The organism is Pseudomonas sp. GL-B-12 (assembly GCF_019955895.1).
Classification (GTDB): domain Bacteria; phylum Pseudomonadota; class Gammaproteobacteria; order Pseudomonadales; family Pseudomonadaceae; genus Aquipseudomonas.
Window position 1 is genome coordinate 56116 of record NZ_JAHBCX010000004.1, and the last position, 92040, is coordinate 148155.

Annotated in this window: 85 protein-coding genes and 1 pseudogene; 56 read left to right on the plus strand and 30 right to left on the minus strand. The window is 60.3% G+C overall.

Annotated elements, in window-relative coordinates:
* Positions 1-187: 187 nt before the first annotated feature.
* The 3 genes from KGA85_RS02295 to KGA85_RS02305 form a co-directional block, all read right to left on the minus strand.
* On the minus strand, positions 188-823 hold the full coding sequence (locus KGA85_RS02295) for a YoaK family protein (RefSeq protein WP_411741603.1): 636 nt from the start codon (positions 821-823) through the stop codon (positions 188-190).
* Positions 824-917: 94 nt separating this feature from the next.
* A complete protein-coding gene (locus KGA85_RS02300) occupies positions 918-1247 on the minus strand; it encodes a DUF6388 family protein (protein WP_223453998.1) in 330 nt (109 codons plus the stop codon).
* A 20-nt stretch (positions 1248-1267) separates the two neighbouring features.
* Complete coding sequence (locus KGA85_RS02305) at positions 1268-1516, minus strand: hypothetical protein (RefSeq protein WP_008015571.1); 249 nt, start codon at positions 1514-1516, stop codon at positions 1268-1270.
* Between the two features lie 147 nt (positions 1517-1663).
* On the opposite strand from KGA85_RS02305, the gene KGA85_RS02310 reads away from it, so the two are divergent.
* Positions 1664-2014: a hypothetical protein gene (locus KGA85_RS02310; protein ID WP_223454000.1), complete on the plus strand. Its 351-nt coding sequence runs from the start codon at positions 1664-1666 to the stop codon at positions 2012-2014.
* A 41-nt stretch (positions 2015-2055) separates the two neighbouring features.
* Here the strand turns inward: KGA85_RS02310 and KGA85_RS02315 are convergent, their stop codons facing one another.
* Positions 2056-2481, minus strand: a complete 426-nt coding sequence (locus tag KGA85_RS02315) for a GNAT family N-acetyltransferase (RefSeq protein ID WP_223531873.1) — start codon at positions 2479-2481, stop codon at positions 2056-2058.
* A gap of 166 nt (positions 2482-2647) precedes the next feature.
* On the opposite strand from KGA85_RS02315, the gene KGA85_RS02320 reads away from it, so the two are divergent.
* Positions 2648-3238: an NUDIX domain-containing protein gene (locus KGA85_RS02320; protein ID WP_223454004.1), complete on the plus strand. Its 591-nt coding sequence runs from the start codon at positions 2648-2650 to the stop codon at positions 3236-3238.
* Positions 3239-3392: 154 nt separating this feature from the next.
* Here the strand turns inward: KGA85_RS02320 and KGA85_RS02325 are convergent, their stop codons facing one another.
* Positions 3393-3908, minus strand: coding sequence for a methylated-DNA--[protein]-cysteine S-methyltransferase (locus tag KGA85_RS02325; RefSeq protein WP_223542866.1), 516 nt, complete (start codon positions 3906-3908; stop codon positions 3393-3395).
* A 159-nt stretch (positions 3909-4067) separates the two neighbouring features.
* Here KGA85_RS02325 and KGA85_RS02330 point away from each other — a divergent pair.
* Positions 4068-4346: pseudogene (locus KGA85_RS02330) on the plus strand (gamma-glutamyltransferase); the annotation flags it as partial.
* A gap of 69 nt (positions 4347-4415) precedes the next feature.
* Positions 4416-4949: a cysteine hydrolase family protein gene (locus KGA85_RS02335; RefSeq protein ID WP_223454008.1), complete on the plus strand. Its 534-nt coding sequence runs from the start codon at positions 4416-4418 to the stop codon at positions 4947-4949.
* A gap of 492 nt (positions 4950-5441) precedes the next feature.
* Here the strand turns inward: KGA85_RS02335 and KGA85_RS02340 are convergent, their stop codons facing one another.
* Positions 5442-6344 (minus strand): LysR family transcriptional regulator, encoded by a 903-nt coding sequence (locus KGA85_RS02340; protein WP_223542867.1) that lies wholly within the window; start codon positions 6342-6344, stop codon positions 5442-5444.
* Between the two features lie 199 nt (positions 6345-6543).
* Between KGA85_RS02340 and KGA85_RS02345 the strand changes: the two genes are divergently transcribed.
* From KGA85_RS02345 to KGA85_RS02495, 31 genes are all read left to right on the plus strand, one after another.
* Positions 6544-8043, plus strand: a complete 1500-nt coding sequence (locus tag KGA85_RS02345; protein WP_223454012.1) for a purine-cytosine permease family protein — start codon at positions 6544-6546, stop codon at positions 8041-8043.
* Positions 8040-8870 carry a nitrilase family protein gene (locus tag KGA85_RS02350; protein ID WP_223542868.1) on the plus strand — a complete coding sequence of 277 codons (831 nt, stop codon included), beginning with the start codon at positions 8040-8042 and terminating at the stop codon, positions 8868-8870. Before KGA85_RS02345 ends, KGA85_RS02350 begins: the two co-directional genes overlap by 4 nt.
* 429 nt (positions 8871-9299) lie before the next feature.
* The gene (locus KGA85_RS02355) at positions 9300-9818 is read left to right on the plus strand and encodes an Hcp family type VI secretion system effector (protein WP_223542869.1); all 519 of its coding nucleotides are present in this window, start codon (positions 9300-9302) and stop codon (positions 9816-9818) included.
* A 90-nt stretch (positions 9819-9908) separates the two neighbouring features.
* Positions 9909-11936 carry a type VI secretion system tip protein VgrG gene (locus tag KGA85_RS02360; protein WP_223542870.1) on the plus strand — a complete coding sequence of 676 codons (2028 nt, stop codon included), beginning with the start codon at positions 9909-9911 and terminating at the stop codon, positions 11934-11936.
* Positions 11933-12778 (plus strand): DUF4123 domain-containing protein, encoded by an 846-nt coding sequence (locus tag KGA85_RS02365; RefSeq protein ID WP_223542871.1) that lies wholly within the window; start codon positions 11933-11935, stop codon positions 12776-12778. The genes KGA85_RS02360 and KGA85_RS02365 overlap by 4 nt, the downstream gene beginning before the upstream one ends.
* Entirely contained in the window at positions 12775-13572 is a 798-nt protein-coding gene (locus KGA85_RS02370; RefSeq protein WP_223542872.1) for a hypothetical protein, read from the plus strand. Before KGA85_RS02365 ends, KGA85_RS02370 begins: the two co-directional genes overlap by 4 nt.
* A 107-nt stretch (positions 13573-13679) precedes the next feature.
* A complete protein-coding gene (locus tag KGA85_RS02375) occupies positions 13680-14477 on the plus strand; it encodes a hypothetical protein (RefSeq protein WP_223542892.1) in 798 nt (265 codons plus the stop codon).
* Positions 14474-16804: a lipase family protein gene (locus KGA85_RS02380; protein WP_223542873.1), complete on the plus strand. Its 2331-nt coding sequence runs from the start codon at positions 14474-14476 to the stop codon at positions 16802-16804. Before KGA85_RS02375 ends, KGA85_RS02380 begins: the two co-directional genes overlap by 4 nt.
* Before the next feature lie 616 nt (positions 16805-17420).
* Positions 17421-18977 carry a type VI secretion system protein TssA gene (gene tssA / locus KGA85_RS02385; protein WP_223542874.1) on the plus strand — a complete coding sequence of 519 codons (1557 nt, stop codon included), beginning with the start codon at positions 17421-17423 and terminating at the stop codon, positions 18975-18977.
* A gap of 32 nt (positions 18978-19009) precedes the next feature.
* On the plus strand, positions 19010-19513 hold the full coding sequence (gene tssB / locus KGA85_RS02390; protein ID WP_223542875.1) for a type VI secretion system contractile sheath small subunit: 504 nt from the start codon (positions 19010-19012) through the stop codon (positions 19511-19513).
* 26 nt (positions 19514-19539) lie between these two features.
* Positions 19540-21015 (plus strand): type VI secretion system contractile sheath large subunit, encoded by a 1476-nt coding sequence (gene tssC / locus KGA85_RS02395; protein ID WP_223542876.1) that lies wholly within the window; start codon positions 19540-19542, stop codon positions 21013-21015.
* Between the two features lie 14 nt (positions 21016-21029).
* The gene (gene tssE / locus KGA85_RS02400; protein WP_223542877.1) at positions 21030-21437 is read left to right on the plus strand and encodes a type VI secretion system baseplate subunit TssE; all 408 of its coding nucleotides are present in this window, start codon (positions 21030-21032) and stop codon (positions 21435-21437) included.
* A gap of 18 nt (positions 21438-21455) precedes the next feature.
* On the plus strand, positions 21456-23243 hold the full coding sequence (gene tssF / locus KGA85_RS02405; protein ID WP_223542878.1) for a type VI secretion system baseplate subunit TssF: 1788 nt from the start codon (positions 21456-21458) through the stop codon (positions 23241-23243).
* Positions 23207-24214: a type VI secretion system baseplate subunit TssG gene (gene tssG, locus KGA85_RS02410; RefSeq protein WP_223542879.1), complete on the plus strand. Its 1008-nt coding sequence runs from the start codon at positions 23207-23209 to the stop codon at positions 24212-24214. The genes tssF and tssG overlap by 37 nt, the downstream gene beginning before the upstream one ends.
* A gap of 13 nt (positions 24215-24227) precedes the next feature.
* A complete protein-coding gene (gene tssH / locus KGA85_RS02415) occupies positions 24228-26876 on the plus strand; it encodes a type VI secretion system ATPase TssH (RefSeq protein ID WP_223542880.1) in 2649 nt (882 codons plus the stop codon).
* Positions 26877-26886: 10 nt separating this feature from the next.
* Entirely contained in the window at positions 26887-28407 is a 1521-nt protein-coding gene (locus KGA85_RS02420) for a sigma-54 interaction domain-containing protein (protein WP_223542881.1), read from the plus strand.
* 93 nt (positions 28408-28500) lie between these two features.
* Positions 28501-28641, plus strand: coding sequence for a hypothetical protein (locus KGA85_RS02425; protein ID WP_008150087.1), 141 nt, complete (start codon positions 28501-28503; stop codon positions 28639-28641).
* 17 nt (positions 28642-28658) lie between these two features.
* Positions 28659-29855: a type VI secretion system-associated FHA domain protein TagH gene (gene tagH, locus KGA85_RS02430; RefSeq protein WP_223542882.1), complete on the plus strand. Its 1197-nt coding sequence runs from the start codon at positions 28659-28661 to the stop codon at positions 29853-29855.
* Between the two features lie 5 nt (positions 29856-29860).
* Complete coding sequence (gene tssJ / locus KGA85_RS02435; protein WP_008150089.1) at positions 29861-30361, plus strand: type VI secretion system lipoprotein TssJ; 501 nt, start codon at positions 29861-29863, stop codon at positions 30359-30361.
* 2 nt (positions 30362-30363) lie between these two features.
* Entirely contained in the window at positions 30364-31695 is a 1332-nt protein-coding gene (tssK, locus tag KGA85_RS02440) for a type VI secretion system baseplate subunit TssK (protein WP_046045022.1), read from the plus strand.
* 5 nt (positions 31696-31700) lie between these two features.
* Entirely contained in the window at positions 31701-32582 is an 882-nt protein-coding gene (icmH, locus tag KGA85_RS02445; protein ID WP_223542883.1) for a type IVB secretion system protein IcmH/DotU, read from the plus strand.
* Between the two features lie 13 nt (positions 32583-32595).
* The gene (gene tssM / locus KGA85_RS02450; RefSeq protein ID WP_223542884.1) at positions 32596-36120 is read left to right on the plus strand and encodes a type VI secretion system membrane subunit TssM; all 3525 of its coding nucleotides are present in this window, start codon (positions 32596-32598) and stop codon (positions 36118-36120) included.
* Entirely contained in the window at positions 36120-36848 is a 729-nt protein-coding gene (locus tag KGA85_RS02455; RefSeq protein WP_223542885.1) for a PP2C family protein-serine/threonine phosphatase, read from the plus strand. The genes tssM and KGA85_RS02455 overlap by 1 nt, the downstream gene beginning before the upstream one ends.
* The gene (locus KGA85_RS02460) at positions 36845-37864 is read left to right on the plus strand and encodes a serine/threonine-protein kinase (RefSeq protein WP_223542886.1); all 1020 of its coding nucleotides are present in this window, start codon (positions 36845-36847) and stop codon (positions 37862-37864) included. The genes KGA85_RS02455 and KGA85_RS02460 overlap by 4 nt, the downstream gene beginning before the upstream one ends.
* Before the next feature lie 423 nt (positions 37865-38287).
* Positions 38288-38500, plus strand: a complete 213-nt coding sequence (locus KGA85_RS02465) for an antitoxin Xre/MbcA/ParS toxin-binding domain-containing protein (RefSeq protein ID WP_223542887.1) — start codon at positions 38288-38290, stop codon at positions 38498-38500.
* Positions 38501-38575: 75 nt separating this feature from the next.
* Entirely contained in the window at positions 38576-38770 is a 195-nt protein-coding gene (locus tag KGA85_RS02470) for an RES domain-containing protein (protein ID WP_223542893.1), read from the plus strand.
* 218 nt (positions 38771-38988) lie between these two features.
* On the plus strand, positions 38989-40011 hold the full coding sequence (locus tag KGA85_RS02475; protein WP_223542894.1) for a helix-turn-helix transcriptional regulator: 1023 nt from the start codon (positions 38989-38991) through the stop codon (positions 40009-40011).
* Between the two features lie 201 nt (positions 40012-40212).
* A complete protein-coding gene (locus KGA85_RS02480) occupies positions 40213-42009 on the plus strand; it encodes an amidohydrolase (RefSeq protein ID WP_223454097.1) in 1797 nt (598 codons plus the stop codon).
* An 18-nt stretch (positions 42010-42027) separates the two neighbouring features.
* On the plus strand, positions 42028-43767 hold the full coding sequence (locus KGA85_RS02485) for an amidohydrolase (protein ID WP_223454016.1): 1740 nt from the start codon (positions 42028-42030) through the stop codon (positions 43765-43767).
* Between the two features lie 108 nt (positions 43768-43875).
* Complete coding sequence (locus KGA85_RS02490; RefSeq protein WP_223454018.1) at positions 43876-44616, plus strand: TorF family putative porin; 741 nt, start codon at positions 43876-43878, stop codon at positions 44614-44616.
* Between the two features lie 45 nt (positions 44617-44661).
* A complete protein-coding gene (locus KGA85_RS02495) occupies positions 44662-46050 on the plus strand; it encodes a purine-cytosine permease family protein (RefSeq protein WP_223454020.1) in 1389 nt (462 codons plus the stop codon).
* A 120-nt stretch (positions 46051-46170) separates the two neighbouring features.
* Here the strand turns inward: KGA85_RS02495 and KGA85_RS02500 are convergent, their stop codons facing one another.
* The 7 genes from KGA85_RS02500 to KGA85_RS02530 form a co-directional block, all read right to left on the minus strand.
* On the minus strand, positions 46171-46887 hold the full coding sequence (locus KGA85_RS02500; protein WP_223454022.1) for a L,D-transpeptidase: 717 nt from the start codon (positions 46885-46887) through the stop codon (positions 46171-46173).
* Positions 46884-47642, minus strand: a complete 759-nt coding sequence (locus KGA85_RS02505) for a M15 family metallopeptidase (protein WP_223531865.1) — start codon at positions 47640-47642, stop codon at positions 46884-46886. Before KGA85_RS02505 ends, KGA85_RS02500 begins: the two co-directional genes overlap by 4 nt.
* Before the next feature lie 33 nt (positions 47643-47675).
* On the minus strand, positions 47676-48665 hold the full coding sequence (lipA, locus tag KGA85_RS02510; protein WP_223454025.1) for a lipoyl synthase: 990 nt from the start codon (positions 48663-48665) through the stop codon (positions 47676-47678).
* A gap of 75 nt (positions 48666-48740) precedes the next feature.
* The gene (gene glyA, locus KGA85_RS02515) at positions 48741-49997 is read right to left on the minus strand and encodes a serine hydroxymethyltransferase (RefSeq protein ID WP_218496242.1); all 1257 of its coding nucleotides are present in this window, start codon (positions 49995-49997) and stop codon (positions 48741-48743) included.
* Between the two features lie 41 nt (positions 49998-50038).
* A complete protein-coding gene (gene gcvH / locus KGA85_RS02520; RefSeq protein WP_008049323.1) occupies positions 50039-50422 on the minus strand; it encodes a glycine cleavage system protein GcvH in 384 nt (127 codons plus the stop codon).
* Between the two features lie 380 nt (positions 50423-50802).
* The gene (locus KGA85_RS02525; protein WP_223454027.1) at positions 50803-52311 is read right to left on the minus strand and encodes a sigma-54-dependent transcriptional regulator; all 1509 of its coding nucleotides are present in this window, start codon (positions 52309-52311) and stop codon (positions 50803-50805) included.
* A gap of 68 nt (positions 52312-52379) precedes the next feature.
* Positions 52380-53294, minus strand: coding sequence for a LysR family transcriptional regulator (locus KGA85_RS02530; protein ID WP_150725973.1), 915 nt, complete (start codon positions 53292-53294; stop codon positions 52380-52382).
* A 151-nt stretch (positions 53295-53445) separates the two neighbouring features.
* Here KGA85_RS02530 and speB point away from each other — a divergent pair, with 151 nt between their 5' ends.
* The 5 genes from speB (at position 53446) to KGA85_RS02555 (ending at position 60192) form a co-directional block, all read left to right on the plus strand.
* The gene (gene speB, locus KGA85_RS02535; protein WP_223454028.1) at positions 53446-54447 is read left to right on the plus strand and encodes an agmatinase; all 1002 of its coding nucleotides are present in this window, start codon (positions 53446-53448) and stop codon (positions 54445-54447) included.
* A gap of 55 nt (positions 54448-54502) precedes the next feature.
* Positions 54503-56014 carry an aldehyde dehydrogenase family protein gene (locus tag KGA85_RS02540; protein WP_223454030.1) on the plus strand — a complete coding sequence of 504 codons (1512 nt, stop codon included), beginning with the start codon at positions 54503-54505 and terminating at the stop codon, positions 56012-56014.
* Between the two features lie 228 nt (positions 56015-56242).
* Positions 56243-57817, plus strand: coding sequence for a purine-cytosine permease family protein (locus KGA85_RS02545; protein WP_223454032.1), 1575 nt, complete (start codon positions 56243-56245; stop codon positions 57815-57817).
* 17 nt (positions 57818-57834) lie between these two features.
* Positions 57835-59523, plus strand: coding sequence for a choline dehydrogenase (gene betA, locus KGA85_RS02550; RefSeq protein WP_056723862.1), 1689 nt, complete (start codon positions 57835-57837; stop codon positions 59521-59523).
* Positions 59524-59733: 210 nt separating this feature from the next.
* Positions 59734-60192 carry a GNAT family N-acetyltransferase gene (locus KGA85_RS02555; RefSeq protein WP_223454034.1) on the plus strand — a complete coding sequence of 153 codons (459 nt, stop codon included), beginning with the start codon at positions 59734-59736 and terminating at the stop codon, positions 60190-60192.
* Positions 60193-60205: 13 nt separating this feature from the next.
* On the opposite strand, the gene KGA85_RS02560 is transcribed toward KGA85_RS02555, so the two are convergent.
* Complete coding sequence (locus KGA85_RS02560; protein WP_223454036.1) at positions 60206-60511, minus strand: NIPSNAP family protein; 306 nt, start codon at positions 60509-60511, stop codon at positions 60206-60208.
* Between the two features lie 230 nt (positions 60512-60741).
* Between KGA85_RS02560 and KGA85_RS02565 the strand changes: the two genes are divergently transcribed.
* The 6 genes from KGA85_RS02565 (at position 60742) to KGA85_RS02590 (ending at position 64539) form a co-directional block, all read left to right on the plus strand.
* A complete protein-coding gene (locus KGA85_RS02565; protein WP_223454038.1) occupies positions 60742-61404 on the plus strand; it encodes an ATPase in 663 nt (220 codons plus the stop codon).
* A gap of 67 nt (positions 61405-61471) precedes the next feature.
* On the plus strand, positions 61472-61810 hold the full coding sequence (locus KGA85_RS02570) for a hypothetical protein (RefSeq protein ID WP_223454040.1): 339 nt from the start codon (positions 61472-61474) through the stop codon (positions 61808-61810).
* 287 nt (positions 61811-62097) lie between these two features.
* Positions 62098-63027, plus strand: coding sequence for a Ppx/GppA family phosphatase (locus KGA85_RS02575; protein WP_223454042.1), 930 nt, complete (start codon positions 62098-62100; stop codon positions 63025-63027).
* A gap of 23 nt (positions 63028-63050) precedes the next feature.
* Positions 63051-63494: an arsenate reductase ArsC gene (locus tag KGA85_RS02580; protein ID WP_223454044.1), complete on the plus strand. Its 444-nt coding sequence runs from the start codon at positions 63051-63053 to the stop codon at positions 63492-63494.
* Positions 63495-63556: 62 nt separating this feature from the next.
* Entirely contained in the window at positions 63557-63958 is a 402-nt protein-coding gene (locus KGA85_RS02585) for a DUF1801 domain-containing protein (protein ID WP_223533687.1), read from the plus strand.
* A gap of 191 nt (positions 63959-64149) precedes the next feature.
* Complete coding sequence (locus KGA85_RS02590) at positions 64150-64539, plus strand: c-type cytochrome (protein WP_223454048.1); 390 nt, start codon at positions 64150-64152, stop codon at positions 64537-64539.
* On the opposite strand, the gene KGA85_RS02595 is transcribed toward KGA85_RS02590, so the two are convergent.
* Entirely contained in the window at positions 64540-65400 is an 861-nt protein-coding gene (locus KGA85_RS02595; protein ID WP_223542888.1) for a LysR substrate-binding domain-containing protein, read from the minus strand. It abuts the gene before it with no gap.
* Positions 65401-65534: 134 nt separating this feature from the next.
* Between KGA85_RS02595 and KGA85_RS02600 the strand changes: the two genes are divergently transcribed.
* Genes KGA85_RS02600 through KGA85_RS02615 form a run of 4 tightly spaced genes read left to right on the plus strand, consistent with a single transcriptional unit; the run spans position 65535 to position 69775 of the window.
* Entirely contained in the window at positions 65535-66587 is a 1053-nt protein-coding gene (locus KGA85_RS02600; protein WP_223454052.1) for an agmatine/peptidylarginine deiminase, read from the plus strand.
* A 4-nt stretch (positions 66588-66591) separates the two neighbouring features.
* On the plus strand, positions 66592-67500 hold the full coding sequence (gene aguB / locus KGA85_RS02605) for an N-carbamoylputrescine amidase (RefSeq protein WP_223454054.1): 909 nt from the start codon (positions 66592-66594) through the stop codon (positions 67498-67500).
* Between the two features lies 1 nt (position 67501).
* Positions 67502-68602 (plus strand): extracellular solute-binding protein, encoded by a 1101-nt coding sequence (locus tag KGA85_RS02610; RefSeq protein WP_223542889.1) that lies wholly within the window; start codon positions 67502-67504, stop codon positions 68600-68602.
* A 48-nt stretch (positions 68603-68650) separates the two neighbouring features.
* Positions 68651-69775: an agmatine/peptidylarginine deiminase gene (locus KGA85_RS02615; protein WP_223454058.1), complete on the plus strand. Its 1125-nt coding sequence runs from the start codon at positions 68651-68653 to the stop codon at positions 69773-69775.
* Positions 69776-69843: 68 nt separating this feature from the next.
* On the opposite strand, the gene KGA85_RS02620 is transcribed toward KGA85_RS02615, so the two are convergent.
* From KGA85_RS02620 to KGA85_RS02660, 9 genes are all read right to left on the minus strand, one after another.
* The gene (locus tag KGA85_RS02620) at positions 69844-70272 is read right to left on the minus strand and encodes a nuclear transport factor 2 family protein (protein ID WP_223454060.1); all 429 of its coding nucleotides are present in this window, start codon (positions 70270-70272) and stop codon (positions 69844-69846) included.
* 2 nt (positions 70273-70274) lie between these two features.
* Positions 70275-71009 (minus strand): SGNH/GDSL hydrolase family protein, encoded by a 735-nt coding sequence (locus KGA85_RS02625; protein WP_223454061.1) that lies wholly within the window; start codon positions 71007-71009, stop codon positions 70275-70277.
* Between the two features lie 6 nt (positions 71010-71015).
* The gene (locus KGA85_RS02630) at positions 71016-71588 is read right to left on the minus strand and encodes a chorismate mutase (protein ID WP_223533684.1); all 573 of its coding nucleotides are present in this window, start codon (positions 71586-71588) and stop codon (positions 71016-71018) included.
* Between the two features lie 81 nt (positions 71589-71669).
* The gene (locus KGA85_RS02635) at positions 71670-71960 is read right to left on the minus strand and encodes a hypothetical protein (protein WP_223454065.1); all 291 of its coding nucleotides are present in this window, start codon (positions 71958-71960) and stop codon (positions 71670-71672) included.
* Between the two features lie 123 nt (positions 71961-72083).
* Entirely contained in the window at positions 72084-73637 is a 1554-nt protein-coding gene (locus KGA85_RS02640) for an amino acid permease (RefSeq protein ID WP_223454066.1), read from the minus strand.
* Between the two features lie 134 nt (positions 73638-73771).
* A complete protein-coding gene (locus KGA85_RS02645) occupies positions 73772-74932 on the minus strand; it encodes an iron-containing alcohol dehydrogenase (protein ID WP_223454068.1) in 1161 nt (386 codons plus the stop codon).
* A 3-nt stretch (positions 74933-74935) separates the two neighbouring features.
* Positions 74936-76327 (minus strand): aldehyde dehydrogenase family protein, encoded by a 1392-nt coding sequence (locus KGA85_RS02650; RefSeq protein ID WP_223533683.1) that lies wholly within the window; start codon positions 76325-76327, stop codon positions 74936-74938.
* 7 nt (positions 76328-76334) lie between these two features.
* Positions 76335-77708, minus strand: a complete 1374-nt coding sequence (locus KGA85_RS02655) for a glutamine synthetase family protein (protein WP_223454072.1) — start codon at positions 77706-77708, stop codon at positions 76335-76337.
* A gap of 224 nt (positions 77709-77932) precedes the next feature.
* A complete protein-coding gene (locus tag KGA85_RS02660) occupies positions 77933-79522 on the minus strand; it encodes a winged helix-turn-helix domain-containing tetratricopeptide repeat protein (RefSeq protein WP_223533682.1) in 1590 nt (529 codons plus the stop codon).
* Between the two features lie 259 nt (positions 79523-79781).
* Here KGA85_RS02660 and KGA85_RS02665 point away from each other — a divergent pair, with 259 nt between their 5' ends.
* Together KGA85_RS02665 and KGA85_RS02670 are read left to right on the plus strand one after the other, a co-directional pair.
* Complete coding sequence (locus KGA85_RS02665; protein WP_223454076.1) at positions 79782-80534, plus strand: SDR family oxidoreductase; 753 nt, start codon at positions 79782-79784, stop codon at positions 80532-80534.
* A gap of 44 nt (positions 80535-80578) precedes the next feature.
* Positions 80579-80992, plus strand: coding sequence for a cupin domain-containing protein (locus tag KGA85_RS02670; protein ID WP_223454078.1), 414 nt, complete (start codon positions 80579-80581; stop codon positions 80990-80992).
* 64 nt (positions 80993-81056) lie between these two features.
* On the opposite strand, the gene KGA85_RS02675 is transcribed toward KGA85_RS02670, so the two are convergent.
* The 4 genes from KGA85_RS02675 to KGA85_RS02690 form a co-directional block, all read right to left on the minus strand.
* Positions 81057-81458: a hypothetical protein gene (locus KGA85_RS02675; protein WP_223454080.1), complete on the minus strand. Its 402-nt coding sequence runs from the start codon at positions 81456-81458 to the stop codon at positions 81057-81059.
* A 248-nt stretch (positions 81459-81706) separates the two neighbouring features.
* A complete protein-coding gene (locus KGA85_RS02680; protein WP_223542890.1) occupies positions 81707-82399 on the minus strand; it encodes an RES family NAD+ phosphorylase in 693 nt (230 codons plus the stop codon).
* Entirely contained in the window at positions 82393-82797 is a 405-nt protein-coding gene (locus KGA85_RS02685) for an antitoxin Xre-like helix-turn-helix domain-containing protein (RefSeq protein WP_223454084.1), read from the minus strand. The genes KGA85_RS02680 and KGA85_RS02685 overlap by 7 nt, the downstream gene beginning before the upstream one ends.
* 538 nt (positions 82798-83335) lie before the next feature.
* Positions 83336-84946, minus strand: a complete 1611-nt coding sequence (locus KGA85_RS02690) for an ArnT family glycosyltransferase (protein ID WP_223533681.1) — start codon at positions 84944-84946, stop codon at positions 83336-83338.
* A 551-nt stretch (positions 84947-85497) separates the two neighbouring features.
* Here KGA85_RS02690 and KGA85_RS02695 point away from each other — a divergent pair.
* A complete protein-coding gene (locus KGA85_RS02695; RefSeq protein WP_223542891.1) occupies positions 85498-88467 on the plus strand; it encodes a multicopper oxidase domain-containing protein in 2970 nt (989 codons plus the stop codon).
* A gap of 67 nt (positions 88468-88534) precedes the next feature.
* Here KGA85_RS02695 and KGA85_RS02700 read toward each other — a convergent pair whose 3' ends face one another.
* A complete protein-coding gene (locus tag KGA85_RS02700) occupies positions 88535-88684 on the minus strand; it encodes a hypothetical protein (protein ID WP_223454098.1) in 150 nt (49 codons plus the stop codon).
* Between the two features lie 281 nt (positions 88685-88965).
* Between KGA85_RS02700 and KGA85_RS02705 the strand changes: the two genes are divergently transcribed.
* Both KGA85_RS02705 and KGA85_RS02710 read left to right on the plus strand, forming a co-directional pair.
* Complete coding sequence (locus tag KGA85_RS02705) at positions 88966-90735, plus strand: S-type pyocin domain-containing protein (RefSeq protein WP_223454089.1); 1770 nt, start codon at positions 88966-88968, stop codon at positions 90733-90735.
* Positions 90735-91007 (plus strand): hypothetical protein, encoded by a 273-nt coding sequence (locus KGA85_RS02710; RefSeq protein ID WP_102685608.1) that lies wholly within the window; start codon positions 90735-90737, stop codon positions 91005-91007. The genes KGA85_RS02705 and KGA85_RS02710 overlap by 1 nt, the downstream gene beginning before the upstream one ends.
* A gap of 256 nt (positions 91008-91263) precedes the next feature.
* On the opposite strand, the gene KGA85_RS02715 is transcribed toward KGA85_RS02710, so the two are convergent.
* Positions 91264-91536, minus strand: a complete 273-nt coding sequence (locus KGA85_RS02715) for a hypothetical protein (RefSeq protein ID WP_223454091.1) — start codon at positions 91534-91536, stop codon at positions 91264-91266.
* 296 nt (positions 91537-91832) lie between these two features.
* Between KGA85_RS02715 and KGA85_RS02720 the strand changes: the two genes are divergently transcribed.
* Positions 91833-92040: MATE family efflux transporter (locus KGA85_RS02720; protein ID WP_263289086.1), on the plus strand; the 208-nt coding region annotated here is incomplete at its 3' end.

Genomic DNA, 92040 nt, shown 5'->3' on the forward strand with positions numbered 1-92040 from the left:
GAAACTGCGGCCATGATAATGCTTTATCGGCGGGGCGGCGAAGAGCGTTTACTCGTAGACCGTGTCGCCCCCTTCGCGAGCAAGCCCGCTCCCACATTTGATCTCCAGTGTTCACACGATCAATGTGGGAGCGGCGGTGCGGCGATCCGACTTGCTCGCGAAGGCGGCCGAACAGGCGATGTAAGTCTCAGCGCGGCATATACCCCAACTGCCAACGCCGCGGGATCCTCAACGACAACACCCCGAGCCCGGCAGCCAGCAGGCCACTGGCAAACAACGCCTTGAGCCCCAGGTGATGTTCCAGCACGGCACCGAGTACCGCGCCGGCGAACATGCCGGTCCAGGGGATCAGTTGCACACGCCAGCCGTTACGGCGCTCGCCGAGCATCCAGCGTCCCAGTCCGCGGCCGAAACGCGACAGGGCACCGGTGATGTAAGTCAGGCCGACCGGCAGGCCGTTCACTTCTTCCACCGCGGCATTGAGCATGCCCATTGCAATGATCGCCGCCAGCAGGGCTGGCAGTTGCGCATCATAAGGCCAGGCCGCGGCGGCGCACAGCAGGGTGGTGATGCACAACAACAAGGGCAGGGCCCGGCGTCTGCCTAGCCGGCTGACGATAATGCCCAGCGCGTTGCCGACGATGAAAGTGGCGACGAGGATCACCAGGCGCAGGGTCAACCCAAGGTTGCCAGTACTGATGGCGACCGCCATCCGGGTGGTATTGCCGCTCATGAACGAGACGAAGTCGCCGCTGGCCATGAAGCCGATGGCGTCGGTCATGCCGGCGAGTACCGAGAGCATGGCCACCAGGCTCAGGCCTATGCGCCCGCGCTATTTCTGCGTGTGCAAGTGCCCGGGGCTGGCGTGGGTCCTGGCGGTGTTGGGCAGCATCGGCGAAGGTATCCCTGAACAGTGCTTAGGGTTTTATCCCATTCAACTCGCAATATTCCAGCCAGTCCATGCCGGCCATTTCCGCCACTTCCCGGTGCACTTCCAGGCGCTGCGCTTGGTAATCCTGGGGTGTGGCGGTGGTTAACTGCAACGTCAGTTCCCAAGCGAACAACTTCTGGCGTTCTGCTTCAGCTTCAAACGCTTCGTGCAGCCGTTCCTCGCGATACTGAGCCGCCGTTTCACCCTTGGCCTGAGCCAACAGCGGGTTGAGGTGGTCGAGTTCTTCGCGCAACTCGGGGCGCGCATCAAGAAACCTCTTGAGTGCTTGCTCATGTTGCAGTTCGGTTGCCGCCATGGTCGCTCCTTGAGAACGGATTACGAGGATTGCTTCTTGCTGGCCTTGGCCGCTGCCGCCAGGCATTCGAGGGCAAACTGTTCGGTGTAGGTCATCTGGATCGGCGTGGTTTCGCCTTTGACGGTTCTTTCACCGTCGAGGATGTAGCGAATCCGCTTGTCGGTGACGCCGATTCGCTTGGCAATCCAGGAAGGCGTCTGACCGATCTGGCTGATCAGCTTGTCGGCATATTCAGTGCTCGGTTTGTAGAACTCGGCATTAGGTGTCATCAGGTTTCCAGTCAGGGGGCGATGCAACGTTATTGGCGCAACAGGGTGCGCGAATCGTTGCGCGCTGTCGCGGTATAAATGCAGTAAAGCAGAACGATACGGGCTGCCGGGGTGATAAAGTCCGCTTTTTCCTGATGAGTGAATGCAATGCGAATTCTGATGGTGGCGCTGGCCGTGACGTTGCTGGCGGGTTGCGCCGGCTCGGCGATGAACGATGCCCGCACCAAGGCTCCGTACAAGACCCTGAACTCGGAAAAACCGGCAAAAGACGTCGCCCAGTGCGTGCAGTTTTCCTGGCAGGACGAGGGCGTCTTCGGCGTCGATGCGGCGGCGTATTTGCAGCCAGGGGAGAAGGGTGGCACGACCGTTTACACCCGTTCGGCGGAGTCCTTCGTCGACGTGACCACCGATGCCTCGGGCACGGTGTTGAGCTACTACGCACAGAAGGATGATTTCGTGGCCAAGCGCCGGCTGGCGGCGTTGGCGACTTGCCTGTGACCTGAAGGCTAACGCAAGTCCCTTGTGGGTTTTTGTACTGATCAGTAGTTCAGGCGCTTCTGGAAGAAGAAGTGCTTGTGGCCCGGCGGGTAATCGGCAATGTGCCCGATCTCGCTGTAGCCGCATTTCTTGTAGAACTCCGGCGCCTGGAATTCAAAGGTGTCGAGCCACAGCCCGACGCAATTCCGTTCCCGCGCCAGGTCTTCGGCCATCTGCATCAGTTTCGAACCCAGGCCCTGTCCCCGTGCCTGTTCCGGCACCACCAGCAAGTCGACGTACAGCCACTGGTAAAACAATCGGCCATGCAGGCCGCCGAGGATCTCGTCGTTGTCGTCGCGCACCAGCAAGGCGATGTGCTCAGGCACGTTACCTTCGGCCTTCGAGCCGTTGTAGGCGCGCAGCGGTTTTAGGATGGCCTGGCGTTGTTCTTCCGTGGGGTTTGGTGATAGTTCGATACGCAGGTTCATGGCTATATCCATATGGCATTGAAGCCGCAGCCTATCCCGGTTGCAGCGATTGTTCCATCCCCGGAAAAGTTGAACCGTCGCCAACGCGCAGCTTGCTTGAGGGGGCAAACGCTGTCCGTTTTCACTTAACATGTGGACCCTCAGACAAATAACAGGACGCGTTGTCATGTCGAACACAGCCGAGCGGGTCAACATCCTTGAGTCTCAGGTGTTGTCCCACGACTGGTACCTGCTCAAGAAAATCACCTTCGATTACCGCCGCAACAACGGCGAGTGGCAACGCCAGACGCGGGAGGTCTACGACCGTGGCAACGGCGCGGCGATTCTGTTGTACAACCGCGAAAAGAGGACCGTGGTACTGACCCGGCAATTTCGCCTGCCGGTGTTCGTCAACGGCCACGATGGGCTGTTGATCGAAGTGGCGGCGGGGCTGCTGGAAGGCGCGGCGCCTGAAGACCGCATCCGCGATGAAGCGGAGGAAGAGACGGGGTATCGCGTGCACCATGTGCAGAAGGTGTTCGAGGCGTACATGAGTCCCGGTTCGGTGACGGAAAAACTGCACTTCTTCGTTGCCGAATACGACGCAAAGTCGAAAGTCAGTGACGGTGGCGGGCTGGAGTCGGAAACCGAAGAACTGGAAGTGCTGGAGTGGGCGTTCGACGACGCGCTCGAAGCGTTTTACCGCGGCGAAATCTGCGATGCCAAGACCATCATGTTGTTGCAGTATGCGGCGATGAAAAACCTCTTCGCCGGCTAACGTATGCGCTTCCTGTGGCGAGCGAGCTTGCTCCGGGCGGCGATCCGACGTTGGGCTGCGCAGCAGCCCCGGTATCTTGAATGTTTGAAGATGATTGGCCAGTGCTTCGCACTGGAACGGGAGCAAGCTCCCTCGCCACAAGTGCAGTGCGTCCCTAAAACAAGTCATCCATGCGACTGGCGCCCGACCACTCGCAGCCCTCCAGCGTCAGCAACAACTCCTTCGCCTCAAGCCCGCCGGCAAACCCGGTCAACTTCCCCGACGCGCCAATCACCCGATGACAGGGCGCGACAATCGAAATCGGGTTCTTGCCATTCGCCGCACCCACCGCCCTGACCGCCGCCGGGTTGCCGATCTGTTCGGCTATCTGGCTGTAGCTGCGGGTCTCGCCGAACGGGATGGTCAGCAGCGCCGCCCAGACCTTCTTCTGAAATTCCGTGCCGGCAAAATCCAGTTCCAGTTCGAAGCGATCGCGGGTGCCGGAAAAGTATTCGTGCAACTGCGCAGCCGTGCGTACCAGGATCGGGTTGTCCGGCGCTTCGCTCATCGGCCCCAGGCGCACCCGGCCGGGTTTGTCGTTTTCCCAGAGGATGGCCGCCAGTCGTGAACCGTTCGCGACCAGCTTCAACTGGCCGACAGGTGAAGCCAAGGAGGTGCAGGTATAGGTCATGCCAGGGCTCGCGGGAAATTGCTGAGCAGGCGTTAAGGATACTGTCTCGACGGGGAGGCGCAAACCGTAATCCCGACCATACTTGGCTACGGCTTTTGAAGCGTTTTCCTACGAAATAACAAGAAGAGACTGACTCATGAAGTACGAACCTTTTGCCAAATCGACTACGGCATGAACATCCAGGAAACGGTGGATGCACCGCGTTTCCACCAGCAGTGGCTGCTGGAGGAAACCAACCTGGAAGCCTTCACCACCAGCCCGGACACGGTGAAAATCCTCGAGAGCTGGGGCCACAAGTTCGCCGGTCTACAGGATGCCAACCACCTGGCGGCGATCCTGGTCGGGGCGCCGTCCCTGGGTGGCAAGCCGGTCGGCAAGAACCGTTTCTACGGGGCGAACGACCCACGGCGTAACACCGGGTTGTCGCTGGGTTATTGAAGGTTGTGTCTGGAGGGGGACGGGCTTATGTTCGTCCCCTGATCCCTCGGCATATCAAGGAAGGAAGTCATGACCACTGCACTGTTAATCATCGACGTTCAGCAGGCATTGTGCTCCGGTGAGTACGAGTGTTTCGAGATCGGACGGGTTATCGATACGATCAACGATCTCTCGGCCCGGGCCCGCAAGGCCGAAGTTCCTGTGGTGCTGATCCAGCACGAAGAAGCGGACAGTCCGCTGGCGCATGGCGCTGCCGGCTGGCAACTGGCCGAAGGGCTGGAAACTTCGCCCAAGGACCACCGCGTGCGCAAGACCACGCCGGATTCGTTCTATCAGACCCACCTGCAAAAACTGTTGCCGAAAGAGGACTTCGAGCGCTTGGTCATCTGCGGCCTGCAGACTGATTACTGCGTCAACGCCACCGTGCGCCAGGCCCTGAAACTGGGCTACGACGTGGTGCTGGCGGGCGACGCGCATTCCACCGTCGACAACGGCAACCTGACCGCCGAAGACATCATTGCCGAGCACAACAAGGACCTGAAGCGCCTGACCGGTTCCGTGGCGCGGATCGATGTGATACCGGCCAAGGACATCCACTTCTGATACCACCACATTCCCCCTGTGGGAGCGGGCTTGCCCGCGATGAGGCCAGCACATTCAACATTGATGTTGGCTGACCCTCCGCTATCGCGAGCAAGCTCGCTCCCACAGTAATCCCGGTCGCTGGCAGATGTTGCGTACACCCACTAACCCCTGTGGGAGCGAGCTTGCTCGCGATGGCGTCATTACAGCCAGCATTGATGTCGGCTGACCCACCGCTATCGCGAGCAAGCTCGCTCCACAATAATTTCGGTCGCTGGCAGATTTTGCGTACACCCACCAACCCTGTGGGAGCGGGCTTGCCCGTGATGAGGCCAGCACATTCAACATTGATGCTGGCTGACCCACCGCTATCGCGAGCAAGCTCGCTCCCACAGTAATTTCGGTCGCTCGCAGATTTCGCGTACACCCACTAACCCTGTGGGAGCGAGCTTGCTCGCGATGGCGTCATTACAGCCAGCATCGGCGTTGACTGACCCACCGCTCCCACAGGACCTACGGCGCTCCGAAAATCTCGATCAGCTCATTGAGGAACGCACTCACCAGGTCCCGCTGCCGCGCCGAATGCCGCACCGCCGCATGAAAACTGACTTCATAGCGCAACAGGTCCGGGTTCAGCGGGTGTAACTGCCCCAGCTGTTCATGGCGGGTCGCGTAGTGCTGCGGCAGAAACCCCAGGTGCTGGCCGGACAGGATCAGCAGGGCTGCGCCGTCCATGCTGTCGGTGAGTACGGTCAGGCGCTCGATGGACGTGGGGGCCGGCATTTCCGGCAGCGGATGGCTCGGCCAGACCCAGTCGAACCCGCTGACATCTTCGCGAGTCAGTGCGCCGACTTGCCCGAACAACGGATGCGAGGGTGCGCAATAAGCGATCTGGGTTTCCGGGAACAGCGGGAAATAATCGATGCTGGGCAAGCGATGCCAGAAGTAACCGATGGCCAGGTCGATATGGCCGTTGATGATTTTTTCTTCCAGCAGCGACGACGACAGTTCGGTGAAGTGGAAGTACAGCCCCTCGTGCCGCGCCCGCAATCGGGCAATGGCCTGGCCGATTTTCTTGTTCGCCACGGGGTCGATTTGCCCCAGCAGGCCGATGTTGATGCTGCCCGAGACTTTGCGGTTGATGTGCTGCACCTCGACCCGAAAACCTTCGGCCGCTGCCAGCAAGCGCCGGGCCGCGTCGATGAACCGAGTGCCTTTGGGCGTTACCGAAAACCCGCCGCGCCCGCGTTCGCACAGACGGAAACCGACCCGGGCTTCCAGCGTCGCCAACTGCGCACTGATCGTGGGTTGCGTGGTGTTGAGGGCGGTTTGTGCCGCCGAGATGCCGCCCGCTTCGACGACGGTCAGAAATACCCGGATCAGGCGCAGATCCAGCTCCGTTACAGTTCCCAGCATGGGGGCTCCCGATTCTCGCTTACATAGATGTTGATCTATGTGAACAGTGTGCCTGCGATATTTTATTGCCCGGACTCACGCCCTACATTGCCGTGAAGCCAGCGTCATCGTCAGCTTTTTCTGGAGTTTTACCTGAACTGGACGTCGTAGCGAGCGCTGTACCCACAAAAACAACAAACAACAGCATAGGAACAATCGTATGTCAGGTTCCCCAGTGTCTGCGCACGCCGCCGAGGCGAGCGGCGGGTTGGCCATCGAAGGTCACTCCATCGACTACATCCCGGAAAACGAACGCCACGCCAAACTCAGCAGTCAGGGGCCTTTCTGGTTTCTGGGCAACTTCCACTTCTTCACCATCTCCATCGGTTTTGTTGGCCCGAGCCTCGGCTTGTCGGCGCTGTGGACCATGCTCGCCGGTGCCCTGGGCATTATGTTCGGCACCATTTTCATGGCGTTTCACGGGTCTCAGGGCCCGGAAATGGGCCTGCCGCAGATGATCCAGTCCCGCGCCCAGTTCGGCTATCGCGGGGTGATCCTGGCGTTGATGGCGACGATGTTTGTGTTCGTCGGTTTCAACGTGGTGAACATCTCGCTGATCATGAACGGCCTTGAACATGTGTTCGGCATTAACCCGACCATCGTCGCCGTGGCGGTGGTGCTGATCGGCGCGCTGTTGTCGATCTACGGCCACGACCTGATGCACAAGGCCTTCAAGTGGGCCTTGCTGGCGACCTTGCCGTTGTACGCACTGGTGACCATCGCCCTGATTTTCGGTGCGGGTCAGGAAGGCGTCACGCCGGCGACCGACCTGGGCTTCAACTGGGTGGCCTTCGCCACGCTGTTCGCCATCGGTGCCAGCTACAACATTTCCTATGCACCCTACGTGTCTGACTATTCCCGTTACCTGCCGAAAAACACCAGCCGGGCGAAACTGATCGCGGCGGTGTTCATCGGCGCCTCGTTGTCCGGCAGTTGGATGATCGGCCTCGGTGCCTGGCTGGCCCAGGAGCTGAAAGCAGCGGATGCGCTGGTGGCGTTGAACCAGGTCGGCTCCTCGATGGTGCCGGGGTTGGGCAACTTGCTGGTGATCGTCTCGGTGGCGGGCTTCCTGCCGATCATCGCCCTCAACACCTACAGCGCCATGCTGACGCTGCTGACCGGCGTCGACTCGATCAGGAAAATCACCCCGACACCCCGTGCCCGTGTGCTGTCGATCAGTGTGATCAGCGTCATTCTGTTGACCTGCGTGCTGTCGATCAAAGGTGACGGCATCGCGCTGTTGAACACCTTCCTGGTGTTGTTGCTCTACTTCCTCGTGCCGTGGACTGCGGTCAACCTGGTGGACTACTTCTTCGTGCGCAAGGGCCGATATGCGATCCCGCATTTCTTCACGCCAAACGGCATCTACGGCGCCTGGCAATTTCGCGGCATCGTCTCGTACCTGATCGGCTTCGCCGCCATGGTGCCGTTCTTCTACATCTTCGATGCCGCCGCCGGCAAAGAGGTCTTCGTCGGCCCGCTGGCGCGAGTGCTGGAAGGCGTGGACATCGCCTGGCTGGTGGGCCTGGTGGTGTCGGGGTTGACCTACTACCTGCTCAGCCGCTCGATTGATCTGGCCGCCGAACGCCGGGTGATCGATGCGCTGAGCGAGAGCGACATTGTCGCCATGACCCATTCATCTGCGGAGGCAGGGCATTGAACAGCGTAAAAAATACCGTGGTCGCCTGTTGCCAACTGGCACCGAAAATCGGCGACCTGGCCTACAACCGCACACTGACCGAACGCGCGATTCGCCAGGCAGCCTTTCAAGGCGCGCAGGTCGTGGTGTTGCCGGAACTGGTGCAGAGCGGCTATCTGTTTGCCGACCGCTTTGAGGCGCTGTCGCTGGCGGAAACCACTGATGGCCCGATATTGCAGCTTTGGCATGCCCTGGCCCGTGAGCTGAACCTGGTGATCGTCGGCGGATTCTGTGAGCGCCTGCCCGGTGATGAACTGGCCAACAGCGCGGCGATGATCGACGCCAATGGCCTGCGCGCGGTGTACCGCAAGGCGCATCTGTGGGATGCCGAGAAGGACATCTTCACGGCCGGCGATGCGCCACCGCCGGTGGTCGAAACGGTGCATGGGCGGCTCGGCATGCTGATCTGCTACGACCTGGAATTCCCCGAGTGGGTGCGTCTTCCGGCGCTGGCCGGGGCCGATCTGCTGTGTGCACCGGTCAACTGGCCCGACGGCCCGCGGCCGCAGACCGAGCGCCCGGCCGAAGTGCTGCGGGTGCAGGCCAATGCCTCGGTCAACCGCATGTTCATCGCCGCCTGTGATCGCTATGGCCATGAGCGCGGGGTCGGCTGGGTCCAGGGTTCGGTCATCGTCGATGCCGATGGTTACCCGTTGGCCGGGCCGGCGGAGCAGGGCGGCGAGCAGATGTTGCTGGCCACCCTGAACCTCGCCGAGGCGCGCAACAAACGCATCAGCGCGCGCAATGATTTGCATAAGGATCGGCGGCCGCAGTTGTACGGGGGGTGAACAGCAAACGTATTTGGTTACCGAAGCAGGGGGTTCATTTTAGTTCAAATCAAAGCGCGTCTTTCCTGGTAATCCCAGGAAACCCCATTAAAACCGGCTCGATTACCCTCACTACTCTCCGACTTGAGGCCTAAGGCTAGTATGCGCAAGAAGTTGCGCACTACCCCTCAAACACACTTCTTGAAAAGCGCTGCAGGCCACGATCCATGAAGCTCCAGCCAAGTGCGCAAGAAGTTGCGCACCACTGCGCAACTTCTTGCGCACTTCCAGCCGGGTTTTCTTCGCCAAAAAGGGAAATAGGCTACAAGTCGAAACTAAGTTGTTGTTATTTAAATATATTTTAAAAGTGGCACAAACCTTGATCTGTTGGTGGGACCTTGGCAGGCAAATCGGCCTTTCAAGTCTTATTTTTCAGCAAGGAGAGCCTCCATGGCCACACCCGCTTACATGTCCATCACCGGCACCAAGCAAGGCTTGATCACCGCTGGCGCCTTCACCGCGGATTCGGTGGGCAATACCTACCAGGAAGGTCACGAAGACGAAGTCATGGTCCAGGGTTTCGAGCACGAAGTGATCATCCCTCGTGACCCGCAGTCCGGCCAGCCCACCGGCCAGCGCATACACAAGCCGGTGGTCATCACCAAAGTTTTCGATAAGGCCTCGCCGCTGCTGCTGGCGGCACTGACGTCGGGCGAGCGTTTGACGTCGATCGAAATCAAGTGGTACCGCACCTCGGCGGCCGGCACCCAGGAGCACTATTACACCACCAAACTTGAAGACGCGATCATCGTCGACATCAAAGACTGCATGCACAACTGCCAGGACCCGGCGAACGCGCACTTTACCCATCTGGAAGATGTGCACTTCACCTATCGCAAGATCACCTGGACCCACGAAGTCTGCGGCACCTCCGGTTCCGATGACTGGCGTACGCCGGTCGCCGGCTAAGGCGCACCGCATGGTGCCGGCTATGTTCGGCTCCATGCGTTTGTTTGCTCTTTTGCGCGTTTTTTCCTCATCCAGCTTAAGGACAAGCCTATGTTCGCGTCGGCCAATACCGCGCATTTCGACCTGCTGATCCCTGCCGTGCGCAATGATTTCAAGGTGCTCGCTTTTCACGGTACGGAAACCATCAGCGCCTTGTATGCGATCAAGGTTGAGCTGGTCAGCGAGTATCCGGATGTTGATCTGGAAAGCTTGCTCAGCCAGCCAGCCTTTCTGCGGTTCGGCCTCAACGGTGAAGGTATCCACGGACGTATCGAAGATGTGTTGGTCGGGGAAGCCGGCAAGCGCCTGACCCATTATCAGATGACCCTGGTGCCAGCGCTGCACTACTTGCAGTTCAGCCACAACCAGCGGATTTTTCAGGACCAGAGCGTGCCGCAGATCGTGAAGCAAGTGCTCGAGGAGCACGGCATCCTGGCCGATGCGTTCACCTTCAATGTCAGCACCAGTCCCACGCGTGAATATTGCACGCAATATTTTGAAAGCGATTTCGAACTGATTCAGAGGCTGTGCAGCGAAGACGGGATTGCCTGGCACCACCAACACAGCCAGGACGGCCATCACCTGGTCTTCAGCGACGATCAGACCTGGTTTCCCACGTTGGGCCAAACACCCTATCAGCAAGGTTCAGGCATGGTGGCGGAGCACCCGGTGGTCAGCCAGTTCTCCATGCGTTTGAGTACCCGAACCAGCACGACCACGCGCCGAGGCTATGACTTTAAACGTCCGAGCCTGTTGCCGGAAGTCCACTTCACGGCCGAGTTCCTTCCGGCACTCGAGGACTACCGCTACCCGGTGCTGATCGAAAATGAAAAACTCGGCAAACAGCTGGCCCGCCAGGCGCTGGAGCGGCATCGCAGCGACTACCAACTGGCCGAAGGCAAAAGCGACCAGCCGAACCTGCGCAGCGGCCATTTTTTCAACCTGATCGAGCATCCGCGTCAGCCGTACAACGATTTGTGGCTACTGCTCAGCGTGACCCACGAAGGCCAGCAGCCGCAGGTGCTTGAGGAATCGGTCACTAGCGACACCAAACCCGAAGACGGCTTCACCCAAGGCTATCGCAACAGCTTCAGGGCGATTCCCTGGGACGTGTTCTACCGTCCGCCATTGCTGTTGCGTCCCTCGATGCTGGTTTGCCAGACCGCCCGTGTCACCGGTCCGGCGAGGGAAGAAATCCATTGCGATGAATACGGTCGGGTCAAGGTCGAGTTCCATTGGGACCGCGCCGAACTGAACAGCGACAAGAGCAGTTGCTGGCTGCGGGTGTCGTCGAGCTGGGCCGGAGCGGGATTCGGTGCGGTGACCATACCGCGCATCGGCATGGAAGTGCTGGTGACCTTTCTGGAGGGCAATCCCGACCAGCCTTTGATTACCGGGTGCGTGCCGAACAAGGTCACCTGCGTGCCGTACCCTTTGCCGGAACACAAAACCAAAACCGTGCTGCGCAGCCACAGCTCGCCGGCCAATGGCGGCTACAACGAGCTGTCGATTGAAGACCGGGCCGGGCAGGAAAAAATCCTTCTACACGCCCAGCGCGACATCGAACAACGGGCCCTTAACGACAGTCATAGCCTGATCGGCAACGACCGTTTTGAACAGGTTGATAACAACAGCTCCAGCCTGATCAAGGGCGATGAGCTGCACACCACCCAAGGCCTGCGTAATACCACTGTCGGCGGCAATGAGCTGATCTCCATCACCGGCAACAGCAGCACCACGGCAGGCGGCACGCTGGTGATTCAGGCCGGTACACAGGCCCATGTCACCGCCGCCAATGTGGTGATCGATGCGCAGATTAGCCTGACACTCCAGGCGGGTGGCCAGCACATCGTCATGAACTCTGCAGGGATTTTCAGCAGCGTGCCGATCGTTGAGGGAGGTGCGCCGGTTGCGGGTATTCCGCCGTTACAGGCGATACAGGCGTTGGTCAGCTCACCGCAAGTTGTTGTCGCCAATCCGATGTCCATCATGACCGCCGCCAAACAGCAAGCAGTGGATTACTGCCCGCTCTGCGAGGCCTGTCGCAATGGCCTTTGCAGCATTGGAGAGCACGCATGAAGCCTGTGGAACAATGGCTGCGTGCGCAAGCCGAACAAGGACGCCACATCTACCTGGTGCTGGACTCTGATGGACAACTCGATGAGCGCAATGCACTGATCGCCGAACTGGGCAGCGACCAGTATCGCAACCTGTACGTCGGCACACCGGCGGACTCATTGGCGGATGTGGCCCCATACCTTTTTCAGCTTGAGTCAGCAGAACACCCAGCTCTCCAGGCACTCCTGAATGCCCCCGAACGCAATTGGGGCTGGTTGGCCAGCGCAGAGAACAACGACCTCTGTGCACTGGCCACCCATTGGCAAGAGCGTCTTGTTACCGGAGAGCGGCCGAACCAGGCGCTCTACCGTTTTCACGATAACCGCGTGCTGGGACGCGCGTTAGCTTATCTGCAATCCGGGCAAAACCCCGAATACCTCGGACCAATAGCCAGTGTGTGTTATTGGCAGGCTGAGCAGTGGATCGTCACCGACAACCCTGAGCCTGGCCAGTATCCGCTGCCAAGCGCTCCAGCATGGCTGAGTACTCCAACGCCAGAAGCTATCTGCGCGAATGTGCAGTTCGACAACAGCCGCCGCTACTTGATGCGAGAGCATACGGACACCCTGGTCAGGCTTGCCGAGCAGCAAAATATCGATACCTGGCTCCGTGGCCAGCTCGATCTGGCACGTACCTGGGGCTGGCAAGAGCCTGAGCACATTCATTTTTTATTGACGCAGAGCTTGCATGCACCGGGTTTCGCTCCCCCCAAACGCTGGTTGCCTCAGCCAAACGAGAACCCGATGCTGCATTTTGAACGCTTGCATCAGGAAGTACTGTATTGGCAGGGAGACGCCGTATGAAACGAGGGATTCAAAGCCTGACCCTTGGTGGCTGCCTGGTGCTTGCCGTGGGCTGTACTGCCACAGGCAAGTTGGACACTTTTACCTTTACCACCGATCTGCCACCTGACTTCACTTACGACTTAAAGGCCACGTATGTTCCCGCCACCGGGGAAACCTGCAGCGTACCCAGTGGGAGGAATACGCAACTTGGATTCAATAACCTGAATCAGGAATACAAGCCCAGCTCTGAAATAGTGCTGCATCGGACGGTGAGTGGCTGCCCGCTGATGTTGAACTTCGTAGAAATCAATGTCACGGGGATCATTGGCAGAAGGCAAAAACGCACCTACAGCGCCTATGACTTTGCCGGATTCGCGGTGCGCCCCGAACTGCTGGGGCGCACAAAAGGCACTTTCAACGCAGCCGGGGAAAGTGAGTTCTCCGGGCAGTGCCAGTGGTTGTTCCGCACGATTGGCCCCAAGCGCTACATCACCAAAATTCTCACCTGCAGAAACACTGATACGCAGGGCAACGTTACCCAAGGCCATCCCTTTGCGGCGTACACCCTGGACCAACTGCCGGGCAAAACAGTGAGACTGAAGATCAAGCTCGCGGAGGAAGAGAGACCTTACATGAAGGATACATGGGTCAAGGTCGCCGGCGGTTGGAAGCGCTGCATGGGCGAGAACTTTGAAGACCAATATGCATTTTGCTATGGCAATTACAAAGACTTCAGCACGTTCCGAATGGTGGATGAGCGTGTCTGCACCATTTACCCCGGTTGTACTGAAAACAAGGACGAGACCCCATGACTTACAAACCTTTGCCGGGAAGTGACAAAGGGTCTTTTGGTGCGCCTCACCCAAGCGTTGGGCACCACATTCAAACGACTCCCCGACGCTGCATTTTGACGCTCCGTATACGGCGAATGATGCAAAGCCTGACCCTTGGAGGCTGCCTGGTGCTTGCCGTGGGTTGTACTGCCCCAGGCCGGTCGGACACTTTTACTTTTACCACCGATCTGCCACCTGACTTCACTTACGACTTAAAGGCCACCTATGTTCCCGCCACCGGGGAAACCTGCAGCGTACCCGGGGGCAAGAATACGCAACTGGGATTCAATAACCTGAATCAGGAATACAAGCCCACCTCTGACATCGTGTTGTACCGGACAGTAAGCGGCTGCCCGCTGATGTTGAACTTCGTAGAAATCAATGTCACGGGGATTATGGGCAGGGATCAAAAGCGCGCCTACAGCACTTATGACTATGCCGGATTCGCGGTACGCCCCGAACTGCTGGAACGCACCAAAGGTACTTTCAATGCGGCCGGGGAAAGTGAGTTCTCCGGGCAGTGCCAGTGGTTGTTCCGCACGATCGGCCCCAAGCGCTACATCACCAAAATCCTCACCTGCAGAAACACGGATGCCCAGGGCAACGTTACCCAGGGCCACCCCTTTACGGCGTACACCCTGGACCAACTGCCGGGCAAAACTGTAAGGCTGAAGATCAAGCTGGCCGATGAAGAAGAGCCCTATATGGGGGATACCTGGGTCAAGGTGCCTGGTGGCTGGAAGCGATGTATGGGCAAAGGTTTTGAAGACCAGCACGCTTTTTGTTATGGCAACTACAAAGACTTCAGCACCTTCCGAATGGTGGATGAACGTGTCTGCACCATTTACCCCGGCTGTACTGAAAACAAGGACGAGACCCCATGACTTACAAACCTTTGCCGGAAAGTGAAAAAGGGTCTTTTGGTGGCCATATCCATGCGTGCCCAGTAAGTGGTCACTCAAGCAGCTTTCAGTTGGTGGATGAGTTCGGTGATGGCAAGCCCTATGCGGGTTTGACTTATGAGGTCACGGATTACGAAGACGTCGTCTACACCGGAACACTGGATGCTGCCGGTGCGGGTAAGGTAGACAATCACTTTTGCGGCCCGGTAGTGCTCAAACTGAGCCAGTCCTACCAAGGGACTAATGATGACTACAACGAACTAATGCGCAGGAAGCATTACCCTCTACCCATCACCGAGCTGCAAGCGCGTGCCGAGAGCACCCGCTTCTTCAACAAAACAGGCATCCGCACGCAACGTAATCCCGCCCAGGACAAAGCCGGTGTTTATTGCCAGGTTGAAGTCAGTGAGTTGGTGGAACATATCGCCCATTTGCCACCCCTGGCCAAGCGCAATTTCCCACCCAACAAGTATGTGCATGCGCTGTTTCGACAGCCGTCCGAAACGAAAACATCCACGACACGGAGCGTTCGTGCTCCGGACGACGGGATGGGCGGAGTCATCACCCCGACTTATATGGCCGTGGCAGAACTGGGGTTCGCTCCGCCACCGCCGACCACGAAGGGCATTGCCCTGTTGCCGAACAGGCACCATGTGCTGGAAGTACGCCCACTGCGCGCGCTACGGCCGATGTTGTCGACCGGTAACGAGTTCTGCGCGCTCAACCTGTATCAACTGGCATTGATGGCGACCCTGAGTTACACCGACTTTGCCCAGAACCCGAACGCACAACCGGTGGAAACTGACAGTGTGGGATTTCCGACTCAGCCGAGCAGCGGCAATTGGTTCGGTCATGCCCTGGCGCAATTTGACGAACTGTGGCAAGTGGATGCCTCGCAGGCCGAGGGCAAGGCGTATTACCCCTTGTATGAGGAGGTGCCTTATTCCAAACGCCTGGAAGTCGTGCCGTTCGATCCGCAGCTGTACCCCGAGGTTAACGCTCCTCTGTTGGGTAATGCGCAGGAAAACCCAGCCAGGCTGCATTGTCTGGATGATCGAAATCAACCCAATAGCACGGACACCCAGGCCTTCATCACCCATCACGACGAACTGATTCTGATCTCGGTGCGTGGAACCAGTGAGGTTTTGGAAGACGGCCTCCGTGATGCCGATGCACGCCAGGTGCCCTTTGAAGAGGGGGTGGGCAAGGTGCATAATGGGTTTTATGGGGCGGCCAGGGTGGCCATGAAATTTGTCGCTGTTTATCTGGAAAAATTCTACAGCGGGCAAAAACTGGTGATCACCGGGCACAGCCTGGGTGGAGCGATCGCACTGATCCTGGCTGAGATGCTGCAACGTGATAAACGGTTTACGGTAGATATCGTTCTCTATACCTATGGCGCCCCACGCGCCGGCGACAAAACCTTTGTCGAAGGTGCCCGCGCGCTGGTCCATCACCGCATCGTCAACCATAACGACCCTGTGCCGAGTGTCCCCGCGCCATGGATGAACACCTCACATCCGAAGCTTCTTGCCGCGAGCGGGGTAGTGATTCTCCTCAGTGCACCCATTGGCCTAGCGTTGCTCATCACGGGCATCGTCAACTTCAAGGGCGAGCCCTACGCTCATCACGGAGAAATGCGCCATTTCATGCCGGTGAACTTCGGCGCGGGACAAAAGTCCTCCATCCTCTGGACTCCGGCCTCCAGTGTCATCGTTGATCATGGCTTGGCCAGGGTGCTGCGGGAAATCGAAGGGTTGCCCGTGCGCGGATCATTTCTGCGCCAGTTGGTGGATAGCTCAGATCACAGCATGGTTGCCAGCTACATCCCCAACTGCTGGGCGAGCCTGCGTCGCTGGCAGGAATCACGACAATTGAATCGCTCGCTGGTTACCGATCGTGAGTTTAAATGGATTGATGATGCTTTAAACAGCATCACCCTACAATTGCGTGATTTTGAGCGCGGTCTGACACCGAGTCACCGAGCCGTTGTTAATCAACAAGAGGCAGAAGCCCGCCGACTTCGTAACGAAATCGAGCAACTGCAAATGACACGGGGCCGGCTGGTCAGGTTGAGAGAAGAAAGAATCACCGAGGCGGATATTTATGGCCGATTCGCAGGCCGGCCCGAATTGTTGGCGGAAAGTCTGCCTCGCTGGAAGTCCCACCCGGAAAATACTGCACCGGAGCAACTGGCAATGATCCCTCCACCGGCCGACGATGATGACCGGGCGATTGCGGCCATAACCGGTGGTTACACAGCGGGTGCACCCATTCACCTGGATCTTGATTCGATTACCTGGCGCTGACTCGTCCGGCAATACAGTTCTTGCAGGGTTGCCGGCTTTGAATAAGTTTTGATGCCGGCCCAGCAAAGTTCCATGTAGGCACACTAATACTAAAAAGTCTGAATACGAATGTGGGCGATGATGCCGATATTCAATGGTTTGATATAACTCCGTCAGGAAGATGGTTGTATTTTAGTTGGAAGGAAATATCTGATTATCCTCCAGAAGGATTGGCAACCAGCTTCCACGATATGCAACTGACGATTGAGCCTGAGTGCCTAAAACTGTCCAAAGACGACAGCTGTGTGTGCTTTCGTCGTAAATGAACCTTGTGGGTATTTTGATGCAGGTAAGGACGAGGAGGACTGCCGGGGCACGACGCTATCACGGCTCGGTTCGATGGATGGTGAGTGTTAGTTCGAGGGTAGCGCAATACTCGCGATCTGCTTTTAGGGCGATTCCTTCGCCTTTTAGAGACAATTCCTACAACAATTTATGTTGCAAACCTCGATACTCAACGTTCCTTCAAGGGCCATCGGTTTAACCATGGCGGCCGTATTTTCAAGGCCGTATCTGGATCGCTGAAGCCAAACTAAAAACTCCACGGATGGAATGTGGAACAGGGAATTCACCTGGAGTGTCTTACTCAAGCAAACTATCGGTTCATTATCTTGAGCTTGCGAAGTCGGCTGTTGGCGAGCGGTGTTTTGCCGGTGAAGACGTTCGTTTTTCGAGCGAGTTCGAGGCATTGGAAGACGAGTTGGCCAAAGCCCAATCGATGCATGAAAGCGGGCAGGTCGACTGGCTCAAAGTGCAAGAAACCGGTGAGGTCCTGCTCCATACTCAATCCAAAGACTTGCGTGTTGCGAGCTGGGTGACGTGGGCGCTGTATCAGCGTGAATCCTTTCCTGGCCTGGTGGCCGGTTGTGGTCTCTTGCATCACCTGTGTGAGCATTCGTGGTCGCACCTCCACCCCGTCAAAGGGCGAACCCGTGCTGCGGCAGTCAGCTGGCTGGTGCCACGTCTTGAACAAGTGCTCACTGAGAGTGTCGCGATCAAAGAGCAGTTACCGCTGTTCCGACGTCTGGTCGAACACCTTGAAGGCCTCGACGCCGCCTGCACAGAACACCTGGGTGACGATGCGCCGCTGCTGTTGCCGATCACTCGCCGCTTGAAAAGTATGGTCCAGCGTGCCGCCGACAATCAGCCAGAACCCGGCGTGGTGGGCGCCGCGGTGGCTCAGGTCAAACAGGCCGCCACGCAGTTGTTCATGTCCGGCGCACCGATCGACAACGAAAAAGAAGCCCACAAGGCCCTGCGCACTCAGCAAGAGGCCGCCCGACCGTTGTGTGCGTGGTGGCTCAAGCAGAAAGCCACCGACCTGCGCGCCTTACGCCTCAATCGCACGCTCCTGTGGTTGCCCATCGATGCCGTCCCTGAACGTAATGCCGAGCAAATCACCGTACTGCGCGGTTTGCCGACGGACAAGCTCAAGGATTATCAGGACCGATACGACCAGTCTCAGTACGCCGACCTGTTGGTCGAGCTGGAGGCGAGCCTGGCGAAGGCGCCGTTTTGGTTCGATGGCCAGCGGATGGTCTGGGAATGCCTTCAGGGCTTGAACGCCGAGATGGCGATGCGCGAAGTGGAAATCCATTTCGCACTGTTGATTCAGCGCCTGCCTGGCATCGTCGAATTGCGTTTCCACGATGGTGCCCCGTTTGCCGATCCGACCACTCGGGCATGGATCGCCGCCAACGTCATGCCACACCTGCAAACCGCCAGTGCGCCGCGCAAAGTCGAAGTCGCCGACACCCAGTCGGCCTGGGAACTGGCCCTGGAAGAAGTCCTGCCCATTTTACGCAAGGACGGCCTCAAGACCGCTGTGCAAACGCTCAAGCAGGGATTGCAAAGTGCCCAAGGCGGGCGCGTTCGATTCTTCTGGCAGTTCGCCCTTGCGCGGCTGTGTTTCATGGCCAAGAAATACGAACTGGCCAAGACCCAACTCGAAACCCTCGACCAGACACTACAGGACTCAGGCCTGAACGCGTGGGAGCCCGATCTTGCGCTGCAAGTGCTGCATTTGCTGCATAGCTGCTGCGAGTTGTTACCGCAGAACCATGCCGTACGTGAGCGCAAGGATGAGATTTTTCGCAGGCTGTGCCACCTCGATCTCGAAGTGGTACTCGAATAGGCCCCTGGGCCACAACCGCAAGGAGAAATGCCATGGCCAAAGAAGGCTCGGTAGCCCCCAAGGAACGCATCAACGTCACCTTCAAACCTGCCACCGGTGGTGCACAGGAAGAGATCGAACTGCCGTTGAAACTATTGGCAATCGGTGACTACACCCACCGCAAGGACGAACGCAAAGTCGAAGATCGCAAGCCGATCAGCATCGACAGGATGACCTTCGATGACGTGCTGGCCAAGCAAGAGCTGAGCCTGACACTGAGCGTACCGAACCGTCTTCAGGAAGACAGCGACACTGAAGAACTGGTCGTGAAGGTACGCATCGACTCGATGAAGGACTTCAACCCGGCCGCGCTGGTCGAACAAGTGCCTGAGCTGAAAAAGCTGATGGAGCTGCGCGACGCGCTGGTGGCCCTCAAAGGCCCGCTGGGTAACGCGCCGGCGTTTCGCAAAGCCATCGAAGGCGTACTCGCCGACGACGAATCCCGTGGTCGTGTACTGGGTGAACTGGGCCTGAACGCCGCCGCCCAAAACGTCTGAGACCCCATCAGTCAAGGAAGCCAGCAATGAGCACTAGCGCAGCACAGCAAAAGAGCAACGAGAACAGCCAATACAGCATTCTCGACAGCATCATCGCCCAAACCCGTCTGACTCCGAACGATGAAGCCTACAACATCGCCAAGCGCGGCGTGTCGGCGTTCATCGAAGAACTGCTCAAGCCGCAGAACAACGGTGAACCGGTCAAGAAAGCCATGGTTGACCGCATGATCGCCGAGATCGATGCCAAGCTCAGCCGTCAGATGGACGAAATCCTCCACCACCGGGACTTCCAGTCCCTGGAATCGTCGTGGCGTGGCCTGCAATTGCTGGTAGACCGCACCGATTTTCGCGAAAACATCAAGATTGAAATCCTCAACGTTTCCAAAGAAGACCTGCTGGACGACTTCGAAGATTCGCCGGAAGTGATGCAGGCTGGCCTGTACAAGCACATCTATACCGCTGAATACGGTCAGTTCGGTGGTCAGCCAGTGGGCGCGATCATCGCTAACTACTTCATGTCGCCAAGCTCCCCGGACGTAAAGCTGATGCAGTACGTGTCCAGTGTTGCCTGCATGTCCCATGCGCCGTTCATTGCCGCGGCCGGCCCACAATTCTTTGGCCTGGAAAGCTTCACCGGTCTGCCGGACCTGAAAGATCTGAAAGATCACTTCGAGGGCCCGCAATTTGCCAAATGGCAGAGCTTCCGTACCTCTGAAGACTCCCGTTACGTTGGTCTTGCCGTACCGCGCTTTTTGCTGCGCAATCCGTACGACCCGGAAGAAAACCCGGTCAAATCGTTCGTGTACAAAGAAACCGTCGCCAATAGCCACGAACACTACCTGTGGGGCAACACGGCCTACGCGTTCGGTACCAAGTTGACCGATAGCTTCGCCAAATTCCGCTGGTGTCCGAACATCATCGGCCCGCAAAGCGGTGGCGCGGTGGAAGACCTGCCGTTGCACCACTTCGAAAGCATGGGCGAAATCGAAACCAAGATTCCTACAGAAGTATTGGTTTCCGACCGTCGTGAATATGAACTGGCCGAGGAAGGCTTCATCTCCCTGACCATGCGCAAAGGCTCCGACAACGCGGCGTTCTTCTCCGCAAGCTCAGTACAAAAGCCAAAGTTCTTTGGCAACAGTGCAGAAGGCAAGACGGCCGAACTGAACTACAAGCTCGGCACCCAACTGCCGTACATGATGATCGTCAATCGCCTGGCTCACTACTTGAAAGTGCTGCAGCGCGAGCAACTCGGTTCGTGGAAAGAGCGTACCGATCTTGAGCAGGAACTGAACAATTGGATCCGCCAATACGTGGCCGACCAGGAAAACCCGAGCGCCGAAGTCCGTGGCCGTCGTCCACTGCGCGCTGCCCGGATCATCGTCAGCGATGTTGAAGGCGAGCCTGGTTGGTACCGCGTCAACTTGAACGTGCGCCCACACTTCAAGTACATGGGTGCCGATTTCACCCTGTCGCTGGTTGGCAAGCTGGACAAAGAGTAAGCGAAGCCTCACTCATGACCGGATACGGCAGCCTTTTCGAACGCCTGAGTGGCGACGTGGACAAACGCGCCGGCTGGAGCCGTGAGGCCTGCGCAATGGCGTCCGTGGCTGCCCATCTGGCCAAGATGCTCAGCACCCGTGCGGGCAGCGTGCAAACACTGTCCGATTACGGGCTACCCGATCTCAATGATATGCGTCTGAGCCTGCACGACTCTCTGAGTCAGGCCCGTCTGGCTATCGAAAAGTTCATTGAAGCCTACGAGCCACGCCTGAGCAATGTGCAGGTCATCTCCCTGCCGCCTGACCACGATCAGCTTCGCCTGTCCTTCCGTATCGAAGGTCTGCTGGAAGTCGAAGGTTTCAAGCGCCAGGTCAGTTTCGCCGCGCGCCTGGATGGCCGTGGACAAGTCACCGTCAGCTAACGACCTACAGGAAACGCTGTGTCCTTTAACCACTACTACCAAAGCGAACTCACGGCCCTGCGTCAGTTAGGCCGTCGATTCGCCGAGCGCAACCCCGCCTTAGCGCCTTTTCTGGGGCAGGCCGGCCGCGATCCGGACGTGGAGCGGTTGCTGGAAGGCTTTGCGTTTCTGACCGGGCGTCTGCGTCAGAAGCTCGACGATGAATTGCCTGAGGTTAGCCACTCGCTGATGCAATTGCTGTGGCCCAACTATATGCGGCCGCTGCCGGCGTTCAGCATTTTGCAGTTCGACCCGCTGAAACGCTCCGGGCCGGCGGTGATGGTAGAACGCGATACGCCGGTTGAGAGTGAACCGGTCGATGATGTGCGTTGTCGTTTCCGCACGTGCTACCCGACCGAAGTCCAGGCGCTGGACCTGACCGCACTGACGTATTCGGTGAAAGGTGACGGTTCACTGTTGAGCTTGCGGCTGGAGATGAGCGCCGATGGTCATCTGGGTGAGATGGCGCTGAGCCGTTTGCGTCTGCACTTTGCCGGCGAGCGTTACATCAGCCAGATGCTTTACTTCAGTTTTTTGCGCAATCTCGAAGGCATCGAGTTGATCCCGCTGGATGGCACCGGCAAACCCATCAACGGTATCAACGGCAAACCAATGGCGTTCAAGATGCCAGGCAAACGTGTGCAGCCGGTGGGCTTTGCCGAAGAAGAAGCGTTGATCCCGTATCCGCTGAACACCTTCCGCGGCTATCGCTACCTGCAAGAGTATTTCGCCTTCCAGGACAAATTCCTGTTCGTCGATGTCAACGGTCTGGACCTGCTCAAGGCGCTGCCGGAAGACTCCCTCAAACAGATGCGCGGCATGGAATTGCGCTTCGACATTCGCAAGAGCGGCATCTTGCGCATGCGCCCGACCCTGGACAATGTGAAGCTGTATTGCACGCCCATCGTCAACCTGTTCAAGCGCGATGCGTTGCCGATCCGCCTCGACGGCAAGCAGGACGAATACCTGTTGCTGCCCGCCGAATCCGGCCTGGAAAACTGCGGCGTGTTTTCCGTGGAAACCGTTACTGGCTGGAAGCCCGGCGGCCTCGGTTATCAGGAATACGTACCGTTTGAATCCTTTGAACACGACCCGAGTTTTGACGTGCCCACCAGCCGTGCGCATTACAGCATTCGTCAGCGTTCGTCCCTGCTGCACGACGGCCTCGACACGTACCTGAGCTTCGGCATCCGCCACACCGAAGCCCAAGAGACCCTGTCGATCGAGTTGATGTGTACCAACCAGAACCTGCCGCGCAGACTCAAACTCGGCGACATCCGCAAGCCCTGCAAAGAGACACCGGAGTTCCTCAGTTTCCGCAACATCACCCCGGCCACGTCGAGTTTCGCGCCGCCGCTGAACCGTGACTTCCTCTGGAAGCTGATCAGCAACATGTCGCTCAACTATCTGTCCCTGGCTGACGTCAATGCGTTGAAGGTGATTCTCGAAACCTACGACTTGCCGCGCTACTACGACCAGCACGCGGAGAAGGTCAGCAAACGCCTGCTCGGCGGCCTCAAGCACATCAAGCATCACCACGTGGATCGTCTGCACCGTGGCCTGCCGGTACGCGGTTTGCGCACCGAGCTGACCATCGATCCGCAAGGCTATATCGGTGAAGGCGACCTGTTCGTGTTCGCTTCGGTTCTTAACGAGTTTTTCGCGCTTTACGCCAGTCTCAATTCGTTTCACGAGCTGCAGGTAAAAAGTACACAGGGGGAGGTGTACCAATGGACACCACGTATGGGCCTGCAGCCCCTGCTTTAAGCGGGCTGACCCGGGTAATTCGCGAGTACTCGCTGTTTCAGGCCGTGCTGCTGGTGATCGACCGGCTGCGCGTGGAGCTCCCGTACCTGAGCGAAGATGATCTGTATGACCAGCTGGAATTCCAGGCCAATCCGAGCCTGGGTTTCCCCGGCAGTGACGTTGATCGCGTGGAGTTTTTCGAAGAGCACGGGCAGATGCGCGCGCGTCTGCGTTTCAACCTGATCGGCCTGGTCGGTTCCGGTTCGCCGCTGCCGGCGTTCTACGGCGAACAGGCCCTGGGCGACAGCGAAGACGGCAACCCGACCCGCAACTTCTTCGACCTGTTTCACCATCGCCTGCAACGGCTGATGCTGCCGATCTGGAAAAAATACCGCTACCGCGCAAGCTTCCAGAGCGGCGCCCTCGACCCGTTCTCGGCGCAGCTGTTTGCCTTGATCGGTCTGGGCGGCGAAGAGATCCGCAAGGCCAAGGAACTGAACTGGAAACGCCTGCTGCCGTACCTCGGCTTGCTCAGCTTGCGGGCGCACTCGGCGGCGCTGATCGAAGCGGTGCTGCGTTACTACTTCAAGCATGCCGAACTGACCATCGAGCAGTGCATCGAGCGTCGCGTCGAAATCCTCGACGAGCAGCGCAATCGCTTGGGCCGCGCCAACAGCCTGCTCGGCGAAGACCTGGTGCTGGGCGAACACGTGCGCGACCGCAGCGGCAAGTTCCGCATCCACATCCGCGAACTCGACTGGCAACGCTTCCACGAATTCCTGCCGATCGGTTTCGGCTACCAGCCGCTCTGTGCGCTGGTGCGGTTCACCCTGCGTGACCCGCTCGATTACGACATTCGCCTGGTGTTGCGCCAGGAAGAAATCCGCGAACTGCGCATCGGTGAACAAAACGCCTGTCGCCTGGGATGGACCAGTTGGCTCGGCCGCGAAAAAGCGGACGGCGTGGTGACCCTGGGCAGCAAAATTCATTAAGGACAGATGACCAATGATCAACGTAGACCTGCAACAACTTATCCAGGCGCTGGACGCCGAAACCCGTCGTGACCTGGAAAGTTCGGCCGAACGCTGCGTCGCCCGTGGCGGCAGTAAGATTCTCGTCGAAGACTTGCTGCTGGGCTTGCTGGAGCGCCCGCAAGGCTTGCTCGCACGCGCGCTGCAAGACGCCGAAGTGGATGCCGGTGAGCTGAGCGCCGCGTTGCAATCGCGGGTCGAGCACAGCGCTTCGCGCAACCCGGTGTTCGCCCCGGAACTGGTGCAGTGGCTGCAAGACGCGTTGCTGGTGGCCAACCTTGAACTGGGCCAGAGCCAGGTCGAGCAAGCCGCGTTGATCCTCGCACTGTTGCGCAACCCGATGCGCTACGCCGGCAGCCGCTACCAGTCATTGCTGGCCAAGCTGAACATCGAACGCCTGAAAGAATTCGCCCTGTCGCAGAAAGAACAACCGGCCACCGGCAAACCTGCCGTGCCGGGCGAATCGCTGCTGCAGCGCTTCACCCACAACCTGACTCAACAGGCCCGCGACGGCAAACTCGACCCGGTGCTGTGCCGCGATGGCGCGATCCGGCAGATGGTCGACATCCTCGCCCGTCGCCGCAAGAACAACCCGATCGTGGTCGGTGAAGCCGGCGTCGGCAAAACCGCCATCGTCGAAGGCCTGGCCTCGCGCATCGCCGCCGGTGAAGTGCCGAAAGTCTTGAAAGGCGTTGAGTTGCTGTCGCTGGACATGGGCCTGCTGCAGGCAGGCGCCAGCGTCAAAGGTGAATTCGAGCGTCGCCTCAAAGGCGTGATCGACGAAGTCAAAGCCTCGCCGAAACCAATCATCCTGTTCATCGACGAAGCCCACACACTGATCGGCGCGGGCGGCAACGCCGGCGGTTCCGACGCGGCCAACCTGCTCAAGCCAGCCCTGGCCCGTGGCGAGTTGCGCACCATCGCTGCGACTACCTGGGCGGAGTACAAGAAGTACTTCGAAAAAGACCCGGCCCTGGCCCGCCGTTTCCAACCGGTGCAGCTGCACGAACCGACCGTCAGCGAAGCGGTGACCATCCTGCGTGGCCTGGCTCAGGTTTACGAGAAGAGCCACGGCATCTACCTGCGCGATGACGCGGTGGTTGCGGCAGCCGAGTTGTCCGCCCGTTACCTCGCTGGCCGTCAGCTGCCGGACAAAGCCGTCGATGTCCTCGACACAGCGTGCGCCCGCGTACGCATCAGCCTCGCCGCCGCCCCGGAAAGCCTCGAACGCTTGCGTGGCGAACTGGCTGAAGGTGGCCGTCAGCGTCAGGCCCTGCGCCGTGATGCCGAGGCCGGTCTGCTGATCGATCACGAAGCGCTGGACGCTCTGGAAGATCGCCTGGCTGCCGCCGATGACGAAAGGGTCGCGCTGGAAACCCTTTGGACCGAGCAGAAAGAACTGGCCGAGCGCCTGCTGGACCTGCGTCAGCAATTGGCCAAGGCGCGCGAAGCCGCCGCCGTCGAGCCTACTGTCACGGTTGAAGAAGATGCCGAAGGCACCGTGATCGAAACGCTGCCGGTGGACGAAGCGCAAAGCGTCGAAACGCTGGAAAGCGCACTCAACGAAACTCACAAAGCCCTGACCGAACTTCAGATCAAAGAACGTCTGGTGAGCTTCGAAGTCTGCCCGCGTCTGGTCGCCGAAGTGATCAGCGCCTGGACCGGCGTGCCATTGGCGCAACTGGCACGCAAACACAACGCCAAGGTCGCGAGTTTCGCCACCGATTTGCGCACGCGCATCCGTGGTCAGGAACAAGCCGTTCACGCACTGGACCGCTCAATGCGCGCCACCGCTGCCGGCCTGAACAAACCTGATGCGCCAGTTGGCGTGTTCCTGCTGGTCGGCCCGAGTGGCGTCGGCAAGACCGAAACCGCACTGGCACTGGCGGACTTGCTGTACGGCGGCGATCGTTTCATCACTACCATCAACATGTCCGAGTTCCAGGAAAAACACACCGTTTCGCGCCTGATCGGTGCGCCGCCGGGCTACGTCGGTTACGGCGAGGGCGGCATGCTCACCGAAGCCGTGCGCCAGAAGCCGTACTCCGTCGTCCTGCTCGACGAAGTCGAAAAGGCTGACCCGGACGTGCTGAACCTGTTCTACCAAATCTTCGACAAGGGCGTGGCCAACGACGGCGAAGGGCGCGAGATCGACTTCCGCAACACGCTGATCCTGATGACCTCGAACCTGGGCAGCGATCGCATCGCCGAGCTCTGTGAAAACGGCGCGCGGCCGTCGGCCGAAGTACTCGAAGAAACCATTCGCCCGGTGCTGAGCAAACACTTCAAACCGGCGCTGCTGGCGCGCATGCGTGTGGTGCCTTACTACCCGGTCGGTGGCCCGGTGCTGCGCGAGCTGATCGAAATCAAACTCGGCCGTTTGGGCGAGCGCCTGAACCGTCGTCAGCTGGATTTCACTTACTCGCAAGACCTCGTCGATCACCTGGCAGATCGCTGCACCCAGAGCGACAGCGGCGCGCGCCTCATTGACCATTTGCTCGACCTGCACGTGCTGCCGTTGGTGGCCGATCGCTTGCTCGATGCGATGGCCACGGGCGAAAGCCTCAAGCGTGTCCACGCGACACTCGACGGCAACTCCAGCGTGACCTGCGAGTTCGCCTGAGGTGGGTGTGATGTTCACTCAAGTGCCGCAACCACTGGTCTATGCCGAAGCCTTGCTGGCGCAATTCGCCAGCCTGTCGCGGGCGGCGGACGGTGCTGCGCTGCTGGGTGACTTCGTGCGCGGCTTGGCCGAGCTCAGCGGTTGCGAGTTGACGCAGCTGTACCTGCTGGACGCGACTCACACGTGCCTGGGGATGAACGCCGAATGCCTCAACGGCATCCTGCAACCCCGGGAAGCGGCGAGCCTGCCGGCGGATTACAACGGTGAACAACTGCTGCAATTCGCCCTGTGCCAGAACCGCGTGGTGTGCCTCAGCGAGCTGAGCGGCAGCCTGCACGAAACCAGTTTCCTGCCGCCTCAGGCCATGCCTTGGCAGTCGCTGTTGTGTGTGCCGCTGGTCAATCAGCAGAAAGCCGTCGAAGGCTTGCTGCTGTGCGCCAGTCGCCGGCACATCGACTTGCAAGGCTTTGCCGATTCCCTCGGGCAACTCGGTTCGTTCGTGCTTGGCCAACTGCATTTGCTGCAACGTCTACGTCAGCCAACCGGTGATGTGCGGCCAGTGAAGGTCAGCGTCCCAAGCGCCAGCGGTTACGGTTTGATCGGCAAGAGTTCGGCCATGCGCCAGACCTGTTCGCTGATCAGCAAAGTCCTGCACAGCCCGTATACCGTGCTGCTGCGCGGCGAAACCGGCACCGGCAAGGAAGTGGTGGCGCGAGCGATTCACGATTGCGGCCCGCGCCGTTCCCAGGCGTTCATCGTGCAGAACTGCGCGGCGTTCCCCGAGAACCTGCTGGAAAGCGAACTGTTCGGCTACCGCAAAGGTGCGTTCACCGGTGCTGATCGCGACCGTGCCGGGTTGTTCGACGCGGCCAACGGCGGCACCTTGCTGCTCGATGAAATCGGCGACATGCCGTTGTCCCTGCAAGCCAAATTGTTGCGGGTTCTGCAGGAAGGCGAGATCCGCCCGTTGGGCTCCAACGACACCCACAAAATCGACGTGCGCATCATCGCCGCGACTCACCGGGATTTGTCGGTGCTGGTCAGCGAAGGCAAATTCCGCGAGGACCTGTACTACCGCCTCGCGCAATTCCCGATCGAGTTGCCGGCCCTGCGTCAGCGCGAAGGCGACATCCTCGACCTGGCCCGGCACTTCGCCGACAAGGCGTGCTCGTTCTTGCAGCGCGATGCAGTGTGCTGGTCCGATGCGGCGCTGGATCACCTGTCCGGTTATGCCTTCCCCGGCAACGTGCGAGAACTCAAAGGCCTGGTCGAACGCGCGGTGCTGCTGTGCGAGGGCGGTGAGTTACTGGCCGAACATTTCTCTCTGCGCATGGAAGCCATGCCGGAAGACAGCAGCGGCCTGAACTTGCGCGAACGCCTGGAGCAGGTCGAACGCAGTCTGCTGCTCGATTGCCTGCGCAAAAACGACGGCAATCAGACCCTCGCGGCCCGCGAACTCGGGCTGCCGCGCCGCACGCTGCTGTATCGCCTCGGGCGCCTGAATATCAATTTGGGTGATTTCGATGGGTAGGCAAACGACCGTCGATTTCACCTTATCCGCTTCTAACAGCGCCGCCCAAACGGGTCGGCGCTTTGTACTTTGTCTACCCCTGGAGACCCTCTGATGTCTGTTCGTCACTGGCAAGCCGTCCTGCTGACCCTCGTCGTTCTATGCGGCCTCGGCGGCTGTAGCGGCAATTACAAATACAACGACAACACCTATCGCCCATTGGGTGATCCGCAGGCGGTCAATCGCGGCAAGTGACCGCAAGGAGTATCACCATGGAACTGGTTTTCGAAATGCTCAACACCAAGCAGTTCGTGCCCACGGATTTGTGCCAGAAGACCTTCAAACAGGCCGGTGGCGTGATCGGGCGGGGTGAGGATTGCGACTGGATCATCCCCGACCGCAAGCGTCACCTGTCCAATCACCACGCGGTGATCAGCTACCGCCAAGGCACGTTTTTCCTGACCGATACCAGCAGCAACGGTATCCAGGACAGCGAAAGCGGCGCACGCCTGCGCAAGGGCGAAGCGATGCGCATCGAGCACGGCAGTGTCTACGTGCTGGGTGACTTCGAGATCCGTGCGCGGCTGGTGCGCGACCCGGCGACCTTCGACGTTGAAGTAGGCCGCCCGCAAGCGGCGGGCAGCATCATTCCGGACGATGCGTTTCTCGATCTCGACCCGCTCAATGCCCTCGATCAGCAAGAGCGCGTGTATTCGGAAATCGACGAGCTGATCTCCCCGAGCACGACCCTCTCAGACACCCGTCAGCGCGCCGACTATGCGCGTATCGACATGGAAAGCCTGATGGTGCCGGAGTTGATCAACGCCCCGGCAGAGCCAGCCCCTGCGCCACCGCCCAAAGCGGTCGAGCGTCAGAGCGAAGGTTTCTGGGAGCACTTCGGTGCGACGCTGGGCGTGGACCTCAAAGGCCTCGAGCACGACGCCCGCGAAGCCCTGGCGCTGAACGCTGCACGCCTGCTCAAGCAAAGCGTCGGCGGTTTGCAGCAGAGCCTGCGCACCCGCAGCGAACTGAAAAACGAACTGCGTCTGGCCCAGACCACCGTGCAAGGCCCCCAAAAGAACCCGCTGAAATTTGCCGTCGATGCCGGCGAAGCGCTGGGCATTTTGTTGCAGCCGAACAAGCCGGGTCAGTTGCCGGCCGAACAAGCAATTTCCCGTGCGTTCCGCGATTTGCAGGCGCATCAGGTGGCCTTGCTGACCGCCAGCCGCGCCGCCGTTCGCGGCACGCTGGAGCACTTCTCGCCCCAGCAATTGACCCTGCGTTTCGAACGCGACAACAAGCCGTTGCTCGCCACGTCCGGCAGTCGCTGGAGAGCTTACGGTCGTTATCACCAGGCCCTGCGTCAGGACGATGACTGGAGCGAGCGCCTGCTGGCCCGCGACTTCGCTCAAGCCTACGAAGAACAGATCCGCCTGATTTCCACCCTTCACACCGACCACCAAGGATGATGCGCATGTCTCGCTGCTCGACCGCTTTTTTCAAGACGCTGACGGCGTTCGCGGCCCTGGTGCTGCTGGCCGGTTGCTCGTCGCTGTCGCCGTATTCCCACGTCACCAAGCTCAACCTGAAGCTGACCGCCAGCGATCAGCTGAACCCGGACCTCAACGGGCGTCCGTCGCCGATCGTTGTGCGTCTGTTCGAGCTCAAGCATCCGGTGACGTTCGAGAACGCTGATTTCTTCAGCCTGTACGAGCGCGCCAAGGAATCCCTGGCCCCAGACCTGGTGGCCAGCGAAGAAATCGAGCTGCGTCCAGGTGAAACCGTGGAGATGAAACTCAGCGTGGAAGAGGGCAGTCGCTACGTCGGCATCCTCGCCGCCTACCGCGATCTGCCGGAAACCAAATGGCGCTACACGGTGCAAGTCACCCCGGTGGAAGTCACCGACGCTGATCTGACCCTCGACCAGGCCGGTATTCGCAACAGCAACGAAACGCTCGCCAAGGCGGATGACTGATCATGAATTCCCATAAAGTGATTTGGCAGGAAGGCATGCTGCTGCGCCCGCAGCACTTCCAGCACAACGATCGCTACTACGACCACCAGATGAAGACCCGCACTCAGTTGCTGGGCAGCTACACCTGGGGCTTCCTGAACCTGGACATCGACTTGCAGTTCCTCAACATGGGCAAACTGGTGATCAGCCAGGCCTCGGGGATTCTGCCGGACGGCAGCCTGTTCGAACTCGGTGGCAACACCGAACCGCTGGCGCTCGACGTACCGCCGAACACCGGTAACACGCCGATCTACCTGGCGCTGCCGCTGGTCACCGGCAACCACATCGAGTCGCGTCGTCCGGAGCAATCCGACGTGCTGGCGCGCTACACCGCGTACGAAGCGGAAGTCGCCGATTCCAACGCCGGCGACGATTCTGCCAGCCAGGTCAGCTGCGGCCGCCCGGACTTCAAACTGTTGCTCGGCGAGCAGCAGAGCGACCAGGCCTACGTGAAACTGAAGATCTGCGAAGTGCTCGACACCACGCCCGACGGCGTGATCAGCCTCGACCCGGACTTCGTCCCGACCTATATTCAGGCGCATTCGTCCAGCTACCTGCTGTCGTGCCTGAAAGAAGTGATCAGCATGCTCGGCCACCGGGGCGACACCATCGCCGAGCGGATCCGCTCCAACGGCAAAGTCGGTGGCGCGGAAGTCGGCGACTTCATGATGCTGCAACTGATCAACCGCACCGAACTGCTGCTGCGCCACTACCTCGGCCTGGAGCAGGTTCACCCGGAAGAGTTGTACCGCACGCTGCTGACCATGCTCGGCGATCTGGCGACCTTCTCCAGCGACAGCAAACGCCCGCGCCTGGACAGCCGTTACCAGCACAGCGACCAGGGCGCGAGTTTCCGCAAGCTGATGGAAGCGATTCGTCAGGTACTGTCGATGGTGCTCGAACAGCACGCCATCGAACTGGTGCTGCAAGCGCGTCAGTACGGGATCATCGTCTCGCCGTTGCACGACCACAAACTGCTGGGCTCGGCCTCGTTCGTGCTCGCCGCCAGCGCCAACTGCGACTCCGAAGAACTGCGCCATCGCTTGCCGGCGCACCTCAAGGTCGGCCCGGTGGAGCGCATCCGCCAACTGGTCAACCTGCATTTGCCGGGCATCAAGGTCAAACCGTTGCCGGTGGCCCCGCGGCAGATCGCGTTCCACTCCAACAAAACCTATTTCATTCTCGAACTCAGTTCCGAAGACCTGGCACAACTCGAGCGCTCCGGCGGCTTCGCGTTCCACGTGTCCGGCGAATTCGCCGAGCTTGAACTGAAATTCTGGGCCATCAGGAACTGACCGACATGATCAAGGACATGGAACATACCCAGGACGATAAAACCGTCCTGCTCGACCGCCAGGGCCAGGGCCACGGCCCGGCGCAGAGTCCGCTGACCGATTTCGCTGCACCGCCGCGTTTTGAACAGCTGGAAGAACGGATGATCTACGCCGCGCGTTTGCGCCCGGCCGAAGCGTTCAACATCAGCCTCAATTCGCTGGTCGCAGCCGCCTCCGACTTGTTGTCGGAAGTGGTGCGACTCAAGCACAGCGACACTCGCGAAGACATGTACGCGCTCAACGAGCGACTGACCGCCGGGCTGAAACTGTTTGAAGTGCGGGCGCTGCACAACGGCGCCGAAAGCAGCCAGGTGATGGCCGCCCGTTACGTGCTCTGCACCGTGGTCGACGAAGCCGTCGTGACCACGCCGTGGGGCAACGAAAGCGAGTGGTCGCAGATGAGCCTGCTCAGCAGTTTCCACAACGAAACCTTCGGCGGCGAGAAGTTCTTCCAGCTGCTGGATCGCCTGTCGAAAAACCCGGTCAAGCACCTGCCGATGCTGGAGCTGATGTACCTGTGCCTGTCCCTCGGTTTCGAAGGCAAGTACCGCGTGCAAGCCCGCGGCATGCTCGAGCTCGAAGGCATCCGCGACGCCTTGTATCGCCAGATTCGTCAGTTGCGCGGCGACGTGCCACGTGAGCTGTCGCCGCATTGGGAAGGCTTGAACGATCAGCGCCGCAGCCTGGTGCGCATCGTGCCGGCGTGGATGGTGGTGCTGTTCACCGTGGTTTGCCTGGTGGTGATGTATTCGGGCTTCGCCTGGGTATTGGGCGAGCAACGCGAAACCGTTCTGCAACCTTATCAGCAGCTAGATCCGGCCGCGGTCCAGCCGCAGTCGCAGCCGTAAACAGGGACGTGTGATGAAAAAGTTTTTCAAGAAAGTCGGCGCATTCTTGCGTCAGACCTGGGTCTGGACCTTGCTGCTGGTGCTGTTCGTCGCGCTGCTGGTGTGGTTCGTCGGGCCGCTGCTGGCGGTCAATGACTACAAGTTCTGGGAAGGTTCGACCTCCCGCCTGCTGACCATCAGTGTGCTGTTCCTGATCTGGGGCCTGACCATGGTCTTCGTCAGCTGGCGCGCTGGCGTACGCAAAAAGGCTATCGAAGACACCGAGGACGGCCAGGACCGTATCCGCCGTGAAGAGCTGATCGACGAAGAGCAGAAAGAGCTTCGCGTACGCTTCAAGGATGCGTTGAAAACCCTGAAGACCTCGAGCCTTTATCGCGGTCGCAGCGAACGCTGGCGCAGCGATTTGCCGTGGTACCTGTTGATCGGTCCGCAGGGCAGCGGCAAGACCAGCCTGCTGGACTTCTCGGGCCTTGAGTTTCCGATCAACAAGATCGACCGCAAACTGACCCGCGACACCCTCGGCACCCGTCATTGCGATTGGTATTTCGCCGACCACGGCGTGCTGATCGACACCGCCGGGCGTTACCTGACCCAGCCGGATGCAGAAGTCGATGGCAGCGCCTGGAGCACCTTGCTCGACCTGCTGCGCAAGCGTCGCCGCAACCGTCCGTTGAACGGTGTGCTGGTGACCATTCCGGTGGAAATGCTGCTGGGCAACACCGAGCAAGACCTCGACACCCTGGCTCGCCAAGTGCGTGCCCGTCTGCAAGACGTGCATCAGAAACTGCACGTCGATGTGCCGGTTTATCTGGTGCTGAGCAAGGCTGACAAGCTGCTCGGCTTCGACGACTTCTTCGATCAACTGACCCGCGAAGAAAGCGATCAGGTGCTCGGCACCAGTTTCCGCAAAGAGCAGAGCGGCACCGACGTCGCCGTGCTGCGCGCCGAGTTTGAAGATCTGCTGCGTCGCCTGAACAGCCAAGTGATCATGCGCATGCACCAGGAGCGCGACACCCAGCGCCGTGGCCGCATCCTCGACTTCCCGCATCAACTGGGGCAGATCGGCGAGCGCCTGTGCCTGTTCGTCGACATGGCGTTCACCGGCAACCGCTACCAGCGTGTCAGCCAGTTGCGCGGTTTCTACCTGACCAGCGCACCGCACCTGACTCAAGAAATGGACCAGACCACCGCGGGCATCGGCGCCAATCTGGGCATGAACGCTGGCGTGCTGCCGACCTTGCGCAGTGGCCGTTCGCGCTTCATTCACCATTTGCTGAGCCGCGTTATCTTCCCGGAAGCCGATCTGGCCGGTCTGGACAAGCGCGAACGCAGTCGCATCCATTGGGGCCAACGTGCCCTGTACGTAGGCGCATTGGCGGCGCTGGCACTGTTCGGCATGCTGTGGGCGGGCGGATTCTCGGCCAACTACGAGCGTCTGGAAAACCTGCGTAACCTGGCTCAAAACTGGACTCAACAGCGCTCGGCCCTGACCGCGCGTGATGATTCCATGGCAGTGCTCAAGACCCTCGACACCAGCTACGCGGCGACTCAGGTCTTCCTGAAAAAAGGTGATGTGTCGTACCACGAACGTGGCGGCCTGTACCAAGGCGAAGAGGTCCACCCGGTGGTCAAGGAGGCCTACGAGCGTGAGCTTGAAGCGCAACTGCTGCCGAAGGTTGCGACGCTGCTGGAAGGGCAGATCCGCGCCAACATGAAGGACCGCGAACGCCTGCTCAACAGCCTGCGTGCGTACCTGATGCTGAACATGAAAGACCGTCGCGACGGCCCGTGGCTCAAGGATTGGGTGGCCACTGAATGGTCCCAGCGTTACGCCGGCAACACCGCCGTGCAGAACGGTTTGAACACGCACTTCGAGCGTTTGCTCAAGCAGCCGTTTATCTATCCGCTGAACGATCAACTGGTGGCCCAGGCGCGTCAGGTGTTGCGCAGCGAGTCGCTGGCCAACGTGGTTTACCGGATGCTGCGCGAGCAGGCTCGCAACCTGCCCGAATATCGCCTCAGCCAACACTTGGGCCCGCAGGGTGCGCTGTTTGTTGGCACCGAATACGTGATCCCGGGTTTCTACACCCAACAGGGTTATCAGCAGTACTTCTCGGTTCAGGGCAGTGCGCTGGTCACCGATATCCTGCGTGACAACTGGGTGCTGGGCGAAGGCTCGGGCATCAGCGGCATGGATTTGCGTCGCCTGATGGTCGAACTGGAGCAACTGTACTTCCGCGACTACGCCAACTTCTGGAGCGAAGCGGTCGGCCAGGTTGCACTGCCTCCAATCAGCGACTTCAGTGAGGGCGCCGAGCAACTGGCGGGCCTGACGTCCGCCAACTCCCCGGTGCTGCAACTGCTGGTGGAAGTACGCGAAAACACCCGTTTCCCGGTGATCGCCGACAGCGCTGATGAAGCTGCCGAGGCGGCGGACAAACTGGGCGAGAAGGGCGGCAAGCTCGGCAAACTCGCGGCGGCTGCGGCTGACAAAGCCGCAGACATGACCAAGAACCTGCCGGACACCGCGAAGAAATCCCTGCAACGCCGCTTCGAACCGCTGCACCGTTTGCTGGATGACAACAACGGCCCGGCCGCTGATTTGACCCCGGCCCTGACGGCGCTCAACGACCTGCAACTGCAACTGGCGAGCCTGGCGCGTGCCAGTGCGCCGGAACAGGCTGCGTTCGAAATGGCCAAGTCCCGCATGAGCGGCCAGCGTGATGCGCTGAGCAACTTGCGCAATGCCTCCAACCGTCTGCCGCGTCCGGTCAGCGTGTGGTTCAACGTACTGGCTGAAGACACCTGGCGTCTGGTGCTGAACGATTCCTACCAGTACCTGAACCAGCGTTATCAGAGCGAGCTGTACAGCTTCTATGGCAAGGCGATCAACAAGCGTTATCCGTTCAGCGCCCACAGCACCAGCGACGTTGCGATCAGCGACTTCCGCGAGTTTTTCAAGGCGCAGGGCATCAACGATCGCTTCTTTGATACCTACATGCGTCCGTTCGTGAGTGGCGATCCAGGCAACTACCGTCTGCGCAGCATCGACGGCCACAGCATGCCGATCTCCAAGGTCTACCTCGACCAGATGGCCGCGGCACAAGTGATTCGCCAGAGCTTCTTCTCGATCAATCCGGCCGAGCCACAAGTGCAGTTCAAACTGGAGCCGTACACCCTCGACCCGGCCGTCAGCCGTTCCGAGTTCAAGTTTGGCGACAAGACCATCGAATACCGCCACGGCCCAATCGTGCCGGTGTCGTTCAAATGGCCGACCGATGCTGAAGACGGTCGCACCAGCCTGGTCCTCGACAAAATGGCCGGCCGCCCGATCGGCATCGAGAAGAACACCGGCCCATGGTCGCTGTTCCGTCTGTTCGATTTGATGCAGACCGAGTACCTGAGCGGTCGCGACGTGCTGGTGCTCAAAGCTGATGTAGGCGGCCTGCGCGCCAACTACTTGCTGTCGAGCCAGCGCACACCGAACCCGTTCGACATGGGCGTGCTGCGTACCTTCCGTATGCCGGTGCAGCTCTGATGCTGGTTGCCAGTCCCTGGCGCAGCGCTGCGCGCACCGATCCGGGCAAGGTTCGGGCGCGCAACGAAGATGCTTTCCTGGACTGCCCACAGCAGGGGCTGTGGGTGGTCGCGGATGGCATGGGCGGTCATCAGGGTGGCGACATCGCCAGCCAGTTGATCGTCGCCAGCCTGGCGGAATTGCCGGTGCAGGACGACTTCGACGAACGACTCAAAGGCATACGCCAGTGCCTGCACTGGCTTAACCGCCGCTTGGGTCAGGAGTTGACCGTCACGGCCGGGCGCCACGACAGCATCATGGGCAGCACCGTGGTGGCGCTGCTGGTGGAAGGTAATCGCGCGGCCTGCATCTGGGCCGGCGACAGCCGTTGCTACCTGTGGCGTGGCCAGCGGTTGTATCAGCTGTCCAAGGACCATTCGCTGCAACAGCAACTCATCGACGAGCAACAGATGAGCATCGAGGACGCCCGTGCGCATCTTTCGGCCCATGCCCTGACCCGTGCGGTCGGAGCAGCCGATGTGCTGACTCTGGACGTGCTCGAACTCGAGGTTTACCCCGGCGATACGTTTCTGTTGTGCAGCGACGGTTTGTACCAGGGCTTAAGCACCGATGCCTTGGGCAACGCCCTGAGCCTGACCGCGCCGCACGTTGCGCTGGAGCGTCTGTTCGACGGCGCTCTGCGTGGCTCGGCTCGGGACAATCTGACTGCCGTGGTGATCCGAAAATGACTCAACTCATGCCGCCGCTCGACGACCTGCTGGTGACTGACGAGGAAGCCAATAACCTGACTTACTTTGCGTTTGCCAAGCCTCTAAACGGAAAGCCGCGTAAAGCAGAGCCAGCAACGGCGCCAACAAAGGCCAGCGTCGGCGAAATGCCGGACGTACTCGCAGGCCGTTACCGCATCGAGCGCCTGCTCGGTGCCGGCGGCATGGGCGCGGTTTACCGCGCACGGGATCTGCTGAGCGAACAGTTCGGCGACCCCGACCCTTACATCGCGCTGAAAATCCTCAGCGAAGAATTTGCCGAATCGCCGGACGCCAGTGCCTTGCTCTACAGCGAGTTCGCCCTGACCCGACGCCTGCGCCACGACAACGTGCTGCGTTTGCACAGCTTTGAAGTGGACACCGATTGCCAGCGCGCCTTCATCACCATGGAACTCATGCGTGGGCTGACCCTGGACAAATTACTCTGCGAGCGGCCGCTGGGACTGCCGTGGAAAGAACTGCGCGACATCGCGCTGCCGCTGCTCGACGCGCTGGCCTTCGCCCACGCTCGCGGCGTGCTGCACGGTGACATGAAGCCAAGCAATGTGATGCTCAGCGAAGAAGGCGTGCGCCTGTTCGACTTCGGTCTGGGCCAGGCCGAGGAGGGCATCTTGCCCGGCCTGCCACACCTGAGCCGCAACCGCTTCAACGCCTGGACCCCCGGCTACGCCGCCCCCGAACTTCTCGAAGGCCAGCCGCTAACGGCTAGTGCCGACGTATACGGTGTGGCCTGCGTGCTTTACGAATTGGCGGGTGGCAAACACCCATTCCGGCGCTTGCCATCGACCGAGGCCCGCGACGGCAACCTGGAACGCGAGCTGCACGCACCGCGAAACCTACCGAAACACTGCTGGCCAGTCCTGCGAACGGCGCTGGCTTTTGATCCGGCTGTACGCGCCACCACAGTTTCCCATCTTCGGCATGTCTTGGGAGAGCCGACGTCGTGGCTTAAAAAATGGGCGCCATCATCGAGATAGCCTTTTGTCCTTCGACTAGGCTTTTATGCCATTTGGTACCAGATGACTGGGCGGCGGAGGCTGTCATGAGCGCCAGGAAAAAAAGATGTTGTAGCCAATGAGGCTGCCAAAGAGGTCAGCCTGAAAAGAACGGTCAAACCACGCAACCTTAAAGTTGCCGTAACCGCTTTGAAAGACAGCCAACAGGCGGTGAACGTGACGAAAAAAATTCGCCTGGCACCCCACAAATGGTTGCGGTCTTGCTCGCTGGAAAAGTGGGTGATGATCGTATGGAAATCTACAGGGCCGTTACTAATGGTTTCCCGCTTCAGTCAGTGCTCAATATGATCGAAAACAGCGAGGTGTATCAGCAACGCGGCGTGCTGTCGAGGATCGTCGGCGCGTCTGATCGCACGCTTGCGTGGTAGCTGAAAACATGAAGTCTTGAGCCCGGAGCAGAGCACGCGTGCGTTCTACTATGCCGAGGTGTTGGAGAAGGCCACGGATGTGCTGGGTTCGCGTGAGCTTGCCGAACGATGGATGGTCAAACCTGCCCGCGGCCTGGATGGTGAGATGCCCATCGACTTGATTGCCAACTCGGTGGGGTATGAGTTGGTGACTGACTTTCTGACGCGTGTTGAGTACGGGGTCTATTGATGGCTAAAGTCCCTTTTAGCAGTGAGATTCACTTCTGGCGCCGTCACAGGGCATTTGGGCGTGAGGGCTGAAAAGGTGGGGGGGCGCTGGACCCCTAAAGGCCTGGCCACGGTTTATGCGAGCCTGGATACCTCTACGGCTGTCCTTGAGGTGGCGGTACATAAGGATTTCGATGCACTGGATTGCAAACCTCATCGCTTGACGCAGGCCCGCGCGCTGGACCGGTCGAGGATTCATGTGGTGCAGCGCGATAGCATTGGAAATTGCTGATGAACCCGCAACTGGCCAATGAGCTGTATGAGGTGGTCTTGCAAGAACCTTTTGCTCTGGATGGGCGGCTTAATCCACCAATTGTCTGAAGGTCAGGGCAGAACCAGACGAGCACTTGGCGTGCCGGTGTTACAAATTATGTCGCAGCAACTGGACGCCATTCCCGGCCTTATGGCATCGTCGAGCCAACAGACCATGCAGTGAACGGGATCGTAATGATGGAGGAGGGGATCAAGGTCGACGGCAACGCAACGATGGTCACGCTCAAGGCGTTCAATCATTGCGTATTGCACCTTGGCCGGCTGGCGCGGGAGAGCGGGGCGTCGCGATTCATCGCCGATGGCCTGCAGGCATTCGGTCAACTGGTGCCCTTCGCGTCTGCCTGGTGGGGCGAGATGTCGACCCCAGGTCCTGATGTTCCCCCTCAGAGCTGGATGCACGGCAGCATCAATCTCCCCGAATCCTTTGCCGCCGAATGGCATCCGGTGGCGGCAAACGATCAGTTCTCCCACGCCACGCTCAATCGTCCCGGTGAGGTGGTGCGCGACAACGGTTTCAACGACCCGTGCGAGGCGGTCAACGATTTCGCCCGGCGCTACGATCTCTACCACTTGATGAGCATCACCTATGAGCTGCCCGAAAGCGGCTTGATGTTTTTCGTCTGCCTCTACCGTGGCCTGGATGAACAGGCGTTCGAGGAGAACGAAGCCGAGCTGTTTTCGGCATTCTGCGATCACCTGTTCCAGCTGTGGCGGTTCCAGGTGCAGGACATGATCCGCTTCGATAGCGAAAACGGTGCGAGTGATTTTGGCGTCGCGCGCTTGGACGGCAGCCTGCTGTATGTGGGCGCCAGGTTGTGCGCCGCCATTCAACGGGAACTACCCGGCTGGAGCGGTTCAATGCTGCCGGGCGAGGTGATCGCGCAACTGTCGAAGGCACCCTGCGTGATCCGCCTGGGCCGTTGCGCCCTGACCCTGAGCCCCAACGCCGGACACGTCATCCTGTCCCTGGAAGCGCCGTCGGGCGGGGACGGCCTGGCGCCACGGGAACGTACGGCAGCGATGCTGTTCGCCGCCGGCCATTCCTACAAGGAAATCGCCAAGATGCTCGCCCTGAGCCCCGCGACCGTGCGCACCTATTTGCGTAACTGCTACTTGCAGCTGGGTGTGAAAAGCAAGGTGGAACTGGGTTCGGCCCTGCGTTCGCCGGGTGCGCTGGCGGAGTCCGTGCGCCGGGATTAATCCCAGCCGTTTCAATTATTTGCCTTACCCCTCCTCATTTGCAGAGGTCCATTCGAACGCTGCGCCCTATAGGGTAGGCCCTGTCTATCAGGGGCTGGCGCAGTCGCTTCGGGCCGCTTCAAAACAATAAGAACAGGGGTGAGGCATTTGAGACTTTCCAGGCTTTTTGTCGCCGTTGCGGCGACGACGGCATTTTCCGGCATGGCGCTGGCGGCGACACCCGCCGACACGGTCATGCGCAATGGCTACGTCTACACCGTCGATGGCCAGAGTTCCGTGCAGCAGGCCATTGCCATTTCGGGCGGCAAGATCGTCTATGTCGGCAGCGATGCGGGGGTCGACGCTTACATCGGCAAGCAGACACAACGGATCGACCTGGCCGGACGCATGCTGATGCCGGGCTTCGTCGATGCGCACATGCACCCGGGGGATGGCGGTCGCGCCATGACCTTGTGCGACCTGAAATACCAGACCATGACCCGCGCGCAGTTTCAGGCGAGCATCCAGGCCTGCCTCGATGCCGACAAGGACAAGGGCCCGGACGTGTGGCTGGAAGTGGGCAGCTGGGACCGCATGGGCATGACCGGGCTCGACGGCGACGCCGACAAATCGACCCTGGACGCGCTCAAGACCAAGCGTCCGATCCAGGTGCGCTCCACCGACTTCCACACCGTGCTGACCAACTCTCGCGGCCTGGAACTGGCCGGCATCAACAAGAACACCGCCGATCCCGAGGACGGCAAATACCGACGCGACAGCGCCGGCAATCCGAACGGCATCTGTGAAGACGGCGCCGCCGAATCGTTGGCCGCCGTGGTCCCGCCTGCGACCGACGCGGAAAAACTCAATCAGGTTCGTGCAGCCCTCGACGCCATGCGCCAGCAAGGCATCACCAGTTTCATGGATGCGCTGTCCGGCCCGGAAAACGGCAAAGCCTTCACCAGCCTGCAAAAGTCCGGCGAGCTGACCGCCCGGGCCTTGCTGGCGATCAAGCTGGACCCGGCCGCCGCTGCCGCCGACCCGGTGAAAACCATCGCCGAGGCCAAGGCCCTGGCCAGCACCTACGACCAGGGCGAAGTGAACGTCGCGCCGGGCGTGAACATGCGCCACGTCAAACTGTTCATGGACGGCATCATCAATGCCCCGGCGGACACCGGCGCCATGTTGACCCCGTACCTGCACAACAGCGGCACCGACAAGGCGCCGAAGTGGACGCCGGGCAAGAACCTGGGCGAACTGTATTTCCCGCCGCAAGTGCTCAATCCGTTGTTGCTGCAAGCGGTCAAGGCCGGTCTCGACCCGCACCTGCACGCTACCGGCGAGCGCGCGGTGCGCGATGCACTGGACAGCGTGGCCTACGTGCGCAAGGAGCTGCCCGGTACTGATTTCCGCCCGGCCATCGCGCACGCCGAGTCAGTCGACCCTGCCGACTATTCGCGCTTCAAGGCACTGGACGTCACGGCCACCATGTCGTTCCAGTGGGCGCAGCAGGCACCGTCCACGGTCGACGGTACCAGTGATCACCTTGGCGCCGCGCGATTTGCGCGCATGGAGCCCTCGGGCAGCATCGCCCATGCCGGTGGTCGAGTGGCGTTTGGCAGCGATTGGCCGGTCGATCCGCTGGATGAATTCCTGGCGCTGAAAGTCGGTGTCACCCGTTCCGGCGACCCCACCAATCCGCACAGCTACGGGCCGAAGTATGCCGGGCGACTCAACGCCGATCCGGCGCTGTCGCGAGCCGAAGCGCTGCGCAGCATCACCCTCAGTTCCGCCGAACAGTTGAAGCTCGACGCGGTGCTGGGTTCGGTCGAAGTCGGCAAATTCGCTGACCTGATCGTGCTGGACAAGAACTTCATGCAGGTGCCCGAGGAGGAACTGGGCCGCAACGACGTGCTGCTGACGCTGGTCGGCGGCAAGGTCGTGTGGGCCAAGGCGCCGTTCCTCGGGCTTGCGCCACACGTGGTTTCCCAAGCGGTTACTTCCCGATCCGCCCCATAAAAACTAGAGAGCGTTCCGATGCGATTGATTCCAAACCTGTTGGCCGCCGCGCTGGCCCTGTCGTCGGTGCAGGCCATGGCCGCCGCTGACCTGGTGTTGTTCAACGGCAAGGTCTTTACCGCCGAACCCGGCCAGGCACTGGTGCAGGCTGTTGCGGTGCAAGACGGCAAGATTCTGAAAGTGGGCAGCGATGCCGAAATCAATGCCCTGGCCGATGCCAAGACCCAGCGCATCGACCTGGCGGGCAAAGTGTTGATGCCGGGCATGATCGACACCCACAGCCACCCGGTCTCGGGCGCTTTCGACAGCATGAAGGCCAACCTGCTGGACGAGGTCAAACCCTTGCCGGAACTGGAGCAATGGTTGATCGAAGAGGACAAGGCCGGACGTGCTCGCTCCGGTGATGTGATCAGCGTGGCCGGGGTCAGTTCGGCCTACTGGGAGAAAAGCCGTGAGCTGGGCAAGGTGTTCAACCAGGGGCGCTGGGCCGATCAGCCCATCGTCTTCAGCGGCATCGACGGGCACACCGGTTGGGCCAACAACGCGATGCTCAAGCGCCTGAACATCGACGCGGCGCTGGTCAAGAGCCTGCCGGAGAAAGAACGCGGCTACATCGGCCATGAAGCGGACTTCACGCCGAACGGCTACTTTGCCGAATCCCGCTGGGACGTGGTGCGCAACGGTATTCCGGCGCCTACCCCGGAGGCCATGCTCAAGGCCGCTCGCGAGGCGGTGAAGATCAACAATCAATTCGGCGTCACCGCTTGGATGGACGCGGCGGCGAACGGCGGCAGCGAAGATTCGCTGTTCGATTTCCATGCCACCGCGGAAAGTGTCGGCGTGCTGCCGCTGTACAAGGAGCTGGCGCAGAACGGCGAACTCAGTGCCCACGTCGCCGCGTTGATGGTCACCAATCCGAAGAGCAAGCCTGCCGACCTGGAAGTGATCGCCACGGTGATGAAGCAGTTCGAGGGCGTGCCTAACCTGACGTTCCCCGGCATCAAGGTGTTTGTCGACGGCATTCTTGAATTCCCCGGGCAAACCGCAGCGGTCATCGTACCGTTCAAGAACAGCCATAAAAATGGTCAGTTGCTGACCGACCCGGCGCACTTTGGCGAACTGGTGGTGGCGGCGGAAAAACGCGGCTGGATCGTGCACATGCATGCCGTCGGCGACCGCGCGGTGCGTGAAGCGCTCAATGGCGTGGCGTATGCGCGCAAGCTCAGCCCGACGCCCGTGCCCCACAGCATTGCGCACCTGCAATTGGTCAACCCCAAGGAGTTTCCGCGCTTCAAGCAACTGGGCGTGATCGCCTCGATGCAACTGCTGTGGGCCACCGGCGAGTCCTACACCGTCGAACTGGTCAAACCCTACATCAGCGCCTTTGCCTACGGTTACCAGTATCCCGCGCGGTCCCTGCATAACGCCGGCGCGACAATTGCAGGTGGCAGCGACTGGCCGGTGTCGAGCGCCAACCCGTTCAACGCCATTGCCCAGGCCAGCACACGCAAGGGGCCGTTGGGCGTACTCAATGCCAAGGAAAGCATCGACCGCCAGACCATGTTCTACGCCTACACCATCAACGCGGCGAAAACCCTGCGCCTGGAGCAGCAGATCGGTTCGCTGGCACCGGGCAAGCAGGCTGACCTGATCATCCTCGACCGCGATGTGTTCAAGGTCAGCGATGACGACCTGTTCGAAACCAAAGTCCTGAACACCTTCTTCGCCGGCAAGCAGGTCTACGCCCCCGCGTCCTGACCTGCGAACACCCAGCACCCGCAAAAACCAGCCAGCCCCTCGTAGCGCGAGGGGCCTGGCATCGCCATGCCTGAAATTCCCCGTACGCCATAACAACAAGAGAACTGTATGAACGCACTTTCAGCATTGACCCTCGCGACACTGGCATTGATTCCCCTGAGCAGCCAGGCCCTGACCCTCAACGATGATTTCAGCCTGGAAATGACCCTGGGCGTCGTCAGCGATTACCGTTCCCGGGGCATCTCGCAAACCCTGGGCGATCCGGCGGTACAGGGTGGCGCAACGCTGCTGCACAGCAGCGGCCTGTACATCGGCGCCTGGACCTCCAACGTGGATTTCGGCGGCGGCTTCGACACCCGGCAGGAGCGTGAGTACTACGCCGGTTACTACTGGCAGGCGACGGACGCGATCAGCCTGGACCTGGGTTACATCAAGTACGACTACCCGAAAAATTCCGAATTCAACCTCAGCGAAATCTACGCCGTCCTCGACCTGTACGGCGTGAAGCTGGGTGCCTATTACTCCAAGGACACGCCGAACGTTTTCGGCGAAGACCAGGACACCCTCTACACCTACGTCGGCTACAAGTTCACGCTGCCGGCCGAAGTCGGCCTGGAGTTGCGCGTGGGACGCAACGACGTGAAAGACCCGGCTTTCTGGTCCGCCAACGGCGACAACCGCGAGGCCTACTACGAGTGGGAGGCCAAGTTGACCCGTGATTTTGTTGGCGTGACCTGGGGCCTGAGCTATGTCGACACCGACCTGACGAAGAGTGAATGCAGTGGCTGGTATGGCTATAACGACCTGTGCTCGGCCACGGTCGTTGCAAGTGCCACCAAGACCTTCTAAGTTCAACCCCGACAACAAAAACAGCTCCTCAAAGGAAACATCGTCATGAGTGCGCAACGCAGTCCCCTGGTCGAGACCCGCTCGATCGATTTCATTCCCGAGGCTGAACGACACGGCAGTCTCTACAGCCAGTTCACCCTGTGGCTCGGCGCCAACCTGCAAATCACTGCCATCGTCACCGGCGCCCTGGCCGTGGTGCTGGGCGGCGATGTGTTCTGGTCGCTGATCGGCTTGCTGATCGGGCAAGTGCTCGGCGGTGCCGTGGTGGCGCTGCACGCGGCGCAAGGGCCGAAGCTCGGCTTACCGCAGATGATCTCCAGCCGAGTGCAGTTCGGCGTGTATGGCGCGGCCATCCCGATTGTCCTGGTGTGCTTGATGTACCTGGGTTTCAGCGCCACCGGCGCGGTGCTGTCGGGGCAGGCGATCGCGCAGTTGATCAGTGTCAGTGACAGCACCGGCATCCTGATTTTCGCGGCGTGCATCGCGTTCCTGACGATCTTCGGGTATCGGGTGATTCACCTGGTCGGGCGTGTAGCCAGCGTGCTGGGCATCATCGCCTTCGCCTACCTGTTCACCCGGTTGATGACCCTCAACGACATCGGCCTGCTGCTGGACAATCGTCATTTTGCCTGGAGCACCTTCCTGCTGGCGGTTTCGCTCTCGGCGTCCTGGCAGATCGCTTTCGGCCCCTACGTGGCAGACTACTCACGCTACCTGCCGAGCAAGACTTCGTCGTGGAAAACCTTCACCGCCGTGGGCCTCGGCACAGTGCTGGGGGCTCAGACTTCGATGGTGCTGGGGGTGTTCGCCGCCGCACTGGCCGGGGCGAATTTCCGTGGGCACGAAGTGGCGACGATTGTCGGCCTGGGCAGTAGCGGTGTGATCGCGTCCTTGCTGTACCTGAGCATTGTGTTCGGCAAGGTCACGGTGTCCACCCTCAACGCCTACGGCAGTTTCATGTGCATCGCCACCATCATCAGTGGCTTTCGTCGTCGCCTGGAAATCACCGCCCGCCAGCGCATGCTGTTTGTGCTGCTGATCGTCGCGGCGTCCACCGCGCTGGCATTGTTGGGGCAGTACTCGTTCCTCAACTCGTTCAAGTACTTCATCCTGTTTTTGCTGACGTTCTTCACCCCGTGGAGCGCGATCAACCTGGTGGATTACTACTTCATCAACAAGGAGCGTTACGACATCCCGGCGCTGTCCGACCCGAACGGGCGCTACGGTCGCTGGAACGTGCTGGGGATCAGCGTGTACGTGATTGGTGTGTTGATCCAGTTGCCTTTTGTCGACACCCATTTCTACTCTGGGCCGATGGTTGCGCAACTGGGCGGCGTGGATATTTCCTGGATTGTCGGGCTGCTGGTGCCGGGTGTGATCTATTACGCGCTGGCCAAGCCGTCGATGAGTGGCGTGGTGGTTGAGCGAGGTTAATACCAGCATTTGTGGCGAGGGAGCTTGCTCCCGCTGGACTGCGCAGCAGTCCCATTTTTTGGGGCCGCTTCGCGCCCCAGCGGGAGCAAGCTCCCTCGCCACAGGATCAGCGTTTACAAGTTAGCGCTTCGGCAGTTTCCAGCGCTCACGCAACTGCTCGTACTGCGCTTCAGGCAGTTGCACCAGCACCGGGGATTTGCCCGGGTCCAGCCAATCGAACAACCGCGCGATATCCGCCGGGTCCATGGCCGTACAGCCACGGGTCGGCGCCGTGGGGCCGCGCCAGATGTGGAAGAAAATGCACGAGCCGGCAGCGGGAGTGGCCGGGGTGTTGTGCTGGATGACGATGCCTTGGCGGTACAGCTCATCCGAGCGGCGCATCCGTTCGGAGCTGTTCCAGTCCTTTTCGACGACCGCTCCGTCGACCAGTTCGTTGTAACGCGTGGATTGGCTGTCATCCACGCATTCGATGGTCGGTGTCAGCGACAGATAGGGCAGGCGGGTTTCGGCCGAAGGCGCGTAGCCAAACGCCGTGCCCAGCTTGAACATTCCAGCCGGCGCCTTGCCATCGCCTTCCTGTTTGACCGGCCCTTCAGGTTGCCCGATATCGAGCAGCCCCTTGCCCCAACCCATGCCGTTCTTGCCGAGCACCACTGCAAAGGGCGCTTCGAATTTCTGCAAGGTCTGCCCGTGCCGTTCATAGCGCTGGGCTGTACCCTGGATGTCATCCCAGCCTTTACTGGTGACCACGATCAGTTGGTCGCTGCCGTCGAGTCCCTGGGCCATTGCAGCCAGCGGAAAAAGCAGCGCTAACAGGGTTTTGATCAGAGGCTTCATGGCTGCAGAGGCGTGATGGGGAAGTCCATGACGTCCGGCTTCTGCGGATTCCCGCTGTACGTGAAGTGCCACCACTCGGCCGAATAACCGACAAAGCCTTCCTTGGCCATGGCACTGGCCAGGCGCTGGCGATTGGCTTTGGCCGTGGCGTTGATCAGCGCCGAGTCGGTATGCGCCCGCTCATCGAAGCAATCGAAACCGGTGCCCATGTCGAGCGCGCCGTCGTGCCAGCGCTGGCCGTAAGGGGCGGTGCAATCCACCGGCGTAGCCGAAGGTGTCCAGCTGTCGGCGGGCAGGGCGTCGGGGCCGGTCATCGTCAGGTCGACGGTGTTGCCCCGGGAATGATTGGACACCCGGGCCACATACCCCAGACGCCAGAAGTCTTGCTTGTCGACCCGTGGATAGAACTCGGTCTTCAGCGGGTCACTGGGGTCGGTGGCGAAGCGGCCCATGTCCGCCACCGCACGCTTGGGTCGATAGCAGTCGAATACCTTCAAGCCGTAGCCTTCGGCTTTCAGTGAGCTTTGCACTCGGGCTAACGCTTTCGCAGCATCCGCCGACAGCAGGCACTCCGCCGCCTGGTAACCGTCGAGCGGATGCCCGGTGAAATTGTGCGCGCCGGCGTAGCGGATGTCCTGCTCGATGCCCGGGTCGACGCTGCGCACATACACCATGTGCCCGGGTTTCGACTCGTTGGCCATGCACGGCGTGGCTAGGCTCAGGCACAGCAACAACAGACAGGGTGAACGCGACATCGGAAACGGCTCCATGCATGACCAGTCATTCCATCATGGCTTGAAACCGTCCGTACCTCCATGAAGTTGTTGATCGGCGTGATAGGACGAACGCACCAGCGGCCCGGACGCCACGTTCTTGAAACCCATGCGCGTACCTTCCTCGGCGAACCAGGCAAAGGTGTCCGGGTGTACGAAGCGCTGCACCGGCAAGTGACTGCGCGAGGGTTGCAGGTATTGGCCGAGGGTCAGCATGTCGATGTCGTGCTCGCGCATGCGCTGCATGACCTCGATGACTTCCTCGTCGGTTTCGCCAAGGCCCAGCATCAGGCCGGATTTGGTCGGCACATGCGGCACCGCTTGCTTGAACTTTTGCAGCAAGTCCAGCGACCACTCGAAGTCCGAACCCGGCCGCGCGGCCTTGTACAGGCGCGGTACGGTTTCCAGGTTGTGGTTGAACACATCCGGGGGCTCATTGGCGGTGATCGCCAGGGCCACGTCCATGCGTCCGCGATAATCCGGCACCAGGGTTTCCAGTTGAATGCCGGGCGACAGCTTGCGGATTTCCCGCAGGCAATCGACAAAGTGTTGGGCACCACCGTCGCGCAAATCGTCGCGGTCCACCGAGGTGATCACCACGTACTTCAGGCGCAGCTCGGCGATGGCCACGGCCAGGTTCATCGGTTCGTTGACGTCCAGCGGCTTGGGCCGGCCATGGCCGACATCGCAGAACGGGCAGCGACGGGTGCAGATGTCGCCCATGATCATGAAGGTCGCGGTACCACCGGAGAAACATTCACCGAGGTTCGGGCACGAGGCTTCTTCACAAACGCTGTGCAGCTTGTGCTTGCGCAGCAGCTGCTTGATCCGGTCGACCTCGGGAGAGATCGGCATGCGCACGCGAATCCAGTCGGGTTTGCGCGGGAATTCATCCGTGGGAATGATCTTCACCGGAATCCGCGCAACCTTTTCCGCGCCGCGCAGTTTGGTGCCGATTTCCACTTTCGCCGGGCTCTTGCCGGTCGATTCGACAATGGCATTCATCGTTATTTCCTTGTGCAACAGCCGCAGAACCTGTGGGAGCAAGCCCGCTCCCACAAGGGGTTTTGTGTTGTGTGCTCAGTCGCGGTAGACCGGGAAGTCCGCGCACAGGGCAGCGGCTTGGCGGGCGACATTGGCCTCGATATCGGCATCGCCCAAGTGATCGAGGATGTCGCAGATCCAGCCGGCCAGGGCGATGCTCTGCGCTTCCTTGAAGCCACGGCTGGTGATCGCCGGCGTACCGATGCGCAGGCCGGAGGTCACGAACGGCGATTGCGGATCGTTGGGCACGGCGTTTTTGTTCACAGTGATGCCGGCGCGACCGAGGGCTGCGTCAGCGTCCTTGCCGGTCAGGCCTTGGCGGATCAGGCTGACCAGGAACAAGTGGTTATCCGTGCCGCCGGACACCACGTCATAACCGCGCTCGATAAACACCTGCGCCATGGCCTGGGCGTTACGGATCACTTGTGCCTGATAAGTCTTGAATGCTGGTTCCAGCGCTTCCTTGAAACACACGGCCTTGGCGGCGATCACGTGCATCAGCGGGCCGCCCTGACCACCGGGGAATACCGCGGCGTTGAGCTTCTTCTCCAGCTCCGGGTTGGCCTTGGCCAGAATCAAACCGCCGCGCGGGCCGCGCAGGGTCTTGTGGGTGGTGGTGGTGACCACATCGGCGTAGGGCAGCGGGTTCGGATACAGACCGGTCGCCACCAGCCCGGCGACGTGGGCCATGTCGACGAAGAAGTACGCGCCGACCTTATCGGCGATCTGGCGGAAGCGGGGGAAGTCCAGGGTCTTCGAATAGGCCGAGAACCCGGCGATGATCATCTTCGGCTTGTGCTCGACCGCCAGGCGCTCGACTTCGTCGTAGTCGATCAGGCCCGTGGTGGTGTCGATGCCGTACTGCACGGCGTTGTACAGCTTGCCGGAAAAACTCACCTTGGCGCCGTGGGTCAGGTGACCGCCGTGGGCCAGGCTCATGCCCAGCACGGTGTCGCCGGCTTGCAGCAGGGCCAGATAAACCGCCGCGTTGGCCTGGCTGCCGGAGTGCGGCTGGACGTTGGCGTAATCGGCGCCGAACAGTTGCCTGGCGCGGTCGATGGCCAGTTGCTCGACCACATCGACATGCTCGCAGCCACCGTAGTAACGCTTGCCCGGATAGCCTTCGGCGTACTTGTTGGTCAGGCCACTGCCCTGGGCTTGCATCACCCGCTGGCTGGTGTAGTTTTCCGAGGCGATCAGTTCGATATGGTGTTCCTGCCGCGCATCCTCGGCGTTCATCGCCGCCAGCAGTTCGTCGTCATAGCCTTTGATCTGGTCGTGTTTGCTGAACATGGTGTAGTCCTTTTTCGGATTCGGGAAATGCCCAGGGGGCTTCAAGCGTCGGCGTGTTCTGCGGTCAGGCGTTCATAGGCGTCTTGATCCAGTAAATCGCCCAGCGCCTCGACATCGACCGGTTTGAAGCGAAAGAACCAGCCTTCGCCCAATGGGTCTTCGTTGACCAGTTCCGGGGTGCTCTCCAGCGTCGCGTTGATCTCGACCACTTCACCGTCCAGCGGCATGCCGATACTGCTGGCGGCTTTCACCGATTCCAGCACCGACACTTCAGCGCCTGCATCGAAGGCGCCCAATTCAGGCACTTGAACGAACACCACATCCCCCAGCGCCTGCTGGGCAAACGCCGTGATGCCGACGGTGACCAGGCCATTGCTCTCAAGGCGCAACCATTCGTGATCGACGGTAAAACGCAATTGGCTCATATCAACTCCTTATTGTTTTAAGGCTCGTGGCGGGGCGACGAGCGGGGTTGGAGGAGTGATAGCAAGGGCGGTGCCAAGGTTGATTAGTTGTTTTAAATCAATGACTTGAAGTTATTTTATTAAGTGCGAGAGATTTAATCCGTATTGAAATCAATACAGACAAGCAGGGCTGTGGGCGCAGACGCCGTAAATGCGGGTAGGAAAGGTTTTGTCTTGATTTCGCTACGCTGTATCGATTTGAAGACGGAGAATTCAGCAACAACACTGATCCCCTGTGGGAGCGGGCTTGCTCGCGAATGCAGTGTGTCATTCACCATCCATGTTGTCTGACACGACGCCTTCGCGAGCAAGCCCGCTCCCACATTTTGCCTGCGTGAGGCTTACGGTTTGTTGGGAATGCCGTACTTGCGCAAGCGAATGGCGATGGCGCTATGGGACGTCTGCAACCGCGCCGCCAGCAACCGACTGGACGGATAGCTGCGATACAGCTGTTCCAGCAGGTTTTTCTCAAAGTCGCCAACGGCCTCTTCCAGGCTGCCGACTTCGCCGTCGTTTTGCCGTTCAACGGCGGTGCGGGCGATGTCCAGGTCGTCGATGTCCACCAGCGGGTTTTCGCAAATCGCCGCCGCGCGAAAGATCACGTTTTGCAGTTGCCGCACGTTGCCCGGCCAGCGGTTGCCGAGCAGGGCGCTGAAGGTGCTCGGTGCCAAACGACACGTCGGTCGCTGGATCTGCGCGCAGGCCTGTTGCATGAAGTGATTGGCCATCAGCAGGATGTCGTGACCGCGCTCGCGCAGCGGCGGCACTTGCAGGTTGAGCACGTTGAGGCGGTAGAACAGGTCTTCGCGAAAACGCCCTTCGGCGACCATTTTTTCCAGGTCGCGGTGGGTCGCGCTGAGCACCCGCACATTGACCCGGACCTCTTTGTCGCCACCGACCCGGCGGAAGCAGCCATCGCTCAAAAAACGCAGCAACTTGGCTTGCAGGTAGGGCGACATTTCCCCCACTTCATCGAGGAACACCGTGCCCTGATCGGCCAGTTCCAGCAGGCCGAGCTTGCCGCCCCGTTGCGCGCCGGTGAAGGCGCCGGGGGCGTAGCCGAACAGCTCGCTTTCGGCCAGGCTCTCCGGCAGTGCCGCGCAGTTCAGGGCCAGAAACGGCGCGTCGTGCCGTGGACTGATCGCGTGGCAGGCGCGGGCCACCAGCTCCTTGCCGGTGCCGGTTTCACCCTGGATCAGCAACGGCGCATCGAGGGCCGCCACCCGTTGGGCGCGGGCCTTGAGCGCACGGATCGGCGGCGATTCGCCAAGCAGCGCATCGAAGCCTTCGGCATGGTCATGGTGCAGCGCCGACAGGCGTTCACCGATGCGATTGGGTTGATACAGGGTGAGCAGGGCGCCGGCGTCGGTGATCGGCATCGCGTCGAGCAGCAGCGTTTGGCCACCGAGGCTGACCTCGTGCATCGGCAGGCGGAAATGCTGAGCGATCAAGGTGCGTTGCAAATCGGCATCGTCGAACAGCGCGGTCAGCGATTCACCGGCCGGTTCGCGGCCGCAGAGGGCGATCAGCGCCGGGTTGGCCAGCAGCACATGGCCGCGGTCATCCACCGCCAGCACCGGGTCGGAACTGGCTGCCAGCAACGCGTCCAGTTGCAGGCGCCGGCGTTGCCCTGGAAGGATGTCGACCATGGTCACCGCTTGCACGCCGTGCACGCCGAAAAGCGCCTCGCGCAACTCCTCCAGCACCTCGGCGCCGAGGGTCGGCGCATCGATGTAGACGTTCGGCGGCACCATCTCCACGGCGTCCAGGTTGAAACTGCGTCCACCGAGCAGGGCCAGCACTTCCTGGGTGATGCCGACGCGGTCGATGAAGGTGACGTGGATGCGCATGACGGGCCTGCAAGGTTGATGAACCGAATCAGTATGCCCGGCAAAATTTGAATTTGGCGAGTGTCACATCACGGCTTGCCGGTTTTACGGGTGCTGGCGGCCAGGTCCTCGAGGAACGCCTGGAGGATCGGTGGCGGTGCCGTGCCGCGTCGGGTGATCACGTCGAACGGCGACTTCAGGCGCAGGCTCGCGGGTGCCAGTTGATGCATCTCGCCGCTCTTGACCCACTGGGCGGCGAAGTGTTCAGGCAGAAAACCCAGGTAGGCGCCGGAAATGATCAGGATCGCGGTGGCTTCGATGTTGTCCACGGTGGCGGCCGCCTTGCTGACGCCCAGGTGTTCGAGGTCGTATTGCTGCATGTAGCCGCGCACGACGATCCGCCCGGCAGCGACTTCTTCGAGCAGCTCCTCACCTTCGGCGTGGCTGCCGTACAAGGGGTGACGCCGGCCGCAATACAAGCCCAGGGCTTCCTGGTACAGCGGTGATTGCAGCAGGCCCGGCACATGGATCGGAAAGTGCCCGATGGCCAGGTGCAGGCGACCGTCGAGCACCCGTTCTTCCAGTTCCGCCGGGGTGCCGACGTACACGTTCAGGTGCACGTCATGGCCCCGTGAGACGAAGCGCTGGGTGGTGCGCGGGATCGGCGAGTCCGGGTCGGTAATCGTGGTGTCGATGATCCCCAGGTTGAGCTTGCCGCTGATGTGCTGCTTGAGCACGTCGGCGTCCATGCAGAAGTTTTCCACCGCCGACAGCAGGCGCTGGGTGGCTTCATGAATGGCCACCCCTTGTTCGGTCAGGCGAAAGCCGCTGCGCCCGCGCTGGCAGAGCTTGACCCCGAGGCGGGTTTCCAGGTGGGTCATCTGTTCACTGATGGTCGATTGCCCGGCATTGAGCGCCGCCTGCGCGGCCGAGAAACCGCCGCAGCGGACAATCGTGGCAAACACCCTGAGCAGTTTCAGGTCGACATCGTGCAGCTGGATCATCTTGGACCTCCGGCATGGGGATGCATCGGGAATACCGATATGAGTATCTGATGTTTAGCATTTTTTCCACGAAAACCTGCGCCCATAGTCTTTCCAACGGCGGTCGCCTTGCAGTCCGCCAAGCCGATAACAAGAAGTGGAGAGGCTAGAAATGTCGAACAACGGTTATGAATCCGGTCGCCTGAACCTGCCATTCGTAGGTCATTGCACCTTTGGCAAATCCCCGGTGTGCACCGATTGGGATGCACTGGATGCCGACGTCGCGGTGCTCGGCGTGCCCAACGACATGGGCACCCAGTGGCGCTCCGGCGCACGCTTCGGACCACGCGGGATTCGCGAAGCATCGACGCTGTTTTCCTTCGGCCACGCCGGCGCCTACGATCACGAAGATGACGTGATGTACCTCACCGCATCGGACGTGCGCATGGTCGACGTCGGTGATGCCGACATCGTCCACACCGACATGGCCACCAGCAACAAGAACACCGAATACGCCGTGCGCAAGATCCTCGATGCCGGCGTGATGCCGGTGGTGCTCGGCGGCGACCACTCGGTGCACGCGCCAGTGATCAAGGCCTTCGAAGGCCGCGGCCCGATCCACATCATTCACTTCGATGCGCACCTGGACTTCGTCGACGAACGCCACGGTGTTCGCTACGGCCACGGCAACCCGCTGCGCCGCGCCTCGGAAATGAACCACATTGTCGGCATGACCCAGATGGGCATCCGCAACGTGTCGTCGTCCAACCGCGACGACTACGAAGCGGCTCATGAAGCCGGTTCGAAAATCCTCTCGGTGCGTGACGTGCGTCGCCTTGGCGTCGAGGGTGTGCTGGCGCTGATCCCGCAGGACATCAACTACTACATCACCATCGACATCGACGGTTTCGACCCGTCCATCGCCCCCGGTACTGGCACCCCTAGCCACGGTGGCTTCCTCTACTACGAAGTGCTGGAAATCATCCAGGCCCTGGCCAAGCGCAGCAAAGGCAACATCGTCGGCATGGACCTGGTGGAAGTGGCACCGGTCTACGACCCGACCGGCATGACTTCGATCCTCGCCGCGCAACTGCTTCTCAACAGCATCGGTTTCATCTTCCACGAGCGTGGCAAGGTGCGGGCCGCCGCCGAGAGCGAATCGACTCCAGCCTGATCATCGAAACCACATAAACCCGGCAGGCCCTGACTGCCGGGCAGAGAGAACAAAAATGGACACGATCGTCAAAAGTTACCTGCAGAAATTCGGCGTCAGCGAAGCCACCCAGACCTTCCTCAGCAAGGTTCAGAAAATGTTCATCGGCGGCGCATGGGTCGAAGCCAGTGACGGCCAGACTTCCGATGTGATCGAACCCTCGACCGAAGGCCTGATCACCCGCATTCCCATGGGCACCACCGAGGACCTGGACCGTGCCGTACAAGCCGCCCGCGCCCAGTTCGACGGCGGCGCCTGGCGCCAGGCCAAACCAGCCGAACGCGAGCGCATGATGCAGCGCCTGGCCGACCTGATCGAGCAGAACGCTGCTGAACTGGCGGAAATCGAATCCATCGACATGGGCAAATCCGTGGCCTTCGCCAAGGACGTCGACATCCAGGGCACCGTCGATACCCTGCGTTACTTCGCCGGCTGGGCCACCAAGCTCCACGGACGTACCGTCGAACCCTCGCTGCCGGGCAACTACCTGGCTTATACCCGCAAGGAAGCGGTAGGCGTGGTCGGCGCCATCGTGCCGTGGAACTTCCCGCTGCAAACCATGGCCTGGAAGCTCGGCGCGGCGCTGGCGACCGGTTGCACCGTGGTTGTCAAGCCTGCCGAACTGACTTCGCTGTCGGCCCTGCGTTTCGCTGAACTGGTGCAGGAAGCGGGCATTCCGGATGGCGTGATCAACATCGTCACCGGGCGCGGCAGCGTGGTCGGTGCGGCCATGGCCACCCACCCTGGTATCGACAAACTGACCTTCACCGGCTCGACCCCAGTGGGCCAGACTGTCGGCCGCGCAGCGCTGGATGACATGAAGCGCCTGACCCTCGAACTCGGTGGTAAATCACCGGTCATCGTCTGCGCCGACGCCGACATCCCGGCCGCCGCCCAAGCGGTCGCGAATGGCGTGTTTTTCAACTCCGGGCAGGTATGCGACGCCGGTACACGGGCCTATATTCATAGCAGTGTCTACGACGAATTCCTGCGCGAGCTGATCGCCTACACGCGCACCCTGAAAATGGCCCCGGGCCTGGATCCTGATTGCTTCATCAGCCCGCTGGTTTCGGCCCTGCAAAAGCAGCGCGTGACCGAGTACATCGAAACTGGCAAGGCCGAAGGCGCCGAACTGGTCTACGGCGGACAACCGGTCGATGGCCCTGGCTTCTTCGTCGAGCCGACCATCTTCGCCAACTGCCGCAACGACATGCGCATTGTCCAGGAAGAAATCTTCGGCCCGGTGCTGGTCACCGCACCGTTCGACGACGAGGAAGAAGCGCTGGCCCTGGCCAACGACTCGCCCTACGGCCTGGCGGCGGCACTGTATTCCAACGACCTGGGCAAGGTGCACAGCCTGATTCCACGCTTGAAAGCAGGCTCGGTCTACGTCAATGCCCACGGCACCCTCGATCCGTCGATGCCGTTTGGTGGCTACAAACAGTCCGGATTCGGCAAGGACCTGGGCGCCGAGCAGCTCGATTACCTGCTCGAAACCAAGGCGGTGTGGATCACGCTGCCAAGCTGACGCCACCCCTTGTGGGAGCGGGCTTGCTCGCGAAGAGGCCGGCACATTCGACATCTATGTTGCCTGACCCACCGCTTTCGCGAGCAAGCCCGCTCCCACAGGTTTCGTACTAACGCTGAAGGCAATTGAGCCTTTGAAATTCGGGAACGGCAAGGACGCGCCCCGGGAGTCGTTCACCCGAAAGAACGCGGTTATCTCGTCATGATCTTCCAACAATAAGAGTCCATCATGAACACTAACGCCAAGTCCGCCCCGAGCGTGTCCAGCCTCGACGAAAAATCCGTCGTCGAGGGGCATTCGATTGATTTCATCCCCGAGAACGAGCGCACTGACAAGCTGGCCAGTCAGGGCCCGTTCTGGTTCCTCGGCAATTTCACCTTCTTCACCATGACCATCGGCTTCGTTGGCCCAAGCGTCGGCCTGACCGCGCTGTGGACCACGCTGGCCGGTACGCTGGGCATCATGTTCGGCACACTGTTCATGGCGTTTCACGGCTCCCAGGGCCCGCACCTTGGCTTGCCGCAGATGATCCAGTCCCGTGCGCAGTTCGGTTATCGCGGGGTGATCCTGGTGCTGCTGGCGACGCTGTTCGTGTTCGCCGGCTTCAACATCGTCAACCTGGTGCTGATGATGCAGGGGCTGCATACGCTATTCGGGTTCAACCCGGCGGTGATCGCGGTGGCGGTGACCATACCGGCGGCGGTGCTGGCGATTCTCGGCCATGACTGGATGCACCGCAGCTTCAAATGGGCGTTGTACCTGTCGTTGCCGCTGTATGGCCTGGTGACCGTGGCGGTGGTGATGGGCTGGGTGCCGGATGCAGTGCTGCCGGCACTCGCGGAAGGCGAAGTGGCCCGGGAGCCGCTAGGTTTCAACTGGACCGGTTTCATCGCGCAATTTGCGGCGGCCGCCAGCTACAACATCGCCTATGCGCCTTATGTGTCGGACTACTCGCGCTACCTGCCGAAAAACACCTCCAGCGGCAAGCTGATTGCCGTGGTGTTCCTCGGGGCTTCGCTGTCCGGTGCGTGGATGATTTCCGTGGGTGGCTGGCTGGCCGATCACCTGCACTCCACTGACGTGCTGGTGGCCCTTGGGCAAGTTGGCAACACCGTGTCGCCGCTGGTGGGCACGGCGGTGGTGGTGGTCACCATCCTGGCGTTCCTGCCGGTGATCGCGATGAACATCTACAGCGCCAAGCTGACCACGCTGACCTGCGTTGACTCGATCAAGCACATCGAACCAACACGCAGGGCACGCATCCTGGCCATCGGCTTCGTGATCCTGCTGCAACTGGGCGTGGCCCTGAGCATCCAGAGTTCCGGCAAAGGCCTGTCGGTGCTGGGGATCTACCTGGTGGTGATGCTGTACTTCCTGGTGCCCTGGACCTCGGTCAACCTCACTGACTACTTCTTCGTGCGCAAGGGCCGCTACGCCATCCCGCACTTCTTCATGCCCCACGGCAACATCTACGGCAGCTGGGGACTGCGCGGTATCGCCGCCTATGCCATCGGTTTTATCTCGATGATCCCGTTCTTCTACATATTCGACGGCGTTGAACAACGCGAGGTGTATGTCGGCCCGCTCGCCAAGGCGCTGGGCAGCATCGACATCGCCTGGCTGGTCGGGCTGATCGTATCGGGCCTGGCGTACTACTGGCTGAGCCGCTCGATTGATCTGAAACGCGAAGAAGCGGTGATCCAGCAGATCGAGAAGAACTCCCCGCAATACACCACCGGTGACACGCTGACCCACAAACAGCAGCCACAGCCGGTATTCACTGAATCGACGGTCGGGAGATAGTCATGACCACGCAAAAAATGGCTACGCAAAAATACGACTACATCATCATTGGCGCAGGCTCGGCAGGTTGTGTGTTGGCCAACCGCCTGAGCGAAGACCCGGCCACCTCGGTGCTGGTCCTGGAATTCGGCGGCAGTGACAAGAGCGTAGTGATCCAGATGCCGAGCGCATTCTCGATCCCGATGAACACCAAGAAGTACAACTGGCGCTACGAGACCGAGCCGGAGACCCACCTCAACGGCCGACGCATTCACTGCCCACGGGGCAAGGTGCTGGGCGGTTCGTCGTCGATCAACGGCCTGGTGTACATCCGTGGCCACGCGCTGGACTTTGACGAGTGGGAATCCCTGGGTGCCGAAGGCTGGGGCTATCGCAACTGCCTGCCGTACTTCAAGCGCGCCGAGAGCTACGAGTCGGGCGGCGATAGCTATCGCGGGCAGACCGGGCCGCTGCACACCACCAACGGCAACCACATGAAAAACCCGCTGTACGGCGCCTGGGTCGAAGCCGGTGCCGAAGCGGGCTACATCAAGACCGAAGACTGCAACGGCTACATGCAGGAAGGTTTCGGTGCCATGCACATGACCGTGAAGAACGGCGTGCGCTGCTCCACGGCCAACGCCTATCTGCGCCCGGCCATGGGCCGTCCGAACCTGACGGTGATCACCCACGCGATGACGCGCCAGATCATTCTTGAAGGCAAGCGTGCGGTGGGGGTCATGTATGACCACGGTGGCCAGACTCACCAGGTGTATTGCAACCGTGAAGTGCTGATCTCGTCCGGGCCAATCGGCTCGCCGCACCTGCTGCAACGCTCCGGCATCGGCCCGGCGGACGTCCTGCGCAAGGCCGGGATCGGCGTGCGCCATGACCTGCCGGGGGTAGGGGAGAACCTGCAGGATCACGCCGAGGTGTACATCCAGTTCGGCTGCAAGGAACCGGTGACCCTCAACAACAAGATGGACCCGCTGAGCAAGCTGATGATCGGTCTGCGCTGGCTGCTGTTCAAGGATGGCCTGGGCGCCACCAACCACTTCGAGGCCGGTGGTTTCATCCGCTCCGAGAAGGGCCTGCGCTGGCCGGACATCCAGTTCCACTTCCTGCCGGCGGCGATGCGCTACGACGGCAACAAGCCGATCAAGGGCCATGGCTTCATGGTGCTGACCGGTCCGAACAAACCGAAAAGCCGTGGTTATGTGCGCGTGCGCTCGGCCGATCCGTACGAGCATCCGGAAATCCGCTTCAACTATCTGGAGCGGGAAGAGGACCGCGAAGGTTTCCGCCGCTGCATTCGCTTGACCCGCGAGATCATCGGCCAGAAAGCCATGGACCGCTTCCGCGACGGCGAAATCGCCCCGGGCGCGCAGGTGACCAGCGATGAAGACCTCGACGCCTTCGTGCGCGACAACCTGGAAAGCACCTACCATCCATGCGGTTCGTGCCGCATGGGCGAGGACGACATGGCGGTGGTCGATTCCGAATTGCGCGTGCGTGGCATCGCCGGTCTGCGGGTGATCGATTCGTCGGTGTTCCCGACCGAGCCGAACGGCAACCTCAATGCGCCGACCATCATGCTTGCTGAGCGGGCGTCCGATCTGGTGCGTGGCGCACAGATGTTGCCGTCAGCGGATGTGCCGGTGGGTCTGGTCGAAGGCTGGGAAAGCAGCCAGCGTACTTCGTTGCCAGGGCGTAATGTGCGCGTTTGACCGCAACCCGCAATCCAATGTGGGAGCCTAATGTGGGAGCGGGCTTGCTCGCGAAAGCGGTGGGTCAGTCACATCGATGTTTGATGTGCTGCCGCCTTCGCGAGCAAGCCCGCTCCCACAGGGGCCGCGGTGTTTTCAGGAAAATAGTGCGTCGCTGTTACGTCGCCATTGCTAGTCTGTAATTCCTTGAGACCGCAATGGAGCACCCTCATGGCTATTCAGGCCCTGCGCGCCGACGCATCGCACATCGACCAGATCGCCCCTTTGTTTGACGCCTACCGGATGTTCTACAAGCAGCCGTCGAACCTTTCGCAATCGCGCGCCTTCATCGCCGAGCGCCTCGCCCGGGATGAATCGGTGATATTTCTTGCCCAGGACAGCGACGGTGAAAACCTCGGCTTCGTCCAGCTGTTCCCGACTTTTTCTTCCATCGACGCCCATCGCACCTGGTTGCTCGGTGATCTGTTCACCACACCCGCTGCCCGGGGTAAAGGTGTCGGCACCGTGCTGATGAACACCGCCCGGGATTTCGCGAAGCTGGCCGGTGGCAAAGGCATGACCCTGGAAACCGCCACCGACAACCTCACCGCCCAGCGCCTGTATGAATCCCTGGGCTGGGTGCGCGACCCCGGTTACTACACCTATTGCCTGGATCTGAAAAAAGACTGAGTCAGCGATCCTTTCAGCCAAATACCGGCCGCATGAATGAACGCTCGTAGCTGAGGATGAATTTTTTCTCTTCGGCGTACTTGAACGCCGCGATACATTCCGGATCGTTCATCGACTGCTGCCGGTAATGCTCGTACTCCGCCAGGCTGGGGAAGGTGAACAGCGCCAGGGCGATGTTGTTGGCGCCCTCCGACGGCAAAAAGTAGCCGTGGTGCTGGCCGCCGAACTTTTCCACCAGGGGAATCCACAACTTGCCGTAGTGCTCGAATGCGTCGAGCTGGTAGGGATCGAGCACGTATTTCAGGTAGCAGGTCACCATTGTTTCGTTCCTTGATCAGGTTTTTAGGGCAGTCGCCACTGTAATCAACCGTGGGCGCCCGGCACAGCCGCTTGTTCGACATTGACCAGTAACTTTGCGCCAGAGGCATGCGCTGGCGCCGCCGCACTATTGGTTCAGTCAATAGTCACCATCAAGAATCGCAAGTTCTGTTTTTTGTGCAAAGGCGGAAAATTGCCTGCATTGAAAACGCTGCTCAAGGAACCTGCGCGATGAAAATCTTGACCCGACTGGCTGTGATTGCCCTGTTGCTGGGCAGTGTTGCATCCACCGCATCGGCCTTTGCCGAAGACGCACGCACCTGCCATCTGCCGCCCATCACCGCTGGCCAGGGCGGCTTGCAATACGGGCAGACGGTCGGGGTGCTGTACAGCGAAAACACCGTGGAAAACCTGCAATACCTTGAGCAATACCACTCGGTGGCCGTCAACGGTGCGAAGAACGCACTCGATGCGCGGATTCGCCAGGCGTTCGTCAACAGCTCCGATCCGCAACTGGCCATCGACTGGTTGATGAGCTCGCTGCACCACACCTTTGTGTCGGTGACCGTCTACGACAACCTCGAGGCCCTGGTGCAGGCGCACCCGGATGTGGTGGTGATGCTCGATACCCACAACCAGTTGCTGACCCAGCGTAACGACCGGGTCGAGGCGCGTTTCGCCGCGCGGTTCTACGACGCCAACCTGCAGTACATCGGCAAGGCCGAAGGTGCGGTGGAAAAACAACTGCCGTCGGTGTGGGTGCATGACAAGGCCGCCCCCGAGATTGCCGCGCAAATCGATCAGCAACGCGACCTGCAACTGACCGCGCTGAAACAGTTCGATGCGTCGTTGAAGGCGCTGGTAACGGCCGGTTTAACCGCAGCAACAAATTAATAACCCCGACGTCCATTGAGCGGCGGGCAACCCAATCCACCGTGGATTTCTATTCAGGACCTGATTCATGCGCACTGTTTTTGCCCCGAGCCTGGTATTCGCCTCGCTGCTGCTGGCCGGTTGTGCCACGCCGAACAATCCGACCATGACCTTGCACACCAGCAAGTCGCCCGAGGAGTACACCCATTGCGTGGTGCCGAAGTTGCAGGACGATGCGCTGGCGCCCACGGTATCGCAGACCCAGCGCAGCTACCGGATTGTCGTATCGAGCAAAGTGTCGGCGGACAACGTGCTTGAAACCTATAAAGCCTCGAACGGCGGCAAGGTGTTCCTGTACGAGCGCAAGCTGCTGGCCTCGGCGTTCGTGCCGTCGACGTTCGAACGTGCGGCGCAGGAGTGTTTGTAAGCAGAATTTCAGGCAAAAAAAAGCCACCAGAATTGGCAGCAGAAAGTTAAAGCACGCATTGAATGACTTGATTATGCCGCTCGGTTCATGACGATTCGATGACGGTTTGATGGCCATTCATCAGGATGCCGGTAATTCGCGGACTGCCGACTAATTGTGGTGTGGGTCAGATCTCCAGGCTGTGTCATCTCGGTGTCATCGAAGTAATGGCAAGATCCTCGCAATCCGTCTTGAGTGCCCGACGGCCGCCAGTCCGCCGGCAGATGAATGTGCAAGGAACCCCCCCTATGAAAGACGCCCCGCTGTTTGCCGCCATCGACCTGGGTTCCAATGCGTTTCGCCTGATGATTGGCCAATCGGTGAGACGGAACCAGCAGATGGTCATCCAGGAAGTGAAAACCCTACGTGAACCAGTGCGTCTGGCCGAAGGCCTGCAGGGCGGGGCGCTCGATGAGTTGGCGCTGGACCGGGGCTGGCAGGCGCTGGCGAGATTCGGCAAGAAGCTGCGCGGCTTTGAGGCCGGGCGGGTGCGGGCGGTGGCCACCAGTGCCGTACGCGAAGCGGACAACGCGCCGCTATTCCTGGCCAGTGCCGAACGCCACCTGGGCTTTCGCATCGACGTCATTTCCGGTCACGAAGAGGCGCAACTGGTCTATGCCGGCGTGGCCCACACTTTGCCGGCGCAAACCACGCGGCTGGTGGTGGATATCGGCGGTGGCTCCACGGAGATGATCATCGGCCGTGGCGACCAGCTGCTGGTCACCGAGAGCATTGCCATCGGCAGCGGCACCTTCGGTGCGCATTACTTCCACGGCGGGCGGATCGTTGCCGAAGCGCTGCTGGAGGCCGAACGCGCGGCCACCGTGCAATTCGAACGCATTGCCCGCCGTTACCGCGCCATGGGCTGGCAACAGGCTATCGGTTCTTCCGGGACGGCGCGGATGCTCGCCAAGGTGCTCAAGGCCAATGGCTTGAATGATGACGGCCAAAGCGGCATCACCTACGGCGGCCTGTTGCGCCTGTCGTTGCGCCTGCTGGAAGTCAAACATGTGAAACACCTCAAACTGGCCGGTTTGCCCACCCATCGCCTGAGCATTTTGCCCGGCGGCCTGGTGTTGATGCTGGCGGCGTTCAAGGTGTTCGGGATCACGCACATGATTGCGTCTGAACCGGGTTTGCGGTTCGGCGTGCTGCATGGATTGATGAGCAAACACTAAAGTCCGCCAGCCGAGGTAAACCCATGACCGACCCCCGTCGCGTGCTGTTCGTCTGCGCCCGAAACGATGTCCGCTCACCGATGGCCGAAGCCCTGCTGCGCCACACCGATCCTGCCGACTTCCAGGCCTTCAGTGCCGGGCTCGAGGCCAGCGAGATCGACCCGCGCACGTTCGAATCCCTCGATCACATCGGCGTCGATGCCAGCGACTTGCGCAGCAAGTCCCTCGAGGATTTCGAAGGCCAAGCGTTCGACTACGTCATCACCCTGTGCGACAAATCCTCCGAAGAGGCCGCGCGCATGCCGTTTACCGCTGAAGTGATGGTCTGGAGCTTCGAAGACCCGACCACCAGCGAAAGACACGACCCGTTCCGCCATACCCTGCAGGAAATCGGCGACCGCATCAAAATGTTCGTCACCGTGAAAACCCGTCCCGTGCCCCAGGCGCCGTCAGTCAGCGATTCCTGAAAACCTCCGAACAGCGTCTACCCTCATCGGTCACAACCATCATGATGAGGGTGGAAACGGTGATGAAAACGGACAAGGTTGACTCAAACGAAGCCTCGGCGCTGATCGACGAACGAATCCGGGAACTGGCTGACTGGCGCGGCGAATCCCTGGCCCACATCCGCCAGATCATCCGCCAGGCCGACCCCGAAGTGATCGAAGAGTGGAAGTGGCGCGGCGTGCCGGTGTGGTCCCATGCCGGCATCATTTGCACCGGCGAGACCTACAAGCAAGTGGTGAAGATGACCTTCGCCAAGGGCGCTTCGCTGGACGATCCGTCGAAGCTGTTCAATGCAAGCCTTGAAGGCAATACTCGGCGTGCCATCGATATCCGCGAGGGTGAGCAGATCGATGAAAAGGCGCTGACGGCGTTGATTCAGGCGGCCATTGAGCTCAATACCTCCCGAACCCTGACCAAAAAGTAAGCTATGCACAAGACCCTGTGGGAGCGGGCTTGCTCGCGAAGAGGCCTTCACATTCACCATCGTAGGTGACTGGACTATCGCTTTCGCGAGCAAGCCCGCTCCCACAGGGATTGCGTCCATTTGACCACTTGGGATATCCCCGACCACCGTGTTCCAATAGCCATCCGGCAACACCCGACTGGAAACGGAACATGAAGAAAATCGCCGCCCTGACCCTCGCCCTGGCGCTCACCGCTGGCCTGCTCAGCACTCCCACCCTTGCTGCGGGCGATGTCCAGGCCGGGGAGAAAGTGTTCAAGCGCCTCTGCAGTGGCTGCCATCAGATCGGCGAATCGGCTCGCGCCTTCTTTGGTCCGCAGCTCAATGGCGTGATCGGTCGCCCCTCTGCCGTCACCACGGACTACGTGTATTCCGACGCGATGAAATCCGCCAACCTGGTCTGGGACCGCGAAACCCTGATCGCCTACCTTGAGGCGCCGAAAAAAGTCGTCCCCGGTACCCGCATGATTTTCTGGGGGCTCAGCGATCCGGAAAAAATCGAAGACCTGTTGGCCTATCTGCAAACTTTTCCGGCGCAGTAATCACTCGCTGGCCAGATTGTCGACCAGCCATTCGGTAAAGGCCCGCGCCATCGGGATGTTCTCGCTGTCGCGGTGGGTCAGCAGCGCCCAGTTCGGGCCGCGGATGGTTTGCTCCACCATCGGCTGCAACAGCCCGGTGGCCCGCGCCTGCCGACTCAGCAACTGGCTTACCAGTGCAATGCCGAGACCGGTGCAGGCCGCGTCGAGCAGCAAACCCGGATTGGAAAAATTCAGCCCCTGATCCATCTGCCCCACATCAATTCCCGATTCCACTGCCCAGTGGCTCCAGTCCATTTCCCGCTCGCCATGCAGGGTGGTGCGCTGCTGCGCCGGTACGGCCAGCAGGCTTGGATGGCACGCCGGGTAGAGGCGGTCGGCGTGCAGCACTCTGAAACTGCATTCGGCCTGGGAACTGATGTCGTCGCGCACCGCCAGGTCGATGGTCTGGCTGGCCATGTCCGGCACTTCATCGGTGCTGAAAATCCACAGATCGACCTGCGGATGCTGGCGACGGAAATCCCCCAGGCGTGGCAACAACCAGTGCCGGGCAAACGCCGGGGTGGTGTTGAGCACCAGTTGATTGGGTTTCTGATACTGCCCCAGCCGGCGAATGCCCACCGCCAGTTGCTGCAGCAACGCCTGGGTGGTGCTCAGCAGATCGTGCCCGGCATCGGTCAGGCTGACGCTGCGCCCGCTGCGATGGAACAGCGGTTGTTCCAGGTAGGCCTCAAGGCTGCGGATCTGCTGGCTGATCGCCGATTGGGTGAGGTGCAACTCGTCGGCGGCCTTGTGAAAACTGCCCAGCCGGGCGGCGGCTTCGAAGCCGCGCAGGGTGCTCAGGGGCGGCCAGTGCTTGAGCATATCGATAAGCTCCTCTAATCAGTTATCTGCAAAATCCATCGTTTGTTTGCCCGTTTTTCCAGCCGTAGCATGCATGCCAAGACCGCCAAGGCCGTTTTCATTGAACACAATGACTTAACTCAGAGGTGCTTGTCATGCAACACAACGAAATTCAAAACAGCGGTTGGACGATGCCGGCCGAGTGGGTCACCCACGCCGCCACCTGGATGGTCTGGCCGCACAACAAGACCCTTTGGGAGTCAGGCTGGCGGGTGACACTGCCACAGGTTCAAGAGGACTTCGCCCGCGTGGCCAACGCCATCGCCCGCTTCGAACCGGTGAAACTGGTGGTCGATCCTTCGGCCGTCGCCAGCGCCAAGGCCTTGTGCGGGCCGAACATCGAGTTGATCGAACTGGCGGTCAACGACAGCTGGTGCCGCGATTCCGGCCCGAGCTTCGTTTGCCATCCGCAGCAAGGCCTGGCTGGTGTGAGCTGGCGCTTCAATGCTTGGGGCGGCAAGTCGGCCCACGATCTGGACGAAAGCCTGGCCCGCCGTGCGCTCAATCATTTGGGGCTGGAGTGTTTCGGCACCACGCTGAGCAACGAGGGCGGCGCCATTCACGTGGACGGCGAGGGCTCGCTGATCACCACCGAGTCGGTATTGCTCAACCCCAATCGCAACCCGGGCGTGACCAAGGCCGAGATCGAAGAGATCTTCACCCGCCTGCTTGGCGTGAAGAAAACCATCTGGCTGCCGGGCGATCCGGACTACGTGACCGGCGACATGACCGACGGCCACGTCGACGGCGTGTGCGCCTTTGCCCGCCCCGGTGTGTTGCTGGTGGACGCCACCCACGACCAGAGCTCTGTGTACGCCGCAGTCGCACGGGAAAACCGTCGCGCCCTTGAACTGGCCACCGATGCCCAGGGCCGCAAGTTCGAGCTGATCGAACTCTATGAAGCCTCCGATGCGGTAGACACCGAGGCCGAAGTGTTCTGCGCCTCCTACACCAACTTCTACATAGCCAACGGCGCGATCATCATGCCGGCCTATGGCATCGATGCCGACAAGGTCGCTGCTGAAGTGCTGGCGCAGGCATTCCCCGGTCGTGAAGTGGTGCCGGTGCGGATCAACCACCTGGCCCATGGTGGCGGCGGTGTGCATTGCATCACCCAGCAACAGCCGGCCTGGCCGGTGCGGGGTTGATGCCATGACACTGCTGACCATAGCCACCACCCAGATGCCCTGCACCTGGGACCTGAAACTCAACCTCGACCAGGCCGAGCAACTGGTCCGCGAGGCAGCGGCCAAGGGCGCGCAAGTGATCCTGTTGCAGGAGCTGTTCGCCACGCCGTACTTCTGCATCGAGCAACACCACAAACACCTGGCACTGGCCGAAGAGTATCGCGACAGCCACGTGCTCCAGCGCTTTGCCGCATTGGCCAAAGAGTTGGGCGTGGTACTGCCGCTGAGCTGGTACGAGAAGGCCGGCAATGCCTACTTCAATTCACTGAGCGTGGCCGACGCCGACGGGCGCCTGTTGGGGGTGTACCGCAAGACCCACATCCCCAACGCCATCGGCTATCAGGAGAAGGAGTACTTCAGCCCCGGCGATAGCGGTTTCCGGGTCTGGGACACAGCGTTCGGGCGCATCGGCCTGGGCATCTGCTGGGATCAGTGGTTCCCGGAAACCGCCCGCTGTCTGGCCTTGATGGGCGCCGAAGTGCTGCTGTTCCCCACGGCCATTGGCTCCGAACCGGGTTGCGCCACGCTCGATTCCCGGGATCACTGGCAGATGACCATGCGCGGCCACGCCGCCGCCAACCTGCTGCCGGTGGTGGCGGCCAACCGTGTCGGCCGGGAAGCGGCGACCACCGACCCGACCCTGCAAATGAACTTCTACGGCTCTTCGTTCATCTGCAACCACAAGGGCAAATTGCTCGCCGAAGCCGACCGCGACAGCACCGGCGTGCTGGTCCACAGCCTGGACCTGGCGGCCATGCGCGAAGACCGCCTGACCTGGGGCATCTACCGCGATCGCCGTCCGGACATGTACGGCGCCTTGTTGACCCAGGACGGTCGTCAGATCCACTCACGCTGGGCAACCCAAGGGGTGTGACATGAACACGATCAACAAGCTGTGCCTGGCCATGGGGCTGGCGCTGGGCTGTGCGGTGCCTGCGCTGCACGCCGAGGAGAAAACCCTGCGGCTGTACAACTGGGCCGATTATTTCGCCGAGGACACCCTGAGCAAGTTCACCGCCGAAACCGGGATCAAGGTGATCTACGACGTCATGGACGGCAGTGAAACCCTGGAGGCGAAAATGCTCGCCGGTGGCAGCGGCTACGACCTGATCTTCCCCGGCGACACCGTGGCCGAACGCCTGATGCGCGCCGGCAGCCTGCAACCGCTGGATCAGTCCAGAATCACCGCCCTGAGCGACGTCGAGCCGGGGTTGCAGAAATTGCGCTCGCACTATGAGCATTCGAGCCAGGCTACGGTCCCGTACACCTGGGGCACTATCGGCCTGACCTACAACGCCGAGCAGATCGCCCAGCGTGCGCCGGACGCGCCGGTCAATAGCCTGGACATGCTGTTCAAGCCGGAACTGGCGGCGAAGTTCGCCGACTGCGGCATCTCGATGATCGACTCGCCGGACGAAGTGCTGGCGGTGGTGCTCAACTACCTCGGCCGCGACCCGCGCAGCGCCAAACCGGCGGACCTGGCGGCGGCCAGTGACTTGCTGATGAAGCTGCGGCCGTACATTCGCAAGTTCCAGTCGCAACCGGTGACCGACCTGGTCAACGGCAACCTGTGCGTGTCCCTGGGCTACAGCGGCGACATGACCCAGGCGCAGCGCGCGTCGGACAGCGCCGGCAAGAAAACCACCTTCCACTACCGCATTCCCCGGGAAGGCACCACGGTGTGGATGGATACCATGGCCATTCCCGTCGACGCCCGGCACCCGGAGTATGCCTACGCGTTCATCAACTTCGTGATGCGCCCGCAGAATATGGCAGCCATCAGCAACTTCACCGGCTACCCCACCTCCAACACCAAGGCACGCCCGGATGTCGATGTCGCGATGCGCAACAACCCGGACATCTACCTCGACGAAGCCACCTACGGGCGGCTGATTCCCGGCAAGGACATTCCCCAGGCCGACATGCGGGCACGCATGCGCACCTGGACCAAGTTCAAGACCGCTACAGTCAAATGATTACCGGCCGGCCCGAGGGCCGGCCAAACCTCGATTTCAGGAAAACACATGCCGACACGTCGAACATTCATCAAGCAGGTATCGGTCGCCGCCGGGCTGGGCGCGGTGGTGTCCATGGGATTGGGCTTTGCCGGCCTGCCGGTGCGAGCGGCCGGCAAGGGCAAGTGGTACATGCCCGATGAAGGAGACAAACACCAACGGGCTTTCATCGCCTTCGGCGCACAGGCCGCGATCTGGGAGGACTTCACGCCCCACGTGCAAGACGCCCTTGGCCGGATCGCCCGCAGCATTGCCGAATTCGAGCCGGTCACCGTGTTCTGTCGCCAGAGCGAACGGCGCCTGGCCGAAGCCAAATGCGGCAGCCACAACACCACCTTCGTGATCACCGAACTGGACGACATCTGGATGCGCGACATCGGCGCCAATTTTGTCGTCGATGGCAACGGCGGCCTTGGTGCCGTGGACTTTAACTTCAACGGCTGGGGCAACAAACAGCAGCATGCGGACGATGCGCAACTGGCCGCCCAGGTCGCGGAAAATGCCAAGGCGGATTACCTGCGCAGCGAACTGGTGGGCGAGGGCGGAGGCATCGAAGTGGATGGCCACGGCACCGGGATCATGACCGAAAGCAGCTGGATCAACCGCAATCGCAATCCCGACTGGAGCAAAGCCGACGTCGAGGCAGAATTGAAAGAACGCCTGGGCCTGCGCAAAATCATCTGGCTGCCGGGCATCAAGGGCAAGGACATCACCGACGCCCACATCGACTTCTACGCGCGCTTCGTCAAGCCCGGCGTGGTCATCGCCAACCTCGACAACGACCCCGAGTCCTACGACTACAAGGTCACTCGCGCCCATCTGCAGATCCTGGAAAATGCCACGGATGCCGATGGCCGCAAGTTGCAGGTGCATACCGTGTCGCCACCACTCAACCCGCGCAACAGCCGGTTCAGCAAAGACAATCAGGACTTCGCAGCGGGCTACATCAACTACTTCGTGATCAATGGCGCGATCATCGCTGCGCAATTCGGCGACGAAGAAGCCGATGGCAAAGCCTTCGACCTGCTGTCCGAACTCTACCCGCAGCGCAAGGTGGTGCAGCTCGACATCGACGCGATCTCCGCCGGTGGTGGAGGGATTCACTGCGTGACCAGTCATCAGCCGTTGGTGTGAAGTATTCAGGCTGTACACAAAACCTGTGGGATCGCCGCACCGCCGCTCCCACAGGGTTATTTGCTGAGTCAGGCTTTTGTGGCCTTCAGGTAAGCCCCCAACCGTCGCCCCATTTCCTCACCCAACGCCTGCAAGCCACTCAACGGCCGTACCATCACTTCAAACTCGACAATCTTGCCCTGTTCGTTGAAGCGGATCATGTCGATGCCCTTCAGCTCTTTCCCGCCGACCCTGGCGCTGAATTCGAGAATCACGTTCAAGCCATCCGCCGTCGCCAACTCGCGGTGATAGGCCAAGTCCTCGAACACGTTGATGACCGTGTTGAGGATCATCGACACCACCGGCGCTCCCTGATACGGCGTGTGCGCCATCGGCGAACGGAACACCGCCTGCGGATCGAGCAGTTCGGGCAAGCCGCTCAAGTCGCGGTTGCCGATCATCGCGTGCCACTGCTTCAGGGCCGCTGCGACGTTGTGGTTCAGGTTCAACTCAGACATCTTCAACTCCTGTTTTTTATTGTTGTGCTGCGAAAGCGTTGGTCGATGACCCTGGCGGCATCGTCGGCCCATTGACGGTAGAGCATCGGCCCCGGATGGAAACCATCGCTGGCCATCAAGCCAGGTTCGGGCGCCAGCGGGGTGGTGAGCATCGTACATTGATCCAGGCGTGCGGCCAGTTCCGCCAAATGTGCATTGAAACGCTGCGCCCTGAACCCCAGGAACCAGCGCAATGGTTGCGGCAGCGCGGGGAACAAATGCATCGGCGGAAGCGGCGACACCACGATCTGCCTCACCGCGAACTTGTCGCACAACAGCGCCATCAAACGCCGTTGCCGAGCAAGCCACTGATCCAGGGTGAGTGAGCTGGTGACATCGTTGACGCCAATCGACAACAGCGCCACATCGAACGGCTCGGGGGCGTGCTGATCGAGAAGCTCCAGCAGCCCTTGTGAATCCAGACCCGAGCGCGCCCAGAGTTTCCACACCACCTGATAATCATCGGCCAGGCGCTCGACCAGCCGACCGCAGAGGGCTTCACCTTGCGTCGCCGCGCCCACCCCTGCAGCGGCGCTGTCGCCGACAATCAACAACCGCAGAGCGTCGCCACTGCCGGCATAGCCCTGACGTTCACCTTCGGCCTCCGGCAACTTGGGCGTCATGCGCCGCGTGTACAGTCCCTGCGCCAGCAACAGCGGGCCGAGCAGGATTTTGGCGAGAGTTTCAGTGTGGCTCATTTGACGTTATCGCCCTGCAATGCACAGCTCCCCGGTCGCACGAATCATCGCCTGGTCATGCAAATAATCCTTGATCAGTGCGGAGCGTTCGGTGGCCAGCCATTGCGGGCAGTTCGGGTCTTTGCGGTAGGGCAGGAACGCGGCGTACTGCGTGAGCAGCTGGTTTTGCAGGGTGTCGAGCTTGGGCCGGATGTCGTTGTTGAGGTCCGGCCGTGGCGTGTCCGGTGCCTTGTGCGCCGCTTGCCATTGTGCGATTCGGCCGTATTGCACCAATTTGCTGGCTTCGATCTGGGCGGCGATCAGGTCGGCGACATCGTCGGGGTCGAGCTGGCGCTGGGCCGCCTGCTTCTTGGCGTTGGCGATGACTTGCGCTTCCCGGGCGTTGTCCTGGACCGGTTTGCCGCTGTCCCACTTGGTCAGCGCCACCAGCTCGCTGATGTACAACCGCTCATTCATCGTCGCCAGCAAGGGTTGCAAGGCATCGGGCGCCGGGGGCGTAGCGCCGGCCTGGGCGCCGCCGGCGAACAAACCGAGCAGGGCGCAGGCCAACCAGTGCGGCAGGCGTGGGGAACGGGGCATGGGCAGAACCTCCTTGGACGCAAAAATCACTCCGGCTTGTTTATCACAAGTGCGGCCAGGGAACGACAGGTTGCGAAGGATTCAGGCCAGCAGCCGTTCAATCTGCGCCAGCTCCCAGGTGCTGAGCAAACTCACCGGGTCGGTGCCGAAGCGCTGTCCGTTGTCGAACACATATTCACGGCCATCGGGGCTTTGGCCGTGCAGGCAGTGGCGCAAGTGGCCGGTATCGACGTCGAGCGTCAGGCGCCAGCCGTCGATGTCGACCCGTACATGGCCAGACTCGCAGGCGTCATCGACTCGCTGGAAAGTGCAAATGCCCTGGGCGGCATCGCGCAACGGCTGGTAAACCTCGCGGGCGGTGAGGGCGGGCATAGTGGCCTCGGGTGTGAAATCGGGGAGGCACAGGATAGATCATCAGCCTGCAAAAAAGCCCGGCTGATAAGGCCCGGACTCTGTAGGAGCGAGCTCGCTCCTACAGGTTACTCATTGCTTGCTCTATTTGCGGTTCAACGCCGCTTCCGCCGCGGCAATTTCAGCCTGGCGCTTGACGATCATGTCGCCCACCGGCGGCCCCTGGAAGCGCCGGGCTTCAAAGCCGAACCAGACGATGGCCGTCAGCACCAGGAAACCGATGGTGATGTACAGCGCCCAATCGTTCGGTGGCTGGATGCCGATGACAAAAATGATGATCATCGACAGGATCGAGAGAGTGGCGAACACCGAGTACCAGAAACGCCCCATGTTCCACGGCCCCATGGTCGGCCACTTCGAGGTCCCAAAGGTAAATAGCCCCAGCACGATGGGAATGGCGAAGGAGAAGAACAGGAAGATCACCGTGCAGGACACCACGATCGTATAGACCGGCGTTGCCCCGATCGAGATCACCGACGATCCCCAGTCGAACAACACCGCGAGGGTGGCACCTGTCCAGATCGCTGCCACCGGGCTGCGATGGGTCGATGAGACCGAGGACAGCGCTTTTGAGCAGGGCAGGCCACCGTCCCGGGAGAACGCGAAGATCATCCGTGAAACCGAGGTGACGGTGGCCAGCCCGCAGAGCACCTGCGAGATGAAAATCGCCACGTAAAGCACCAGTTTCAGTGTCGGGTTGACCTGGGTGTTCATGGCCCAGAAAAACACGTTCCAGCCTTGCTTGGCCGCCTCGTCCATGTTCGGCAGCATCAGCACGAACGCGCTGAGCATCAGCCAGCCGAACAGCAACGACCAGACCACCGACATGACCATGCCGCGCGGCACCGACATGGCCGCGTTGCGGGTTTCCTCGGAGGTATGCGCCGAGGCGTCATAGCCGGTGATGGTGTAGATCGGCAACAGCAGGCCGAGCATGAAAACCCAGCCGTTGGAGACCTGCGGCCAGACGCTGCCACCCGCCTCGCCGGAGTAGTTGCCGAAGGTCCACAGCCGCGCGAATTCATAGCTGGGTGCCGACATCAGGCAGACGATGGTCAGGGCCAGCGCCGTGGCGAAGATCAGGTAGCCGGAGAAGTCAGTGAGCTTGGCGGTCAGGCCGATGCCCAAGTGGTTGCACAAGGCCTGCAGGCCGGTGAGGATCGCCAGGAAAATCACCCGGACCGTGGTCGTGTCCTCCATGCCCAGTGCCGGTCCGAAGGCACCGAAAAAGAAGTAATAGGTGCCGACGTTGATCGCGCCCAGCACCGTGACCAGCCCCAGCAGGTTGAACCACGCAGTCAGCCAGCCAGTGAAGCGGTTACCGAGAATCGAGCCCCAGTGGTACAGGCCGCCGGCGGTGGGGTAGGCCGAGGAGATCTGTGCCATGGCCATGGCGAATACCCCGGAGATCAGGCAGCCGATCGGCCAGCCGATGCCGATGGATATCCCCCCCGCGCCCGAGGTGCCCTGGGCCAGGGAGTTGATGCCACCCGAGAGGATGCAGATGATCGAAAAGGAAATGGCGAAGTTGGAGAAAACCCCCATTCGTCGTGAGAGTTGCTGGGCATAGCCCATGCTGTGCAGCACCTTGACGTCATCGTCGTGCGTTTCGGTGCCCGGCTGGCTTGCTGGGTTCATGATGTGTGCCCCTTCAGGTGTTCATACGCAACCATCCGGGTCGCCGGATGGGCTGGCTTTCAACCCCTTGTCGTACTGCTCCTGTCGCTAACGGATCACACCTGTCCATGCGCAGTGCTGGCCAGGCGACTGCTCTATAGGCGGCCGTGAAACGCCGCGTCGAAAATCTTTGCCACGCCGTCCCGGGTCAATGGCAGCGGGTTGCCGCCGGCGGAGGGGTCGACAATCGCCATGTCGGCGATCAGGTCGGCCTGCCGGTCATCCACGCCCAGTTCAACCAGGGTATGGGGCACGCCGATGTCCTTGCGCAGCTTGAGGACGAAGGCCAGGAAACTGTCGAACCCCGGCGAGGGCAGGCGCAGGTACGCCGCCAGGCGGGTGATGCGCTCCTCGATGGCCGAGCGATTGAACTGCAGGACATAGGGCATGAAGGTGGCGTTGGTCATGCCGTGATGGGTGTCGTACAGCGCACCCACCGGATGTGAAAGCGCATGCATCCCGCCCAGGCCTTTCTGGAATGCCGTGGCACCCATGGCCGCCGCCGCGAGCATTTGCGCGCGGGCCTCGAGGTCCGACGGCGTGTGTACCGCCTTCACCAGTGAGTTGGCCACCAGGCGCATGCCTTCCACCGCAATGCCATCGGCCAGGGGGTGAAAACCGGGGGCGCAGTACGCCTCCAGGCAATGGGATAAAGCGTCCATGCCAGTGCCGGCGGTGATCTTGGCCGGCATGCCGACGGTGAGGGCCGGATCACTGATCACCACGCGCGGCATCATTTTCGGGTGGAAAATGATGCGTTTGGTGTGGGTGCGCTCGTCGATGATCACCGCCGCACGACCGACTTCGGAACCGGTTCCCGCCGTGGTCGGCACGGCAATGACCGGGGCGATGCGGCTGTCGTCGGCGCGGGTCCAATAGTCGCCGATGTCCTCGAAATCCCAGACCGGGCGGGTCTGGCCGCTCATGAAGGCAATGAGCTTGCCCATGTCCAGGCCACTGCCACCACCGAACGCGATCACGCCGTCGTGCTGGCCGGCACGCCAGGCGTCGAGCCCGCCGGCCAGGTTGGCTTCGACCGGGTTGGGCTTGAGGTCACAAAACAGCGCCACGCCAAGGCCGGCGGCGCGCAATGCGTCCAGTGCCGCCGTGGTGATCGGCGCGCGCGCCAGGCCGCTGTCGGTCACCAGCAAGGGTCGCTGGATGCCCTGGCTGCGACAGACCTCGGCCAGTTCGGCGATGCGCCCGACACCGAAACGAACGCTCGTGGGGTAGTTCCAGTTTCCTGTCAGGTTCATGGTCTACACCTCGTGACGTAGATGAAAGGATTTGACCCGGGTCAGGTGCTCATAGCCCAGTGGCGACAGGGTGACGCCGCGCCCGCTGTTCTTCACGCCTGTCCAGGCCAGTGCCGGGTCCAGGTAATCGCAGCGGTTCATGAACACCGTGCCGGTGGCGATCTCGTTGCCCAGGCGTTCGGCCGCGTCGAGATCTTGCGTCCACAGCGAGGCACTGAGCCCGAACGGACTGTCGTTCATCAAGGCGATAGCTTCATCGTCACCGGCCACCGGCATGATGCCGACCACCGGACCGAAGCTTTCCTCACGCATCACCGACATCTGATGGCTGACATCCACCAGCACCTGCGGCGCAAGGTAGGCACTGCCCGGTACATCAGCCGCAAATGCTTTTGCATCGATCAGCGCTTTGGCCCCCAGCTTCACGGCTTCGGCGATCTGTCCGCGAACGAAATCGGCAGCACTCGGCGAAACCATGGGTCCGAGCGTGGTGGCTTCGTCCAGCGGATTGCCCAGCACATATTGACGGGTCAGGGCGACGAATCCCTCGACAAAGGCCGGATAGATTCTCTGATCGACGTAGACGCGTTCGATGGCGCAGCAGCTCTGTCCGGAGTTGAAGAAGCTGCCGTCCACCAGGTTTTCCACCGCATGTTCGAGGTTGGCGTCAGCCCGCACGTAGGCCGGATCTTTGCCGCCGAGCTCCAGGCCCACGCCGATGAAGCGCCCCGTGGCAGCGCTTTCCATGGCCTTGCCGGCTTCGACCGAACCGGTGAAATTGACCTGCTGCACGCGGCCCGAAGCAATCAGCGCGGCGGTCTGCCGATGATCGAGCAGCAGGTTATGGAACAGGCCTTGCGGCAGATGGGCCAGGCGCATGGCCTCGGCGAAACGCTCGCCCACCAGCAGTGTTTGCGACGCATGTTTGAGGATCACGCTGTTGCCGGCCATCAGCGCCGGGATGATCGTGTTCACTGCCGTCAGATAGGGGTAATTCCACGGGGCGACCACCAGCACAGTGCCCAGCGGCTCGCGTTTGATATAGCGCCGCAAACCCGCCTTGGGCTCCGGCTCTATAGCGGCCAGGGCCTGCGGTGCGATGGCGATCATGTGCCGGGCGCGTTCGGCAAAACCGCGCAGTTCACCGGCACCGTAACGTACCGGGCGGCCCATCTGCCAGGCCAGCTCCGGCACTATGTCGGCCTGCATCGACAGCATCGCGTCCACCGCGGCATTGCAAAACGCCGCGCGTTCGCTCAGTGAGCGGCGTTGCCATGACGCCTGTGCGCTGGCAGCCGCCGTCAGCGCCTGCTCGACCTGCGCCGCATCGGCCACTTCGCGTTCGACGTACACCCGGCCATCGACCGGGGAGATCAGTTGCACCTTCGCAGTCATGATGTTCTCAATAGCGCTCGAAACCGCGCTGCAATTCCCAATCGGTGATTCGCCGGTCGTACTCCTTCTGCTCCCACTCGGCGGTGTGCACGTAATGGTCGACCACCTCATCGCCGAACGCCTCGCGCAACATGCTTGAGCTCTTGAGGGCGGCGCTCGCCTCGCGCAGGGTCTTGGACACTTCCGGCAAATGCTCATCGAGGTAGGCATCACCTTCGAACGGCGGCGCCAGATCGAGCTTCTCGTCGATACCCGCCAAACCTGCCGCGATCAACGCGGCGAAGGCCAGATAGGGGTTGAGGTCGGCACCGCCGATGCGGCATTCGATGCGGATGGCCTTGCTGCCTTCGGCACACAGGCGAAAGCCGGCGGTGCGATTGTCGCGGCTCCAAACCGCCCGCGTCGGCGCAAAAGTGCCAGCCTGGAAGCGCTTGTAGGAGTTGATGTAGGGCGCAAGAAAGCAGGTGATGTCGTTGGCGTACTTGAGCTGCCCGGCGACCCAGGCCCGCATCAGTTTCGACATGCCGAACTCGGCTTTCGCGTCGAAGAACAGCGGCTTTTTGGCGTTCTTGTCCCACAGCGAATTATGGATGTGACTGCTGGAGCCGGCAGCGTCGTAGCGCCACTTGGCCATGAAGGTGATCGCCTTGCCCTGCAACTGCGCGATCTCTTTGCAGGCGTGCTTGATGATGACGTGGTGGTCCGCCATGGTCATGGCGTCGGCGTAGCGGATGTTGATCTCTTCCTGCCCCGGGCCCCATTCACCCTTGGAGTTTTCCACGGGAATGCCCGAGGCCTGCAAGTGCTTGCGGATCGCCCGCAGCACCGGCTCTTCGCGGGTGGTCTGCAGGATGTTGTAGTCCTCGATGTAATGGCCGGCGGTTTTCGGTTTGTGGTAGTTGCGCTTGTGGATCGCCTCGTAGGTCTCATCGAACAGATAGAACTCGAGTTCCGAGGCAAACATGCCGGTATAGCCGCGCTCGCGCAGGCGCTCGACCTGCTTCTTCAGAATCGCCCGCGGGCTGTGGGGCAGGTCCTGGCGATGGTGATGATCGAGCACGTCGCACAGCACCATCGCCGTGCACTCAAGCCAGGGCACGCGCCGTAGGGTGGACATGTCGGGCTTGAGCACGAAATCGCCGTAACCCTTGCTCCAACTGGCTGCTGCGTAACCCGGCACCGGCTCCATGTCGATGTCATCGGCCAGCAGGTAATTGCAGCAGTGGGTTTCTTCGTGGCCGCTGTCGATGAAAAACTCGACCTGGAAGCGCTTGCCGACCAGGCGTCCCTGCATGTCGACCATGCAGACCAGCACGGTATCGATTTCGCCGGCAACCGCGGCGTGCTTGAGTGCATCAAAGCTGAGGAGGGGCTCTGTCATCACGGCAATCCTGCGTGAAAGGTTTGGGCCAGTCTGGGATAGCTGTTGCAGACGCTCTCCAGAAAAACCCAAAACCTGCAGAACCGAGCATCGTGAGCAACGAGTTGATCAAAGCTTAGCCTACCCTTGCAAAGTGCAAGTTCTGCCAGGTTAAAAGACACCGCACGACGTGGCTCCTTGTAGGAGCGAGCAAGCTCGCTCCTACAAGGTGAGGCCATTCGGCTTCACTCTGGCAACCCCGCCAACCGCAGTCCATCGACGAAACGGGCGAAATCCTCAGACCGTTGAATGGGCAGCCAGTCCTTGAGGGTGCACAGGCGCAAAGAGGGATCCAGCTCTCGCAGGCGTTGCATCGCCAAATTCGCTTTATCCATTCGACCGTCGAGCGCATGACTGGCCGCCACCAGCGCCGCCGCGATCAGCAGACTGGGCAGGTTGCCCAGCGCCTTTTCCGCCCAGTCCGCAGCGGCATCGAAGTGCCCGGCGAAGAAATGCGCGAGCGCCATCCCGACCTGCATCCTGAACATTTCCGGATCCAGCGGACTCAAGCGAACGGCATGGTTCAAATGCTCGATCGCAGCGTCTGTTTCACCGCGCAGTGCCCGCAGGATACCGCCCAGGAACCAGGCGGGGGCGAGGTTGGGATTGAGCAGGCGCGCCCTGTCGAGCAGGGCAATGCCGGCATCGACTTCGCCGGCGAGATGAGCAAGCGCATGTCCGCCCCGGGTCAACGCGACGGCATCATCGCGGCCAAGGGTCACCGCCAGACGCGCCAGCCGTATGCCCTCGGCGATTTCTGCTGGTCGATCGGTCATCCAGCCATTGAGCTTGCGCCAGAAATGGCACCAGGCGGCCATGCCATAGGCCGAGGCAAATTCCGCATCGAGTTCGATGGCCTGGTAGAACATCGGCAGCGCCTGCTCGATGGCTTCCCGGCTGCCGCTGTGCAGTTTTGCCATGGCCCGCAGGTAGTAGTCATAGGCGTCCAGGCTTTCCGTCGGCTTGCGTTTGGCGCGCTCGATTTCTGCCCGTTCCAGTTGCGGCGCGATAGCACCGACGACGCTTTCGGTGATTTGGTCCTGCAGCTCGAAGATGTCGTCGAGCAGGCCTTCGAAGCGTTCCGCCCAGATGTGCGTTCCGCTCGTCGCGTCGATCAGTTGCCCGGTAATGCGCAGCTTGTTGCCGCACTTGCGCACGCTGCCTTCGAGCACGTAGCGAACGCCCAGCTCCTGGCCAACGCCCTGGGCGTCCACGGCCTGGCCCTTGTAGGTAAAGCTCGAATTGCGCGCGATAACGAACAGCCAGCGAATACGCGACAGGGCGGCGATGATGTCCTCCACGACGCCGTCGGCGAAGTATTCCTGCTCCGGATCGCCGCTCAGGTTCTGGAAGGGCAGGACGGTGATCGAGGGTTTTTCCGGCAGGACGAGCGCAGGGGAGGGGATTGGTATCGGGGCAGCGCTCGGGCGTTCATCGTTATCAGGCTGTCGCGCTTCCTCGGTCAAATCGCCGTTGATCCGGCCAACGAAGCGGTAGCCTTTGCGGGCGACGGTGCGTACCAGGCGCTGCTCCTCACCGGTATCGCCGATGGCCTTGCGCACGGCATTGATGTGGCTGGTGATCGTCGATTCCGAAACGATCCGGCCGCTCCACACTGAATTGAGCAATTCGTCCTTGCTGAGGACTCGATCGGGATTGTTGACGAACAGCAGCAACAGGTCGAAGACCTGCGGTCCGACGGCCACGACCTGCCCGCGCAAGGTCAGCTCTCGGCGCTCCTGATCGAGTACGTAGTCTTCAAACGCGAATGGCAAGTTGAGCATCCCCTGGCGAAGCGCCCTCAACTCCGTGTCCCAGGCGGCTGGCGGTTGGTAACTGAGGCAGATGATACGGCAGCTCGACACCCGCTGCACCGTCAGCGGCAAGGGAGCCTGGAAGAACCTCAGTAGCTTTGGACATAAATCCAAGCGCTCGCCAAGGAAAACCCAAGCCCGGCGCAAGGACTTGCCTGGTGCACGCAGGCAATCTCTCTACACCGACGCAATAGTTGCAGTCGACAAGTGGAGAAAAGCCATGAAGATCGTCGTCATCGGAGGCTCCGGCCTCATCGGATCGAAACTTGTGAACACCCTTCGCGAGCGCGGCCATGACGCGCTTGCCGCCAGCCCCAGCTCGGGCGTGAACAGCATCACCCGCGAAGGCCTGGCCGAAGCGATGGATGGCGCTGACGTCGTGGTCGACGTGGCGAACGCGCCGTCGTGGGAGGACCAGGCCGTTCTTGATTTCTTTGAAACGTCGAGCCGTAACCTGCTGGCCGCCGAAGCTGCTGCCGGGGTTCGTCATCATGTTGCCCTGTCGATTGTCGGCAGCGAACGGCTTCCCGATACCGGTTATTTCCGGGCCAAGGTCGCGCAGGAGGCTCTTATCAAGGCATCCAGCGTTCCCTACACCATTGTGCGTGCCACGCAGTTCTCCGAGTTTGCCGGCGGCATTGTCCAGTCGTTCACCGTCGGCGATGAGATTCATGCTTCGCCGGCGCTGATCCAGCCGATAGCGTCCGACGACGTGGTGGCGGCGTTGGCCGATGTCGTACTCGCTGCACCGCTCAATGGCACCGTTGAAGTCGGCGGCCCGGAAACCATGCCGATCGACGAACTGGCCAGGCGCTATCTGCGGGCGACCCAGGACAACCGCAAGGTCGTGCCGGACGTGCATGCGCGCTACTTCGGCGCCGTGCTCAACGATCAATCGCTGGTCACCGGCAAGAACGCACGCCTGGGGGCGATTCGCTTCGACGACTGGCTGGCCCGGTCGACAGCGCAGTAACGGATCGCACCCTCACATTTCCCTACGAATCCAGGAGAAATCCCATGGTTACCCGATTGCTAATGGCCGCTGTCTTTGCAGCGCTCTCGATCAGCGCCGCATCGGCCGCCGAGCCACCCCACGGCAAGGTGACGGTGGTGTTCGACCGCCCCATCCCCAACATCCCTGGCAAGAGCATGAGGGGCGTGGTCGTCGAGTATGGGCCGGGTGCTGCGTCGCCGGCCCACACCCATCCGAAAACGGCCTTCATCTATGCAACGGTGCTGGAGGGCTCGTTTCGCATCCAGGTCAAAGGCCAGCCGGAAAAGATCTACAAGGTCGGCGAAAACTTCGTAGAAGAGCCGGGTTCCGTGCACCTGGTCAGCGCCAACGCCAGCGACACTCAACCTGCACGCCTGTTGGCGGTGTTCGTTCTCGACACCGACGAAAAGGTGCTCGTAACACCGATCAAACAATGAGCCACGAAAAAGCCCGGCTGTTGAGGCCGGGCTTTTCGTTGAGTCCTGCGGTCAAGCACTGCATTCAGACAGCGCGGCTTTCGATCAGACGATCCGAACCGCCTTCGGCAACGCGGTTTTGCAGCAGTTTGTCGGAACCGCCTTCAGCGACGCGGTTTTGCAGGAGCTTGTCGGAACCGCCTTCGGCGAAGCGATTTTGCAGGAGCTTGTCGGAACCGCCTTCGGCGACGCGGTTTTGCAGCAGCTTGTCGGAGCCGCCTTCAGCGACGCGGTTTTGCAGGAGCTTGTCGGACCCGCCTTCGGCAACACGTTTTTCCAGCAGGCGATTCGAACCACCTTCGGCCACACGGCTTTCAATCAGACGATCCGAGCCGCCTTCAGCGACCACAGGTTGAGCAGAGTTTGCGGCGAAAGCGTTAACTGCGAAAACCGAGAAAGCGATGCTGAGGAGGGTCTGGCGTTTCATGATGGTGTGCTCCGGGGTGCTTATGGGTTGGTATGGAGCAGATGTTACGCCGGGGATTTTTTAAGAGAACTTCATTGAAATGATGGTGACTATCGATGCAGTCAATGGATCGAACACCGCCTGTATAAGCACCTCTTTTTGTGGCGAGGGAGCTTGCTCCCGCTGGACTGCGTAGCAGTCCTCCATTTGGGGCCGCTACGCGACCCAGCGGGAGCAAGCTCCCTCGCCACAAAGTTATCGCAAGGCAATCAGGCTTCGCTGATCTGACTGACACTGGTGATCTGCCCATTCCAGACCATCTCGTAATGCGCCGCCTGCACAATCGACGAAACCGGCCTCGGCGTCATCAACGCCCAGCAATGACTGCCCGGCATCCGCACCGAGTGATAACGCAACCCGGGACAACCGGCATCCCGCACCGCGCGCCCCAGAACACGGGATTGGCTGTAGTCGTCCGGCGCATACACCGGATCGCTCATCGGCAGGGCCGCAGCGTCCTTCATCCCGGCATCGCCAAATGCACAAGCCAACCCACGAAACACAAAGCGCTCATAGTTCAGGCTCGGCACCTTCGACCAATACAGAGCCTGGTGATGCCGCACTTCGGCCAGCGCCGCTTCCATCGAATTCGCCAGGTACAACACGCCAAAACTGCCGTCACTGAAGCGCGAACCCGCCGGGTTGACGTGGGTAAAGGGCGCAATGGCGTAAGAGCAACCCGGAATACCGAACGGAATCTCGCTGCGCGCAATCAACTCAAGCTGACCCAGCTCATTCTTCAACCGCGGATTGGTCAGCGCCTGAATCTCGAACAACAGCTCAAACTCATCCGCATCCGCCACATCATCAAACAACGCAATCGGCGGAAACTTCGAATTGACCAGGCGATAAGCCTGCAACGACTGACCGGCAAACACCGCCAGCTCACTCGCCATCACCATTGCGCACCCCGCAGCATGTCGATGCGGCGGAAGGTTTCATACAGCGAAATCATGTCGCCCTGGGCCATGATCTCCAGCGGCGAACGCCCGTGGAAAAACTCGTTGTCATTGGCCATCGAGGCAAAGCCGTAAACGTTATCCGGGTTGTCGAACACCAGCCGCAACGTCGCGTGAATGTTCAGCACGAAGCTGATGCGCTGCATCTGGTCCGCATCCAGCGCCACCGCCCAATCCGGGTCACGCTGCCGGGCGCGGGTGTAGGTACTGCGGGAAATACGCAGGATGCGACAGGCCTGGTCGCTGGTGGCTTTCCACTTTTCCAGAATGCTCACGGCGGCACGCAGACCAGTGACGCATTGGTTTTTGCTGAAGGATTGGGCTTGGGCGGGGACGGCCATGGTTGTGTGCTCGTTTTGAATCTGTAGATTCAAATTTAGATATATTGAGTCTGTAGAGCAATGTTAGTGCGACGGGTGGGCCTAGCGTGCCAATTCAATAGGGCTGCGATCTTGCTGAGGCTATGTGATGCAGGTCGGGAAAGACATCCAGGTAAACCAAGCGGGCAGGCCGGGGGCACAACTGTAGATTTTTCGGCAAAGAAGTGAGTTCAGGCAAGCCGATGACGGTAGTCAGCGAAGGTATCAGCGGACGGCGAGGTCTGTTTGGCGACCAAAGCTTGACTGAATGTATTGCAGCATCGCCTCAAAAGCTGACGCGTCTGGTGCATCATGTTTGCCGACGGCGGTTCTTCACATTTCTTTTCATATAGAAAATCGTTTAGAAAGCCCTAAATTGTTGGGTGCTAGGCAATTTTTAGAGGTTCTTAACAGGGCTACCTTCGTATTTTTTTGCACGATTTTCTGGAATGTCTTCAGGGGTAAAAGTGCCAGTCGCCAGCGAATACAAATCTGGCGCCTATCAGGCGCCCGCATTCAATTACTCAGCAGCTTGCGCCTGCAAAACGCCGCCCGCCGCTTGCCCAGCCACCGGGTCACCCACCGTTCTGCCATTGGGAATAAACGCCGCACTGCCATTCTCATGCACATGAAACAGCCGTGCGCCGTTGTTGGGTTTGGTGGTGATCAATTGATGATCCGCCGTCAGATAATCCAGCGGTAATTGCTGGATGTCCTTGTACTGCTCCACGATGATCGTGCGCTGTGGATTCCAGGCCTCGCCACTTTGCTTTTCCAGCCACACCATCAGTGCAGCGCTGTCGCCGGTTTGTGGAATGTCCGAATCCGGGAGCACGTAGTAGAACGGTGCGCCATGGTTTTGCAGGTACATGGGCAGCTTGTTGTCGACATCCACCAGCACCATGCGCCATTCGCTCCACGGCGCTGTCTTGATGGCTTCGGCGCGCACATCCTGGGTGAACTGCATGACGCCGCCCGCGCCGCCGTTGGTCCAGGGGTAGACAACACCCAGTACCAAAAACAGGAACCCGGCCGCTCCGGCTATGCCTCTGGTCCAACCAGCCCCGCTGACTTTACCGGCCGCCTGACGCGCAGCCATGCGCCGGCTGACCCACCAGGCCGCCAGCAATTGCGCAAACGGCACCAGCGGCAACACGTAATAACTGCGCCGGCTGCCACTGATGGTGAAGAACAGGAACAGCAACCCCAGGCCCCAGATCAGCCAGCGAATGTTCGGTTCGGTGTGCTTCCAGCTACGCACGGCCACCCACAGGCCGAGCATCCAGCAGGGTGCCCAGGGCAGGGTGTAGGCCGGCAGATACAGCAGATAGGTATAGATCGGGCCGATGTTGTCGAACGGCTTGAAAAACCGAACCACGTTCTCCTGAAACACCAGGCCCAGCCCACTCGGTCCATAAGTCGGTGTGCCATAGCGGTGCGACAACATGAACGGCAGCATGTAGACCACGCCGCCCACCAGCATCGCCAGCAACAGGCGTGGATTGAGATGGTTTTTCCAGCGTCCCTCGCCCAGCAGATGCGGCAACAGCATCAGCCCCGGCAGGATGAACCCGATCAGGCCCTTGAACAGCGAGGTCAGCGCCAGCATCAGGAAAAATACGCTGTAGCGACTCAGCCGCGTATCGTCCGGGCCGCGCCAATACCACCAGACCGCGGCCAATACACCGCAAACCGTCAGCACGTCCGCCGTGGCAACCCGCGCCCAGAACACGAAAAAGAACGTCGTCGCCAGAAACCAGCCGGCAATCAGGCCGGTGCCTTTGCTATAGAGCCGCTCCCCGATCAGGTAGACCAACCAGACACTCAGCCAGGCCGCCAAAACCGAAGGCAGGCGCAATGACCAGTGCCCGAGGCCACCCATCAAATGGGCTGTGGCCGTAATCAACCAATAGGAAGGCAGCGGCTTGTCGTAATAGGGCATGCCCTTGAGGTAAGGGTCGAAATAATCGCCGGTTTGCAGCATCTGCAACGCGATGTTCGCCCAGCGCGTTTCCGCTCCCCAAAGCTCCCTTGCACCCAACCCGAACAGCAATAGCAGCGCGGATACGCCGAGCAGAAGGATCAGCGCACCCCGGTCACTTTTCAGAAACCTGACTAACGAATTGTTCATCACTGTTTCGCACGTTGCGCTCGCCGTGGCGATGCTGGAGTAGCAAGGCTATCCGGCGAAATGTGATGGGATTGTCAGTAGATTGCGAATAAAGCGTTGCGTCTGATTGAGGCGTGGTTGCTCGATCAAGTGACGTAAGGCCGTGATGTACACAATGAAAAATTGTTCATGTGAATCACGGCTGCATCATTGATGAAATGTGCGCCCCCCAAGGCATGCAGGCGCGTGGCAATCGGCAAAAAGCGGCCGTCGATACATTCAGAAAGTGGCCACTTCTCTTGGCCCGAACACCTCGCACAATCGTCCCCTGTATTGGGGGATATTCCCCGTCATCGGGGCTTTCATCCGGGCTGTTCATACGCCTGCTTAAAGCCAGCGGACAAAGCGGGCGTGGCGTAGAGCCATTAGTCACTTCCTGTCACTTTTGGCGGGAAATATGCATCGTTCCCATCCCGGCTCGAAATCAAACGTTTCGCCAGCCCGGCCAGGAGCAGTGGCTCGTTGCCCAGGTATTGCCACGCGCTCCGAGGAACCCGTCAGAGGTGTTTGCGATGAAACTGGATGCCGGAAGGCTGAAACCTAGTCCATTGTTCAAAACCAGGCTGGCGCTGAGTATCTCTGCTGCCGTGATCATGTTGGGGCTGGGCTTGTCCCAGACCCAGGCAGTGCCCCTCGACAACACCGATCCACCGCCTCCTACCGACCCATCGGCGTTCACCAACCCGCCCGCCGACCCCGATGCCGCATCGCGGGACTTGCTCAAGCTGCCTCGCGCAAACGTCGGCGCCTTCGACTTACCCAATGGTGTGACCGGTAACCGCCAGACCCCCTTGGTCGACAATGTGCTGCCACCCGATCAGCAAACCAGCTTCAATATCCCCACTAACGGTAATCCCAGCCCGGTGTTCGGGGCTCAACCGTTCACCCAGAAGCTTGAACTTTTCGAGGAGTTCGGCTCGAACAAACTGGATGCGACCGACCCGCCATCACCTGTTCCGTTTCCGGTTCCGACGGTGGGCCCCGCACCGGCGCAAGATCCATTGAACGTGGCACGTAGCGGCCCGTCTCCGGATGCGCTGGACGCCTTTCTCAGGCAGCCGGCATTGACGCCCTTCCCGACAGAGTTCTCCAATGTGCTGGACCGCAACCCCTGGAAGGCCCAGATCGAGCTTTTCCTCAATCGCCGAGTCGATTCGCCCGCAGAAGGCCGGCCACCAGGAAAAGGCTGGTCGCACCAGCGTTTCAATGAGTTTTTCCCGCGCGACGCCTTCAAGACGGTGCAAGCAGGCGCGCACGTCAACAGCGGCTTGCGTGATCGTATGCAACGGCATAACTACGCCGTGGGAGAATTTGCGCCCGGCGGGCTCTATCACAACACCAGCGGCGACCCGGCCAACGAGGGCACCACCAAGGGCATTCAAGTGCAGTTTCACCCCAACTTCCCTGTCCAGGACCATAATGCGGTGTGGACATTCGACGGCACCTTTCCGCCCAAACTGCTTCTAGTACGCTATGGCCAAGCGATGCTGATGCGTCATTACGATGCCTTGCCCATTGACCCATCGGCCAACCGGGGCTTTGGCCTGCACACCCTCACCACCCATGAACATAACGGCCACTCGCCCGCCGAAAGCGACGGCTTTACCAACGCGTTCTTCTTCCCGGGCCAGTACTACGACTATCGCTGGCCGATCCAGTTGGCCGGTTACGACACCATCAATACCAGCGCTGAGGATCCGCGTGCGGCATTCCCCTGCGACCCCGGTGAAATCCTGTTCGTCAACGACGCCAGCCCCGGCTTCAAGACCTGCAACAACGGCACCATCAAGATTCGTGGCGACTGGCGCGAAACCATGAGCACCCACTGGTTCCACGACCACATGCTCGATTTCACCGCGCAGAATGTCTACAAGGGCAATGCGACGATGATGAACTACTACAGCGCCGTGGACCGTGGCAACGAGGCGGTCGACGACGGGGTCAACCTGCGCGTGGCCAGCGGTTCGGCGCTGGGGTGGGGTAACCGCGACTATGACGTCAACTTGACGATCGCCGACAAGGCCTGGGACCAGACCGGCCAGTTGTGGTTCAACCCCTTCAACACCGACGGTTTTCTCGGTGACCAGGTGCTGACCAACTGGGAGTACAAACCCTTCCTGGACGTACGTGCCCGCCGCTACCGTTTCCGCATTCTCGACGGATCGGTTTCTCGCTACTTCAAGCTGGCGGTGGTGCGTCAGGTCAATGGTAATGGTGGCGAGTTTCCTGGCCCGAACAACTCCGGGGTTTCCTATAACCGGGTGCCGTTCCACATGATTGCCAACGACGGCAATATCATGGAGCACGCGGTGCCGTTCGATGGCAGCCTGGACCTCGATGGCGACGGCGACACACAGGACAACAATGCCATTCTGCCGATGCTGGGCGTTGCCGAACGCTATGACATCGTCGTCGACTTCGCGAAAAACGGCATCAACCCGGGCGACAGGATTTTCTTCGTCAACATTGAGGAGCATGAAGACGGCAAGCGTCCAAAACGTGATATTCCATTGGCGGATGTACTCTCCGAGAAGTACCTGCCCGTTGTCAGGCAAACCAGCAACGGGCCACAGTGGGTCGGGGGTGACCCGGGCGTGGGCCTGTTCCTGCAACTCAACGTCCAGCCTTACACCGGCCAGGATGTCAGCATGAATCCGGTCGACTTCGAGCCCGCCAAGCCTGGCAAGCCCGAGGGCAGGTTCATGATCCCCTTGCCCTTGCATCGTGATGACCCTGCCGATATCGCCCGGCTTGCCCAGGCGCGGCACCGCACCTTTATCTTTGGACGCTCCAACGGCACAGATTTCACGCCCTGGACGATCAAGACCGATGGCGGCAGAGGCTTCCCCATGGACCCGCGGCGGATTTCAGCCGCGCCACAACTGGCCACTGGCCCGACACCGGCAGGGTTCAAGGGTGAAGGCACGCTGGAAATCTGGAAGATCCAGAACGGCGGCAATGGCTGGACTCACCCGGTGCATGTGCACTTCGAGGAAGGGGTCATTCTCACTCGAGGTGGCAAACCGCCGCCAGAATGGGAAAAAGGCGCGCGCAAGGATATCTACCGTGTAGGCCGCGATTCCGACAGCCTCGACGATGTCGAAATGGCCATACACATCCGTGAGTTTGCCGGTACCTACATGGAGCACTGCCACAACACACAGCATGAGGACACGTCGATGCTGCTGCGCTGGGACTCTGAGCACCCGGGCCAGTTCCAATTGATGCCCACACCCTTGCCTAGCTGGGACGGCGTGAAATTCGTGGCCTCGGTTGCATTACCGACATTCCGTACGGGAGATGGCGTCGGGCCACAGGCCGGGGTCAACAATGACCAGGAAGGTAGCAGTGGCAGTGGTAGTGGTAGTGGTAGTGGTAGTGGCAGTAGCAGTGGTAGTGGTAGTGGTAGTGGCAGTAGCAGTAGCAGTAGCGGCAGTGGCAGCAGTGGCAGCAGTGGCAGCGGAGGCAAAGGCAAAGGCTAGCGTCGTCTATCAAGCCACTTTTCTCGTCGGACAAAAAAACGGGCGCCTCTTATGCGCCCGTTTTCATTTACTCCGCGGCCTGCGCCCGCAGTCGCCGTCCAATCACATCCATCAAATCACAACCATCGCGCAACGGAATGACCAGCAGCTTGGAAAAGTCCTCCAGCACCACGGTGTCGCAACCGAGTTCGGATCGGTAGGCAATGTTTTTCAGCACCTGCGTAACTGCCCGAACACGACATTCGCCATTGTTTACAGAACATCGTAAAAATAAATCAGTCCCCTTTGTTGCAGTAGCCCGTATATGGCAGATTGAATTCGGCACTTTTTGCTGTAAGGGTTTTTACTGGAGGCCGCAGGAATTACTTGGGCTTAAAGCCATCTCCCATGCACGACATATGCAGTTAATATTTCAGGTATTGAAATGAATTCATTATTGCAGCATAACTTTGGTGCTTGCCTATTACATGGAACTCATATTGTTGCACGGAGCGCTATATGCAAGAACCTATTACTCCTTCTCCGCTTTTAATAACGCCCGACTCTCGGCAGGTTCCACCCAGGGAAGCCCCGGTTTTTCCTACAGGCTTCGATAGTATTTTGTTTTGGGATGGGACTGTCCCGACGGTTACTACGCCCCATAGTATTGAGGGTGTCAAAAACACCAGCGACGCATACCAAAAGTTGGTGGCGATAGGGCTTTCGGTGCACGATCAGATAAAGAGTAGTTTTTCGGGTGGTGCACCGAATGTTCGAGATTATCTAGAAAAACGCATAGTTGCAGCCATTGACGGGCAGGAACTCAATGCGTTGGAAGCTGCCTTAAAAAAGAAAGCGATCATCGTTGAGCTTCTGCAAAGGGCCAAAATGCACAGGAGTTGGCACGACGCAATACTATATAATGGTTTAGACGCATTGTCGCTAGACAGAAAAATGAGTGCCGCGGTATTTGCAACGGATGTGGATGTCGAAGAAGATATGGCAGTGCGACTAAGCATTTATGAAGAGTTCCTATTATCGCTAACTGCCGCCTACGTTAAACGAATCCTGGTCGAAGCCATCCCCATTCTGGAGGACGCTTCCACAACTGCAGACGCTGCAATTCATCGCGCCTTGGCAAGGGGCGAAGTCGCCTACACCTACAGGTTACCCATTGGTAATGGCGCAGAGGCAGGAACTGTGGCGGGTGCCATTGCCATCCATGTCGCCGACGGTTGGACCTTCAGGGCAGTGATTCATGGAGGCATTAAGTTATTGGCAGGGTTGGGGGAAGCGCTTATCAGTCGGGCCACTGCTGTTGGGATCGGGGCCTTGTTCTATTCACCTGCTCTTGCTAACGGCGAACGCTTTCCTCAAACAGTTCTCACACTGTCCGGTAGCACTTTTTTGCCAAAGCTGCCGTCAAACCTGAATGAAATCGCCGCTGCCGAAGGAACCATTGACCTTCCTTATCGGATTGTTGGCGAGCTTAATCAATACACACTCGTTGCAACCCCGGCTGGAGGGAGTGTCTCGGCAAAAGTGCCAGTACGAGCATTGGCATTCGATCCAGCGACCAGCAGCTACAGTTTTACGTCAAACGATACACCGCCCAATATCCTCAGTTTTCCCATTATTCACTTGGGAAACGGTTCGACAACTTCGCCCGCCCGACCTGCGCAAGTACCGACTTACACTGGAGTTACGCTGTCGCCATTGCTTGTGCAGCCTGAAACCTTACCCGCGTTCGAATTGCCTGATTTCAGGGATTGCATTTACTGCTTTCCGATTGAAAGCGGTCTGCCGCCAATCTACGTTGTTTTTAATAGTCCTTATGAAGGAGCAACCACAAGGGGAAAATACAGTGGTCGATTTTTCAATCCCGCCAAAGCTGGAGGCCCAATCCTCGATCTCGATTGGACCAGTGCTACGGTGACCCAAGCGGGTATTGACCTGATCAAATTACATACGGGACGTTTCAGGTCTTCGGATGCCAATGCCATCATGATTGATCGCTTGAAAAAAATTCTGCTGGGTGAATTGGTAATCACAGATGTGGACAAACGCTTCTATACTCATGAAATCAGAGAACTCGAACGTTTCAGAGCATTAGGTGTAGCTGACGGTGTAAACTCGGATGACGGTGTTATTTGGAACAACACTCACGCCGCGACGCTGGAGGACTACAAAGTCAAGGATGCTTTTGAATTGCTCTATAGTCCTGATGCTTTAGAAGCGGATGAAAAGCAAAGGGAACGAGAGTACAAGGAACTTGGAGGGGTAATATAATGAGCGTCATTGCAACCATCGTACTTAACGAAAAACCTGAAGAGGTAATTCTATTTGTAACCAAAAATCAATTGGGTATTTCCTTTCCTCAGCTTGATGGCCTTTATAATCGGGCTAACTGGGCGCATGTGGAGAACAACATAGGGCTATTGAACCTTGTCCATAAAATGTGTGATGCCGGTTTTATCAAATATAGTGGGGGTGGGGTTGTGAGAGGGCCCAACTGGAGAGAGCCGGCATTCATGCTCGAAGGCAAATATACCTTTGATTGACAGCACCAGGTGCCTGAACGCAGGTGCCAGAGACCGATGACAGTAGCCATCATTTCGTGGTCGTCCGGTTCCCTTGTCCAGTCGTTTAAATCATCGAAGGTTTCCCAGGTTGAGCCGCTGCCGCAGCGGCTCTTCTCTTTGTTACGGGCATATTGAATATCTTCGTCTGATTGGTTTTTCGCGGCCTCGAATCAAGCTGAGGGGCAACCCCTTTCTGGCGTAGCAATAAAATGGGCGCGAGAGCCCCCGTTTTTCTTTACTCCGCAACCTGCGCCCGCAACTGCCGGCCAATCACATCCATCAAATCACAACCATCGCGCAACGGAATGACCAGCAGTTTGCAGAAGTCCTCCAGCACCACCGTGTCGCAACCGAGTTCGGAGCGATAGGCGATGTTTTCCAGCACCTGCGTGACTGTACGAATGCGGTAATCCGCCATGGCTTGCAGAACGTCGAGTGGGGCTTGGGTGTCGATAAGCAGGGAGGCCGGAACCAGGTCGATTCCGGTGAGGGGCATGTATCGATTCATTTTGAATGATCTCTTTTAGATGGGCTCAAGGCCGTCAGTCGGTCATTCTCTGTTGTCAGGTCGCCAAACCCGAATCGCCATCTGGGCGACGGCGCCGACTATAAGCCGCAGGAGATCAGCGCGGGAAGGTGAGGGATTCCGAGTTTTGTGTAGGACCGGTGATGATGAAACTTCAGGCCTTTCACCTCACGTCGCTGGAAATATAAACACAGACCTGAGATGTTCAGCGCCCCTTGGTTTCAGCCACCAACGCTATCCTTAATCATCGCTCCCGCCGTCGAGATGGACCTTCCCGAATGCAAACCCCACCCCCCCAACGCCACCTCTGGAAAACCTACCTGCTGTTCCTCGCCCCCATGGTCCTGTCGAACTTCCTGCAATCCATGTCCGGCACGGTCAACAGCATCTACATCGGCCAGATGCTCGGCACCCAGGCGCTGGCGGCGGTGTCGGGGATGTTCCCCATTGTGTTTTTCTTCATCGCCCTGGTCATCGGCCTAGGGG

Bases quoted from the DNA above. Each gene is read 5' to 3' on its own strand.
- KGA85_RS02705 (WP_223454089.1), top strand. From the start codon at position 88,966: ATGCAAGAACCTATTACTCCTTCTCCGCTTTTAATAACGCCCGACTCT.
- KGA85_RS02575 (WP_223454042.1), top strand. From the start codon at position 62,098: ATGAAAGACGCCCCGCTGTTTGCCGCCATCGACCTGGGTTCCAATGCG.
- tssE (WP_223542877.1), top strand. From the start codon at position 21,030: ATGACCGGATACGGCAGCCTTTTCGAACGCCTGAGTGGCGACGTGGAC.
- KGA85_RS02570 (WP_223454040.1), top strand. From the start codon at position 61,472: ATGCGCACTGTTTTTGCCCCGAGCCTGGTATTCGCCTCGCTGCTGCTG.
- KGA85_RS02615 (WP_223454058.1), top strand. From the start codon at position 68,651: ATGCCGACACGTCGAACATTCATCAAGCAGGTATCGGTCGCCGCCGGG.
- KGA85_RS02595 (WP_223542888.1), bottom strand. From the start codon at position 65,400: ATGCTCAAGCACTGGCCGCCCCTGAGCACCCTGCGCGGCTTCGAAGCC.
- tagH (WP_223542882.1), top strand. From the start codon at position 28,659: ATGGAACTGGTTTTCGAAATGCTCAACACCAAGCAGTTCGTGCCCACG.
- tssH (WP_223542880.1), top strand. From the start codon at position 24,228: ATGATCAACGTAGACCTGCAACAACTTATCCAGGCGCTGGACGCCGAA.
- KGA85_RS02325 (WP_223542866.1), bottom strand. From the start codon at position 3,908: ATGACCTATACCTGCACCTCCTTGGCTTCACCTGTCGGCCAGTTGAAG.
- KGA85_RS02640 (WP_223454066.1), bottom strand. From the start codon at position 73,637: ATGAACCCAGCAAGCCAGCCGGGCACCGAAACGCACGACGATGACGTC.
- tssG (WP_223542879.1), top strand. From the start codon at position 23,207: ATGGACACCACGTATGGGCCTGCAGCCCCTGCTTTAAGCGGGCTGACC.
- KGA85_RS02340 (WP_223542867.1), bottom strand. From the start codon at position 6,344: ATGCTGGGAACTGTAACGGAGCTGGATCTGCGCCTGATCCGGGTATTT.
- KGA85_RS02305 (WP_008015571.1), bottom strand. From the start codon at position 1,516: ATGACACCTAATGCCGAGTTCTACAAACCGAGCACTGAATATGCCGAC.
- tssC (WP_223542876.1), top strand. From the start codon at position 19,540: ATGAGCACTAGCGCAGCACAGCAAAAGAGCAACGAGAACAGCCAATAC.
- KGA85_RS02300 (WP_223453998.1), bottom strand. From the start codon at position 1,247: ATGGCGGCAACCGAACTGCAACATGAGCAAGCACTCAAGAGGTTTCTT.
- gcvH (WP_008049323.1), bottom strand. From the start codon at position 50,422: ATGAGCCAATTGCGTTTTACCGTCGATCACGAATGGTTGCGCCTTGAG.
- KGA85_RS02710 (WP_102685608.1), top strand. From the start codon at position 90,735: ATGAGCGTCATTGCAACCATCGTACTTAACGAAAAACCTGAAGAGGTA.
- KGA85_RS02695 (WP_223542891.1), top strand. From the start codon at position 85,498: ATGAAACTGGATGCCGGAAGGCTGAAACCTAGTCCATTGTTCAAAACC.
- KGA85_RS02665 (WP_223454076.1), top strand. From the start codon at position 79,782: ATGAAGATCGTCGTCATCGGAGGCTCCGGCCTCATCGGATCGAAACTT.
- KGA85_RS02670 (WP_223454078.1), top strand. From the start codon at position 80,579: ATGGTTACCCGATTGCTAATGGCCGCTGTCTTTGCAGCGCTCTCGATC.
- KGA85_RS02580 (WP_223454044.1), top strand. From the start codon at position 63,051: ATGACCGACCCCCGTCGCGTGCTGTTCGTCTGCGCCCGAAACGATGTC.
- KGA85_RS02500 (WP_223454022.1), bottom strand. From the start codon at position 46,887: ATGAAGCCTCTGATCAAAACCCTGTTAGCGCTGCTTTTTCCGCTGGCT.
- KGA85_RS02485 (WP_223454016.1), top strand. From the start codon at position 42,028: ATGCGATTGATTCCAAACCTGTTGGCCGCCGCGCTGGCCCTGTCGTCG.
- KGA85_RS02565 (WP_223454038.1), top strand. From the start codon at position 60,742: ATGAAAATCTTGACCCGACTGGCTGTGATTGCCCTGTTGCTGGGCAGT.
- KGA85_RS02685 (WP_223454084.1), bottom strand. From the start codon at position 82,797: ATGGCCGTCCCCGCCCAAGCCCAATCCTTCAGCAAAAACCAATGCGTC.
- tssK (WP_046045022.1), top strand. From the start codon at position 30,364: ATGAATTCCCATAAAGTGATTTGGCAGGAAGGCATGCTGCTGCGCCCG.
- KGA85_RS02625 (WP_223454061.1), bottom strand. From the start codon at position 71,009: ATGAGCCACACTGAAACTCTCGCCAAAATCCTGCTCGGCCCGCTGTTG.
- KGA85_RS02610 (WP_223542889.1), top strand. From the start codon at position 67,502: ATGAACACGATCAACAAGCTGTGCCTGGCCATGGGGCTGGCGCTGGGC.
- KGA85_RS02425 (WP_008150087.1), top strand. From the start codon at position 28,501: ATGTCTGTTCGTCACTGGCAAGCCGTCCTGCTGACCCTCGTCGTTCTA.
- KGA85_RS02460 (WP_223542886.1), top strand. From the start codon at position 36,845: ATGACTCAACTCATGCCGCCGCTCGACGACCTGCTGGTGACTGACGAG.
- KGA85_RS02475 (WP_223542894.1), top strand. From the start codon at position 38,989: ATGGAGGAGGGGATCAAGGTCGACGGCAACGCAACGATGGTCACGCTC.
- KGA85_RS02455 (WP_223542885.1), top strand. From the start codon at position 36,120: ATGCTGGTTGCCAGTCCCTGGCGCAGCGCTGCGCGCACCGATCCGGGC.
- KGA85_RS02540 (WP_223454030.1), top strand. From the start codon at position 54,503: ATGGACACGATCGTCAAAAGTTACCTGCAGAAATTCGGCGTCAGCGAA.
- tssB (WP_223542875.1), top strand. From the start codon at position 19,010: ATGGCCAAAGAAGGCTCGGTAGCCCCCAAGGAACGCATCAACGTCACC.
- lipA (WP_223454025.1), bottom strand. From the start codon at position 48,665: ATGAATGCCATTGTCGAATCGACCGGCAAGAGCCCGGCGAAAGTGGAA.
- KGA85_RS02530 (WP_150725973.1), bottom strand. From the start codon at position 53,294: ATGATCCAGCTGCACGATGTCGACCTGAAACTGCTCAGGGTGTTTGCC.
- KGA85_RS02635 (WP_223454065.1), bottom strand. From the start codon at position 71,960: ATGCCCGCCCTCACCGCCCGCGAGGTTTACCAGCCGTTGCGCGATGCC.
- betA (WP_056723862.1), top strand. From the start codon at position 57,835: ATGGCTACGCAAAAATACGACTACATCATCATTGGCGCAGGCTCGGCA.
- icmH (WP_223542883.1), top strand. From the start codon at position 31,701: ATGATCAAGGACATGGAACATACCCAGGACGATAAAACCGTCCTGCTC.
- KGA85_RS02310 (WP_223454000.1), top strand. From the start codon at position 1,664: ATGCGAATTCTGATGGTGGCGCTGGCCGTGACGTTGCTGGCGGGTTGC.
- KGA85_RS02355 (WP_223542869.1), top strand. From the start codon at position 9,300: ATGGCCACACCCGCTTACATGTCCATCACCGGCACCAAGCAAGGCTTG.
- KGA85_RS02680 (WP_223542890.1), bottom strand. From the start codon at position 82,399: ATGGTGATGGCGAGTGAGCTGGCGGTGTTTGCCGGTCAGTCGTTGCAG.
- KGA85_RS02345 (WP_223454012.1), top strand. From the start codon at position 6,544: ATGTCAGGTTCCCCAGTGTCTGCGCACGCCGCCGAGGCGAGCGGCGGG.
- aguB (WP_223454054.1), top strand. From the start codon at position 66,592: ATGACACTGCTGACCATAGCCACCACCCAGATGCCCTGCACCTGGGAC.
- KGA85_RS02650 (WP_223533683.1), bottom strand. From the start codon at position 76,327: ATGACTGCGAAGGTGCAACTGATCTCCCCGGTCGATGGCCGGGTGTAC.
- tssM (WP_223542884.1), top strand. From the start codon at position 32,596: ATGAAAAAGTTTTTCAAGAAAGTCGGCGCATTCTTGCGTCAGACCTGG.
- KGA85_RS02420 (WP_223542881.1), top strand. From the start codon at position 26,887: ATGTTCACTCAAGTGCCGCAACCACTGGTCTATGCCGAAGCCTTGCTG.
- KGA85_RS02365 (WP_223542871.1), top strand. From the start codon at position 11,933: ATGAAGCCTGTGGAACAATGGCTGCGTGCGCAAGCCGAACAAGGACGC.
- KGA85_RS02545 (WP_223454032.1), top strand. From the start codon at position 56,243: ATGAACACTAACGCCAAGTCCGCCCCGAGCGTGTCCAGCCTCGACGAA.
- KGA85_RS02525 (WP_223454027.1), bottom strand. From the start codon at position 52,311: ATGCGCATCCACGTCACCTTCATCGACCGCGTCGGCATCACCCAGGAA.
- KGA85_RS02600 (WP_223454052.1), top strand. From the start codon at position 65,535: ATGCAACACAACGAAATTCAAAACAGCGGTTGGACGATGCCGGCCGAG.
- KGA85_RS02645 (WP_223454068.1), bottom strand. From the start codon at position 74,932: ATGAACCTGACAGGAAACTGGAACTACCCCACGAGCGTTCGTTTCGGT.
- KGA85_RS02560 (WP_223454036.1), bottom strand. From the start codon at position 60,511: ATGGTGACCTGCTACCTGAAATACGTGCTCGATCCCTACCAGCTCGAC.
- KGA85_RS02335 (WP_223454008.1), top strand. From the start codon at position 4,416: ATGACCACTGCACTGTTAATCATCGACGTTCAGCAGGCATTGTGCTCC.
- KGA85_RS02380 (WP_223542873.1), top strand. From the start codon at position 14,474: ATGACTTACAAACCTTTGCCGGAAAGTGAAAAAGGGTCTTTTGGTGGC.
- KGA85_RS02360 (WP_223542870.1), top strand. From the start codon at position 9,909: ATGTTCGCGTCGGCCAATACCGCGCATTTCGACCTGCTGATCCCTGCC.
- KGA85_RS02675 (WP_223454080.1), bottom strand. From the start codon at position 81,458: ATGAAACGCCAGACCCTCCTCAGCATCGCTTTCTCGGTTTTCGCAGTT.
- KGA85_RS02370 (WP_223542872.1), top strand. From the start codon at position 12,775: ATGAAACGAGGGATTCAAAGCCTGACCCTTGGTGGCTGCCTGGTGCTT.
- tssJ (WP_008150089.1), top strand. From the start codon at position 29,861: ATGTCTCGCTGCTCGACCGCTTTTTTCAAGACGCTGACGGCGTTCGCG.
- KGA85_RS02315 (WP_223531873.1), bottom strand. From the start codon at position 2,481: ATGAACCTGCGTATCGAACTATCACCAAACCCCACGGAAGAACAACGC.
- KGA85_RS02320 (WP_223454004.1), top strand. From the start codon at position 2,648: ATGTCGAACACAGCCGAGCGGGTCAACATCCTTGAGTCTCAGGTGTTG.
- KGA85_RS02620 (WP_223454060.1), bottom strand. From the start codon at position 70,272: ATGTCTGAGTTGAACCTGAACCACAACGTCGCAGCGGCCCTGAAGCAG.
- KGA85_RS02585 (WP_223533687.1), top strand. From the start codon at position 63,557: ATGAAAACGGACAAGGTTGACTCAAACGAAGCCTCGGCGCTGATCGAC.
- KGA85_RS02555 (WP_223454034.1), top strand. From the start codon at position 59,734: ATGGCTATTCAGGCCCTGCGCGCCGACGCATCGCACATCGACCAGATC.
- KGA85_RS02690 (WP_223533681.1), bottom strand. From the start codon at position 84,946: ATGAACAATTCGTTAGTCAGGTTTCTGAAAAGTGACCGGGGTGCGCTG.
- KGA85_RS02630 (WP_223533684.1), bottom strand. From the start codon at position 71,588: ATGCCCCGTTCCCCACGCCTGCCGCACTGGTTGGCCTGCGCCCTGCTC.
- KGA85_RS02715 (WP_223454091.1), bottom strand. From the start codon at position 91,536: ATGAATCGATACATGCCCCTCACCGGAATCGACCTGGTTCCGGCCTCC.
- KGA85_RS02590 (WP_223454048.1), top strand. From the start codon at position 64,150: ATGAAGAAAATCGCCGCCCTGACCCTCGCCCTGGCGCTCACCGCTGGC.
- KGA85_RS02490 (WP_223454018.1), top strand. From the start codon at position 43,876: ATGAACGCACTTTCAGCATTGACCCTCGCGACACTGGCATTGATTCCC.
- KGA85_RS02505 (WP_223531865.1), bottom strand. From the start codon at position 47,642: ATGTCGCGTTCACCCTGTCTGTTGTTGCTGTGCCTGAGCCTAGCCACG.
- KGA85_RS02480 (WP_223454097.1), top strand. From the start codon at position 40,213: ATGGCGCTGGCGGCGACACCCGCCGACACGGTCATGCGCAATGGCTAC.
- glyA (WP_218496242.1), bottom strand. From the start codon at position 49,997: ATGTTCAGCAAACACGACCAGATCAAAGGCTATGACGACGAACTGCTG.
- speB (WP_223454028.1), top strand. From the start codon at position 53,446: ATGTCGAACAACGGTTATGAATCCGGTCGCCTGAACCTGCCATTCGTA.
- KGA85_RS02655 (WP_223454072.1), bottom strand. From the start codon at position 77,708: ATGACAGAGCCCCTCCTCAGCTTTGATGCACTCAAGCACGCCGCGGTT.
- KGA85_RS02495 (WP_223454020.1), top strand. From the start codon at position 44,662: ATGAGTGCGCAACGCAGTCCCCTGGTCGAGACCCGCTCGATCGATTTC.